Consider the following 115,343-nt stretch of genomic DNA (forward strand, 5'->3'; position numbering starts at 1 on the left):
CTACAAGGTTGATAGGCTGCATGTGTAAGCACGGTAACGTGTTCAGCTTGGCAGTACTAATAGGTCGAGGGCTTGACCATAATCCTTCTTGGTTCAAGATTGCGCTTTCTTCTCCCATTCTACTCTTGCTTCTCCCTTTATTCAGTTTTCAGGGTATATGCACCATTAGCTCAGTTGGTAGAGCACCTGACTCTTAATCAGGGTGTCCCGGGTTCGAGTCCCTGATGGTGCACCAGAAGCTGACCAAGAGCCACAACTCTTGGTTTTTGTGGCCCGTTGGTCAAGCGGTTAAGACAGCGGCCTCTCACGCCGTTAACGTGGGTTCGATTCCCGCACGGGTCACCAAAATATTCCTCCTTAGCTCAGTTGGTAGAGCATGCGGCTGTTAACCGCAGGGTCGTTGGTTCGAGTCCAACAGGGGGAGCCAGATAAAAGCACTTAGCGTATTGCCGAGTGCTTTTTATTTTTTATATGGTTCAAAATCATTTGTTTTTTTCAAAAAATGAGTTATACTTAAGAATGCAAGGTCGCCTTAGGGCGAAATTGATTTTAATGGACATAGGAGGTATTTCTATGGCAAACAAGTATACAGGCACCAAAACCGAGAAAAATCTGCAAGAGGCCTTCTCCGGCGAGTCGCAGGCGAGAAATAAGTACACCTTTTTCGCATCTGTCGCGAAAAAAGAGGGCTACGAGCAGATAGCTGCACTCTTCCTGAAGACAGCCGATAACGAAAAAGAACACGCAAAAATGTGGTTCAAGGAGCTCATGGGCATCGGCGATACAAAAGCAAATCTCGGGGCCGCTGCGGACGGCGAAAACTACGAGTGGACCGATATGTATGAGGGTTTTGCAAAAACCGCCGAAGAGGAAGGTTTCCCGGAGCTTGCCGCAAAATTCAGAATGGTCGGCGAGATCGAAAAGCACCACGAAGAGCGCTACCGTGCGCTGCTCAAAAATTTAGAGACTGCACATGTTTTTGAAAAGAGCGAGGTAAAAGTGTGGGAGTGCCGCAACTGCGGTCATATCTGCGTCGGCGTCAAAGCGCCGGAGGTATGTCCGGTCTGCAACCATCCGCAGAGCTATTTTGAGGTCCACGCGGAAAATTATTAAGCAAACTCTATGAACGGCTGCTCGGTTCTGAATCGGGCGGTCGTTTTTGTGTCGCTTTGTACAGTGCTTTCGGCTTTTTCCACAAACCAAACGCCGAAAGACTGGCTTGACAAGCCCCTTTTTCGGCTCTATAATGTCGATAAAAGGGAGGAGTTTTCATGAGAACATCCACACAGATCGAAATCGCGTCCGTTCTGGTCGGCGAAGAAAAAGCCGTGGAATACGTCGCAAAAGCCGGGTTTGACGCCTGGGATTTTTCCATGTTTGCCATGTGCGATTACGATTGGCGACTCGGCGCAGTCCGCCCCACAACACATCCGCTTGCCGGGGAAAATTATCTCGCGTTTGCGCGCAAGCTGAAGCAGATCGGCCTCGATAACGGCATCACCTGCAACCAGTCGCACGCGCCGTTCCCGACATCCTGCCCGGAGATTCGCTCGTATTTCAAGCGCGCGATTGAATGCACGGCAGAAGCCGGCGGCAAGATCTGCATCATTCACCCGGATAACGACAAATCCGCCGCAGAAAATGCCGAAATGTACCTTGAACTGTTGCCGTTTGCGAAGGACTGCGGCGTGAAGATTGCCACGGAAAACATGTGGAACTGGGATGATGCGAAAGACGAGTCCTGCTTTGCGGCATGCGCCACCTCAGAGAGCTTCATCGAGCATATCGACGCCGTAAATGACCCGTATCTCGTCGCATGCCTCGACATCGGCCACGCGGAAATGCGCGGCTCCGGTTCAGGCGCGGTGAACATGATCCGTGCGCTGGGCCACCGCCTGCAGGCGCTTCACATTCACGATAACGACCGCTGGCACGATTCCCACCAGATCCCGTTCTCCATGTCCATTGATTTCGCGCCCATCGCCGCCGCGCTCAAAGAGATCGGTTACAAAGGCTGGTTCACGCTGGAGGCCGATCATTACCTCAAAGAAAAGTTCAACGCGGAAAACGTGTTTGAGGGCATGAAAGACCTGCACACCGCCGCCGTTCGCTTTGAAAAATTATTTGACGAAGCCTGAAATTAAAATTTCCCGTATCTTGAAGTCAAAAACCGAGGTACGGGAAAAATTTTCATTCCGAAAAACCATCTTTATTTCCTGCGGCATTTTGGCGCTCGCGTTTCTTCTGCTGTTTTTAACGCCCACCGTTGCGAACGATACGCCCGAATAGCTTAACTGTGCAGTTCCATAGCTTGTCAAAATCTTGACAAAAGCGGAAGAACAGGGTAGAATAAAAAGACCGAAATATCCTGTTTGATGCGGCGGAATAGCTTACCGCACAAACGAAAAAAGACATTATTTTTGAGAGGAAGTATCAGCAATGAGCGAAAATTGTACGCACGACTGCTCCAGCTGCGGCGAGGAATGTCCTTCCCGCCAGAATCCGGAAAGCTTTCTTGCGCCCATGAATAAGATGAGCAATGTCAAAAAGGTCATCGGCGTTGTCAGCGGCAAAGGCGGCGTAGGTAAAAGCCTTGTCACCTCTATGCTGGCTGTTACCATGCAGCGCCGCGGCTTTAAAACCGCCATTCTCGATGCCGACATCACCGGTCCGTCTATCCCGAAGTGCTTCGGCATCCACGAAAAGGCCATGGGCAGCGATGAAGGCCTGTTCCCGGTCAACACAAAGACCGGCATCGAGACCATGAGCATCAACGAGCTTCTGCCGGATGAGACCTCTCCGGTCGTCTGGCGCGGCCCGGTCATCGCCGGTGTCATCAAGCAGTTCTGGAGCGACGTCATCTGGAATGAAGTTGATTATATGTTTGTTGACCTGCCCCCCGGAACCGGCGACGCACCGCTCACGGTGTTCCAGTCCATCCCGCTCGACGGCATCATCATCGTCACCTCCCCGCAGGAGCTCGTCTCCATGATCGTCTCCAAAGCGGTCGAAATGGCGAAAATGATGAACGTGCCCGTGCTCGGTCTTATCGAAAATTACAGCTATGTCAAGTGCCCGTGCTGCGGCGAGCCGTTCAAGGTTTACGGCGAAAGCCACATCGACGAGGTCGCGGCAAAGTACGACCTCAAGGTGCTCGATAAGCTTCCGCTTGACCCGCAGATCGCCTCCCTGTGCGATCGCGGTGCCATCGAGCTTATGGGTGACGGCCTTCTCGATAACGCCGCTGACGCCGTAGAAGCCGCACATCGCGCGTAAAGTGTCATTGATATTTTCATTTTATTAAAATAAGGTAGTTCAAAGATAAACGGTTAAATGTTTATCGGAGGGCGACCCGTTCGCACGAAACAGAAAGCCGGATAAAATGCGGGCTGCAATGCCTGTATTTATCCGGTTTTTATTATTTATTTCACGTTTTGAGGGAGTAAGTTATGCGCGAAATGCGTGAGGCCGCAAAAGTGTGAAGCTTTTTGAAATTTTTAAAAAAACAATTGACATTGAAATGAAAACCAGATAAGATAAGAATATGTCTAAAAACAAGTTTTGTCTTTTCAGATATACCTCATATAATACAGAGAAAATATAAAAGCGATGACGAAGACAGTGCGGGCTTTCCCGTTTCAGAGAGTCGGCGGCGGGTGTAAGCCGATACGAAAAGCCCTGTCACAATCCCTTCCGAGCTGAAAGCCCCAAAGTGAACCCGAGTAGGGCTTTCCGCGCCATGCTGCGTCAGTGCATAGGGCTTCATGGGAGCCCGTGAGTGGCCTTTTCAGGCAATTTGAGTGGTACCGCGGATCAACTCCGTCTCAAAGCGATTTGAGACGGAGTTTTTTGCATGAAAAACACCAAAACTATCGATATAGCCATACCAAAACGAAAGGAATGAAGAAATTGGCAAACGAAGCACAAACCCCCGTAACGGAAAAAACAGACCTGAAAGCACAGCTCGCAGAGGTGGCGGAGCGCATTCGCACCATGCGCGAGATCATCGGCCTTTCCGAAGAAGAAATGGCGCAGCGCACCGGCGTCACGCTGGAGGAATACCGCGGCTTTGAAAGCGGCGAGCATGATTTCAGCTTCACGTTTATTTTTAAATGTGCAGAGCGCTTCGGTATCGACCCCACCGACCTCATCAAGGGCACAAGCCCGCGTCTTTCCACATATACCGTCACCCGCCGCGGCGAGGGCCTGCCCATTACGCGCCGCCAGGGCTTTAAGTATTTAAATCTTGCCCCGCTCTTTAAGGGCAAAACGGCAGAGCCCTTTTTTGTCACCATGCCGTATAACGAGGCGGAGCAGAAGGTTGCAATCAAGCTTTCCACCCATCAGGGGCAGGAAATGGACATCGTCATCAAGGGCAAAATGCGCGTGCAGATCGGTTCGCACATCGAAGAACTCGGCGAGGGTGATTCCATTTACTACAACAGCGGCACGCCCCACGGTATGATCGCCGTCGGCGGCGAGGAATGTACCCTCTACGCCGTCGTCATGCGCCCGCAGAAGGAGAAAAAGCCCGAAAAGGACACGTTCGAGGCGCTCATCAAGGCCAAACAGGACCGTGCCGACCACGAAACGGTCGCAAGCCCGTTCGTGCACACCGAGCTTGACGAAAACGGCATCTTAAAATCCATCGATTTCATGAACGAGGAAAAGTTCAACTTCGCGTTCGACATCGTCGATAAAATGGCGGAAAAAGAGCCGGATAAGCTTGCGATGCTCTGGGTCTCCAAGCACCACGAGGAAAAGCGCTTCACGTTTAATGATATGAAGCGCATGTCGAATAAGACGGCAAACTACTTCAAGTCCCTCGGCATTAAGCGCGGCGATAGAGTCATGCTCATCTTAAAGCGCCACTACCAGTTCTGGTTCGCCATTTTGGCGCTGCATAAACTCGGCGCCGTCGTCATCCCGGCGACGAACCTTTTAATGGAGCACGACCTCGATTACCGCTTCAAGGCCGCAGGCGTGCGCGCGCTTGTCTGCACGCCGGACGGTCAGGTCGCAGATGAAGCCCTGCGCGCCGCCAAAAACTGCGGCACCGTCGAATTTTTGGTGATGGCAAACGGCGCACGCGAGGGCTGGCTCGATTTCGACGCCGAGGTTGAAAAGCAGAGCGACGTGTTTGAGCGTACAGAGGACACCGCCTGCGGCAGTGACCCCATGCTCATGTTCTTCACCTCCGGCACCACGGGCTACCCGAAGATCGCGGAGCACAACTATAAATACGCACTCGGACACTACATCACTGCCAAATACTGGCACAACGTCAACCCGGAGGGGCTGCACTTCACCATTTCGGATACCGGCTGGGGCAAGGCACTGTGGGGCAAGCTCTACGGCCAGTGGATGTGTGAAGCGCCCATTTTTACCTATGATTTTGATAAGTTCGATGCACACGACATCTTGCCTATGTTCAAGCAGTACAACATCACCACGTTCTGCGCGCCGCCCACTATGTACCGCTTCTTCATTAAGGAAGATCTCTCCAAATATGACCTTTCCTCCATCGAGTACAGCACCACGGCAGGCGAAGCCCTGAACCCCGAAGTCTACGAGCAGTGGAAGCGCGCCACCGGCCTTTCCATTTATGAGGGCTTCGGCCAGACGGAGACCACGCTTTCCATTTACAACCCGGTCGGCTCCGTGCCGAAAAGCGGCTCCATGGGCATCCCGAACCCGCTTTACGATGTCGACCTCATTCTGCCGGACGGCACGCCTGCGCCGGTCGGCGAAACGGGCGAGATCGTCATCCGTACCGATAAGCACACGCCCTGCGGCCTCTTCATGGGCTATTACCGCGACGAAGAGAAGACCCGCGAAGCGTGGAGCGGCGGCGTATATCACACCGGCGACACCGCATGGCGCGATGAAGACGGCTACTTCTTCTATGTCGGCAGAACAGACGATGTCATCAAGTCGTCCGGTTACCGCATCGGGCCGTTCGAGATCGAATCCGTCATCATGGAGCTGCCGTATGTGCTCGAATGTGCCGTCACCAGCGCTCCGGATCCCATTCGCGGGCAGGTCGTCAAGGCGTCCATCGTGCTCACAAAGGGCACGCAGGGCACAGAAGCGCTGAAAAAAGAAATTCAGACCTACGTCAAGACGAACACCGCACCGTACAAATACCCGCGTATCGTTGAGTTCCGCGATGAGCTGCCGAAGACCATCAGCGGCAAAATCCGCCGCGTAGAGCTCAAGGGCTGATTTTAAACCGAATAGACACATAAGCGCCGCTGTACGACTTTTTCCTGTATGGCGGCGTTTTTTCTATGCTTGTGTGTTCTAAATTCAAATTTTGTTCACCGTTTTTCCCCCGTATTTGCGTATAATGTTTATGAGTAAATTTGTGCGTAAAGGGTGAGAGAAACGGATAGAAATTTGGAATACGAGCCGGTACGCGGCGCGCACATTTTAATGATCGTCAATCCCGTTTCCGGCCGCATCGGCGGCGAGCATACCGCCGATAAGCTTGAAGCATGGCTGAAGGAAAGCGGCGCCGCCGTTGACCGCTTTGAAACGACCGAAACGGAAAACGGAAGCGGCTACACCGCAAAGCTCGCAGAAAACGACTATGCCCGCGTCGTCGTGCTCGGCGGCGACGGCACATTAAACGCCGTCTTAAACGGCATGCTGCACCGCGCGCTGCGCACGCCCATCACATATCTGCCCGCCGGTACCACAAACGATTTTGCCCAGACGCTCGGCATTCAAAAGCATCTTTTAGATCCCTATAAGAGCTTTACGGAAACAGAAGACCGCCTCATTGATGCCGGCAAATTCGGCGACGGCTATTTTTCCTATGTCGCGTCGTTCGGCTTATTTACAAAGTGCTCCTACGCCACGCCGCGCACCATGAAGCGCCTTTTGGGCCACTTCGCGTATGTCTTAGAGGGCATGAAGGACCTCCACGCGCTCGACGCCACGCCCCTCACCGTCACGGCAGACGGAGAATTTTTCGAGGGCGCGTACATTTTCGGCGCGTTCAGCAACTCGCTTTCCATCGGCGGTATGCTGAAATACGATGAAAACAGCGTCGATATGAACGACGGCAAGCTTGAGATGCTTCTCATTCGCAAGCCGGAAACGCTTCCTGACCTGCACCGCCTCATTCTGGCGCTCAAAAACAACGATTTTTCGGACAAGCACATCGATTTCGCCTCCGCAAGTACGTTCCGCCTGCATGCCGCAGCGGGCTTTGATTGGTCAATCGACGGCGAATACGCCGCAGGCGGCATCGATACCGTCATCCGCTGTGTCAAGGATGCCGTGTGCATCGCCGCGCCGCGTGTCGAAAACGGTTGATTTTTCCTGCAAAACGTGTATAATAGCAAAAGCGATACTGCCTGCGGACTGGAAGAAGGCCGGGCAGTAAGCCTATCCTATTCACCATATTTTCGGAATGCCTTTTTAGGTACGCGCGCTGCGCGGGAAAGGAGGTGTGGCCTGTATGGCCTCATCTTTTGAAATCAAATCAACCAGACCTTCGGTGGGTGAAACCATCGTCACCATCGTTCGGGATCACATCGATTACCGAAAACAGATCTTTAAACTTGCGGGCTCCGACCTGCGCCGCACATACCGTGCGTCCGCACTCGGTTGGTCTTGGGCTATCATCAAGCCGCTTGTCACGATTTTCGTTTACTGGTTTGCATTTGCCATCGGCCTGCGCCGCGGCGGCGATATCGAGGGCTACCCGTTCGTGCTGTGGCTCATCAGCGGCATCGTGCCGTGGTTTTATATGAGCGAAATGCTCACGCTTGGCACCGAGTGTATTTTGCGAAACCGCTATCTCGTCACCAAGATGAAATACCCGGTCTCCACCATTCCGACGTTTACCAGCATCTCCAAATTCTCTGTGCACCTCATCTTGATGATGATCACCATCCTCATCTTCGTTATCACCGGCAACGAATTGACCATCTACCTTGTGCAGCTGCCGTTTTACATGCTGTGCAATTTCCTGTTCTTCACCGGCTGGGCTATGTTTGCCGCGCCCATCGCCGCCATCAGCACCGATTTCTCAAACCTCGTCAAATCGTTCGTCACAGCGGTGTTCTGGCTTTCCGGCGTGCTTTTTCAGGTCGATACCATGCACAAGGGCCTCGCACATAAGCTTTTGATGCTGAATCCCGTCACGTTCCTGTGCAACGGCTACCGCAACTGCTTCATCTACCACACGTGGTTCTTTGACCAGCCGAAGCGCCTTTTGTATTTCGCCGTCTGGCTCGTCGTCATTTACGCACTCGGCATCTGGAGCTACCGCCGCACCCGCAGCGAAATGGCGGACGTACTGTAAGGAGGGCAAAAGCATGAGCGAACAAAACAACATTGCCATCCGTTTTAAAAATGTCTGCAAAACGTACAGACTGTATACAAGCAGCCGCCGTCGCCTTTTGGGGCTGTTTTTCAAAAGCGTGCCGCACAAAACAAAGCACGCCGTCGTCGATATGAACCTCACCGTCGAGCGCGGCGAAGCCGTCGCCATTTTAGGACGCAACGGCGCAGGCAAATCCACCATGCTTAAAATGATCACCGGCGTCACGTTCCCCACAAGCGGCGAAATTTACGTCAACGGCATCGTCAGCGCGCTTCTGGAGCTTACAAGCGGCTTTGACCAGGAATTTACCGGCCGCGAAAACATTTACCTCAAGGGCCGCATTTTGGGCCTTAACGATGAAGACATCGCAAAGCTCGAGCCTGCCATCATTGATTTTGCGGAGCTCGAAGAATACATCGACCAGCCTGTGCGCACGTATTCCAGCGGTATGAAAGCGCGCCTCGGCTTTTCCATCTGCGTCAACATCAACCCGGAAATCCTCATCGTCGATGAGGCGCTGTCCGTCGGCGACCGCGCGTTCCGCGATAAGTGCACCAAAAAGGTGAAGGAGATCATGCAGGGCGACATCACGCTTCTGTTCGTCACCCATTCGCCGGAGATTGCCAAAGCGTTCTGCACCCGCGGTATCGTGATGAAAAACGGAAAGATCGTGTTTGACGGCACCATCGATGAAGCCATCGACTACTACGCCACAAAATACTAAACTACCCCTTCGATTTTAAAACCGGAAAGGAAATTTACCATGAGAAAACCCAAAAAGCTTACGGCGCTCCTGCTCGCGCTCACACTGCTTTTCGCCTGCGCCGCCTGCGGCAGCGGAAACAGCACAACAGACGGCGGCAAAACCATCTCGGGCACGCTGCCGGAGATTATAGACCGCCTGTATGACACCGTAGATGTCGATGACGAGCAGCGCGATTTTCTCAAAAACAGCGTCGGCACGGTCGAGATTCCGAAAGACCAGTCTGCGTACTACTTCGGCGTCGAAAACCTCGATTTTGAAGAAGCCGTCGCGAGCGAGCCGTTCATCAACGCCATCGCGTTTTCCGTTTGCCTCATGCGTGTCAAGGACGGTACCGACATCGACGAGTTGAAAGCGGAGATCCGCCGCAGCGCGAACCCCGCCAAGTGGATCTGCGTGGATGTCAACCCGAACGACGTGCGCGTGGAAAGCGTCGGCGACCTTGTCCTGCTCATCATGGCGGACGATTCCGAAAAATACAGCGAAGCATTCTACGCCCTCGCCGAGTAAAAAGCAAAACTTGACGAAAGCGCCAAAAATCGCTATGATGAATATAAACGCGGCGTGATGCCGCGTGACGAAAGGAAGTTATATCATGCTGAAGAAAATCGATACAAAGAAAGCCCCCGCAGCCATCGGCCCGTATTCGCAGGCCATCGTTTGCGGCAATATGCTCTTCACCTCCGGTCAGATTCCGATCGACCCCGCAACGGGTGACATCCACGGTGCAGACATCACCGAGCAGGCAGAGCAGGTCATGAAGAACCTTGCCGCCGTCCTCGAAGAAGCCGGTACCACGTTTGAAAACGCCGTGAAGACCACCTGCTTCCTCGCCGATATGGGCGATTTCGCCGCGTTCAACGCCGTCTACGGCAAGTATTTCACCGAAAAGCCGGCACGCTCCTGCGTTGCCGTCAAGACCCTACCGAAGAACGTCCTCGTCGAAGTGGAAGTCATCGCAGCGCTTTAATTTCCGCAAACCAAAAGGCATACGGTAAGCGAAAAACGCTTTGCCGTATGCCTTTTTGCATATAAAAAGCGCCGTACGGATTCCCGTACAGCGCCGAAAAATCACTTTTTCTTGCTCGTTTTAAACTTCGGGAACAGCGGCTTTTTACCCTGTTCCTTTTTCTTTGCCGCGCGTTCCAAAACGGGGGCGCACAGCGGGCGGCCCTTAGAATACCCCGCCGCGTAGTGAGAGTTTTCCAGATATGGGTATTTGCCCGGTTCTAAATCAGCGTTTGAAAGCCCGCGCGCCGCAAGGCGGTTCGTTGTCACGCGGCGCATCACCGTGTATAGAACCGCTGCAATCGGTGTGCCGAGAATAATGCCCAAAATGCCGAACAAATTGCTGAAGATCGTCACGGCGGTCATCACCCACACGCCCGGCAGACCGATGGTCGAGCCCACGACCTTCGGATAAATGAGGTTGCCCTCAAACTGCTGAAGGCAGATGAAGAAGATGACGAACCATACAGCATCCATGGGGTTTACGATCAGCAGCAAAAACGCGCCGATGCCGCAGCCGATGTACGCGCCGAGAATCGGTATCAACGCAGTGATCGTCACAATGCACGAGATGAGCAGCGCGTAGTCAAACCCGATAAGCGACATGCAGATGAAGCACAGGCAGCCTAAAATGACACACTCCGTCAGCTGGCCGCGCACGAAGGAAGAAAACACGTTGTTCGAGGTCACCGCAATGTCTGCCAGCGTTGCCACCACCTTTTTCGGCAGCAGGGAATAGGAGACACGCTTTAAGGAAAGCAGCAGGCTCTCCTTGCTCGTCAGGAAGTACGCGGAGAAGATAACGGAGAGCACAAACGTGAAAATGCCGCTCGCCACATTCACGGTCACGTTCACAAGCGAGCTGAAAAAGTTCGTCGTAAACTCCGTTGCGCCCGATAAAATCGAAGACCAGTTGAAGTTATTCAACGAATCCACCATCGTGGAAAAATCGAGGTTAAACTGCTTGGAAAGCTCGTCTGCCCATTTGGCAATCTGGTCTGCATACACCGGAATATTCACGCGTGCCGTCTCGCCGATGAGCTCAAGGGACTTGAAAATCTCCGGCACAATATACAGCGTGATGGCGAGGAGGATGAGCACGATCACCGCATAGGAAAGCGCCACGCATACCGGGCGCTTCAGCTTTTTCCACACCTTGTTGTCACTGCGTGTGAGTCTTCCGAACACCGTGTTCTCAAACAGATTCAAAAACACATTTAAAATGTACGCGATGAAAAGGCCCAGAATAAACGAGCTCACCGCGTTAAAGAGCACGCCGCCCACCTTCGAGACCGCATCGAACTTGAACAGTACGAAAATCAGCCCCACCGCAAAGGCGGCAATGGCAATGCCGGGCTTTACATAGTCCCACGGGGTGTATTCCCGCATCGGTTTCTTTTCTGCAGAATGGTTTTCTTTTTCCACAATGACCCTCCGGTTTCCAATACACGTTAAGGCGATACCGCAGGCTTCGCCCTAAAAAATGACCCGCCGCACACGGAAATGCGCGCGGCGGGTGCTCAGAGTTTTTTATTTAAGAATTAAAGTCAGAACGTCGCCTTTGCGCCGGTCTCAAATGCCTTGTAAGCACCGTCCATCAAACGGGTCAGCATCACAGCCTCGTCAATCGTGAACGGAGACGGCTTGCCGTTTACAACAGCATCGATCCACTGGTCGATTGGCAGCGGCTCCTTTTCCGGCAGCTCAAGGTCTACCCACTTGCCTTCGGTCGCCTTGCCGCCCCACTGTACGCTGTCGCCGTGTACCATCACAGCGCCGTCCGTGCCGCTCACTTCCAGCGTGTACGGGTTGCACTCGGAGACAAAGCCGGTCTCGGAAACGCCGATCTTGCCGTCTGCAAACTCGATGACGGAGACCGCATTGTCCTCAACGCCGCGGTTCGTCACCTGCGTGAACGTGGAGGTAATGGATTTCGGCTCTCCCAGCAGCCAGTAAAGCGTGTACATCGGGTGTGAGCCAAGGTCTATCATTGCGCCGCCGCCGCACTGTGCTTTATCGTAGAAATGCGGGGGAAGCCAGTTTGCGGAGCTGCCGTTGTGTACGTTGCGCACGCGTGCGTAGGTCACACGGCCCAGCTTACCGCTGTCCATCAAAGCTTTTACCGCGCGCAGCGTCGGGAACGTGCGGTGCGGATAAGAGATCGTAAATACCTTGCCGGAAGCCTTCACAGCCTCGGCGACCTTCTCTGCGTCCTTGGGGTCGATGGTGAGCACCTTCTCGGTGAAGATGTTCTTCTTCGCCGCCGTCACCTTCATCATGACCTCCGGGTGGTCGCAGGTCGCAGTACAGATGACCACGCTGTCAATGCTCTCGTCGCCGAGTACAGCGTCGAGGTCTGCGTTGAACGGCAGGTTCATTTCACCGGCGAACTTCTTGCCGCGCTCTGCGTCGTTGTCCCAAACGACGGCGACTTCCGCATTCGGGTTGTTCAGTACACCCGTGGTGTACTCTTTGGTGTGGACGTGCCAGGTGCCTAAAATTGCAACTTTCATGGTTTTCAAACTCCTTACCCTAATCAGGTCTTTTGTTTAAACTGCTTATGGCAGCGCTGGCAGGTGACAAGAATTTTACCGCGTCCGCGCGGTGCGCGCAGCTGCTGGCGACAGCCCGGACAGCGGAAGTATTTGTACTGCTTGCGCTCGCGAAAAGCCGTTTTCTTAATTCTAAACCATTTTTGCACCGGTGTCCATACCTTTAAGAAAGAATAATATTCTTTTTGCCGCGCGGGGATGTTGCGCGAGAACATACGGAACAGTGCATAGATATAAAGCGCGTAAGAAATAATTGCGAGCGGCCAGAACCAGAAAATGCGCGAAAGGAACATCACGATGATACCGAGGATCATCAAAACAAGGTTCAATTCGTCCGTGCCGTACCGTCCGTACATAAATCTTCTCAATTTTTCAAGAAACAAATAAAAACACTTCCTTAGAAATGAGGGTATAGAGATAAGGTTAAAAATACGATTTCACAGTTAAAAGTATAATGCGCGGAAAACTTTTTTTCAAGAAAACCGAGACTTCTTTCACACTAAGTTTACACTTTGTTCTTAGGGTAACACTAAGGTAACAAAGTGTGCATAAATCTCTGCGGTTTCAGAAGCAGAACATCACAGGACACAAGCGGACATCTTTTTCAAAACGCGCTTTTTCCGGTATTTACCGCTTGACAAATCAGAACGCATGTTCTATAATAAGAGTATAGAGAACGCATGTTCGTAACGCGTCGAAAGGAGGCAAAAGCCGTGGATCGGGTCATTCTGCACATCGATATGAATAACTTTTATGCCTCTGTGGAGACGCTTTATGACCCGTCGCTGAAAGATATTCCCATGGCGGTCGGCGGCGACAAAGAGCGTCGCCACGGCATCGTCCTCGCGAAAAATATGCTCGCGAAGGCCAAAGGCGTCAAAACGGCGGAAGCCCTGTGGGAAGCGGAGCGCAAATGCCCCGGCATCAAGTTCGTCCCGCCGCATTTTGAGCGCTACGCAAAGTATTCGCGCCTTGCAAAGGAGATCTACATGCAGTACACCGACATGGTGGAAAGCTTCGGCTTAGACGAGTGCTGGCTCGACGTGACCGGCAGCCGCCGCTTGTTCGGCAGCGGCCGCGAGATTGCGGAGGAAATTCGCGCGCGCGTCAAAGATGAGCTCGGGCTCACGGTGTCAATCGGCGTGTCGTTCAACAAAATTTTCGCAAAGCTTGGCAGCGACTATAAAAAGCCGGATGCCGTAACGGAGTTCACGCGCGAGAATTTTAAAGAGCTCGTGTGGCCGCTCCCGGCGGCAGACCTGCTGTTCGTCGGCAAATCGACGCAGGAAGCGCTCAGAAAATACGGCATCTACACCATCGGTGACGCTGCAAAAGCCGACCGGAAGCTGTTAAAAAGTCTATTCGGCAAGGCGGGCGAGCAATTAAGTATGTACGCAAACGGTGAAGACAGGTCGCCCGTGCGCCGTGTGAACGAGCACGAGGAGATCAAAAGTATCGGCAACAGCACCACTGCCGTGCACGACCTAAAAGACGACGGCGAAATTCGCGCAGAGCTCTACATGCTCTCCGAAAGCGTCGCACAAAGATTGCGCGAAAAGGGCCTTTGCGGCTACAACGTGCAGCTTTCCGTGCGCAAATATAACCTCGAGACCTACCAGCGCCAGAAGATGCTGGAGACCGCCGTGGCGGATTCCAAAAGCATTTTCGACGCCGCCTACGGCCTTTTCCGCGCCCACCACACGGGCGAATCCATCCGCAGCATCGGCGTGCGTGTGTCGTCGCTCGTGCCGCTCGGCATGTCGCAGTGCTCGCTGTTTGAAGATGCCGCGCGCGGACAAAAGGCCCAAAAGCTCGAAACGACGGTCGATTTTCTGCGCTGCAAATACGGTGGCGACATCATTGATCGCGGCATCAAGGTGATGCACAAAGACCTCTTTCAGTCCGCCGCGGAAAACCGCCGCACACACGTCGAAAACCCGTTCAAGGGCGTCGCGCTTTAAGATAGGGAGAACAGCATGAACACACAAATGGACACCATGGAAAAGCTGCGCATTTTAACGGATGCCGCAAAATATGACGCGGCGTGCACCTCAAGCGGCGTAAACCGCGCAGGCGTAAAGGGGCAGCTCGGCTCTGCCGCCGCGTGCGGCATCTGCCACAGCTTTGCAAGTGACGGCCGGTGCATCTCCCTTTTAAAGGTGCTAATGACGAACATATGTGCTTATGACTGCACGTATTGCCTCAACCGCCGCTCAAACGACACGCCCCGCGCGACGTTTCGCCCGCAGGAGCTGGCGGATCTGACCATCAGCTTTTACCGTCGCAATTATATTGAAGGGCTGTTTTTAAGCTCCGCCGTGTTCGGCTCGCCGGACATCACCTGCGAAAGAATGCTCGAAACATTGCATATTCTGCGTAACGAGTATCACTTCAACGGTTACATTCACGTCAAAGCCATTCCCGGCGCGGACGAGACACTTTTGCAGCAGCTCGGCCTGCTTGCCGACCGCATGAGCGTCAATATCGAGCTGCCGTCAAACGACAGTCTAAAGCGCCTTGCGCCACAGAAATCGAAGGAAAACATCCTGCTGCCTATGTCGCGCATTCGCGACGGCATCAAGGAAAACGCGCACGATCTCATACGGTATAAAAGTGCGCCGCGCTTCGTACCGGGTGGGCAGTCAACGCAAATGATCATCGGCGCAACGCCGGAAAACGACCGACGTATTTTGCAGCTGAGCGAAGGACTTTACCACAAGTATTCTTTAAAACGCGTGTTTTACTCTGCGTATATACCGGTCGTGCAGGACAGAAATCTGCCCGCGCTCGACACCGCGCCGCCGCTTCTGCGTGAGCATAGATTATATCAAGCTGATTGGCTTTTGCGGTTTTACGGCTTCACGGCGGACGAATTATTGAGCGAAAAAACGCCCGACCTCGACCCTATGTTAGACCCGAAGTGCAGTTGGGCGGTGCGCCACCCGGAGGAATTCCCCGTGGAGGTGAACCGCGCGCCGTATGAGAAATTATTGCGCGTGCCGGGCATCGGCGTGGTGAGTGCAAAGCGCATCATCCGCGCCAGACGGCAAGCAAAGCTCGACCACGAGGGGCTGAAAAAGCTCGGTGTCGTCTTAAAGCGTGCTTCGTATTTTATCACCTGCAACGGCAAAATGCAGTGCCGTTTGCGCACAGACGAACCGGCGGTTTTGGCGGGCATTCTGCGCGACCGCGGGCTGCCGCAAGGCGGCATACAGCCCGAAATTCCCGAGCAGCTTTCATTATTCAACCCCACAAAGGAGGACGCGGTAAAATGTCTGACCGGACAACTGTAATGTATTACTACGACGGCACATATAACGGCTTCCTTTCCTGTGTGTTCGAGAGCTTTGCGGAAAAAGAAACGCCTGCCGCGATTTTGCCCGTTGATGAAGCCGACCAGACGTGTTTATTCGGCGCGAAGTATATCGAGACCGACCTGCGCCGTGCCGAGCGTGTGCGCGTGTCGATTCCGAAGAAAATGGGCATGGAGGCGCAGGATCTTTTGGAGCGCGCGTTTTTTACCTGTATGCCCGAAAAGGAACTGCGTATGCTGGAATTCATGCGGTTGGGGTACAAGGTCGGGCGCGGCGTGTGCGGGCGACTGACCGAGCCTGCCGTCGATAAGATCACGAAAGCGGTGCAGTTCCTTGAGCGGGAAGCGCACTTGTACCTCGGTTTTCTGCGCTTTGCGGAGTACGGCGACGTTCTTATCGCGCAGATTGAGCCGAAGAACAGCGTTTTACCTGTTATCGCGCCGCATTTTATCAACCGTTTTTCCGGTGAAGATTTCATGATCTTCGACCGCACGCATAAGCTTGCTTTATTATATAAAGACGGCGCGCCGGAATTTTTGCAGGCGGAGCACATCGAGCTGCCGCCGGAATCGCCGGAGGAGGAGAAATTCCGCGCCATGTGGCGCACGTTCTACGACACCGTGGGCATTGAGGGCAGACGGAACGACCTGTGCCGCCGCACCCATATGCCAAAGCGCTACTGGAACCGTATGACGGAGATGCGGGATAAGGTTTGAGATAAAATGAGAATGAAAAAAGGACGGCTTCCGGGGAAGCTGTCCTTTTGAAGTTTTACTAAAATTACGTTCGCGGGGTTTGGCAGACGATGTCCACAAAAAGGCGGCCGTCGGGGAGAAAGCTGACGCCGAGTGACGCGTCGCAATTTTCGGACACCGACCAGTATTCGTTGTAGATCTCGCTGGAGCCGACGGCGTCGGTGCTCAGGCGGTCGAGGTGCGTGGAGATGCGGTTTTCAAGGCCGGGGTAGGTGGTCGGCTCGCCGTACTGCGCGGTGAAGGTGTTGAGGAGCTTTTCGGGCAGCTTGCAGTCCGCATCGGTCGGGTTTTTGACGACTAGGACCCTGCGGTAGCCGTAAAGCGTATCGGTGTTGAGATCGAAAAGCAGGTAGACCGAAAAATCACGGTTTTCGAGCGTTTCGGTCCGGTCTAAAACGTAGGCGTTGGCATAAAGGTCGTCTTCCTTGTAGGTGAGGTTTTCCGCATCGAGCGCCGCAAGTACTTCGTTTTTCGTTTCGCCGAACATGGCGGGATAATCGAGCGCTTTGGCGCCTTTTTCCGCCGAGCAGGCGGTGAATCCGAGCAGAAGCAGGAGCAACAGAAAAACGGGGAATGCGCGGTTTGCGGCATAGTACGCAAAATGAGAAAGCGAGCTTTTTTTCATGGTATGACCTCCTGTTCAGAACGATGTTTTTTATCTTGATTATAGGAAACGTGCGGAGAAAAATCAATCGTCAAAGAAGATAAAAACGAGGGGCGTTTGTTGGGTGAAAGGACGGGCTGCGGTGAACGTGCATCAATCCTCAATCGTAATAAACTGCGTATGCTCCGGCAGGTTTTGAACTTCGGTTTTCAAAAACGCCGGTCTTAAATCGATATACGGCAGCTCTTCAAACGGGAACCACGCGAAGTGGACGCTCGGTTCATTCGGGCTGTCGAAACGGTCGCCGCGGGTGATGAGATCGGTGCCGGAAGCGTCTACGGTGAAGTAGGTGCAAAGCTCGTGGTAACGCTGCTTTTTGCCTGTAGGGGTGAAGAAGCTTTGGGCAATCCACACGGCGCGCTCCGGCGCGACGGTGACACCCAGCTCTTCTTTTAACTCGCGCGTGAGGGCGTCTTCGGCCTTTTCACGCATGGTGACGCGGCCGCCGGGGAGGTAGTAGTGCTCTGTGCTGTCGTCTTTTGTGACGAGCAGCTTGCCGTTCTGCACGATGATGGCGGCGGTGCGGAAGTTGAACACGCCTTTATCCGTGGAGAATGAGATGTTCGGGTTATACGAGGCAAATTCCTTTGCGAGCCTTACGGCGAGCGCGACGATGTTCTCGTTCGCGCGGGATTTATCAAATGTGCGGCAGCTTTCGCGCATGCGGCGCAGACGCTCTTTATGCTCGATGAGTGAGGACACGACAGCGGAGAAATTCTCCTTTGTGACGCGCACGCCCATATCGTGCGTTTGCAGGAAGTTGGCGTTATCTTCCTCCTGACCGGGAATGGCGTCGAACACGGCGAGCGGCAGGTTGCATGCGAGCGCTTCCGAGACGGTGAGGCCGCCCGGCTTTGTGATGATGAGGTCGGACGCGTGCATAAAGCGCTCTACCTCCGTTGTGAACTGGATAAGCTTTGTCTTTTTCGACGAGTTCGGAATTTCGCTTTCAAAGAGCTTATAGAGCTTTTTGTTATTGCCCGTGATGATGATGATCTGTAAATCGAGCGGGGAGGAGCACAGGCCGCGGTAGAGGTCTACAATGTTGGAGACGCCCATGCTGCCGGCCATGAAGAGCACGGTGGGCACTTCCGGCTCGAGGTCCATTTCGGTGAGGAGCTTCGCCTGGTCTTCCTTGTCGAAGAAGACGTCGTGTACCGGGATGCCGTAGGGATAGATATGCTCTTTCGGAATGCCGAGACGGCGCAGGTCGTTCACCATGTCGTCACAGGCGACGACGTAGGCATCGACATTCGGGGCAATCCACGCCTTGTGCACGCCGTAGTCTGTCATGAGGCAGATGAGCGGGCAGGTGATGCGGCGGCGCTCCTTTAAACCGGAGATCATCTCTGTTGCGAACGGGTGCACGCTGATGATGACGTCCGGCGCGACCTCCGCTAAACGCGGATAGAGCTGGAGCGCCAGAAGCTCCGTTGTGTGGGGGACGAAATCCGCAAGGGGATTATCTTTATTTGTCGTTTTGTAGAGACGGCCGAAGAGGGACGGGGTCTTCTTCGCCATAAAGAGGTAGCTGTCGCAAATGGTTTTGTCGAGCAGCTTGCCGATGCTTTTTAAGAAGTCCATTTGAATGACTTCGTGGGTGGTGGTTTCGCGTATATATTTTTCAAGTGCCGCAGCCGCGCGCAGGTGGCCGCCGCCGGTGGCACAGGTGAGAATCAAAATGCGCATGATACCGCTCCTTTTCAATAGCCTTTTCATCGGGTGTGTCTGAAAAATCAAAACTTATTTTCAGATACCCCCTGTCCTTTGCTCCAGTTTATCACATTTTTTTGTGAATTTCCATATATTGCGCGGAAATTAAGAAATCAAATCCGAAAAAAGAGTGAAATTTGCGGAAAATTTGCATTTTTCTGGAGACTTTTTTGCGGCTTTGCGGTATACTTAAAGTAAGCGGAGAACCTATATGCGTTCAAAAACTTTTAAGACATATTTAAACGTATGTCTTTACAAGAAAAGATGCGGCAGGTATAATATTCTCAGCCGGTATTTTGCCGGCGAAAAGGAGAGAATATCTGCAAAACGTAAGTCGGTACGATACAGAAAAGCGGCTGTGAGAAGCTGCCGGGATTTTCAGAAAGGCGATCTCATGTATAGACATAAAACGAAAAAATATCGCGCGGCGGCGGTCGGCGCAGTTTTGGCGGCTGTCTTGATGCTGGGCTTTGCGGGCTGCGATAAGCTGCCGACGTCTTCCGACGCTGCGGCGACGGTGGCGCCGACGCCTACCCCGGAGCCGGAAGACCTGACCGTGTTTGCGGAAGGTACCACGATGGACGGCATCGACATTTCCGGCATGAAGCTCGCGGAAGCCGAAAAAGTGTGCAGAGCAGCGGCATTAAAGCCGTATGCGAATATTAACGTCACGGTGAAAAGCGGCGATACCGAAATGACCGCCAAGGGCAGCGAGCTGACCGTTGTGGATACGCTGGATATTACGCTGACGCGGCTTTTGAAATCGAGAAAAGCGGGCGACTACGAAATGACGTACTGCCTGTCGCTCAAAAATTTTGAAAATGAATTAAAACAGAAGCTCGGCGATTTCGTCGTGCAGGCTAAGGACGCGACCGTGGGCTCTTATGACTTTGACGCGGGCGACTTTAAGTTTGAAGATGCCGTAAACGGCAAAAAGCTGGACGTTTACGGAACGCTTGCCGCCGTGAAGACGCAGTTCCTTAAGAAGACGAGCGGCGAAGTAGAGGCTGCTTTGCAGGAGACCGCGGCGAAAGTGACCGTGGACGACCTGAGAAAAGATTTCGGCATGATCTCCTCGTTTGAGACGGTCTCGACGAATACGGAAAACGGCAACCACAACATGGGTCTGGCGCTTTCCCGCGTGAACGGCACGGTTTTGAACCCGGGCGATACATTCTCTTATGAAAACATTGTGGGCGATTCCACAAACGCTTCCACGGGCTTTTTGCCGGCGGGCGGCCTTTCCGGCGGCGCGCTGGTGCAGATGTACGGTGGCGGCATTTGTCAGGCTTCTTCAACGATCTACGGCGCTGCGCTGCGTGCGGGTATGACAATCACGCTGCGCGACTGCCACTCTTCACCGTCTACGTACGTGCCGATCGGTCTGGACGCGACGGTGAGTTACGGCGAGATCGACTTCCAGTTCCGCAATGATCTTGACACCCCGGTGTACATTATGAGTTGGATGGACGGTGTGACGCTGCATGTGCAGTTCTACGGCAAGCACCCGAAAGAGTGGGACACGATCAATGTGTATTCCCAGACAACGAGCGAGATCCCGCCGCTGAGCACTGTGAAATACGTGGTTGACCAGAACCTTAAAAAGGGCGAAAAGGTGCTTTCCACAAGCGGCAACTGGGGCTATGAGGCGAGCGCTTGGCGTGATTTTGTGAAGGACGGAGAGGTCATCCGCACCGAGACGCTTCCTTCCTCCTACTACGGCCCAAGCGGCACCATTTACCGCATCGGCCCGGGCACGGAGACGTCTTCCCCGAGCCCGACACCTACGGCAACCCCAACGGCAGCGCCGACTGCGACCCCTGCGCCGACTGCGGCGCCTACGCCGGAGCCGACCCCTGCGCCGGAGCCGACCCCTGCGCCGCCCGCAGAACCGACGGCGGCCCCCACAGAGGAGTCCACACCGGAGCCTGTGACGGCGGCCGAAACCGGCGAATGAGAATAAAAACAGTTTCCCCCTGCTCTTTTTTCGGCAGGGGGAATTTGTGCAAGTGAATATAATTGTGTCACCTCCGGTGACACTTGAGAGGAGCTTATTTGTGAGCATAAAAATAGACGGAATGGTGCGCGTAGCGGCGGCTACACCGCACGTGAAGGTGGCGGACTGCCCGTACAACAAAAACGAGATGGCGAAGATGATCCGCGAGGCGGCCGCAAACGGCGCTTCGGTCATCGCGTTCCCGGAGCTTGCGATGACGGGCTACACCTGCGGCGACCTGTTTAAGGACAGAAAGCTGATGGAAAGCGCGAAGGCGTGCCTGTTTGACCTCATCGAAGAGACGGAAGACCTCGATATTCTGTGCGCGGTGGGTATGCCGATCCCGTCCGGCGGGGCGCTGTATAACTGCGCGGCGGTGTTCAGCCGCGGCGTTTTGCTGGGCCTGCCGGCAAAGCAGCATATTCCGAATTACTCCGAATTTTACGAGCTGCGCCATTTTTCCCCCGCGCCGGAAAGCGGCATGCTGCGCTATGCGGGCGACTGGTACGGCTGTCGCGACGTGGTGTTTGAGCTTGCGCCGGACGTGACCGTGGGCGTGGAGATCTGCGAGGATGTTTGGGTGGCAGACCCGCCGAGTGTGACGCTTGCAAAGGGCGGCGCGACCGTTTTATTAAATCTTTCGTGCAGCGATGAAATTATCGGTAAGGCGCAGTACCGCCGCGACATGCTGCGCATGCACTCCGGTCGTCTGCTTGCGGCGTATGTGTACGCGGACAGCGGCTTTGGCGAAAGCACGACGGACATGATCTTTGCGGGACACAATTTGATTTGCGAAAACGGCTCGTTACTGAACGAGAGCGATTTGTTTACGAACGGCATCACCTACGGCGACATCGACGTGGAGCGCCTTGTGCAGGAGCGCCGCCGCATGAATACGTGGCAGGACGAGCCTGTGTGCGACATCATCGACGCTTCGATGGATCTGCCCGAGTTTGAGACGACGCGCACGGCGTACCCGTACCCGTTTGTGCCGAAGGACGACGCCGACCTTTCCGCACGCTGCGAGACGATCCTCAAAATGCAGGCGACGGGTCTCGCGACGAGACTGAAGCACATCGGCTGCAAAACGGCGGTCATTGGGCTTTCGGGCGGTCTCGATTCCACGTTGGCGTTGCTTGTGACGGCGAACGCGTTTGATATGCTCGGCCTGCCGCGCATGGGCATCCGCACGGTATCGATGCCATGCTTCGGCACGACGGCGCGCACGAAGAGCAACGCGCAGTGCCTTGCGGAAGAGCTCAAGGTGCATTTTGATGAAATTCCGATTGCGAAGGCGGTGGAGCAGCACTTTAAGGACATTCAGCACGATCCCGAGGTGCTGGACGTGACGTATGAAAATTCGCAGGCGCGCGAGCGCACGCAGCTTTTGATGGACATTGCGAATCAGCACGGCGGCATTGTCATCGGCACGGGCGACCTTTCCGAGCTTGCGCTCGGCTGGGCGACGTACAACGGCGACCACATGTCGATGTATGCGGTGAACGCGTCTATCCCGAAGACACTGGTGCGCCACCTCGTGCGGTATGAGGCGATGCACGGCAACGACGAGCTGCGCCGTGTTTTACTTGATATTTTGGACACGCCGGTCAGCCCGGAATTATTGCCGCCGAAGGACGGCGAAATTTCACAGAAGACGGAAGACCTTGTGGGGCCGTATGAACTGCATGATTACTATTTGTATTATATGCTGCGCTTTGGATTTACTCCTCGTAAAATTTATGCGATGGCGCTGCGCTCATTTGCGGGGCAGTATGACGCCGAGACCATTAAAAAGTGGCTGAAAACGTTCTACCGCCGCTTCTTCCAGCAGCAGTTTAAGCGCTCCTGCCTGCCGGACGGCCCGAAGGTGGGCTCTGTGACGCTTTCGCCGCGCGGCGATTTCCGCATGCCGAGCGACGCGTGCAATACGGTGTGGAGAGAGGAGATCGAAACGCTGTGAACATTTTAGTTGCGATGGAGACGAAGCCCTATCAGCGCGTGTGGCTCGAAGAAGCCGCGCCGGGGGAGACGTTTATTTATAAAGAGGGCAAGGCAGAGCGCGAGGACGTGCAGAACGCGGATATAATCCTCGGCAACGTGAGCCCGAAGCTCATCTCGACCGGCGATAAGCTCAAATGGTTACAGACGAACAGTGCGGGCGTGGACGGGTATATCCACGGCTGTCTGCCGAAGGAGACCGTTTTGACAAATGCAACGGGCGCGTATGGCCTTGCGATTTCGGAATACATGGTCGCGGTGTGGCTTGAACTTTTAAAAAAGCTGCATTTGTACCGCGATGTGCAGCGCACGGGCAAGTGGTGCGACCTCGGGCAGGTGCGCTCGGCGTGGAACTCGACGGTGCTGGTGCTCGGCCTCGGCGACATCGGTGGGGAATTTGCGAAGCGTGCGAAAGCGCTGGGCGCGAGGGTGATCGGCGTGCGCCGCACGGGTACGGATAAGCCCGATTTTGTGGACGAGCTCATCCACACCGATAAGCTTGATGAATACCTGCCACAGGCGGACTGCGTGGCCATCACGCTGCCGGGCACGACGGCAACGAAGGGTATGTTTGACGCAGAGCGCATGGCGAAGATGAAGGACGGCGCGATTTTATTAAACGTCGGCCGCGGGATGATCGTCGACACAGATGCGCTGTGCGCGGCGCTGGAAAACGGAAAGCTTGCGGGCGCGGGCGTGGACGTGACCGACCCGGAGCCGCTGCCCGCAGATCACCCGCTGTGGAAGATGGAAAACGCGGTCATCACACCGCATATCTCCGGCGGATACCATTTGCAGGAGACGCACGACCGCATTGTGCGTATTATGGCGGAGAATTTAAAGCGTTTTCTGGCGGGTGAGCCGCTTAGAAATGTGGTCGATTTTTCGACCGGCTACCGAAAACTGTAAGGGATAATGATGGATACGACACAGGAAATTTATTTGGACAACAGCGCGACGACGCGCGTTTCAAAAGAGGCGGCGGAAAAGGCGCTTTACATGATGACGGAATGCTACGGCAACCCCTCTTCGCTGCACAGCAAGGGCTTTGCGGCGGAAAAGGAGATGACTGCGGCGCGGGAGATCATTGCCGAGAGACTTTCGGCGCAGCCGGGGGAGATTTATTTCACGTCCGGCGGCACAGAGAGCGACAACATTGCGATTTTGGGTGCGGCGCACGCGAAAAAACGCGCGGGCAACAAGATTGTGACGACGGAAATCGAGCATCCGGCGGTGCTCAATACGATGGCACAGCTTGAAAAAGAGGGCTTTGAGGTTGTGTATGTGCAGCCGGAGGCGGACGGAAATATTCCGAAAGAGAAATTTGACGCGGCCATTGATGCGAAGACGATTTTGGTCAGCGTGATGGCGGTGAATAACGAAACAGGCGTTTTGCTGCCGCTGAAAGACATTGCGGGCATAATCAAGAGAAAAAAGGCCCCGGCACTGTTTCACACGGACGCGGTGCAGGGCTTCTGCAAAATTCCGCTCCAGCCGAAAAAGCTCGGTGTTGACCTCATCAGTGTTTCGGGCCACAAGGTGCATGCGCCGAAGGGCGTGGGTGCGCTGTACGTGAAAAGCGGTGTACGCATTTTGCCGCACAGCTTCGGCGGCGGGCAAGAGAAAAATCTGCGCCCCGGTACCGAGGGCGTGCCGCAAATTTGTGCGTTCGGCGAAGCGGTGAAGCACATGATGACGGAAAAGGAGGCGCTCACACACGTAAAAGCGGTGCAGGCGCATTTGATTGAACGGCTGAAAGCGATGCCGGAGGTCGTTTTGAACTCGCCCGAAAACGCGCTGCCGTATATTGTGAATCTTTCGGCAGGGCGCGTGCGTGCGGAGACGATGCTGCACTTTTTGGCGGAGCAAAACATTTTTGTTTCAAGCGGTTCCGCGTGCGGCAAGGCAAAACCGAGCCACGTTCTGAGCGCGATGCAGCTGCCGAAGGAGCGCGTTGAAACATCGCTGCGCATAAGCCTTTCGGCGGAAAACACAGCAGAAGAAATGGACGCGTTTGCGGACGCCTTGAAAGAGGGCCTCCAAACGCTTTCGCACGCGTAAGCGTGAGTTTATAGATGGAAAGGAATTTTGTCATGCAGGAAGTGATTCTGGTCAAGCTCGGCGAGATCGTCTTAAAGGGATTGAATCGCCGCACGTTTGAAGACCGGCTGTTAAAGAACATTCGCCGCCGCATTGCGCGCGCGGGCAACTTTGAGGTGTACTCCATGCAGTCCACCATTTACATTGAACCGAAGGACGAGGACGCGGACATTGACGAGGCCGAGGAGCGCATCTCGAAGATTTTCGGCGTCATCGGCTATGCGCGCGCTTGCGTGTGTGAAAAGGACATGGACGCCATTACAAAAGTGGCGCCGGAATACCTCAATGACACACTCGCGGGCTTTAAGACGTTCAAGGTGGAATCGAAGCGTGCGGACAAGAAGTTCCCGCTCGGCTCCATGGAAATCTCCCGCGAGGTGGGCGCGGCGCTGCTGCGCGCGAACCCGCACATTTCCGTAGACGTGCACAACCCGGAGATCACGGTGCGCGTGGAAATCCGCGAGAAAGCGGCGTATATCCACGGCGAGACGAAGCCCGGCGCGGGCGGCATTCCGGTGGGCACGGGCGGCAAGGCGGCCATTCTCATCAGCGGCGGCCTCGACAGCCCGGTGGCAGCCTGGATGATGGCAAAGCGCGGCGTGGAGCTGACGGCCATTCACTTTGCGAGCCCGCCGTACACGAGCGAGCGCGCACATGAAAAGGTGGTGGCGCTGCTGAAGAAGGTCGGCGAATATGCGGGCAGAATGGACATGATCACCGTGCCGTTCACCGAAATTCAGGAGCAAATTCGAGACAACTGCCCGGAGGAGCTTGCGACCGTGATTATGCGCCGCTTTATGATGCGTGCCGCCGAGCGCATTGCACGCGAGCGCGAATGCAGCGCGCTCATCACGGGTGAGAGCCTTGGGCAGGTGGCAAGCCAGACCATTCAGGCCATCGCCTGCACGGACGCCGCGGCGAATATGCCGGTTTTCCGTCCGCTTATCGGCAGCGACAAGTCGGAGATCGTGACGCTTGCGCACCGCATTGACACGTATGATATTTCCATTGAGCCGTATGAGGACTGCTGCACGGTGTTTACGCCGAAGCACCCGCGCACCCGCCCCACTTTGAACGTGGTGGAGGCTGCGGAACAGAAGCTTGATGTGGAACAGCTTTTGAAAAATTGCCTTGAAAAGACGGAGATCCGTCATCTGTAAGAAAGGGGAATTTTACCATGCAGGCAGAAGTACTATCGGTAGGTACAGAGCTTTTGCTCGGCCAGACCGTAAACACAGACACAACAATCGTTGCAAAGGCGCTTTCGGCGCTCGGCATTGATCTGCTCTACGCCGCCGTAGTCGGCGACAACGTGGGCAGATTGGAAAAGGCTGTTTACGACGCGCTTGACAGAAGCGATATTCTCATCACGACGGGCGGCCTTGGGCCGACGGGCGACGACCTGACGAAAGAGACCGTGGCTGCGGCTGCGGGCAAGAAGCTTGTTTTGCACGAGCAGAGCTACCAGCATTTGCTCGATTACTTTGCAAACGGCGGCATGACCGAAAACCAGATGAAGCAGGCGATGCTGCCGGAGGGCTGCACCGCGCTGAAAAACGACAACGGCACTGCGCCCGGCTGCGCGTTCCGGACGGACAAGGGCAAGATCGTCATCATGCTGCCCGGCCCGCCTTCGGAATTGACCCCGATGCTGCACAACTATGCCGTGCCGTACCTTGAAAAGTTCCAGAGTGCGGTCATCGCTTCGCACAGCGTGCATGTGTACGGCAGAGGCGAAGCGCCGGTGGCGCAGATGATCGAAGACCTGATGGAGCAGAGCAACCCGACCGTGGCACCGTACGCCAAGGAAGGCGAGATGTTCGTGCGCGTAACGGCGAAGGCCGCAACGAAAGAAGAAGCGGACGCAATGTGCGTGCCGGTGGTGGAAGAATTGAAGAAGCGCATCGGCAACTTCGTGTACGGTGTGGACGTGGAGACGCTGGAGGAGCTTGTAGTCAGTGCGCTTAAAAAGGCGGGCAAGAAGCTTGCAACGGCGGAATCCTGCACGGGCGGTATGCTTGCAAAGCGCATTACGGACATTCCGGGTTCCTCCGCCGTGTTTGAGACGGGCTGTGTGACGTATGCAAACTGCGTGAAGGAGCGTTTGCTCGGCGTACCGCACGAGACGCTTGTGACATACGGCGCAGTGAGCGAACAGACGGCGCGTGCGATGGCGGAAGGCATTGTGCGTGAGAGCGGTGCAGACATCGGTGTGGGCATTACGGGCATTGCGGGCCCGGACGGCGGCACAGAAGAAAAGCCGGTGGGCCTTGTGTACATTGCGTTGAGTGACGGCAAGAACACGTGGGTGGCAAAGCGCCAGCCGATGGGCAGACTGAAATCCCGCGAATGGCACCGCCACTGCGCGGCCTCCAAAGCACTCGATATGGTGCGCCGCTACCTTGCCGGTTTGCCGGTGGACGAGGCGTAACGCGTGCGGCGCAAATACCGCGAGCCGGAGCCTATGCGGCGCGTGGCGGTCTATGAAGACGAAGAAAGTATGCAGCCGAGAAAGCGGAGAATTCTGTTCCCGGTGCTCATCACGCTGTTTTCGGTGATTTTTGTCGTTTCGGCGGCGGTGCTTGTAATTGAGCTCATTGTGAACCCGTATGTGACGGATAAAAACGTAGGTGAGATTCAGGAAATCTACTCCGAAGCGGGCGACACGGAAAGCGTGGCCCCGGTGACTTCCGAAGACGACACGGCGGACAGCGAACGCATGGCAGAGCTGGAGCGCCGTCGCGAGGCTGTTTTGAAGCTGCAAAGTGTGAACAGCGACATTACGGGCTGGGTGCAGCTGGACGGCACGGACATCAATTTTCCGGTGCTGACGCCGCCTGCAGACGACCCGCAGTATTACCTTTACCGCAACTACAAAAAGGAAAGCACGAAGTACGGCAGCATTTTTTTGGACGGTATGTGCACGGTGGACTCCGATAATCAGGTTTTGCACGGGCACAGCATGCAGGACGGCAGAATGTTCTGGCAGGTGATCGGTTTTGGCAGTGCCAAGACCGTGAAAAGCTGTCCGGTATTTCGCTATGACACCGAAAAGGAAGCGGCGGAATGGAAGATTGTTTCGGTATTCAAGACGAATACATACGATAACCAAGGGGAACTGTTCAACTATCTGCGCGGCGATTTTGACTCTGCGGAAGACAAGATGCAGTTTTACTACGACGTGATGAAACGCAGCATGGTGAACACCGGCGTTGACCTGAACGAAAACGACAAAACGGTGATGCTTTCAACATGCTCGTATGAATATGAGGGTTTCCGCACGGTGATCGTGGCGCGCAAGGTGCGTGACGGCGAAGATGCGACCGTGGACACCTCAAAAATCACGGAGAACGAAAACGCGTTGTACCCGGACATTTGGTATCCCTCCGGCAAAGCGCCGGACTACTGGCCCGACTACTTTGAGGATGCTGTGCAAAACGGCATGGTGGATTGGTACACGGGCAATCTGTACAAAGATTAAAAGCTGAAACAGAAAACGAAAAACGCCCTCCCGCTTGCGGAAAAACCGCAGCGGGAGGGCGTTTTGGTATGTTATCTTTTATTCTTTGTACTTCAAAGCGCGGATGGCGTTGAGAACCGCGATAATCATGACACCGACATCCGCAAAGATGGCTGCCCACATGTTTGCAAGACCGAACGCGGTGAGCGCGAGACAGCCGAACTTGATGATGAGCGAGAACACGATGTTCTGCTTGACGATGCCGATGCACTTGCGGGAAATTTTGATGGCCTTTGCAATCTGCATCGGGTCATCGTCCATGAGGACAACGTCTGCGGCTTCGATGGCGGCATCGCTGCCCATGGCGCCCATGGCGATGCCGATATCGGCACGGGTGAGCACCGGCGCATCGTTGATGCCGTCGCCGACGAATGCGAGATTTGCTTTCTTCGGCTTATTCTGAATGAGCTTTTCGACTTCGTTGACCTTATCGCCCGGGAGCAGCTCGCTGCGAACTTCGTCGATACCAAGCTCTTTGGCGACCTGATCAGCCACACGCTTGGCATCGCCTGTGAGCATGACGGTTTTTTCAACACCGGCGTGCTTCAGCTTCTGAATGGCTTCCTTGGAATGGGGCTTGATAACATCGGAGATAACGATGTGACCGGCATATTCGCTGTCGATTGACATGTGGATGATGGTGCCGACGCTGTGGCAGTCGTTATATGGAATATTGTGCAGCGCCATGAGCTTTGCGTTGCCGGCGAGGACCTCGTGCCCGTCGACCTTGGCGGTGATGCCCTTGCCGCTGACTTCTTCAATGTCCGTTACGCGGCTGCGGTCGATCTCTTTGCCGTAGGCTTTCTGCAAACTTTTGCTGATGGGGTGGGAGGAGGCGCACTCGGCGAGCGCGGCGTACTCGAGCAGCTTTGCTTCGTCCATCGTGTTGTGGTGGACGGCGGTGACCTCAAACACGCCCTGCGTGAGCGTGCCGGTTTTATCGAACACGACGATTTTTGCATCGGAGAGGGCTTCAAGATAGTTGGAGCCCTTGATGAGCACGCCCTCATGGCTTGCGCCGCCGATGCCCGCAAAGAAGCTGAGCGGGATGGAAATGACAAGTGCGCACGGGCAGCTGACGACAAGGAAGGTCAGCGCGCGGTAAATCCAATCGACCCAAGCGGCATCCATGCCGAACGCCATGCGCAGGAGCGGCACGGCGATGCCGAGCAGTACAGCGGAAATGCAGACTGCCGGGGTGTAAATTTTAGCGAAGCGGGAGATGAACGCTTCCGAACGGGACTTGCGGGAACTGGCGTTTTCAACGAGGTCGAGAATTTTGGAAACGGTGGACTCGCCGAATTCCTTTGTGGTGCGGATTTTCAGAACACCGTTTAAATTGATGCAGCCGCTGATGATCTCATCGCCCTCTTTGACATCGCGCGGGAGGCTTTCGCCGGTGAGCGCGCTGGTGTTAAGGCTTGCGTTGCCGCTTTCGACCACACCATCGAGCGGGACTTTTTCGCCCGGCTGCACGACAATGATGCTTCCGACCGCGACTTCATCGGGATCGACCTGTTCTAACTTTCCGTCTTTTTCAATGTTGGCGTAGTCCGGGCGGATGTCCATCAGCGCGGAGATGTTTTTGCGGCTTTTGCCGACGGCGTAGCTTTGGAACAGCTCGCCGATCTGATAGAACAGCATCACGGCGATGCCTTCAAGATAATCGCCGCTCTTTGTCCAAATGGCGAGGAAGAACGCACCGAGGGTGGCGAGCGCCATCAAAAAGTTTTCGTCGAACGCGCGGCCGTTTAGGATGCCCTTGCCGGCTTTTCTTAAAATATCGTAGCCGATGACGAGATAGGCGGCGAGGTACGCGATAAGGCGCGGAATGCCCGTGATAGGTAAGAACTGTAACACGACCAGCATCACGGCGGTGATGATGATGCGGTACAGCGTAATCTTTTGTTTCTTTTTCATGAGGATACCTCTTGTGGTTTTATATAGCAGTTAGATGACACATTACCGTATAAAAAAGACCGACTGTACCGAGAAAGCGGAGCCGGTCATTTTTTCTGACGATACGGGTAGACCGAAGTAAATTAAAGCTCGATCTCGCAGTCCGGCTCAACCTTCTTGCAGGCCTTGAGGACATTCTTCATGACAGCTTTAGCGTCCTGACCGTCTTCAAACTCAACGATCATCTTCTGGGTCATGAAGTTTACGGTCGCATTTGCAACACCTGCGGTTTTCTTGGTTGCTTCTTCCATCAGGTTGGCACAATTTGCGCAGTCAACTTCGATGCTGTATGTTTTTTTCATGGGAAAAACCTCCGTAAAAAATCATTTTGTTTTGAAATGTGGTGCTAACGATTAAATACTTGCTTAATCGTTACAGTTGTAGTATACTGGGGCCGGAATAAAAAATCAAGGGGTTTTCGGGTGCTGCTTCCAAACGGGCGAACGGGATTTCCGAAACGGATAAACGGAGGACTTTTTATGGCGGATTTTGCATTGCCGCACGACCACGGCAGGCACAAGCATGACGAAGCGCTGCACAGAGAATTGATGAATACGGAGCGTTTTTCGGCCGTGGCGGACGTGTTCAAGCAGCTGAGCGACCCGGTGCGCGTGCGCATTTTCTGGCTTTTGAGTCACCGGGAAGAATGTGTTATCAACATTGCAGCGATGATGGATATGTCGAGTCCGGCGGTTTCGCACCATTTGAAGTCGCTTTTAGACAGTGGGCTTATCATGAGCCGCCGCGATGGCAAGGAAGTCTACTATAAGGCGTCGGACACCGAGCAGATCGGGCTTTTGCACGAGATTGTGGAGCAGGTGATGGAGATTACGTGCCCGGAAAAGGAAGTGGACTTTCAGGCTTCGCAGGAGGAGATCATTCGGAATGTGCACAATTACCTGATTGAACACATCAGCGAGCGCATCACGATAGAAACGCTGTCAAGAGAGTTCCTTATGAACACCACGACGCTGAAAACGGTGTTCAAAAAAGTGTACGGCACAACGATTGCGGCGCACATGAAGCAGCACCGCATGGAGCTTGCGGCGGGGCTGCTGCTGAAAACGCAGAACGACATTGCGTCCGTAGCGCAGGCCGTGGGGTATGAGAGCCAGAGCCGATTTACGGCGGCGTTTAAGGAGGCCTACGGCGAGCTGCCGACGGAATACAGACGGCGGCACGTGTGCGGGGCGAAGAAGCAGACGTGCGGGACGTGTACGTGCTCGACGTGTATGAGACGGTGAGGAGCTTGGTTTGAGAGCTTTTAGAAATTAACAGAGCGCGCAGCTTTTGGGTGGCTGCGCGCTCTCCTTTTGTATGCGATGCTTTTTTCTAAAGGCGGCTTTAGCCGCCTTTCAGGAAACTCATGCAACTGGGTTCCCTACACTTAAAACGTCCACGGGACGTTTTAAGTTACCCTCCTGGTTTTTGGGGCGCTGCCCCAAGACCCCGCCGCCTTTAAAAAGGCGGGCAAAACTTTTAATCGCCATTGCCGTTAGCTTAGAGGATAAGGTTTTCCAGCTCCTCTGCGTTATGGACAAGGGTATCGGCGCCGTTTTCTTCGAGCTCTTTTTCGTCCCTGAAACCCCAGGTGACGCCGGCGGTGAAGAGGCCGGCGTTCTGCCCGGTCTGCATATCAACGCCGCTGTCGCCGACATACAGGCATTCGGCGGGGGTGACGCCTAATTCTTCGCACAATAAAAGTGCGGCACTGGGGTTCGGTTTTTTCGGTACGCCTTCCCTTTGTCCGTGGACGACATCAAAAAGCCCGGTGAACAGCTTTTCGGCGATATAGCACGTCATGTTATCGGGTTTGTTGGAGAGCACGGCGGCTTTGACGTTGTTTTCACGCATTTTTTGGAGCAGCTCTACGATGCCGGGGTAGGGGGTGACGTCTTTTGTGGGATCACTTTCATATAAAGCGTCATACGTTTTGCGCAGGGCTTTTACATCTTCTTCGGTGTATGTGCCCTTAGCGGCAGTGAGCATGCGGCGCATGAGAATATCTGCGCCGTTACCGACGAATGTGCGGTAGCGGTCTACGGGGAACGTTTTTAAGCGGTGCGCTTCAAGCGCGGCGTTGCCGAATCCGGCGATGGAAGTGAGCGTATTGGCCACGGTTCCGTCCATATCAAAAATAACGGCTTTTACTTTTGCCATGAATATCCCTTCTTCATATTATAGATAATCGAAAAGCGAACGACACTTTTCGCACCGCCAGTATACCGCTTTTTTGACGAAAATGCAACCGGGGCGGGCTTTTTGGGGTGTGAAAAAGCATCTGACCTTAAAAATTATATTAAATCTGGCCATTGCGATAATACCAGCGCGGTGCTATACTGGGTGCAATCTTCAAGGCACGGCGCACGAACGGTGCAGTCGCGCCCCAAAGCAAAGGGGTAATCAAAATGAAAAACAAGAATTCCATCTACAAGATTGTCACCGTGGGCCTTTTGGGCGCGCTGGTGTTCGTCTCCAACTACCTGAGCTTCCCGATTCCGGTGCCGGTGGGCGATATTTCCCGTATCCACCTCGGCAACGCGTTTTGCCTGCTTGCGGGCTTTGTGATGGGCCCGATCGGAGGCGGTCTGGCGTCCGGCATCGGCGCGATGCTCTACGACCTGACGAACCCGGCGTACATCGCTTCGGCTCCGTTTACGTTTGTGTTTAAGTTCCTGCTGGCTGCGGTTTGCGGCCTCATCGCGCACAAGGGTAAAATCACCGGCAACATGCTGGAGGAAGACTTTACCATTACCGTGCCGCGCAGCATTGTGGCGGGCATCTGCGGCAGCCTGACATACATTGTGCTGTATCTCGCAAAGTCCTACATTACGACGGTGCTTGCGGGCAGTGCGCCGGAGGCTGCGGCGATTGCGCTTGCGACGAAAGCGGCTTCGAGCACGGTGAACGCGATTCTCGCCATCATCATTTCCGTGCCGCTCTCCGCTTTGATTCGCAAGGCGTTGAAAAGTTCGCACCTGACGACAAAATAAAATCAGCGTATAAGGAAAGCCGCCGGAACACGCACCGGTGGCTTTCGTTGTTTTTGTGTGACAGAGATTTCTTGCTTTTTTCATGAAACTGTTCACTGCACTTCACATGAACTTCACAGAACTCCGAAATAATATAGATAATCCGAACGGAAAGAAAAAAAGGTTGAAAAACCGTTTGGAATATGGTATTATGTGAAAGGAGTAAGGAACCATGAGTGACAATCATGAGAAATTCCAAAATGGTTTTGACCCGAACAATGGGTCTGAACCGGCAAACACCAATACTTCCGCTAATAACGCTGTAAACAGCACAAACGCCTACGGCACCTATCATAACGCACAGTATCCGACGAACAACACCCCCGCATATACGTGGAACGCACAGAGCGCTCCGCAGCAGAACGCGCCGGTGCAGCCAAACGGACAGCCTGTGTATTACGGTGTGCCGGTGCATCAGCCGCAAAAACAGCCGAAGCCCAAAAAGCACGGCTCGAAATTCGGCTTGAAGCTTTTAGCCGTTGTGCTTTGCTGTGCGATCACCTCGGCGGCGTCGCTTGGCGTATTCGTCGCGATGATTCAAAACGGCTTCATCAATGTGCAGTCTTCCGAAGCGAGCAGCAATGCTGCGTTCACAATCTCGCGCGTGGTGAACGGCGACACGAGCTCGGATACGAGCGCGAGCAGCGACGGCACGGTTTCCGCGATGAGTGACCAGGACATTGCAGCAAAGCTTACACCGTCTGTCGTGTGCATCCAGAATTATCAGGTGACACAGAATTACGGTTTCATGCAGACCGATACGTCGGACAGCAGCGTTTCCCCGGCGAGCGAAGGCTCCGGCATCATCATGAGTGAAGATGGCTACATCATCACGAATGCGCATGTTGTGGAGGGTGCGACTTCCCTGAAGGTGATGACCTCCGACGGTGAGACGTATGAAGCGCAGCTGATCGGCAGCGATACCGTGACGGACCTTGCGGTCGTAAAGATCGATGCGACGGGCTTGACGGCTGCGGAATTTGGTTCTTCCGAAGATTTGCGTGTTGCGGATAAGGTCATGGCCATCGGTAACCCGGGCGGCCACGAGCTGAGCTCCAGCGTAACGATCGGTTACGTTTCCGCTTTGAACCGCGCGATTGCCAATAACACGACCGGCTACACGATGGAATATATCCAGACCGATGCGGCGATTAACCCCGGTAACTCCGGCGGCGCACTCATCAACGAGTATGGTCAGGTCGTTGGCATCAACTCCGCGAAAATTTCCGCTACGGGCTATGAGGGCCTTGGATTTGCGATTCCGATCGATACGGCACAGCCGATTATCTCCGACCTCATCCAGTACGGTTATGTGAAGGACAGAGCTGTTCTCGGTATTTCCGGTCAGTTCATCGACAGCATGACGGGCCGCTTCTACGGCTTGCCGCAGGGCGAGTATGTGGCACAGCTCAATTCGAGTGAGGCACAGGCTTCCGGCTTGCAGGTGGGCGATGTGATTACCGCTATTGACGGCCAGCAGCTGGACAGTGAATCCACATTGCGTTCCGCAATCCTCAGCAAGAAGCCGGGCGATACGGTAACACTTCAGGTGTACCGCTCTTCGACGCAACAGTCCGCAACCGTGGAACTGAAGCTTTCCGAATACAGCGCGGGTTGATTTAATTTAGAGTACGAGTCTTTTTCATAAATCTCCTTTTTCAAGCAACGAACCCCGAGGTAACCCCTCGGGGTTCGTTGCATTTTGTCGGCTTTTGATTTTGCTGCCGTGGGTGTTCCCGGCTGTGATTGAGGGTGCGCAGTATCTCACTCTTTTTCTCGGTCAGAGGGAGCTTAAATTTTATACGAAGGCATAAAGTAACGCCGCACTCTCAATGAAAAATCGAGGGTGCGGCGTTGCTTTATTTCGAAGAATTCGCTGTGGCGAGTTCTTCAAGGAACCCCTTAATAGGGTTTCTTGCGGCAGAACAGTCCACCGGACTATTCTGCCTATCTTCCTGATTTTTGGTAGGTAAAAAGGTCTCGCCGTTTGTGAACGACGACCAAAGGCGTTGCCTTTGGAAACCACCACCTTTGAAAAGGTGGACGAAACTTTATTCGTCGCTTCGCTGTGGTTTACGGAAGATCAATTCCCTGTAATGGCGTTGAGTGCGGCGGAGACGACTTCACCGGCGGTATAGAGTCCGGAGGTGCCCTCCTGCACGCACACGGCGAACGCATACGGGGTGCTTTCATCCTCCGAGAAACCGACGATCCAGCAGTTCGGGTTTTTATCGTCGAGCTCGGCGGTGCCGGTTTTGGCACACAGCGAATAACCGTCGAAAAGATACTCGCCGTAGTAATTGACGACGTTGTTGCGCATCATGCTGTGGAGAGAAGCGGCAGTGGAGCTGTCCGTTAAGGTGTAGCTCGTGCGGCTTTTGCCGCCCGTGAGGTATGGCTCCGGAGTGGAGCCGCCGTTTGCGATGGCGCCCATCAAAAGCGCCATGTGGTACGGGTTTGCCATGACATCCGCCTGACCGACGGAGCTCCACGCGAGGTCTATGGCGCTGGTGGAGCTGCTTAAATTGGTACTGCTTTTGTCGGTGGTGACGGAATCAAACGAGAAGTTTTTACCGAAGCCCATTTCTTCGGCTTTCTTTTTGAGGTTTTCCGCGCCGATGTCCTCCGCAAGCTGCGCAAAGTAGAGGTTGCAGGAATAGCCGAGCGCCTGCTCGAGGTTCAGCTCGCCGTGGTAATTGAGACACGTCACCTTGCCGGAGCCGATGTCCATTTCTTCTTCGCAGGTATAGGTGCGGGTGTCCCAATCGGGCAGGTACTCCATGGCGGCAGCCGCTGTGACGAGCTTAAAGATGGAGCCCGGCGTGTAGGTGGAGGAAAGCGTGTGGTCGAGGAAAACGCCGTTGTATTCTTCGTTGTCGTTGAGGTCCTCCGGGACGTTCATGGGGTCGTATGTGGGAGCGCTGACCTTGACGAGTACCTCGCCGGTCTTATAGTTATAGACAAACGCGGAGCCGTTGCGGCCGTTGAAGGCGTTGTACGCGGCGGCGCTGGCGTTGGCATCTACCGTTAAAACGAGGTTGTTGCCGAGGTCCGAAAGCACGGTGCGCGCAAGGCCCGTGATGGGGTTATAGCCCACGAGCTGCGAGCGGTGCACGGCCTGCACGGCGGTGCCGATGTAGCCGCTGGAATCGCCCACGGTGTGGAGCAGTGCGCGGCGAATGTCTTCACTTTCGGCGTAAACGCGGGAGCCGTCCTCCGTTTTGGCGAGCACCATGCCGCTGCGGTCTGTGATGGTACCGGCGGAAACGGCGGTGTCATCGCCGTAAATGTGACCGTTATACGGCTGCGTGGCCCATGTGGAGCCGTTTAACGCGAGGTTGATGAGGAACCAGACGAAGCCGCCGCAGAAGGCAAACAGCAAAATGTAAAGGACAAAAGAGCGAAAGCCGGTCGTTTTCATCGGCGGTCACCATCCTTTCTGCGTGTGCGGGACTGACCCGGCGAGAGGTTTTCTTCGGAAATATGGACGCGGTATGCGCCGCGGGAACGCGGGGCCGTGTTTTCGGCGCGGGTATTCACGCGGGGACGCGGCGTGGGCGGGTCGTTTGGGGAGTAGCGCGGCGGGGTGAAGGAAATCGTGTCTTCGTCGGCCTCGCCTTTCGGGTGTCTTCCCGCACGGCGGGCAGCGTAGGTGCGTTCATCGGACGCTTTGAGGAATGCCAGAAGCCCCCAGACAGAGATCATACTGGAGCCGCCTGCGCTGATGAACGGCAGCGTGACGCCGGTGAGCGGCAGAACATCCGTGGGGCCGAAGACATTGAGCGCGGCCTGAAAGAGCAGCATGCCCGAGACGGCGCACGCCGCGATGGCGTAGAACGTGGAGCGACTGCGTGTGACATCGCTGCGGGCGTAGAGGATAAAGAGGACGAGCGCGAACAGCACCGCCATGCCCATTAAAAGGCCCTGCTCCTCGCACAGCATACCGAACACGAGGTCGCTGTCGCCGGCGGCGACATATTTTAAGATGCCGTTGCCGAGGCCGAGACCGAAGAGGCCGCCGCTTGCGATATACGTCATGGTGCGCACCTGCTGGTAGCCGAGGCTGTCTTGTGTGTGTTCCCACACGTGCATCCAGCCCGAGAAGCGCTGGGCAACGTAGGGTTTAAACTGCAAAATGAGGAACACGCCGAAGCACGCTGCCGCGAGGATGAGGAAAATGGTGCGGAAGCTGCCGGAGCGCATGAACGCGATGATGAGGAAGCAGGCGAAGAAGATGAGCGCCGTGCCGAAATCGCGCATGAGGAACAGGAATGCGAGGCAAATGGCGGCGAACACGATGAACTCCGTGATGTTCTTTTTCGTCTGCAAATGGTCGAGCGTAGACGCGCCGACGAACACGAATGCGATTTTGATGAACTCCGAGGGCTGGAAGCTGAACGGCCCGATGAAGATCCAGTTGCGGGAGCCGTTGACGTCTTTGCCGAGCAAAAGGTTTGCAACAAACAGCAAAATGGCGCCGATGGCGATGTAGAGCCGCAGCTTCATGACGCGCTCGAGGTCGCTCATGAACCAAACAAGGAAGCAGAAAAGCACAATGCCGATGCCGAACGCGGCAATCTGCATTTTAACGGTGTCGAGCCCCTCACCGCTGAGGAGCAGGATGCCGATGCTGCTGAGGAGCAGCCCGACGGTTTCAATCTCAAAACTGACGCGCTTTAAGATGCGGCGGGAGAAAAAGTACAGCACCCAGCTTGCCGTGAACAGAATCACGAACGGTGCGGCGGGGTAGAGGCGGAATTCGCCTGTGCCGATCATCAGTTGCAAGGTGAGCGACATCTGAACGAGCGTGACGACGAGCATCAGCTTAAAGGGGGACGCCGCCTCTTTGGAAAAGCCGGTGAACATGCTGCGCTTTTTCTGCGGCACGTCGGACGCGTTACGCAGCGTGAGCGTGGTGGAGCCCATGCGGATTTTGTCGCCGATCTGCACGAGCGTGGGCTCTGTAATCTGTTTATTGCGCACGCGTGTGCCGGCGTGGGAGCCGGTATCGCACACGAACCAGCCCTCTTCGCGGCGCATTAAAACGGCATGGTCTCGCGAAACGGAATTATCGGGTATTTGAATATCGCAGCTGCGGCTGCGCCCAATGGAATTCTCCCAGTACAAAACGGGAAAATGCGCGCCGGTGGCGGCATCCTCCAGCATGACGACCGGGTCTTTGCGGCGCTGTCCCTTTTTAAACGAGGTATAGCAGCGCCAGATAACGTACAAAACCATCAGGACGGTGACGGCACGCACGAGCACAAGGGCGGTGGAAAGCAGCCCGGAGCCGAGTATGCGCGTGATGAGTTGCTTTAAAAACTCCATAAAGACCTCTTTTCTTTACGGCGAAGATCAGTCGTGAATTTCGGCGACCTCACCGGCCTTTTTATAGATGTGGTTCGCGGGCACGAAGCCGCGCACCATGGAAAGCGGATAGACGCGTGCGTTTTTGCCGACGACCGTGCCGGGATTCAAAACGCTGCCGCAGCCGATTTCGGCGTGGTCGCCCAGCATGGCGCCGAATTTGCGCATGCCGGTCTCTACGCGTTCGCCGTCCTTTAAGACGGTGACGTTCGAGTGATCCTGCTTTAAGTTCGATGTGACGGCGCCCGCGCCGGTGTGGGCCTTGTGGCCCATGACGGAATCGCCGATGTAGTTATAGTGCGGGGCCTGCGCGCCGTCGAACAGGATGGCGTTTTTTACCTCGGTGGAATTGCCGACGACGCAGCCAGCGCCGATGAGCGCGTTGCCGCGGATAAATGCGCCGGGACGCACCTCGGTCTCCGGCCCGATGACAGTGGGGCCTGCAATGTAGACGTTCGGGTAAAGCTTGGCGCTTTTCGCGACCCACACATCTTCACCGCGCTGGTCGTATTCCTCGGGCGAAAGTGTTTTGCCGAGCGCTTTAATGAACTCGCCGATCTTCGGCAGCGCCTCCCACGGGTAGGTGCAGGCTTCAAGCAGCGGGCGCGCCGCGGTATAGCTGAGATCATATAAGGCGCGGACGGTCAATTCTTCATGTTTTACGTTCATATTCATGTTCCTTTCTTGACTCAATCGTACTGAAATACCGACTCTGCGGAACGGACTTGCGACTTTCCCATAAAACTCCATTTGGTATATTATAATACAACTCCCCGCACATTTCCAGTCTGTGCGGGGAGAATTCAGGTTTTCTTAACGATTTTGTGTGTTTACAGGTACTTTAAGGTGCGGATGGCGGCTTCTATGTAAATTTCGCCGGCATCCGTGCCGAGCTTATTTAAGTTGCGGGCGTCCCATTTTTCGCCGGAAAGGGAATCTGCCGCCCACATGAACTGGGCGAATTTGACGTTTCGGAACGCCGCGACGGTCGCCATGGCGGCACATTCCATCTCAACGACGGAGCAGCCTTGCTTTAAACGCTTTTCAACCTTGCCGCGCGTCTCACGAAAGAATGCGTCGGTCGTCCACGTTTTCACGCGGGCATAGGGGACGTCCATGTCTTCGAGCGCTTGGCAGACGGCATCTACACAGGCAGGCTCGAGTACGGCTTCCTCGGCGGGTGGGGCGTAGTGGTAGCTGGTGCCCTCATCGCGCACGGCGGCGTAGGGTACCAGAATGTGCCCGGCGGTGATGGCGTGATCGAGTGCACCGCAGGAGCCGAGCATCAAAAACTTTTTCACGCCGTGGGGGATCATCTCTTCCATGATGCCGCAGGCAGACGGCGCGCCGACGCGCATGCATATCAGCGCAAACGCGGTGCCGTTCGGCGCAGTGCAGCGATAGACCGGTTCTCCACCGTTGCAGTCCTGATATTGCATGATGACTTCGCCGTGAAATTCCGCCGCGTATTTCTCCGTGAGCGGGCGGGAGAACACGCCGATGAGTGCCTCCGGCATATTTTCCATCAGGTGATAGAATTCGCTCGGCTCAATGACGGCTTTTCTATTCGGGTCAAAATCTGTGTGGATCATGGAATTCCCTCCTTCGTTTTCGCAAACGGTAAATTTTATCCATTATACCACGGGGGAGATTTTTGTCAAGCAAAGGCCTAAATTTACCAAAATATTTTATGATTATATTGAAAAGTTGTGCGGGATACGCTATAATAGTTGCAAATACAACTATTGAGAGCTTCTTAGGGGAAAGAGGGCATGTAATTTGAAAAGACTGGCGGTGTATTTAAAACCGTTTTTGCCGCGCATGGGCGTGGGCATCAGCTTTAAGGCGGTCGGTACGCTTGTGGAGCTCGCGATTCCGTGGATTTTGTCGTATATCATTGACGATCTGATCCCGCTGAAAGAAATTCGCCCGGTATGTCTGTGGGGTGGATTGATGATCGTGTGCTCGCTTATTGCGTGGGGCGGCAACATCACGGCGAACCGCATGGCGTCCGCTGTGGCGCGCGACTGCACGCGGCAGATCCGGCATGACCTGTTCCAAAAGATCTCGTATCTTTCGGAAAGCAGGGTCGATGCGTTCACAATTCCGTCTCTTATCTCGCGCATGACGAGCGATACATACGTTTTGCACCAGACGGTCGGCATGATTCAGCGCATCGGCATCCGTGCGCCGCTGCTGCTTTTTGGCGGCATCATCGTATCGCTGACGATGGATCCGATGCTGACGCTCATTATGGTGGCATCCTTGCCCATTGTGGGCGTAATTGTATTTTACGTCTCGCGAAAAGGTGCGAAGCTTTTTAAGATCGTGCAGAAGGCTTCCGATTCCATGCTGCGCGTGGTGCGTGAAAACGCCGTGGGCGTGCGCGTCATCAAGGCGCTTTCCAAATCGGACTATGAGCGTGCGCGGTTTAAGAAGGTGAACGACGACCTCACCGAAAAGGAGCGCACGGCAGAGAGCACCATGGCGCTTATCAACCCGGTGATGAGCCTTTTGCTGAACCTCGGCATTGTGGCGGTCATCACGGTGGGCGCGGTGCGCGTGAACAACGGCACCTCCGAGATCGGCAAGATCATCGCGTTTATGAATTTATACACCATCGTTTTGAACGCTTTGATGGCGATTAACCGCATTTTCATGATGCTTTCACGCGCATCGGCTTCCTCTGCGCGTGTATTGGAAGTGCTGGACACGCCGGTGGAGCTTTTCGAGACTGAGCCGCACTTCAGCTTTTTGCCGAAGGACGCGCCGCATGTGGAGTTTGACCACGTGACGTTCCGCTATGCGCGCGGCAGCTTTGCGGTGCGGAACATCGATTTTGCGTTAAAGCGCGGCGAGACGCTCGGCATCATCGGCGCGACAGGCGCGGGTAAATCGACGATTATTCGTTTGCTCATGCGTTACTACGACGTTTCGGAGGGCTCCGTGAAAATAGACGGCGTGGATATCCGCGACTACGCGACGTCCGATTTACGCGCGAAGTTCGGCGTGGTGTTCCAAAACGACACGCTGTTTAAGGACACGATACGCGAGAATATCCGCTTAGGGCGAAACCTGACGGACGAGCAGCTTTTGGAAGCGGCACGACGCGCACAGGCGCTGGAATTTATTGAAGAACAGGGCGGCCTGGACGCGCCGGTCGCCATTAAGGGCGCGAACCTTTCGGGTGGGCAAAAACAGAGACTGTTGCTTGCGCGCGCGTTGGCGGGCGACCCGGACATTTTGCTGTTGGACGACTCCTCGAGCGCGCTCGATTACAGGACGGACTCGAAGCTGCGTGAAGAAATTCGCCTGCATTGTGCGGACGCGACAAAGATCATCATTGCGCAGCGCATCAGCTCCATCATGCATGCGGAAAAAATCATGGTGCTCGAAAACGGCAATGTCATCGGCATGGGTACGCACGAAGAATTGATGGAGACCTGTCCGCTTTACCGTGAGATCGGGGAGTCGCAGATCGGCGAGGGACTCGCAAAGGAGGTGCACGCATGAAAAGGCCGGAAACCGTGCAAACGGAAAAACACGAAAAGCCCAAAATGAAAAAAACGGCGGTGCTGTCACGCCTTTTGCCGTATTTGATGCGCTACAAATTTTTGATGCTCGGGGCGATTTTACTGACGGTCGGCGGCAATTTGCTTTCACTGGCGGGACCGTACATTTCGGGTCTTGCGGTGGATGCGATGGAGCTCGGCTGCGGCAAAGTCAATTTTGAAAAGGTGGGCCGCTACGGCGTTCTGATGGTTGTGATGTACGCGATATCCGCAGCACTTTCGTATGCGCTGACGCGCCTTATGATCGTCATCAGCCGCCGCGTGGTGAACACGATGCGGCACGATGTGTTCCAAAAGCTGAGCGAGCTGCCGGTCGGATACTTCGATACACACCAGACGGGCGACATTTTGAGCCGTATTTCGTATGACATCGACACCATCAACACCTCGCTTACGAATGATATGGTGCAGGTATTCGCGAGCGCCGTCACAGTCATCGGCGCGCTCATCATGATGCTTTCCATTTCGCCGACGCTTGTGCTGGTGTTTGTTTTCACCGTACCGCTTTCGATGTTCATGACAAAGAAGATCACGGGCTTTACGCGGCCGCTGTTCCGCAAGCGCTCTGCAAAGCTGGGCGAGCTGAACGGCTTTGTGGAGGAAATGATCAGCGGGCAGAAGACGCTGCGCGCGTATAGCCAAGAAGAAAACACCATTAAGAAGCTCGATAAACAGAACGACGAGACCGTGGACGCGTACTACCGCGCCGATTATTACGGCAGCATGGTGGGACCGTCCGTCAACTTCGTCAACAATCTTTCGCTTTCACTCGTCAGCTTTTTCGGCGCACTGCTGTTTTTGGGCGGGTCAATCTCTATCGGCAACATTTCGAGCTTTGTACTGTACTCCCGCAAGTTCAGCGGGCCGATCAACGAAATCGCGAACATCATCGGCGAATTGCAGTCGGCGTTTTCGGCGGCGGAGCGCGTGTTCCGTTTACTGGATGAAGAGCCCGAGGTCGCGGACAGTCCGAATGCCGAAGGTCTCACCGAAGCTGAGGGTGACGTAGACCTTTCGCACGTGAACTTCGGCTACACAAAGGACAGACAGATCATCAAAGACCTCTCGCTGCATGTGCCGAAGGGCGCGCTTGTGGCCATTGTGGGCCCGACGGGCGCGGGCAAAACGACCATCATCAATTTGCTGATGCGCTTTTACGATGTGGACAGCGGAGAGATTACGCTTGACCATAAGCCAATCAAAGATCTGACGCGCCGCAGTTTGCGCCTCAATTACTCCATGGTCTTGCAGGACACATGGCTTTTTACGGGCACGGTGTATGAAAACATCGCCTACGGCAGCGAAAAGGCGACGCGCGAAGACGTGGAGCGCGTGTGCAAAGCGTGCGGCATCCATGACTACATCCGGACGCTGCCGGCCGGTTATGAAACGGTGCTCGAGGACGACGGCGCGAATATCTCAAAAGGACAAAAGCAGCTGATGACCATTGCACGCGCGATGCTGCTGGAGTCGTCCTTGCTCATTCTGGACGAGGCGACCTCAAACGTCGATACGCGCACGGAGCTGCGCATACAAAAGGCCATGCGTACGCTGATGGCGGACAAGACCTGCTTTGTCATTGCGCACCGCTTATCGACTATTCGCAACGCGGATATGATCTTAGTCGTGCGCGACGGCGAGATTGTGGAGCGCGGCACGCATGAAAGCTTGATGCAGGGCGACACATTCTACCGGCATTTGTATAACGCACAGTTCGCGTAAAAACGCAGAAACGGGGGCTGTTATGAGACGTATACGGAGAACATTGCCCCACGCGGCGTGGATGTGAAAGAAATTCAGGCTGCAAAGGCGCATGAAACGTAAAATGCGGCCCCAAAAATTTTAAGAAAATACTAAGTTGAAACCGCTTGAAAAAATTCATTTTCGGTCTTATAATCATGCTGAATACGCAGTTCTGAGAAACTGCGAGCAGGAGACCGGGGGTGGAGGACATCAGGCGGTTTTTTCATACGCTGTACGGATTGTTTGAAAAGGGAACGCGCATTCGGGGTATTTTGGGGTGCTTTCTCGGCGGATTATTTTTGAATATCGTCATAGAGCTGATGGGCAGGCAGAGCCTTTCCGCTGTTTTTGTGCTGCTCGAATCACACCCGCTGGCGTTTTTGGAAAACGTGCTGATTTTGACGTTTTCCCTTTCGCTGTGCCTGTTTTCCAAGAGACGGTGGTTTTTCGGCATTTTGATCGGCACGGTGTGGTTTGGACTCGGCATTGCGAATTTATATGTGCTCAGCTACCGCGTTTCGCCGCTTTCCGCCATTGATTTTGCGATTTTGCAGCTCGATTGGTCGTTTATCGGCATTTACATGAGCGTACCGGCATTTATTTTGCTTGTTATTGCGGTGATTTTGCTGCTTGCGGGGCTTGTGATGCTTTTTAAAAAGTGCCCGAAAAGCCCGGTGCACCGGCTCTTTAACACGGCGGTGAGCGTGATACTCCTTTGCGCGTGCATTGTCATTCCGTATCTGCCGACGTCCTTAGGCTTCGGCGAGAATACATATACGGATGTTATCCGTTTGACAGAGAATTACGGCTTTGCGTACACGTTTACGCGCAGTCTCGTTGACACGGGTATTGACCGGCCGGAGGATTACTCCGCCCGCCGCGTGCGCGCCATTGCAGCGGAGGTGCTGCGCACAAAGGACAAAGCGCCCGAGGACGTGCCGAACATCATCTTTTTGCAGCTGGAGTCGTTTTTCGACGTGAACCGCTTAAAAGACGTGACGTTCTCCGAAAACCCGGTGCCGTATTTTGAAGAGCTGAAGGAGACATGCCCCAGCGGGTATTTCACCGCGCCGTCCGTCGGCGCGGGCACGGCGAACACGGAATTTGAGGTCATCACGCAGATGAATGTGCATGACTTCGGCACGGGCGAATATCCGTACAAGACGATTTTGCAGGAAACGCCGTGCGAGTCCATCGCGTATGACTTAAAAAAACTTGGGCTCGCGTCACACGTCATTCACAATAATACGGCGACGTTCTATGACCGCAACATCGTGTTCCCGAAGCTCGGGTTCGATTCATTCACGACGCTTGAATACATGAACCACGTGGAGACAAACGAAATCGGCTGGGCGAAGGATAAGATTCTGACAAAAGAGATTGTGCGGGCGCTTTCCGAAACGGAGGAACGCGACCTTATTTACACCATTTCGGTGCAGCCGCACGGCGCGTATCCGGAGGAGAGCGAGACGGCGGATATCAAAGTGCTTTCCGGCATAGAAGACCCCGCTTTGCGCGGACAAATGGAGTATTACGCGACGCAGATTCACGAGGTGGATGAATTTCTGCGCACGCTGACCGATGTGCTGACGACGTGGGAGGAGCCGACCGTTTTGGTGCTGTACGGCGACCACATGCCGTCGCTGGAGATCAGCAAGGACATGCTGGACCTTTCTGCAGGCGGCCTGTTTGAAACGGAGTACGTCATTTGGAGCAACTGCGGCGTGGGGGGCGCGGATAAAAACGTGAAGGCGTATCAGCTTTCGTCCCGTGTTTTGGAGCTTTTAAACATCAACGTAGGTACACTGACGAAATTCCACCAGTTAAACCCGTGGCGCGGCGCATACGAAACGGAGCTGCGCACGCTGCAATACGACATGCTGTACGGAGACCGTGTGGTGTACCACGGCGAGCAGCCGTTTGAGGAGACCGACATGCGCTTCGGCACGCGGGACATCACCGTGAACACGGCGTATGTGCGGAACGATATGCTGATGGTGCGCGGCAAAAATTTCACGCCGTACAGCGTGATTTACGTGGACGGCAACGCGAAGGAGACGACGTTCCTGTCCGAATATGCCGTGACCTGTGCGGCGGACGGCATAGAAAAAGGCGACCGCGTGACGGTGCGGCAGGTGGCGGAGGACGGCACGGAGCTTTCGGAAGCCATTGCCGACCCGTACGGGGATTAAATCGGAGGGAAACGTGACAGCGTACTATCATTTGCCCGGCTTATTTGAATTTTTCGAGCTGTACAGTGTGTTTTTGCCGCTGTACGGAGCGCACAGAGAATACTTTTACGAGTGGTGCGAGATTGCATCTATCTATGGCGCGCCGGCGGACTGCCTTTGGGGCGGCGGGCGCCTCGGCGACGGCGAGCACGACCCGCGCGCGGTACTCTCGCTCATGCGGGAATATAACATCTCCGCGCGGCTGACGTTCAGCAATTCTTTGTTGGAGGAAAAGCATTTATCCGACCCGAAGTGCAACACGCTGTGTAAGCTGTTTGCGGAAAGCGAAAGCCCGCAAAACGGCGTGATCGTGCATTCCGATTTACTGTTAGACTATTTAAAAAAGACGTACTCGGGTCTGTATTTTGTTTCGTCTACGACGAAGGTGCTGACGGACTTCGAAGACTTTAAACGGGAGCTTGAACGCGAAGATTTTCGGTTTGTCGTGCCGGATTTCCGGCTGAATAAACAAGTTGAAAAGCTGAACGCGCTGCCGCAGGCGCTGAAGGACAAGGCGGAGTTTCTCTGCAACGAGTGCTGCTCTTTCGGCTGCAAAGACCGCAAAGTGTGTTATGAAGCGGTGAGCCGCAAAAATCTCGGTATAGACAGCCCGGAGCACATCTGCACCGCGCCGAACGCAAAGGAGGGCTACCGCTTTTCAAAGGCGATGGAGAATCCGGGGTTTATCGGTGTTGCAGATATACAGAACGTATATCTGCCGATGGGCTTCACGAACTTTAAAATTGAGGGCAGGGGGCTCGGCAGTGCGCTCATTTTGGAATTTCTGCTTTACTACATGACAAAGCCGGAATACCGACTGCGCGTGCGGGAAGAAATATATTTAGACAACATGCTCGATCTGTTTTGAAGAAAGCACGGTTTGCGGCAAATTTCGCTGCGGGCCGTTTCTTTTTCTCAGCTTCTGTGTTATAATGACGGAAACGAGAAACATGAGGGAAAGGGTGTTCATTTATGGATCTGGAACGAATCGAAAAAGCGGTGCGGGAAATTCTGCTGGCTGTCGGAGAAGACCCGGAGCGCGAGGGCCTGCAGGAAACGCCGAACCGTGTGGCACGCATGTATGCGGAGATTTTCTCGGGGTTAAAATCCGACCCGAAGCAGCATCTCAAAATTTTCCACGAAGAGGGCGAGCACGACGAGCTCGTTTTTGTGCGGGACATTCCGCTTTACTCCGTATGTGAGCACCATTTGCTGCCGTTCATCGGCAAGTGTCATATTGCGTATATCCCGCGCGACGGCAAGATCATCGGGCTTTCCAAATTTGCCCGTATTGTCGATTGCTTTGCGCGGCGTCCGCAGGTGCAGGAGCGTCTGACGGCGCAGATTGCGGACTTTATCGAAGAAAACCTGAATCCGCGCGGCGTGGCGGTGTTCATTGAAGCGGAGCACCTGTGCATGACGATGCGCGGCGCGCGTGCGGCGGGCGCTTTGACGCAGACCTCTGCCTTGCGCGGCTGCATGCGCACGGAAGCGAAGACCCGCAACGAGGTCATGCTGCTGCTTGCAAAGTAAGGAGACCGATATGACGGAATTTTACGCGGCGGGAAAACGCTTTCCGCTGAACAGAACCTATGTGATGGGCATTTTGAACGTGACGCCGGATTCGTTTTCCGACGGCGGCAAGTATTTTGACCCCGAAAAAGCGGTGCGCCACGCGGTAGAGATGGAAGCACAGGGCGTGGACATTGTGGACATCGGCGGGCAGTCCACCCGCCCGGGCAGCGTGCGCATCTCGCCCGAAGAAGAATGGGCGCGCATTGAAAACGTGGTGAAGGCAGTTGCGGAGAAGACGAATCTTGCCATTTCCATTGACACGTTTTACCCCGAGGTGGCGGAAAAATCCCTCAAAGCCGGCGCACATATCATCAACGACGTGACGGGTTTTGCACCGGAAATGTGGCGTGCGGTGGAAAACACCGACTGCGGCTGCATCGTGATGCACCCCGGCGATCCGGATGACCTGAACGGCGCGGGCGGCGACATTTTGGTGCGTGTTCGTGCGTTTTTTGAGAAAAAAACGGCGGAAGCGGAACAGTATGGCGTCAATAAAAATCGCCTTTGCTTCGACCCGGGCATCGGCTTTGGCAAGACAAATGAGGAAAATTTCGCGCTTATCGCAAACCCGGAGAAAATCCGCGTGCCGGGTACGGCGCTTTTGATGGCGGCGTCGAGAAAACGCGTTATCGGTGCTGTTTGCGGCAACCCGCCGTTTGAAGACCGCATGGCGGGCACGGTGGCGGCACATACGGCATCGGTGCTGTTCGGCGCAGACATGGTGCGCGCGCACGATACGTTTGAAGCGGTGCAGGCGGCGCGCGTAGCGGACGCGATAAAGCAATTCAGAAAGTGAGTATAAAATGGAAACGATACGCATTAAGGGCCTTGAAATCTTTGCCTATCACGGCGTGAACCCGGAGGAAAAGGAAAACGGCCAGAAGTTTATTTTAGACATTGCGATGCAGGCGGACATTTCCCGCGCGGCGCAGACAGATGACCTTAACGAGACTGTGAACTACGCCGCCGTGCGCAAAACGGTGAACGCGGTGTTCACGGCACAGAAATATGACCTCATTGAGCGCGCGGCGCAGGTGGTATGCGATGCGATTTTGGAGAACTACCCGAAGGTGCAGAGCGTGACGGTGGAGCTGAAAAAGCCGGAAGCGCCCATCAACGCGGTGTTCGATTACGTCTCGGTCGAAATGACAAGGAGCCGTGCATGAAGCGCGTCGTCTTGGGGCTCGGCACAAATTTAGGCGACCGCCGGGAAAATCTGCGCGCAGCGCTCGCGGCGCTTTCGCATTTGCCGAAAACGGAGGTCGAAAACGTTTCCTCCGTGTGGCAGACCGCGCCGTTTGACGTGCCGGACGAGCAACAGGACTATTGGAACATCTGCGTTTTGCTGAAAACGGAGCTTTCGCCAAGCGCGGTGCTCGGCGCGTGCCTCGGCATAGAGGCAGCGATGGGGCGCGTGCGCGAAATTTACCACGGTGCACGGTGCATGGACTTAGATGTTTTGCTGTACGAGGGCTTCACACAGCGCGAAAAGGAGCTCAATGTGCCGCACCCCGGCATTTTGGAGCGCGCGTTCGTGCTGTTCCCGCTTTTGGAGCTGTTTCCGGAAAAGAATGCGTTCGGCTTCGATTTTGCGGACGCACCGGGCTTTAAAGACGGGGACGACGTGCAGCGCGTCGGCGCGGCGGAAGAAATTTTGAATTGATATTTCTAATATAGAAAATTGAGGAAGCTAAGTGCTTCCCTTTTTTCTTTTGAAATGTAAACTTTCCGTGTCTGATTACAGAAAGATTTCAAAAAACCTTGAAAAAGTTACCGAATTGTAATATATTATAAGGGTAGAGTTTCTTCAGGACTCTTGATTTTTGTGAAAACACGGAGTTAATCGATATGAAGATGAAGAAAAAAAGCTTGCGTTTTGTGGCCGGTGTGCTGGCGGTGACGATGCTCATTTCCTCCAACTCGGTCTTTGCGACCACGACGGCAGAATACGATGAGCAGATTGAATCCATTAAATCGCAGCAGGCGGAAAATGAAGCCGAGGCCGAGCGCCTTAACGAAAAGCTTGATTCGCTGCGCGACCAGACGAGTGAAGCCGAAGCGTATCAGGCAACGCTCGAAGAGCAGATCACGACGTACCAGACGAGCATCGACCTTGCGGTGCAGAACATTACGCAGCTCAATACGAACATCACGAACCTCGAAGCCGAGATTAAAAAGGCGGACGAGGAATATGCCGATACATTTGCGGAATTGAAAGTCCGTTTGCGCTCGCTGTATGCTTCCGGCGGCAACCTGACGACGCTGCAGATCTTATTTGATTCCACGAGCCTTTACGATTTTTCCATGCGCTCCGAGGCGATGAAGACCATCACAAAGCACGACCGCGAGCTGATGGAGAAAATCCGCCTTTACCGCATTCAGACGCAGGATCAGCGCGATGAGCTCAACAAAGAAAAAGAGGAGCTTGCCGACCAGAAGAAAGACCTTGAAAAAAAGCAGGAAGAATTGCAGGCGCTCGAGGAAGAAAACCAGAAGCTCATCGACGAGCTGAATACCCAGAGCAGCGAGACGGAAAGCGATTTGGCGGCGGCCGAGGCGGCGAAGGAAGATTACGTTTCGCAGCTTGACCAGCTTATCGCAGACCGAAACGCGCAGGCCGAAAAGGAAGAGGAAGCACGCCGTCAGGCAGAAGCAAACCAGAATGCTGCGAACAACAACTCCGGCAGCGGCAACACGTCTTCCGGCTCGGGTAACACGAGCGATGTTTTAAACACCGGCGACCTTTCATTCAGTTGGCCGCTTGCGGGCTACGGCTACGGCAGCATCACACAGTATTTCGGCGGCATGTTCAGCGGCTCGCCGCACGGCGGTGTGGACATCGGCGTTCCGTACGGTACCCCCATTTACGCGGCGGAATCCGGCCAGGTCATCTCTGCGGAGTACCACTGGTCCTGGGGCAATAACGTGCTCATCTGGCACAACGGTACATATTCCACGCGCTACGCGCATTGCAGCTCGCTTGCGGTTTCCGCAGGCGAATATGTGGAAAAGGGCCAGATCGTCGGCTATGTCGGCTCCACAGGCCAGTCCACGGGCAACCACCTCCACTTTGAGGTCTACCAGAACGGCACGCGCGTTGACCCGCTGAATTTCGTGTAAGATAGCTTATAAAATGATAAACACTCCAAAAAGTTCGGTTTTCGTTGATAAGGCAGTAAATCAAATTATCACCGCAGCTAAATCGGCAATGGGAGAAAAAACGAGCTGTAAAAAGCTACGAGCTGATAACGAAGTATTAAAAGAGCTTAGTTATCAGGCGCAGCAATGGCAAGGGAATTTACCGAGATCAGTCCACTACGGACTTTTCTCGGTAATTTTCTTATATCCGTACATTCGATTACCGCTGTCAGCCTTGCTATAATGATTATAGAAAAATCAAGGGAGGTCTGGCTGTTGAGGCAGAAGTATTACCTTGCGCTTACAACTGAAGAATGGCGACTAATGATTGAGTTCCTGAACAATCTTCGTAATCGGTTTATTTCGGAGGGTAAATACACCGATGCCGTGGACGAGGTGCTTATCAAAGTGGCAAATGCCAAAACCAAAAGATTCAAGATTACAGAGTGGAGGACTTGATTACGGAAAAATACATCACAGATGAACACACCGTTACCTGGTTGTCGGAGATGATGAGCCGGAGGAAGATCAGCCAATCGGAATATGGGGACAGCGGCACCTCCGCTATCTCAAGGAGCATCACCGTGTACGCTATGCCAACCTGCTGACCATCGGCAAGCTGAACGATTACCTTGCAGACCTCAACGAGCAGGCAGAAGCAATGTTTTCTCAGCTTGTAAAGCTGCTTGCCGAAAAGGAAGGCGTAACGGAGGTCCTCAAAGCAGAAAACCAGATGCTTTGGGTGCAGAAAATGAACAATCTTCGAAACACTGCAATGGAAATCGTTTCAAACGAGCTTATCTACCGTTAGAAATGACGACCATCGAAAAAGAGTACAAATGTGTTTCAGAAAAGCCGGTGTATACCGGCTTTCTTTTTGCCTGGGTGAACCGAAAAAGGCCCACATGATGCTCTATCCTGATAAGCGGAGGTGATGGATGGGTGACTGCGAAACGAGGGCTGTTCTGGTATGTGGACGGAGAACTGCTGTGCTTTCCCGTTTCCGGTGACGAAACCGATACGGTCGGCAATAATCATAGGCGATTTTGGAAAACGCTTCCGCATTCCCTTACCGGCGGGATGCCCTACAACTACTTTCCCCGTGGGCGGGTAGAGCTGCGGCACGGAAAAGCCGTCGTCTACCTACATCCCTCGCTCTGCACACCGGGAATTGATATCCGGATTCGCCATGCCTTTTCGCTGCCCGATGAGATGCAACTGTCGCTCAAGGCGGACGGAAGCCGGCACTATCGCAGTATTCAGAAGGAACAGGAGGGATGAGCATTGGACATACAGCCAGAGAAAACCTGCTGCTTTACGGGGCATCGCCCCCAATTTTTTCCCTGGGGCAGCAACACCGGTGATCCCGCCGCTGCCAAAATGCTTCGTGCGTTAGAGAGCGAAATTTTGCAGGCCATTGCCGACAGCTATACGACATTTCTCTACGGCGGTGCGCTGGGAGTGGACGCTTGGGCGGCGGAGATTGTGCTGCGGCTGCGTAAGAATCTGCCGCTGACGCTGATGGCGATTCTGCCCTTTCCGGGCTATAACGCCGATGTAACAGAGAATTCCTATCGGCAAACTATAGCGGCATCTGACCGCATTCTTTGTGTGGAACCGGTACGGCGGATGGCCGCTTTGGCGGCCCGGGACCGGTATATGATTGACCGCAGCAGCCGCCTGATCGCCGTCTACGATGAGCATTCCCGGATCCATAGCGGAACCTGGCGGGCGCTGTGCTACGCAAGGAAAAAGCAACTGGGCATCCGGCAAATCCGCTGGATGGAGTACCTGTAGAGGGTGAGCGAGATGGACATTTTCAGATTTATAGACTCCGCCGACATCCGGCGATACCTGGTGGAAATTCAATACCGATTCAGTACAGAGGAAAAAATGTTCCTGATCTGGTACTGTAAGGCCGCCACACTGAATGAAAAAATTGCCGCATGGCAGGAAATAGTCGGGGATGTGCCGAGTTGTCCTTGGGACTACGCTTGGGATATCCGGGAGCGGGTAGCTGCCTACATCGAACTGCAGGAGAAAATGTTGGGGCAGTTTCAGGCGGCAGGCAGCTGCGTCTATCAATACAAATTACCAGCGGCGGAAGAAACCGATTCGGGTGGTGTGTATCGCAGTTACAAGGATTGTCTTGCCGCCGCAATACATGCGGCGCAGGCTGTGAGCTGCTGCAAGATGGAGATCCGCAAGGAACCGCTCAATGCGGCAGAGCACAGCCGTCGGATAGGCACCTGTCTCTTCAATCAGGACGGTGAGATCATGCAAATTAATTGCCTGCTTCGGCAGTCGACACTGCCGGGGCAGGCAGAATGAACAGGAGGAAAAGAAGTTGGACATTTATCGTTTTATTGATTCCCGTGATATGCGGGAGCACCTGCAAAAGCTTAACTATTCATTTACCACGCCGGAGGCGGCCTTTCTGGTGTATTGGTGCAAGTCTGCCACACTGAATGAAAAAATCGCCGCATGGCGGGAGATCATCGACACCATGCCGAACTGCGCTATGGCGGGGCGGCTGCATCTGGAGGCCATTCCGGATTTTCACCAGTTTCTGCGGGACTATATTGACCTGCAGGAGCGGGATCTGCGGCGCTTCAAGGAGCCGGATGGCTGCGTCTATGTCTGTGAGCTGTCCCGGCGGGGCGAATTATGCGGAGATATGGAGTTCGGCCCGTTCAGTGATTTTGAGCACTGCCTGTCCGACTGCCAGTACGCAGGTATTCGAGAAAACACATTCAACCTTCGCATTATCAAGCGCCCCATGGATCCGGGTGAGTATTTGACGTGGGATGATTATTGCATCCTGACCCTGCAGGGAGAGGTGTGCCAGCTGGATTGCAGAGAGTTTAACGACCGTGACTTGGATCTGTCCATTGCTTTTGAGGGGATGTGGTTCGACTTTCCTACCCCATTTCACGCCGGGGACATCGTGTGTTCTCACAGATGGCCCGACGAGCCCTTTGTGCTGACCGACCTCTGCACCTGGGACGCTGAAACCCTTCGGCGGGAGCTGCCCGTTTCGGGATACTCAGACAAATGGCTCAGCAACCTGGACCGCACACTGGCAAGAATGCGTGCCAAAGGCGATGCCAGCGACATGACCTGCAGTGGATACACCGTGTCGGGCGATCCGGGAGAGGCCATACCGTTTGTGTTTCACGATCATCCTCTCAACAATTATTTGGATCTGGAATACTACCGAGGGCCGCTGAAGGGCATCCACAAACTGCTGAAACCCATCAGCAAATTTCTCAAGGGCGACCGCAGCATTGAATATCTGCTGAACATCTACTGTCTGGCGCAGCAGCAAGCAATGTTGGAGAACAGCATCGCATGGTTTCGGAACTGTTATAGCAAGGAAGCACTCGCAGATATTGGTATTCTTCCCGAAAATGAATCGTCCCGGGAGGAACCATGAAAATCTGGCTGGATGACATGTGCCCGGCGCCGGAGGGCTTTGTATGGTGCCGGAGTGTCAACGAGGCAAAACGCCTGATCCTCTGTGCGATCGAACCCATCACGCTGGTGGATTGCGACCACGATCTGGGCGACTACGCCTGCGATGGCGGCGATGGGATCAAACTTTTGGACTGGCTGGCAGAAACCAGGCAATTTCTGCCTGTCCGTATTCACACAATGAACCCGGTGGGGCGGGAAAATATGGAGCGTCTGCTTCGGCGGTACTGGCCGTAGGGCGAAAAAGGCGCATGAAGTGCGCTATCCTGTCCATATCAAACGAAAAGGAGAAAACACTATGGAACACGAAAAGCAAGTGGAAGTCATCAAGCAGGCGCTGGAGCTGGAAACGCAGATCCAGGTGCTGGAGCAGTTTCTGCCGGAGGAGCGGGCGGAGACCTACGCCGCACCGGCGCCCCGGCCGCCGGTGCGGCAGGAGGCCCATTACACCGAGCCGCCTATCCGGCACGGCTGCAAGGTCAACTGGCTGCTGATGCTGGGGCCTACCGGGATCACGCTGGCCCTCTCCACCTTCAGCAACAGTGCTTTTCTCGTCTGGATGTTTGCACTGACACTGTTTGTCTGGGTGCCTGTGTATTACTTCGCTCTTTACCGCAAGCAAAAGGCGGCAACCATCGAGAGAATCCGCAATTCCGCCGAATACCAACAGCAGTGCACGACCGCCCGTATGACCACAAACCGGCAGCAGCAGGAGTTTGACGAAGCGTACACCAAGGCTAAGGAGGAATATGACTCCGTGCTCCTGCCCCGGTATCAAGCGGCCCGCAGCGCATGGGAAGCGGAGCATCAAGCACAAATCGGGAAAGAGGAGCAGGAGTTGGCCCAAGCAAAGAAGGAACTGGCGGCGCTCTACGGGGAGACCCGCATTGTTCCGGCACAGTACCGGCGGGTGGACGCCCTGCAGTACATCTATGACATGATCTCCACCTCGGACTACGATGTGCGGCAGGCTATCGAGTACTTCGATAAGAGCCAGCAGCGGGCGCTGGAGGAAATGCGCCTGCAGGAACAGCAGCAGGCCAACGCCCTGGCCATGGAGCAGAACGACCTGCTGGATCGGCAGAACTCCATTGCGGAGAAGGCCCGGCGGGACGCCAACATCGCTGCGGCGGTGGGCGCCGTGCAGCGGCACAATACCAACAAGACCATCAAAAAATGGATGGAGAAATAAACAGCGGCGGCAGGTATATCACCTGCCGCCGTATGCGTTTTATTGGGGCTGGAAGAAAATGCGGTCACTGCACGATTTCTTGCAGGGGGATATGATCTAGTGTGCGTCCGGCCTCGTCCGCCAGATATTCGCTGTGTCCGGAGCTCTCCTGATCCCACAGCACGGTGACGGTGTCGGCTTCGGCGGCATGGGCCTCGGCAAACGCCCGGATCAGCGGCAGCCAGTTAAAATCCGCCCCGGACACTCGAAAATAGAGATCCCGGTTTCCGGGTACGGTGTCATATAGCCCACCCAGACGCACCCGGAGAAATTCGCTGTTCAGCGCCCGGTTTACGGCGGCGTTCAGCTCCGGCAGCCGGGCCGGGTCCACATAGAAAAGCTCCCCGGCGTGCCGCTCCACAAAAGCACGGCTGAGGAAAACATAGGGACGCTCCCGGATGGTCAGCAGTAGGTTCCGCACCAGATTGCGGTTGGGCCGCAGCGCCACACCGTAGGCGGCAATCAGGTCCATGCACAGCTGCCGGGTCTCCTCGCTTTGGGTAACATCATACAGCCATTCGGCGGCATAGAGGGTCTCCTCCACCTCCGCCGGGTCGGCGTTTCCATAGTAGTGCCATTGACAGGGAAATGCAATCCCGTCCCGCCGCAGCATCCACGCGGTCGTCTTATCCATACGCATCCGCTCCTTTCAGAGGATAGTATAGCACAGTGAGTGGGGCAAAAATGGGGCACAGGGAAATGGATTCCCTGTGCCCCATTCAAATTCATCAGTTAACTTTCCACATAAGAAAATCAAACCATATATTGCCGCGTGTGTCTTGGGAATACTCCTCCCTCAAATATGCCCGAATTTCGTCCTGCACTTTTATGTATTCCGGTTCCTCTATTTTAGTCCAGCATTCGTGTTTATTCCCGTTAATTTTGTTTAGTCTTTCTAAGATGATACTGTCAACCGGACAGTCACATTTTTCTTCACAAATATCAAAGACGGAAGCCGTTCCCTCACATTCATTAAGAATGATAAGATATTTTAGCGTCATATTGACCAGCTTCTGGATCGCCGCAAACTCTAGTGTGCCATCGTTCTTTTGGAGTTTCTGTATCAAGAAACTGGAAGAAAGCGGCTCTTTCGCATTAAGGATTTCTTGGTACAGATACTCCAGGGTTTCATCTTTTCCGTCTTTGTTTTTTTCGGCATACTTTGATATATTCCCGGTGCGTGCCCCGGTCATTACATCCCGATGTGCTTTTCGGATGGCATCCCAAAGACGATCCTTATGTTTGGGCCTATCCGGCGTTTTGATTGCTTCCGTTGTTAAAAATCGGATTATCAAATTCTTTTCCATTCCAATCACTCCATTAATTATATTTCTCCAACGCTTTTTTCAAAGCGTTTTTAACCTTTTCCCGCAGGTGCTGGGGCTCCAGCACCGTCACATCCGGGGCGAAGTTCATAGCGAACTGCTCCATAGCCATCTCGTTGGTGAAGGCCGTCACGGTAACACCGGCGTCGTCCTCGTCGGAGAAGGTCACCTCCGTGCCGAATAGGTCGATGACATCGCTGACCATGGCCTTGGCCACCCGGAACACCGCCCGGACATTGTCGCTGGCATACATATAGGGGTGCTCCTTCATATAGGTGGCCAGATCCAGCGTCCGGCCATGGGCCCATTTCAGATGCTCAAAGGGCTTGGCAGGCTCGTCCAAAATTTTCAGCTCCGTGATGCGGTCCAGCCGGTAGTTGGAGATGTCGTCATACTTGTCATAGTTGCAGATCAGGTAATATTTCCCCTCCTTGGCCGCCATCTGGTAGGGGGAGATGATGTACACCCGCTCTGTGCCGTCGGGGCGGGTCTTGCTATGCTGCCGCTTGTCCGTTCCATACTCCAGGTACTTGAAGCTGACCTTCCGTCCACGGCTGATGGCCTCGTCCAGCAGCTCGATGGTGAGAAAGAGCTGCTTGTTGTCGGTTTTGTCCTCCGGCAGGCGGGCAATGTACTTCACCCGGCTGCGGAAATACACATTGGACAGGCCCTCCAGCTTGTCCACCAGCTCCTTGCACTGACTGTAAGGGATGTGCTTGGAGAACAGCAGACTGTCAATGAGCAGCCGCAGTTCGCCGTCGGTGAAGTCCCGCTCCAGATAGAAGTCCGACCACAGGTAGCTTTCCTCCGGCACGCCGGTCTTGGGGTTCGGCACCATGCGGATGGATTCGCTGTACTCGATGTTGTAGCCGCAGTCCATGAGGTTCAGAATGTTCCGCCGGATGGCTTTGCGGTCGGCGGTCATGTCGTATTCGGTTTTCAGAATCTCGGCGATGCCCTTCTGACTCAGGCGATGTTCCTCGTCGGAATACTTCCGCAGGATATCCAAAATGTTCAGAATCAGCAGCTTTTTCGGCTGTTTCACAGGCATGGGACCACTTCCTCTTTTACCATATTCTATCACGGTATCTCTTATAACACAAGATGGCGTGGGGCAAAAAAACAGGCCACAGAATACCGAAGTAGGCACACATGGCGCTAATCCGTGAAGGCTCCACACTCCGCACGCACGGCGATCTGCTCGCGAAGCCGGCTGACCTCTTTTTCGCAGGCCGCCAATTGATCCGAATCAAGAATCAGCGCAGAAAACAGGACATGGGAAGTCACGCCGAAAAGCCTATCCTCGGCCTTGCCGAGGCTGCAATCTCCGGCATTTCAATATCCTCGGCGCTCAGGGTCGTGATGTCTTCTTGCGTGAGACTCTCGTAGTCTTTAGTCAGCAGCCGGGTGGCCTGCGCCATTTTTGCTTTTTCGAGGATATTGCGAACATAGCGGCCATTGCCGAAATCCGCCTGTCTCCGTGCCGTCTCAAAAACAGAGGCCAGTTTTTCCTGTGCCTGATCATCTAGGTGCAAGCCCTTCTTTTGGGCCGTCAGCGCCGCAATGCTGCACAGCTCCTCCACGCTGTAATCCGCAAAGGGCACATGATAGGCGATTCGGGAGCGCAGACCGGGATTCTTCTGCAAAAATTCCTCCATCCTATCCGGGTACCCGGCGAAGATCACCACCATGTCGTCCCGATGGTTCTCCATCTCCTGCACGATGGTGTTGATGGCCTCATCCCCATAAGAGCCGCTGCGGTCATCCACCAGAGCGTAGGCCTCATCGATAAACAGTACGCCGCCCTCCGCCTGCTCAAACTTTTTCTGCACGGTCTGCGCCGTCCATCCTACATATTTGCCCACCAGGTCGCCCCGCCCCACTTCCACCAAATGTCCCCGGGACAGCAGCCCGTTTTCCCGCATGATCCGGGCAAAGAGCCGGGCCACGGTGGTTTTGGCCGTGCCGGGATTGCCGGTAAACACCATGTGCATGGCAGGGCAATCGACTTTCATACCTTTGTCCGCAAAAAGCTTCTGCGCCTTGTGGTAGTTCAGCGCCTGCAAAATGACATTCTTGGCCTCGGTCAGGCCGATCATTTCCATCAACTCCTTGTAGGCGTCGCCCTTCGGTTTGGCTTTCTCTACCCCGGTTTTTACGGTGCTAATCTCTTTGTACTGGGGATACACGGTGGTTTTCAGCTTGTTGTTATACCAACCATCGAAGATTGTCCTCAGTTCCGGCGCCAGATACCCCCGGTTTCCCTCCAGCTTAGCAAACAGCTTTTTATCTGTGCGGACATGATTGTCCCGGGCCAACAGCTTCAAGTAATCTCCGGCTTGTTCACCCTCGAGAAATTCTTCCTTCAGCTCCACAAAACTGACCGTGCCGAGATTTTCGTAAAAAAGCTCTTTCAGCTTCGTGCATTCCCGGGGCAGACAAAGGATGGTCAGCACCTGATGACGGTATTTTTTGATGTAGTTGCATAGCTTTTTAATGGTATCACGGATCCCGTTAGCCGTATCCTCGTCGTCTGTGTCACCGTAGTCGGCGCTGTATTGGACGATCACTGTGCCGCCGGCGTTACTTTTGTAAAACTGGTCGTAATCCGAGGACTTCCCATACAACGCCTCTCCGCGAAAGTAGACAGAACTGTACCGCCTGTTTTGCAGTCGACCGTTAGCATAGAGCGATGGCAGCAAGGACTGGATCATCTCCCGGCGGATGCCTGCGTCATCGGTCTGTATCAAGTAGTGGACGGGATGACCAACGATTTTTGCGGAAGCGCCCCCGGCGTAAATGCGGTCCAGCTCCGGGAGAAGGCAGTCCTTCGTAAAGAGCCGTTCGGCTTTGGCGTAAATCTCGTCCTTGCGAGCCTCGTCCATGAGATCCTCTCAGAAGCGGAAGTTACTGAAGCGCCGATTTACCATGTAGTCCAGATCCAACATCTTTAAAACATCGTCATCATCTTCAATATAATCATTTCGGCTGGCTCGGTGCAGCAAATTACAAGCAGTATGGAGAGAAACCTCCTCCGCATGGATATCCGTCAGCTTCACGCCCAATGCCTCCGTATACGCAGGAAACTGAGGATTCATATTCATGCGAGGGTCCTTCTGCACGGCCATTGCCGTAAAAGTGCCGCCGGAGGCGTTGACCACATAGAAAAATGCCCGGCCCCGAAGCCCTTTGTTGAAGGCCTCGCTCTTGGCGGCCAGTAAATCCACATTTTCATCCGCCGTCCGTTTTCTGTCCTGTCCGCCGCTCCCGGCTGCGAATGCCCCTACCAGCTTAAAAACTGCATCTCTGTACCTCCCGTGTCTCTTTATCCTTGCAAAACGAGTATAGTAAATTGAGTGGGATAAAAAGGGGCCATCGGCTGGTCTGCACATTACAGGCAGGGAGGCATTCATGAGATGGTGTAATGTGCATCCCGTTCTACTACTTCATCCCGAAAAGCATCCTGTCCCACTGTGGGGCGAAGCTGAATGCCATTCCACAGAACCCGCAGGAGCTATTTCACAACCGCAAGATCGGACAGGCCTATGAAGCCTATGCCGGCGTGGACTATGGCTTTGAGGGCGTGCCGTGCGGCTGAATAGTATGGGCTTCTCAAAGGAGCGTGTCAACGAGCAGCTGCGGCAGAACGCCGAAAACCGCTATCGGCTATTCACCTTGGAATACCGACCACCGTACAAGCCGAAGAAATTTCCGTTGGAGAAAGAAAGAGGTAGATAAAATGAAAAATACGATGAAAAAGCCGGTGGCAATTCCGGTAGAAAAATTGCGTTCCTTTGCCGGACACCCGTTTAAGGTCAAGGACGATGATGAAATGAATACGCTGATCGAAAGCATACAAACGCAAGGCGTTCTCTCGCCGCTGATCGTCCGACCAATAGAAAATACAGATGAATATGAGGTCATAAGCGGCCACCGCCGCTTGCACGCCGCACGAAAGGCAGGGATCACCGAGGTCCCTGCCTTAATTTACGCCCTCGACCAGGATTCTGCCGCCGAGGTAGTACGAAGGATTTACCTCCTTTCTCTTGAAGGAAAAGGTCCGGAGCAAATTGCGAGGCTTCTGCAAAAGGAGAAGGTTCTTACCCCTACCGCATATTACTATTCGGTCGGTTCTTCTTCCGCCAATCGTCCTATGCCGAGCGATCCGTATTTATGGAAGGACAGCACCATTGACGCCATCTTGAGCAATCGAAAATACACCGGCTGTATGGTTAATCTGAAAACGACTACCGTCAGCTACAAGGTACACAAACTGATTCGCAAGCCGAAGGAGGAATGGAGCATCGTGCCAAACGCACAGGAAGTGATCATTGACGAAAACACTTGGTTCCGAGTGCAGGAGCTACGCAAAAATAAGCGCCGCCCGACTGCGACGGGGAAAACAAGCCTGTTTTCCGGATTGGTTTTCTGTGCAGACTGCGGTTCAAAGCTCCACTTTTGTGCGGCTAAGAGCTTGAAGGCAAATCAAGAATTTTTTCGCTGTGCCAATTATAAGTCTGGTCGGGGAGAATGCACAATTCACTATATCCGGAATGTCGTGCTGGAACAAATCGTCTCAGTGGCGGTCAGCGATCTTGCAGATTTCGTCACATGTCACGAATCATTCTTTCTGCAAATGATTGGAAAGCAACAATCTGCGGGGAAAGACCAGAATATCCGATCTATCAAATCGGACATCGCTGCTGGAAAACACCGTATCGATGAAATCGACCGGCTGATTGCCAAACTCTATGAGGATAATTTTGCGGGCAAACTGTCTGATGAGCGTTATTCCCGTATGGCAGCAAAGTACGAAAAAGAGCAGGCAGAGCTACTGCAATCCGTCAGTATAAAGGAAAAAGAGCTGGCCGAACTGGAGCGGGAGAGTGTGGATATTCGGCTTTTACTGGCAGGACTCAGGGAGTACTCCAGTATGGAAACACTTACGCCGGAGGTGGTCAATAAGATCATCAAGCGAATCGAGGTTCACAACAGTGAAACGGTGAACGGGCATAAGCGGGTGGACATTGACATCCACTTTACCGGTGTCGGACTTGTAGACCTTGCAACCATAAAGGAAAGGCTTGCTATCGCAGAATCGTCAAGGCCGTGATCTACCATAGAAAGAGAAAAGGCCACAGCCTCCATAACAGAGGTCGCGACCAATCTCTCATAAGAAAATACATCCTTATGAACGGAAACGGTTGGTTTTAACCGCTTTTTGGAGTGTTTTTTATGTGGCGCGGGGTTTTAGAGAGTTACGAAGAAGTGCCTGTTTGTGCGGGTAAAAACGGTCGGTCATAATTAAGTCAAAGAAAGGCGGAAATCCGAAACGGAAGGAGTTTTCCCACATGAACGAAGTCATAGGCTCATAATTTTACCGCTCAAGTTTTTATAGAAGAGGAAATGTCTCGGGCGCAAACGGCGTTTCATGGAAGACGATGCGCCACGTGATCTTCTTCGGAGGCGCAAAATGCAGCGCCGAGCAGGTGGTCAGCACGGCTTTGTCTTCGCTTTTTGCCGTGACAAACAGCGCTGTGGGTCCGTCTGCGCCACCGATGATGCCGATAACGGCAGCGTTTTGCGCTTCGGGCATGAACGGGTAGTCCTTGGGCGCTTCGCGCTCAACAGGCGGATCGTTCTGCGTGCAGTCCTCAACGGAGATGAGGTTTTTCGGCGGGGCAGGCGAGACCGTATAGGTCATTGCGGTAAATTGATTCGGAAAATCGAAACGCGCGTCGGAAAAAGCGTTTTTCGGCAGCGTCTGCGGCTCCAAATTCTGAGCTGTCAGCGTGTACGGTATGCCGTTATGGGAAAACGCAAATATGTCGCCGGGTTTTTGAACTTCAAACTCTGAGCCGGGTACGCACACGGGCTGCGGGGTCAGCGTCAACGCGAGCGACGAAATGTTTTTCGGGCGGCGCTTCGTCTTCCACGGGAACGAATAGCGGTGAATCGCCCAGCCGTCTTCAGGGTTTAGCCCGTAGTGGTCGATGATCGCGCGCTCGGTGGGCGTGTCAAAATCGATTTCGTCTTCGTCGAGCACGGTCTCGCAAGCCGCAGCGTTTTGAAACAGCGGGTGGTACGAAAGCCCGTGACCCTGCGAAAATGGGAGCGTCTGTCCGTTCAGCTCAATTTGCGGCGAAAACTCAAAAGCCAGCGGATTTTCGCGCTCCGCCTGTTCGAATACATCGTTCGGCACGTCTTCATCTTCAAGGTGCTCCCACTTTTTACAGAAATCTTCGAGCGCCGCTTTATCAGCACGCATGAGAATGTCGAGCACAAGTCCTTTTGCGGTAAGGTACGCCGCGGGCACGTACCAATCGTGTCCCGCAAAGCGGAACTTTTGATTTAGCTTGAGCGCCTGCCCGGGGTGGCTGCCGTCCGGGCTTTTGCCGCCGAAGCTGCCGTTAAAATAGACTTTCCACACGTCTTTCATGGTTATTCCTCCATTTCCTTTTTCGCCCAGTCGGCGTCCTTGAAAATCGCACGGCCTACGCCGATGAGGTCGGCGGCGCCTTCCTCAAGCAGTGCTTCGGCTTCGTTCGCCTTTGTCACGCCGCCCGTCAGAATGACCGGCACATGCACGGCTTCGCGAATCGCGGAGGAGGCGTCTGCAAAGAAACCGGGGCCCTTTCTGTTTTTCACCGTAAAGCCGTTGAAGCCGCCGGAAATATCGAGCAGGTCAACACCGGCTTTCTCAAACTTTTTGCAGGCATACACCGCGTCGTCAATGGTCGCGCCGCTCTCGGTGTAGTCGCTCGCGCCGAGACGCAGGGCAACGAGGTAATCCGCGCCCACGGCTTCGCGCACCGCGCGGATGACGTCCAAAAGCAGGTGAATGCGCCCGTCGAGGTCGCCGCCGTAAGCATCCGCGCGCTTGTTGCCGAGCGGGGAGTAGAACTGGTCAAGGAGATACCCGTGTGCCGCATGAATTTCTACGCCGTCAAACCCGGCTTCTTTTACGCGCAGCGCGGCTTCGGCAAACTTTTTTGCAACGGTGTGCATGTCGTCCGCGGTCATTTCGCGCACGGGCTTTTCGCTTTTGCGTGCATACTCCGGCTGTGCCGTGACGCTCGCACTGATTGCCGGATAGCCGGTGATTTCCTCCATTGCCGCGCTGCCCGCGTGGTTGATCTGCGCGATGACGCGGGTGTTGTTTTTATGGATGGTCTCCACAAGCCTTGTAAGGCCCGGAATATCGGTGTCGCGTGAAACGGAGAGCTGGCCCTCGTGCGCCTTGCCCTCGGGGCTGATGTAGGCGTGTTCGATGACGATGAGTCCGATGCAGCCGCCCTTAGAGCGCGCGTCGTAGTATGCGAGCAGGTCGTCCTGCGCGGTACCGTCCGGCGTTTTGCCGGTTGCCATCGGCGGCATGACAAGGCGGTTTGCGAGTTCCACATTATGGACGGTGAGCGGGGTGTGCAGCAGTTTGTTCATGGTGAAAATTCCTTTCCGTTTGGTTTTCAAAGCGATGCTGTTTTATTTGATATCATGCAGAAATTACTTTTTCGGTGCAGTGTATCGTGGATGAGCACAGTATATCACAGCGGTTTTCAACTTTCCAGATATAAAGCATGAAAAAACGGCTTTTGGACATACTGAAAGCGTATTGCAAAACAGAAAGGATGAAAACGATGAAAATACAAAAGGTTCTGGCGACGGAAATTCTCGATTCCCGCGGCACGCCGACCGTCGGCGCAACGGTCATCTTGAGCGACGGCTCCGTCGGCACAGCGAACGCGCCCTCCGGCGCATCGACGGGCAAATTTGAAGCACACGAAAAGCGCGATAATGACCGCAAGCGCTATCTCGGGCGCGGCGTAAAAAAAGCCGTGGAGGGCATTGAGGAAACCGTTGCCCCGGTGCTCGAAAATATGCAGCGCGTGACGGTGCAGAACGTCGACAGAATGCTCATCGAGCTTGACAACACCAAAAACAAAGAAAAGCTCGGCGCAAACGCTACGTTGGCGGTGTCGCTTGCTGCTGCAAAGGCGCTTGCCGCGCACTATAAACAACCGTTTTTCCGCTACCTCGGCGGCACGAACGCACAGAAGCTTCCCGTGCCGATGATGAACATTCTAAACGGCGGCGCGCACGCGGCGAATAACGTGGATATTCAGGAGTTCATGATTGTGCCCGTGGGCGCAAAATCGTTTTCGGAGGCCGTGCGCATGGGCAGCGAGATCTACCACACGCTCGGCGGCATTTTGAAGCAGCGCGGTCTTGCGGTCTCCGTGGGCGATGAGGGCGGCTTCGCGCCGAACCTCGCAAGCGACGAAGAAGCGATAGAGGTCATTTTGGAGGCCGTTTCGAGCGCGGGCTACACGACGGACGAGGTGAAGATTGCGCTTGACGCGGCTGCGAGCGAATGGGCGGCGAACGACGGCTATCTTTTACCGAAGCGCGGCACAAAATACACTTCCGCGCAGCTCATCGCGTATTGGGAAAAGCTGTGCGAAAAGTACCCCATCTGCTCTATTGAAGACCCGCTCGGCGAAGAGGATTGGCCCGCGTGGACAACCGTTACCGAAAAGCTCGGCAAAAAAATCATGCTTGTCGGCGATGACCTGTTCGTTACGAATTCGACACGAATTCGCGAGGGCATCGGGCGCAAGGCCGCAAACGCACTACTTGTAAAGCCGAACCAGATCGGTACACTGACGGAAACGCTCGCCGCTGCTGAGCTTGCAAAGGAGAATGGCATGAAGATCGTCATGTCGCACCGCTCGGGCGAAACGGAGGACACAAGCATCGCGGATATTGCCGTTGCCGTAAACGCAGGGTTCATCAAATCCGGCGCGCCGTGCCGCAGCGACCGCACCGCAAAATACAACCGCCTGCTGCGTATTGCAAAGGAAAATGAAATGGACGAAATGTACGGTACAGGCAAATAAAAAAGGGTATCTCGGTTTTCGCCGAGATACCCTTTTAAGTTCAGAAAAGGTTTACCAATCCAGACCGGAGAACTTGTGGAAACTGTCCATGCTGATGCGGACGCTTTCCATCTGGGTCAGCTGGGTGTGATCCTGCTCAAGCACAATGTACTCTGCGCCAAGCTCGTTGCCCTTGTTGATGATGGACTGGATGTCCATGATGCCGGTGCCGATTTCGCAGAAATCCTTGTGGTCGGAACCCTTGCCGAAGCTGTCCCGCGTGACGAGCACGTTCGGGTCGCTGACTGTCCACAGGTTGATCGGGGAATCGGAGGTCTTAGAGAAGTCCTTCTGGTGAATGAGCTTCAGGCGGTCGCCGAGGCGGTCCATAACAGCCAGAGGATCCATGCCGCCGCGCATTGCCCAGAACGTATCAAGCTCAAAGCTGACGTAGTTCGGGTCGGTATTGTCCATGATGTGGAACAGAATTTCCTTGCCGTTCAGCTTCTGGAACTCGTGGTAGTGGTTGTGGATGAGGAACTTGATGCCGTGCTCGGAGAGCTTTTTGCCCGCCCAGTTGTAATATTCGCAGCGCTCCATCAGCTGGTCGTAGCCGGTGTAGAAGTCTGCGGACTGGCCGAGGTACTTCGTGCCCACCTGCGTGTGATACGCGATCATCGGGTCGATGGTCTCCTCATTGATGGGGCGGATGTGACCGCTGATGAGGTTTGCGCCGGTTTCTTTTAAAAGCTTCTGCATGTCCTCAACGCCGACGCCGAAGCCTACGCCCGGGTCTGTATCTGCGTTGGAGCTTGCAAACTCAAGGTTCTTATAACCAATCTCTGCGACCTGGCGGATCGCGTTGATCGGGTCTTTTTTCATTTCGTCGCGCACGGAGTAAAGCTGAATGCCGACTTTAAGTGCCATAATAGGTTCAATCCTTTCTTGTCCGTTTGCCTGCTGTGCAGGTCATTTCACTATAATTGTACTGCGTTTTTACTCTGCCGTCAAGCGTCCGAAACGGGAGATGGCGTGCAAAATGTGAATTAGGAAAGTTACAAGACGGTATCCTGCGTATTTTCGGGTCAGAGGGGGAAAAAGCAAATGTGAATGAAGTTTTTCGCCTTTTTGAAGACAATTTTAAAAAATTACAAAATTGTAATTTGGTACGCCGTTATGGTGTACAACTCGAAAATTATTTGATTAAAAGATAAACATGATTTAACAATAAAGATAAAGGTATGTTTATGTTATTTCAACTTGCACAGGAAAATGAAATTGCCCTAAATCTATTGAAATGACTGAACAAAAAATATTCCTGCAAAATTTCCGGAATTTTTGAAAAAAACCAGTGAAATACAGTTGAATAACTGCAAGCGTTGTGAAAGCGGTTTCATAAATTCTGCGAATTTAGCAATTTGTTGTCTTTTGAAAACGCATGAAAAATATGGAACCGCTTACACAAACTTGTATGGAGTGGAAATCGAGATCAAAAAAAATTAGGCAAGATGCACAAACCGAAAACCAATGACAAATTTGGGTAAAAAACCGAGTATAGGCTATTTTTGTTGTTGACATTCACAAAAGAGGGTGATAAAATCACAAATGCAAACAAAATGATATACCGCGTTTTTGTAAGATGCACCAAATACAAAGCAAATCATTTAACTTGTTTTGTTCGTGTCTCTTTTTCTATGGCAGCGGTTCCACAGAAAAGGGGACAAGTTTCGGTATGTTTCAGCGTCACGGGGGAAACCTGTTATTCGGGTGTTGCCTCGGGCAAAAACAGCCTTGTGTTTTCTTATTGAAAGCGCGGTCATCACAATATTTTTAGGAGGTTATACCGTATGGCAGCAGCAGCTAAACCGGCAAAGCCGGCGTATGAGCTGAGCGGCTGGGAGCGCTTTAAAAAAGATGTTGTCCGCGACAAGTGGCTGTATCTTCTGATTCTTCCCGGCATGCTTTTCATGCTCATCTTCCGCTATATCCCGATCTTCGGCAATGTGATTGCTTTTATGGACTTCAACCCCTACAACATGTGGAACAGCACATGGGTAGGCTTTGACCAGTTCATCAAGCTTTTCAATAAGCCGGCGTTCATGCAGACTTTCTACAACACCCTCTACATCTCCATTTTGAAGATGGTATGTGGTTTCCCGATTCCGATCATCCTCGCTTTGATGATGAACGAGATGCGCAACATGAAGTTCAAGAAAGTGGCGCAGACACTCCTTTATCTGCCGCACTTCATTTCTTGGGTTGTTATGGCCGGCCTCATCATGAACTTCCTCGATCCGTCCACGGGCCTCATCACCGCGCTCCTCAAGAGCATCACGGGCAAGGACCTGCAGGTGCTTACCGACAAGGCGCTCTTCGTCCCGATGCTGATTATCACCGACATCTATAAGACGATGGGCTGGGGCACGATTATTTACTTCGCGGCGCTGTCCGGTGTTGACCCGCAGCTTTACGAAGCAGCCGAGATTGACGGTGCACGCAAGTGGAAGCAGATGCTCAACATCACGCTGCCGGCGATTACCCCGACGATTGTTATCATGCTGATCCTCAACTGCAACAACATCGTAAACGCAGGCTTCGACCAGATCTTCATGCTGTATTCCGCACTGGTTTATGACGTAGCCGATATCATCGATACGTATGTGTACCGTATCGGTATCCAGAAGGCAGACTACTCCTTCTCTACCGCAGCGGGCATGTTCAAATCCATCATCGCTCTCGTCATGATCCTCATCGTCAACTTTGTTGCCAAGAAGACCGGCAACGAGGGTATTTGGTAAGGAGGTTATGAACATGGAAAAGAACAAAATCAAAACCTCCACAGGCGAAAAGATCTTTACCGTATTTAACTACGCGTTCTTTACGCTGCTCTGCCTCATCATGCTGTATCCGTTCTGGCATGAGATCATGCTTTCCTTCAGCTCCCTTGAAGCATCCACGAAGGGCGGCATCTTCCTCTGGCCGAAGGGCTTTAACCTGGATACTTATAAATCCGTATTTATAAACCCGAACATCTACACGGGCTTCCGTACCACGATCATCGTCACGGTTGCCGGTACGGCACTGGGCACGCTGCTCACCGCTATGACCGCTTATCCGCTTTCTAAGTCCAGACTGCGCGGCGGCAAAGTGTTGATGACGCTTGTCCTCTTCACCATGATCTTCTCCGCCGGTATGATTCCGAGCTTCCTGCTCATTCAGACAATCGGCCTTATGGATAACATCCTCGCGCTGATCCTGCCGGGTCTCGTAAGCGCATACAACTGCATCATCATGAAGAGCTTCTTCCTTTCCATTCCGGAAAGCCTTGAAGAATCCGCCCGCATCGACGGTGCAACCGACCTGCGCATCTTCTTCTCCATCATCCTGCCGCTTTCCAAGGCGACCATCGCCACCATCGCGCTGTTCACAGCGGTTGGCTACTGGAACGACTACTTCTCCACGGTCCTTTATATCCGCTCCGTTGATAAGTGGGCTCTGCAGGCGGTTCTGCGCAACATGCTGACGAATACACAGCAGGCAATGCAGCAGGCAGGCGTCAACGTCATGGCGCAGACGAATACCAACGCAGAGACCATTAAGGCCGGCACCATCGTGGTTTCCACGGTGCCGATCCTCATCGTGTACCCGTTCGTGCAGAAGTATTTCGTTAAGGGCGTTATGATCGGCGGCGTTAAGGGCTAAGCCCGCACTCTTTTGGGTTGTCCCGAAGCATGGCTTCGGAAAACTATATTATCATTATTTCCAAAGAAAGGATTTTAGTCATGAACATGAAGAAAATCGCATCCGTTGTTCTGGCACTTGCACTGAGCGTAAGCGTATTTGCAGCGTGCGGCAGCAACGGCAATTCTTCCGCAAGCTCTACGGCTTCCACCGAGAGCAGCACTGCTTCTACCGACAGCAGCACTGCTTCTACCGACAGCAGCGCAGCTGCGACCGGCGACAAGATCGACGTTCTGAACCAGAGCGAAACGATGGACGTTTCCGTTGCAGTTATGACCGGCTTCACCGCATCTGACAGCCGCGTTCAGAAGGAACTTGAGGAAAAGTACAACGTTAAGTTCAATCTCGTTGTTCTCCCGGGTTGGACTGACGGCCAGTCCCAGATCTCCCTGCTGATGGCATCCAACGACATGCCGAACATCATGTGGTGGTGGACCATGGATACCGAGTACAACAAGTGGGTGCAGGCAGGTCTGCTGCAGGATGTTTCCTCCTACATGGATAAGTACACCGTTATCCGCGACTACTACAACAAGATGGACCCGAAGACCCTCTTCTATGCATCTGAGGCCGACGGCTCCATTTACAGAATTCCGGGCGACGTTGCTGAACCGTCCTGCGAGAACCTCTGGATCCGCCAGGATTGGCTCGATAACCTGAACCTCAAGGCTCCGACCACGATCGAAGAGCTCAACGAAGTGCTCCGCGCTTTCACGGAGGACGATCCGGACGGCAACGGTCAGAACGACACCTACGGCCTCGGCGGCGACGGTTACGACTTCCGTTCCTTCTGGCCGTGGATCCAGTCCTATGACCAGACCCATTACAGCCGTTTCTGCGTAGATGACGACGGCGTTGTCACCTACGGCCCGGCTAACGAGGGCACCAAGAACTGGGTTAGCGACGTTGCTGATCTGTATGCAAAGGGCTACATCACCCCGAACATCACTCAGGATACCGACCGCGACGAGCAGATGGCAAACGGCGGCTTCGGCGTAACGTACAGCTGGTGCGCATGGAACAACCCGGATTCAGCTCCGATGATGTCCTTCTATGCTTCCAACCCGGATGCTAAGTGGGTACCGATCGACATGGTTAAGGGCTCCAACGGCAACCCGCAGGAAGACCCGGCTACAAGCGCTGCTTGGGCATATTTCGCAATCACCAACACAGCTTCCGATCCGGAAAGACTGTATGCAACTTGGGACGACATGTGCGATTCCGATAACTACATCGCACGCCGCTTCGGTATCGAAGGCACCGATTACAAGTACGACGAGAACGGCCAGTATGTCGCTATCGTTGGCCCGGACTCCGAGGAAAACACCTCTAAGAATATCGGCCTCAAGCTGTTCGATAACCTCATGAACCGTAAGGACGAGTGCAACATCTCCAATACTCCGGAGACCACCGCTCTGTTCAATAAGTCCGGCGAAAACAGCCGCTATGCTGCTGCTCACCTCGTTGAGTGGAAGGATCCGGCTTCCTTCGAGTCCTGGACTGAGTGCAGCGCTGACATCGAGGCTGAGAAGGATCAGTACCTCTGGGGTGTCATCGCCGGTCAGGAATCCATCGACGATTGGGACAACTATGTTGCAACGCTGAACAGCCTCGGCCTCGAGGACGTTCTTGCTGAAGCAAACGAGGACTATGCAGAGCTCAGCGCTCAGATGGAAGAGTACCTCGCTGCTCACGGCGAAGCGTAATCGATTGATCTGATCTCGATTAAAATGTATACAGATGGGGGAAGCTTTCGGGCTTCTCCCATTTTGTTTTTAATGCAAAAATATACTGTGAAAAAACTGTGCATATTTACAAGAAAATGCACGGTTTTTTCTCTATATGAAATTTGCAAAAAGCTATTGAATTCCCGCTTTGCATCGGCTACAATGCAAGAGAAGGCTACACACATAGCCTATAATAAATAGTATACCTCAAAGGAGTTGAAAAACATGAGCAAACTGTCTCTTGCCGGCGCGTGGAAGCTGCGCGGCGAATTTATGGACGTTACGGCAGAGCGCTACAACGAAGTGCTGCGTAAAATGGACGCAGCCCCCGTGCGCGCAACGCTGCCGGCGTTCTTAAAGCTTGAAGACCTTTCCGAAGAAGAACAGGCAGAGTTCTTTAAAGAGCCGAATCCGCATTTCCACGTGATGACGGATAAATCGAATCACGCGTTCCCTTCTAAATACGGCTTTATCCCCATGACCGTGCCGGGCGACGTCACCACCGCCCTCATCGAAAACGGCATCGCAGAAGAACCTTTTTTGAAGGAAAACACAAAGAAAAACCAGTGGATCAAGGAGCTTTCCTGGTGGCTCGTCCGCGATTTTGACGTCACAGAGGAGATGCTGAACGAAGACATCGTGCGCCTCAATATTGAAATGCTCGATTTCAATGCGGATATCATCGTAAACGGCATGCCCGCCGCGCACCACGAAAACGCGTTCTGCGCGTTCAGCGAAGACATCAAGCGCTTTTTGCACGTCGGCAAAAACCAGCTCGTCATTCGCCTCACCTCCGGCATGGAGCTGCACTACCCGCGCGACGCCGTTTCGTTCTACTGCGCAAGTGAAAACGCCATCTGTGACCAGCGTGTCTACACCCGAAAGCCGCAGTTTACCTACGGCTGGGACTGGTGCCAGCCCGTGCCCACCTGCGGCATCGGCCGCTCCATCGAAATTGAAGCGTTCAGCGGTGCGCAGGTCATCGCGTCCCGCGTCGATACGTTAAAGCTCGACGGCGATGACGCCGAAGTGGAGTTCCACTTTGAAATCGAAAAATCCGACATGGTCTCAAGCGCCGAGTGCGAGCTTACCTATACGCTCGAATTTGAGGGTAAAACCGTTTACACCGGCAAAAAGACGCTCATGCTCGTCGGCGGCGTGAACTTCGCCGAGGAACGCGTCACAATCAAAAACGCGAAGCTCTGGTGGCCGAACGGCTACGGCACGCAGAACCTCTATACCTTTAAAGCCTGCTGCGTCACAAAGGGCATCCTGCACGAGATGCAGCCGAAGAAGATCGGCATCCGTACCTTGGAGCTCGATACCTCTAAACTCGAAGACGGCAGCCGCAACTTCTTCTTTAAGGTGAACGGCGTGCGCATCTTCTGCAAGGGCGGCAACTGGGTGCCGACGGACTCCCTTTATCTGCGCACCCCGAAGGAAAGCTACGAGACCCTCGTGCGCGAGGGCGCGGCGGCGCACTTCACCATGTTCCGCATGTGGGGCGGCGGCACGTATGAGCCGGATTGCTTCTATGAATATTGTTCGGAGTACGGTATTTTGCTGATGCACGACTTCATGTACGCCTGCGCGTTCTACCCCGATCACAAAAACGATTTCCTCTTTGAGGCGGAGCGCGAAGCCGAGTATCAGACAAAGCGCCTTGCACATTATCCCTGCATGGCCATCTGGACGGGCAACAACGAGATTGCGGAATCCTACACCGATTGGTTCCCGGCGCCCATCAAGCCGGAGCGCTTCTACGGCGAGAAAATATTCAACTATATTCAGCCGCGCGCCGTGCACCGCAACAGCCCGCTCGTTCCGTATATGCCGTCCTCGCCGTACTTCGGCGACCGCGCCAACGAGAGCGAACAGGGCGATGTACATGCGTGGTCGTTCTTCGGCCGTCACCCGAAAACGAAGTTCAAGTTTGTCTATGAGCTTGAGGCATTCGACCGCATCCCGGCGCGCTTCTCCAGTGAATACGGCTTCTTCGGCGCACAGATGGAAAGCACCGTTCGCCGTTACCTTGACGGCACCGAAATGCGCTTTGATAACCCCATCTGGAAGCACCACGGCGAGTTCGACCGCAAGCGCAGCAACATCGACGGCGCGATTGACCGCCATTTGACGGAGTTCAAAACCCTCGATGAACACGGCTATCTGCTGTACAGCGGCATCATGCAGGGCCTTCTGTACGCCGAGCTTGCCGAAGCCATGCGCCGCAAGCCGTACGGCGCAGGCGACCTCATCTGGATGTACAACGATTGCTGGCCGGAGACAGGCTGGACGATCATCGATTATTACCTGACGAGAAAGATCTCGTTCTATTTCTTAAAGCGCGCGTTTGCAACGAAAAAGCTCATCATCCGCGCGTGTGAGGGCGGCGCAGAAGTGACTGTCATCAACGAAACGTCCGAAGCGTTCACGGCGGATATTCACTGCGGCTATATGACCTTCACCGGCGAGACCGACAGTCTCTGCACAAAGACGCTCAAGGTCGCTCCGCACTCCATGCAGCAGTTCCACATTTCCGTCTGCAATGATTTGAAGCACGGCTTCTCCTTTGCAAGCGCCGAGGGCTTCGACACCGCCGACAGCCTGCGTGCGTATTACCGCGATTACGTCTTCCCGGAAAGCGACGCGAAGATTGAAAAGGTGGAGCAGGACGGCAACGATCTGCTCGTGACGATCCGCGCGAGCGTGTACACGCCGTTTGCGTACCTCATGACGAGCGACGACCGTGTGCATTACGATGATAACTACGTTACGCTCTACCCGAACGAGCCGAAGACGCTCCGTGTGGAAAACTGCACGGAAACGCCTGTGCTGCACGTTGCCGCACCCGCCCCGAGCGAAGAAACGAAAAAAGCCAGCTATACGGATTCCTGGTTCTGATACGTACTGAAATGCTGCCGCATAGAGCCCAGCTTTGTGCGGCATGCTTTCTATAAAAAAATAATGAGTTTTGAAAGGAGTTTCGCATGAAATACCGTTTTCAAGATAACACCCTGCCGTTTGAAGAGCGCGCAAAAGACCTGCTCTCCCGCTTAACACGCGAAGAAAAGGTCGGCATGATCACGTCGCAGCTCGATGATATTCCGCGCCTCGGCATTAAAAAGACGCACATCGGCACCGAGATCGCGCGCGGCGTTGTAAACCGCGACCAAAAGCGCGAGACCACCATTCTGCCGCAGCCGTGGGGCATGGCGGCCATGTTCGACGATGCCCTCATGGAGCAGCTTGGAGACATGGCAGGCGACGAAACGCGCATCACGCACGATATGGAAGAAAGACCGTCCTCTCTGGAGCTTTTCGGACCCACCATCGATATGGAGCGCGACCCGCGCTGGGGCAGAAACGAAGAAGCCTATGGCGAAGACCCGTGCCTTACGGGTAAAATGAGTGCCGCCTACTGCCGCGGCCTTACGGGCAAGGACGAGAAATATTTGAAGACCGCGCCTTTGCTCAAGCATTTCTACGCCAACAACTACGAAAACGAACGCCAGACGACGAACGCGAACATCACCCCGCGCTTAAAGCACGAGTATTACTTAAAAGCGTTTGAGCCCGCCGTGCGCGAAGGCCGCGCGCCGGGCCTTATGACGGCGTACAACTGCATCAACGGCGTAGAGGGCGTCAACAACCCGGACGTTTCGGAAATCTGTAAAAAAGAGTGGGGCATGACGTTCGCTGTCAGCGACGGCGGCGATTTTGGCCAGAACGTCGCCGCGCACCGCACGTATGAAAACCACGCGCAGTCTATGGGCGACATCCTCGGCGTTGGCGCGGATATGATGCTCGACAGCCGCTCCATGGTTGACCCTGCCGTGCGCGAAGCGCTCGAAAAAGGCTACCTCACCGAGGAAAACCTCGATAAAGCCGTGTATTCCACGTTATTGCTGCGCTTTAAGCTCGGCGATTTCGATGAAGACCACCCCTATGCGCACATTGACCCCGCAAAGCTCGCAAGCCCCGCGCACAAGGCGCTCGCCGTAAAAGCGGCAAAGGAGTCCGTCATTCTGCTTGAAAACCGTGGTATGCTGCCTTTAACCGACGACGGCAAGTGCACCGTCGCGGTTGTGGGCCCGCTCGCAAATGAAAACTACACCTGCTGGTACTGCGGCTATGCACCGAACCAAACGCCGGTCGTCAAGGGCTTCAGAGAAAAGCTCGGCGAAGACCGCGTACTGTTCGATGAAGGCTTTGACCGCGTGCGTGTCCGCTCCGAAAAAACCGGCAAGTACCTGCGCATCGCCGAAAACGGCGCGGTATATGCCGATGCCGACGAGAACACCGCCGACCTCTTTGAGCGCGCGGATTGGGACTTCGGCGCATGGACGCTGCGCAGCGTGCGCACCGGCAAGTACCTCACCGAGGACAAAAATTTCTTCGACGAGACCCCGCAGGACGAAAACGCCGTCACCATCGACCCCAGCATGAACTGTACGGCAGACGTGGTATTCGGCTGGTTCGTGAAAGAACTGCTGTATGCCAAGGAAGAAGACGGCGTTTTGTACCTCGATACCTGGCAGCACCGCGCTGTGGCCGTAAACGACGAAAATAAGCTCGTTGCAAAGGCCGGCTCCGGTGACTGCCCCTGCAAGCAGTTTACACTGGAAGTCGTTTCCTCCGGCGCAGAGCGTGTAGCAGAGCTCGCGCAACGCGCCGACCACGTCATCGTCTGCGCGGGTAACCAGCCGCTCATCAACGCGCGCGAGGAGTATGACCGTCCGGATATCCGCCTGCCGAAAGCCCAGACCGCGCTCCTGAATGCCGCAGCGGCCGCAAACGAGAGCACTCTGCTGTACCTCGTCACGGGCTATCCGTTCGCCATCAACAAGGAGAAGGACACCGCCAAAGCCGTGCTGTGCTCCACGCACCTCGGCCCGTGCCTCGGCCATGTTGTTGCCGCGACCGTCTTCGGCGAAAACAATCCCGCCGGCCGCACCCCGACCACGTGGTATCGTTCTGTTCGTGATCTCCCCGCGCTTGACGATTACGACATCGCGAAAAACCATGTGACGTACCTCTATTTTAGGGGCAAGCCGCTCTACACGTTCGGTTACGGCCTCAGCTATACGACTTTTGCATACAGCAATCTGACCGTTAAGCAGGAAAACGGCGAAGTCATCGCGACTGTAAACGTGCAGAACACCGGCGCTCTTGACGGCGACGAAGTGGTGCAGCTTTACATGAGCCTGCCAGGCTCCCTGCGTGTGCGTCCCATCCATGCACTCAAAGCCTTCAAGCGCGTGCACATCAAGGCGGGCGAGACCGTCACCGTTACGCTGAACTTCAAGATCGACGACCTTGCTGTTTGGTGCAACGGCAGAAAGATCTACACGGTCGAAAGCGGCGTGTATAAAATGGAAATCGGCGCGGCGAGCGACGACATCCGCCTTACCGCCGACGTGGAGATTGCAGGCGAAGCGTTCCCGGGCCGACCGGGCTTCTTCAAGCAGGAAGCCATCGATGCCGATGATTACAGCGGCGTCACGTTCCTCACGGATAAGCGCGACGGCGAAACGTATGTGGAAGCGAAGGATTTCCGCAGCTTCCTCGTATATAAGAACATGGATCTCACCGGCTGCAACGCGTTCGAGTGCGCCATGAGCGCGCCTTCCGGCGACGTGGAGATTATCCTTGCGGATAACAAGACCGGCAAAGTTCTCGGCAAAGCGGGCGGCACAGGCACCGGAAGCCTCACAAAGTTCACATCGTTTACGTGCGATGTCGCCGCCGAAGCCGGACTCACCGAGCTGCGCATCGTCTTCACAAAGCAGACGTCCTTAAAGTGGTTCCGTTTTTACACGGTGTGAGTTTTAAACCGATTTAAATTCAAAAGTTGAATACTCGAAAAGGGACAGCGCCGTGCTGTCCCTTTTTGCATATGTGCCTTTTTAACGGTCGCTTTGCTCGCCGTTTGGGAGACCCGGTTTTTTCAGTTGCATTTGAAACCATACGAAAAAGGTATACTATGCCCGAAAAGCATGTGGTTCAATCCATTATAAGTATTTGACATTTTAACCCATCACGGGTATACTAAACTTCAAGTAAAGTACAGGGCGTATATTTGTATTGATATTCGTTTTCAGAAAGAGGGAAGAACAAAAGCTATGTTCAGCGGACGTTTATGGGAGCTCTTTATAGACTCCTTTCCGAAAATTCTCATCCCCGGCCTGACGGTCACCATTCCGCTCACTGTCATTTCGTTCACCTTTGCACTCATTATCGCGGTCATTATGGCGCTGGTGCAGTTTGCAAACGTGAAGGTTTTAAAGCAGATTGCGCGTTTTTACATTTGGATCTTCCGCGGCACACCGCTGCTTGTGCAGTTGTTCGTTGTGTTCTTCGGCCTTTCCCGCGTCGGCGTTTTGCTCGATCCGTTTCCGGCGGCAGTTATCGTGTTCTCCCTAAATGAGGGCGCGTATTGTGCCGAGACCATCCGCGCTGCGCTTGAATCCGTGCCGAAGGGTCAGCTTGAAGCCGGTCAGTGCGTGGGGCTTACCTACCTCCAGACCATTTTCCGCATCGTGCTGCCGCAGGCCATGCGCACGGCGTTCCCGCCGCTTTCCAACTCGCTCATCTCCATGGTCAAGGACACCTCCCTTGCGGCGAACATCACCGTAACGGAAATGTTCATGGTCACACAGCGCATCGTGGCGCGCACGTATGAGCCGCTGCTTTTATACCTTGAGGTCGGCCTTATCTACCTCATTTTCTCCACGGTGCTCACCTGGGTGCAGCGCTTCGGCGAAAAGAAGCTCGCGTCTTACGGACACAAGGAGGGCTGAGTTATGCTGCAAATTCTGGACATTAAAAAATCCTTCGGCGAGCTGCATGTGCTGCGCGGCGTCGATCTCGACGTGGAGCAGGGCGATGTGGTCGCCATCATCGGCCCGTCCGGCTCCGGTAAAACAACCCTCCTGCGCTGCATAAACTTCCTCGAAAGAGCCGACAGCGGCACCTTGATTTTTGATAACGAAAAATTCGAATTCGATAAGATTACCAAAAAGAGATTGCGCGCCTGCGCCGCAAAACGGCGTTCGTGTTCCAAAACTACAATCTGTTTTTAAACAAAACAGCGTTGCAGAACGTCACAGAGGGTCTCATCGTCGCCCGCAAAATGCACAAGGCGGAAGCCATTGAGATCGGCAAAAAAGCGCTCGACAAGGTCGGTCTTTCCGACCGTTACGATTATTACCCCTCACAGCTTTCCGGCGGCCAGCAGCAGCGCGTTGCCATTGCCCGCGCCATTGCGACAAACCCGGAAATTATCTTCTTTGACGAGCCGACGAGTGCGCTTGACCCGGAGCTCACCGGCGAAGTGCTTTCCGTCATGCGCGACCTCGCAAATGAGGGCATGACGATGCTCGTCGTCACACATGAAATGGGCTTTGCCCGCACGGTCTCAAACAAGGTCATCTTTATGGAAGACGGCGTTATCGTCGAGCAAGGCTCCTCGAAAGAATTTTTCGAGAACCCGAAGGAGGAACGCACAAAAGCGTTCCTGCGCACCATTCAGGGAGACATGGATTGATTTTTGTCAGTCCGTTATCCATATTTATCCTACTTAAGCAAAGGAGTAAGAGAACATGAAAAGAACACTTTCTTTACTTATGGCTGTGCTGATGCTCACGGCAGTCGTGCTTACGGGCTGCACCTCGGGCGGCACAACGTCCGGTGCGGCAAGCAGCAGCGATGCTTCCTCTGCATCGAGCGAAGCGGAAAGCGAGTCTTCCGCAGCGGAAGAAAACGACCTGCTCGCGCAGATCAAGGAAAAGGGCACCATCACGGTCGCGATGGAAGGCACTTGGGCGCCGTGGACATACCACGATGCCGATGATAACCTTGTCGGCTATGACGTAGAAGTTGCGCAGAACATCGCAGAAAAGCTTGGCGTAGAGGTCAACTTTGTCGAGGGCGAGTGGGACGGCCTGCTTGCCGGTCTTGATGACGGTCGTTATGACATCATGGTCAACGGCGTAGGCGTCACCGAAGAGCGTGCGGAAAAATACAACTTCTCTACCCCGTATGCATATAACCGCACCGCTGTTATCGTGCGCGGCGATTACGATGAGATCAACTCCATGGAAGATCTCGAGGGCAAAACGACCGCCAACACCATTTCCAGCACCTATGCAACGCAGGCAGAAGCCCACGGCGCAACGGTCACGGGCGTGGACGACCTCAACCAGACCATCGAGCTTCTGCTCTCCGGCCGTATCGATGCGACCCTGAACGCAGAAGTCGTATTCGCAGACTACGTAAAGGAGCACCCGGAAGCGAACATCAAGATTGCTACGTTCTCCGATGAAGTCGAAAAGGTCGCTATTCCGATCCGTAAGGGCGACGACACCGCAACGCTGCTCGCAGCCGTTAACGACGCGCTGAAGGAAATGAGCGAGGACGGCACCCTTACCGCTCTCTCCGAAAAATACTTCGGCACCGACATCTCCAAAGAGTAATTTAAAGTAAATTCAGCAAAACAAAGCTCCTGCTCGCGTTTCACTGCGGGCAGGGGCTTTTTGCATATAGGAAACGCTCCGTTTCTGTGATAACCCACAAAAGTGTATATTTTCGTTGTAATCCCTCGTGATGTGGTATAAATGAAGCAAGCGGCATTCTGTTCACGATTGCTGCGGTCAACTTCGTTTATGTAATCAACAATGTCCATAAAAACCGCCTGTCCATGCTCAAAAACGAACAAATTTCGATTACAAATTCGCCATTTTTCAATAATCGGTAGAATATCCCCGAAACGCTTGACTTTTCGTCCTAAATTGCTTATGCTATATCCTGTTGCTGTACGCCCATTTATGCAGCACGGTCAGTCGTGACATCCTGACCTTAAACAAAACTAGCGCGGCCGGGGCGGCTCCCGGACCGCGGAAAGGAATGCTGAAATGAATAAGAAAACCTCAAAAGTCCGCTTTCTGGCGCTCAGCGCCGTGATTGCGGCGCTGTATGCTGTCCTCACTTACGCCGCTGCCGCCATGAATCTGGCGTTTGGCGCGGTGCAGTTCCGCTTTTCGGAAGCCTTAACGGTGCTCCCGGCCTTTACGCCGGCCGCCATCCCCGGGCTTGCCGTCGGCTGCCTCATCTCGAACCTTGCAAGTCCGCTCGGCGTCGTAGACTGGGTGTTCGGCACGCTTGCAACGCTGCTCGCGGGCATTTTTTCTTACCTTGTACGCAACATTCGCTGGAAAGAGATTCCGGTTTTGGCGCCGCTGCCGCCGGTCATTTTCAACGCCCTCATTGTCGGCTTTGAAGTGGCTTGCCTTGCGGATAACGGCACGTTTGCTTTCGGCAATCTCTCCCTTGCAGGCTTCATCGCGGGTGCCGTTTCGGTCGGCATCGGCGAGCTCATCGTCTGCTATGTGCTCGGTGTGCCGCTGATGATGGCGCTGCGCCGCACAAAGATCAGCGAACTCATGTTGGCATAAATCTGTTCCGGGCGCGCCCGGAGAAAGTCGGTCGGAGTTTATGAAAACGAGCAGATTACAAAAAATAGTAAAGCGTACGTCACCCACGCGCATGTTCGTCGTCAGCTTTGTGATCCTTATTTTTATCGGCACCGTGTTGCTCACGCTGCCGATCTCGGCGAAAAGCGGGCGGTTCACAAACCCTGTGGACGCGCTTTTCACGGCGACCTCCGCCGCATGCGTCACGGGCCTTTCCGTGTATGACACGTTTATACACTGGTCGTATTTCGGGCAGGGCGTTCTGCTTGTGCTCATTCAGTGCGGCGGCCTCGGCCTTGCCGCGTTTGCAACGGGTCTCACGCTGCTCGTCCGCCGCCGCATTGGCATTCGCCACCTTGTACTCGCCCGCGAAAGCGCCGGCGGCAGCAATTTGGATGTCATCTCGCTGCTGCGCATCGTGGTTGCGTTTACGTTTGCGGTGGAAGCTCTCGGCGCGCTTCTGCTCATGGCTCGCTTCGTGCCGCTCTATGGCGGGCTCGGCGTATGGGCCTCGGTGTTCGTCTCCGTCTCGGCGTTCTGCAACGCCGGCTTCGATATTTTAAGCTTCATTCCCGGCAATTCGAGTTTATCGGCCTTTAACGGCGACCCGCTCGTCACGCTGACGATTTCCATGCTCATCATCATCGGCTCCACGGGCTTTGTGGTGTTTCAGGATATTTACCGCAAGAAAGTCTCGACGCGCCTGCACCGGCAGCACGTGGAAAAGCTGAGCTTTCACGCGCAGGTCTGCCTGCGTGCATCTTTGACGCTTCTGGTTTTCGGCACGGTGATGCTGTTTATCCTTGAGTATAACAATACATACCGTGATTTGAACTTCTTTGAAAAGCTGAACGCGGCGTTTTTTCAGTCGGTCAACACGCGCACGGCGGGCTTTGCTTCCGTCAGCATTAAGCAGGAAACGGATGGTGCAAAGCTCCTCACGTCGTTCTTGATGTTCATCGGCGGCTGCCCGGGCTCCACGGCGGGCGGCATTAAGGTGACGACGCTTGTGGTGCTGTTTGCGGCGGTGAAATCCACTCTTTGCGGCGAAGATACCACTACGTTCCTACGCCACCGTTTTGACCCCGGTATGGTGTATAAGTCCCTTACGGTCGTGGCGTTCGCCCTTGTGGTCTCCGTTTTGAACGTGAGTCTCATTTTAGCGCTGCACCACGGTGTTTCCATATTGGATGCGATGATCGAAGCCGTTTCCGCCTTTGCGACGGTCGGCCTCAGCGCAAGCCTGACCCCGACGCTGCATCCGCTTGCAAAGCTTGCCCTGACGCTGACGATGTTCATCGGCCGCGTAGGCCCTGTCTCATTCGGCGTGGCGATTTTAATGCGCAAAAAGAAAAGCGGTTCCGTTCTGCCGGAGGGCAGAATGCTGATCGGGTGATTTTGGATCCTCTGTGCGTTTTGCACAGGGGATCTTTGCTTTCATCGCGCACATTTTAAGCCCGTTTCCTTGCGAAACAGGGGGAAAGTATGGTATACTATTTTGTACGTATTTTGTGTGCTGTTCAGGCTTCCTAAATGCGTTTCAATGCGGCAATTTACGATTTTGATATAGGAGTGATTTCAATTTGTCTCAGAAGACGGAACAGAAAGGACAGAGCTTTCTAAAGGGTACTGCAATTTTGACGGCAGCGACGTTTATCGTCAAATTCATCAATATATTTTTCTCTATTCCGCTTGCGAATTTCCTCGATGATGAGGGCATGGGGCATTTCAACACGGCGTATGACATTTTTGTATTTTTCAGTGTTTTGGCATCTTCCGGCACACCGGTCGCCATTTCGCGCCTTGTCAGCGTGGCGTATGCACAGAACCGCAAGCGCGAAGCGGATAAAATTTTCCGCGTGGCATTCACACTGTTCTCCGGCATCGGTCTTGTCGGCTGCATCGTCATGGCGGTGTTTTCCCGTCAGTTCGCGATGCTCATGAACCAAAATGACCGCTCCATGTACGCCATTGCAGCCTTGGCACCGATGTGCTTTTTCATGTCCGTTTCGTCGTGTTTGCGCGGCTATTTCCAAGGGCGCTCCAATATGACGCCGACGGCGGTCTCGCAGGTTTTGGAGTCGCTCATTAAACTGTTCGTCGGTATTGCGCTGGCACTGTATTTCCTGAAGACCACCGGCTTGCCGGAGCTTGGCGCGGCAGGCGCGATCCTCGGTGTTTCCATCGGCTCGTTCTTCGCGGTTTTGTACATTCTTCTGTACTACTTCCGTAAATCGCGCGATACGCGCTATTCACCTTTTGAGCCGAAGGTTTCGAGTGTTGGTGAAATTTTGAAATCTATCCTGACCTTTGCGGTGCCGGTCATCATCGGCTCTGCGTTTTTGAGCGCGCTCGACATTGTGGATTCCTCCGTGATGATGTATCGCTTGCAGGGCGCTGCCGGTGTGGACGCGAACTCCGCCATCGCTATGAAGGGCTGGCTCGGCACGGCGCGCAAGTATTTCGACCTGCCGAACGCCGTTATCGTGCCCATCTCTACCATCGTGCTGCCGATGCTTTCCGGTGCGATCGCAAAAAAAGAAAAGCGCGAAATCAACCGTATTTCCACGCTCTCCCTGCGCATGACGCTCATGGTAGCCATCCCGTCTGCCGCGGGTTTGTGTATTTTTGCAAAGCCCATTTGCGCCCTGTTGCTTTACAGCCGCCCGGAGTTTGCAGCAAATACCGCGCCGCTGCTCGCCGTTATGGCGCCGGCGGTCATCACGGCGAGCTTGCTTTACACTACGAACTCGATGATTCAGGCGGTCGGCAAGGTATACGTGCCGGTCATCAATATGATCGTCGGTACGGTGGTACGCATCGGCGTTGTGTATGTGCTGTGCGGTATCCCGGAGATCAACGCCATGGGCTCTGCTGTCGGTACGTTCGTTTCGTATCTTGTTATGATTATTCTGAACCTTATCGCGCTGCACCGTATGCTGCCGGAAATTCCGAGCGTGGTGCGCATGGGCATTCGTCCGCTCCTTGCTTCTGTCATTATGGGCGCGGTCTCGTACCCCGTATATCTGCTGCTCACGCGCTTTATGCGTGAGAAGTTCGCGGTCATTCCGGTTATTCTGCTTGCAATCCTCGTTTACCTCGTGGCGGCGGTGTTTACCAAAGCCATCACGCGCGAGGAGATCGTGCAGCTGCCGAAGGGTGAAAAACTGGCGGATAAACTGCATTTGAAGTAACTTCCTGTCTTGTAAAGGCCATGTGCCTGTGATAAAATAAAATTATAAGTTTTTGGGGAATTTCGCGGTGCGGAAAACGGTTTTGCGCCGACGAAAGAAAGGATGGGTATTGTGGAAGCAACTGTGACAAATAAGGGCAAAAAGGGTCTCATACGCCGTTTTGCGCCGTACTTTAAAAAGTATCTGTGGATTCTCATTTTCGACCTGTTCTGCGCGGCGCTGACGACCGTGTGTGAGCTGGCGCTGCCAATCATCGTGCAGCAGATCACGGACCGCGGCATCAATGACCTGGCGTCTTTGACGCTCAGTTATATTCTGCGCATCGGAGGGCTGTACATTTTCTTAAAGCTCGTCGACGTGGGCGCAACGTTCTTCATGGCGTCTATCGGCCACATCATGGGCACAAAGATCGAGACCGACATGCGCCGCGACATGTTCGCACACCTGCAGAAGCTCTCGTTCTCGTATTTTGACAACACGAAGATCGGTCAACTCATGTCCCGCATCACGACTGACCTGTTCGACATCACGGAGTTTGCGCATCACTGTCCGGAGGAATTTTTCATTGCGGGCATCAAGATCATCGGCGCATTTGTGATTTTGTGCACGATGAGTGTGCCGCTGACGCTGATTATCTTTGCGGTGCTGCCGTTTATGCTGGCGGCTGCCATGTTCTTCAATAAGAGAATGCAGGCGCAGTTCCGCAGCCAGCGCCAACAGCTCGGCGAGATCAACGCGCAGGTGGAAGACAGCCTGCTTGGTGTGCGCGTGGTGAAATCCTTCGCGAACGAGCCGCTTGAAGAAAAGAAATTTGAAGAGGGCAACCAGCGCTTTTACAACATCAAGCGTCTGCGCTACATGTATATGGGCGGCTTTGAAGCCTCCAATAAATTCTTTGACGGTCTCATGTATATCGTGGTCGTCCTTGCGGGCGCTATCTTCATGATGAACGGCGCCATCGACCCCTCGCAGCTTGTGGCATACCTTTTGTATATCACAACGCTCATCAATTCCATTCATCGCATCGTGCAGTTTACGGAGCAGTTCCAAAGCGGCATGAGCGGCGTGGAGCGCTTCTTTCAGGTTATGGACGCGCCCATCGAGATCAGCGACGCGCCGGACGCCAAAGACATCGGCATTGTCAAGGGCGACGTGACGTTCGACCACGTAAGCTTCAAGTATAACGACGACGGCACCGAGGTGCTTTCTGACATCGACCTCGACGTAAAGGCGGGCGAGAACATCGCGCTTGTCGGCCCCTCGGGCGGCGGTAAAACGACGCTGTGCAACCTCATTCCGCGTTTTTACGATACGACTGCCGGCACCATCCGCATCGACGGCAAGGATATCCGTACGGTGACGCTGAAATCCCTGCGCGACCGCATCGGCTTTGTGCAGCAGGACGTGTACCTGTTTTCCGGCTCGGTGTTTGAGAACATTCAGTACGGCAAGCCGGGCGCGTCGAAAGAAGAAGTCATTGCGGCCTCCAAAATGGCGGGCGCGCATGAATTTATCGAGGGGCTTTCAAACGGCTACGATACATACGTCGGCGAGCGCGGCGTGAAGCTTTCCGGCGGCCAAAAGCAGCGCATTTCCATTGCGCGTGCATTTTTGAAAAACCCGCCGATTTTGATTTTAGACGAAGCGACGAGCGCACTCGATAACGAAAGCGAGCGTATCGTGCAGGCGTCGCTTGAAAAGCTCGCGAAGGGCAGAACGACGTTCACGATTGCGCACCGTTTGACGACCATTAAGAACGCGACGAAAATTCTGGTGCTGACGGATAAGGGCATTGAAGAAGCCGGTACGCATCAGGAACTTATGAAGAAAAAAGGCATTTACTTTGACTTATATAAAAGCTATCAGGAAATGACGGCGGACACGGAATAAAGCCCAAAGGAAATTTTCGGGTATGTATATTTTGAAAGGACGGGAAAACTATGAAAACAGTGACACTCGGCAACACCGGCATCACGGTCAACCGCAACGGCTTCGGCGCGCTGCCCATTCAGCGCATTTCCGTTGAGGAAGCGGGCAAGCTGCTGCGCAAAGCATATGATAACGGCATCCGCTTTTTCGACACCGCACGCGCGTATTCGGACAGCGAATACAAGATCGGTCAGGCGCTCGCCGATGTGCGCGACGACATCATCATCGCGACGAAAACGGCCTCGACAACCGTTGAAGGCTTTTGGAAAGACCTCGAGACGAGCCTTTCTATGCTGAAGACCGACCACGTGGATATTTACCAGTTCCACACGCCGTCCTTCTGCCCGAAGCCCGGCGACGGTACAGGCCTTTATGAGGCGATGTTGGAAGCGAAAGCGCAGGGCAAGATCCGTCACATCGGCATCACGAATCATCGCCTGCATGTGGCGCGCGAAGCCGTGGAATCCGGCTTGTATGAAACGCTGCAGTTCCCGTTCTGCTACCTTGCGAGCGAAAAGGACATTGAGCTCGTGAACCTATGTAAGGAGAAGAACGTCGGCTTCATCTGCATGAAGGCGCTTTCCGGCGGTCTCATCACGCGCAGCGATGCGGCGTATGCGTACCTTGCGCAGTATGAGAACACGTTGCCCATTTGGGGCGTGCAGCGCGAGAAAGAGCTTGACGAGTTTCTTTCCTACAATGATAATCCGCCGGTGATGACGGACGAGCTTGCGGCGTTCATCGAAAAAGAGCACGAGTCCCTCGCGGGCGATTTCTGCCGCGGCTGCGGCTACTGCATGCCATGTCCCGCCGGTATTGAGATCAATCAGTGCGCGCGCATGTCGCTTATGCTGCGCCGCGCTCCGTCCGCCGCATGGCTGACGCCCGAGTGGCAGGCGAAAATGGAGCTGATTGAAAACTGCAAGCACTGCGGCCAGTGCATGAAGAAATGTCCGTATACCTTAAACACCCCCGAATTGCTCCGCAAGAATCTGGAGGATTATCGCACCTTTTTAAAATAAAGGAGAAAGTTCCGAATTATGACAGCAAACGAATTTTACGCGTCTCTTTCCGGCAAGCGCATCACGTTTGTCGGCGTGGGGCGCTCCAATCTGCCGCTCATTGAGCAGTTTAAAGCCCACGGTGCAGCCGTTTCGGTGCGCGATAAGCGCAGCGAAGCGGCGCTGGGCGAAGACGGCGAAGCGCTGAAAAAGCTCGGCGCAAAGCTTATCTGCGGCGAAGACTACCTTGAAAGTATCGACGAAGACATGCTGTTCCGCGCGCCCGGCGTGCCGTATCTGCTGCCCGAGCTGCAAAAGGCCCGTGCAAACGGTGTTGCCGTGACGAGCGAAATGGAAGTCTTTTTCGACCTGTGTCCGTGCAAAATTTACGCCGTGACGGGCAGCGACGGCAAGACGACCACAACGTCCGTCATTGCCGAAATGCTGAAAGCGGCAGGCAAAACCGTGCACCTCGGCGGCAACATCGGCCGCCCGCTTCTGCCGGAGATCCGTGATGTAAAGCCCGAGGATGTGGCGGTGGTGGAGCTTTCGAGCTTCCAGCTCATCTCCATGCGCCGCAGCCCGAATGTCGCGGTCATCACGAATCTGTCGCCGAACCACCTCGACGTGCACAAGGATATGGACGAGTACGTGAACGCAAAGAAGAACGTACTTTTGCACCAGAATGCGTTCGGCCGCACGGTTTTGAACGCGGATAACGCCCTGACGGCGGCCTGTGCCGCTGACACGCGCGGCATGACGTACATGTTCTCCCGCAGAGAGAAGACGAACGGCGCGTGGTGCAGCGCGGACGGCAAAATCTACTTCGGCGACGAATATATTATGGAGGAAAGCGACATTCGCATTCCCGGCAAGCACAACGTCGAAAACTACCTTGCGGCGATTTCTGCCGTGTGGGGCGATGCCTCGAAAGAGGTTATCAGGACTGTCGCGAAAGAATTCAACGGCGTCGAGCACCGCATGGAGTTCGTGCGCGAGCTGGACGGCGTGAGATGGTATAACGACTCCATCGCAACGAGTCCGTCCCGCGCAATGATCGGCACGCTTTCGCTGTATGATTTCAAGATCGTTATGATTGCGGGCGGTGCGGATAAAAAGGTGCCGTTTGACGAGCTGGGCAAGGTCATTTGTGACAAGGTGAAGACACTCGTGCTGCTCGCGCCCGAAAAACCGCTTGAGGGCTTTAAAACGCCGGCCGCGGGGAAGATCGAAGCTGCGGTGCGCGGTGCCGAAAACTATAAGGACGGCGCGCCGGTGATTCTGCACGCAAACAACATGAAAGATGCCGTGCGCCTTGCAAGAGAAAGTGCAGAGCCGGGCGATGTGGTATCTCTGTGCCCCGCCGCAACGGGCTTTGATATGTACAAGAGCTTTGCCGTGCGCGGTGATATTTACAGAGAAGAAGTGAAAGCACTGAAGTAAGCAAAAACTGACGTGAAAGCGGACGCAAAAGTCTTTGATTAAACTTTCTTCAGAAAGTTTATCAGATTCCAAAGGTGAAACCTTTGGTCGAGCTCCGCAGAGCTCGGAAAAATTTATTTGTCTCGGCACTGTGCATAACAGTAGCTCGGCGAGAAAGATCAACAAAACAAGAAATTTGCGCACTCGGCGCCGCTTCGCCTTGGACCGGGCGGGGCGTGATTGTGGAAGATTGGATAGGTATAATGAAACAGTATAACAAGGGAAATGACAGAAACAAGGGCTTTCAGGGCAGAAACGGTCGTTCCGACCGCCGCCGCGACATTCGCGATACGCCCCTGAACCGCATGGAAGAGACGATTTTGGCGACCATGCGCAGCGAGGAAATTCACGACTGGAGCGCACGCCAGCTTTTGAAAAAGACAGGTGTGCTCGACAAGCTTGCTTTTTACGATGCACTGCGTTCTTTAAAAGACCGCCGCATGATTTTACTTGATCGCGAGCACAACGCGAAGCTTATTCCGGTCGGCGAAGACGTGGAAGCGACGCTCGTTTCGCTCTCGAAGAACTTCGGCTTTGCGCGCCCCGATGGCGGCGGTGACGACATTTTTATTCACGGCAGCGCTTTGCAGGGGGCGCTCGTCGGCGACAAGATCATCGTCGGCGACATTCGCAAGGACGACCGCGGCCCCTCCGGCCGTGTGCGCCGCATCGTAGAGCACAAGCCCGCGCAGACGACCGGCACGGTGAGTATCACCGATGAGGGCATTGAGTTCATCCCGGACAATGCCATTCGCTATAATTTACGTATGCGCGAGCGCGATTTGAACGGCGCGAAAAACGGCGACAAGGTCATGGCATCTTTGGAGCAGGATTACCGCGGTGACTGGGCATATGCAAGCGTGAAGAAGGTCTTCGGCAGCGGCCGCACGGCGCGTGTCTGCGCCGACGCCATTGTAGAGCAGTACGGCATTCCGCATGTTTTCCCGCAGGAAGTGCTCGATGAAGCCGAGCGCATCGGCAACGAGCCCATCAGCGACGAAGAATACGCAAAGCGCCTTGACCTGCGCGGCGAGCCAATCTTCACCATCGACAGCAAGGATGCAAAGGACCTCGACGACGCCATCTCCGTGAAGCGCACGGACTTCGGTTACACACTGGGCGTGCATATTGCGGACGTTTCCCACTATGTGAAAGAGGGCTCTGCCATCGATGAAGAGGCGATCAACCGCGGCACGTCTGTGTATTTTGCCGACCGCGTGATTCCGATGCTGCCGGAAGTGCTTTCAAACGGCGCGTGCTCCCTGAACGCGGGCACGGACAAGCTGGCCTTCTCCGCGCTTATCGAGCTCGACAAAGAGGGCCACATCACAAAATACGATTTTAAAAAGACGATCATCAATTCCAAGGTGCGCGGTGTGTACAGCGAGGTCAACGAAATTCTGGACGGCACGGCATCGGAGGAGATTTTGAACAAATACGCGCCCGTCATGGAGTCCTTGATGTCGGCGAAGGAGCTTGCCGATATTTTGAAGGCGAACTCCGCAGCCCGCGGCACCATGGAGCTGGACAGCGGCGAATCGAAATTCATTCTTGATGAAAACGGCATTTGTATCGACATCATGCCGCGCGTTTCCGGCGAAGCGGAGCAGCTCATCGAGCAGATGATGGTGACGGCGAACATTGCGGCGGCGAAATTCTCGCTCGACCATAAATTGCCGTTCCTCTACCGTGTGCACGGCACCCCGGACCCGAAGCGCGTAGAGGAGCTTGTGACGCTGTTGCAGCTCGTGGGCGTTCCGTGCAAGGAGATCGTAAAGCCGAACCCCGAAACGCAGGATTTCGCCGCGATCCTCGACCGCGTGCGCGGCCTGCCGTGCGAGACGCTTGTTTCTCAGCGTTTGCTGCGCACGATGGAAAAAGCGAGATATTCGACGGAGGAGACCGGCCACTTTGGCCTGGCGCTTTCCGATTACAGCCACTACACTTCGCCGATCCGCCGTTACCCGGATACGTCCATTCACCGCGTGCTTTCCGCATTTGTGGAAGGCATGCCGGCAGAAGAGGTGCGCCGCCGCTACGCGCAGTTCTGCGAGACCTCTGCGACGGAATCCTCCCGCAATGAAATTCGCGCGCTCATCGCCGAGCGTGACGCCGAGGACTGCTACATGGCAGAGTACATGAGTCAGCACATCGGCGAGCACTTTGAAGGCACCGTGAGCGGTGTGACGATGCGCGGTGTGTTTGTGCGCCTCGAAAACAGCGTAGAGGGCTTTGTTTCGCTCGACGCGTTCGAGGGCGAGGATTTTGTGTACGACGGCCTTATCACACAGCGCAGTCCGAAGCGCGAATTGACCATCGGCACGCCGCTGCCGATTATCGTGGCTTCCGCCTACGTTGCGACCGGCAAGGTAGACTTCGTGCCGGATAAAGAGAAACTCGACATTTAAGGTATGAAAAATTCCCCTGCATCATAAGCTTTTCCGACAGGATAAAAATGGGGGAGAGCGTATGCGGGGAATCAAAAGGCTCATCGGCTCGGCAATGTTGGGCGTTCTGGCGCTGGCGGTTTTGTATTTTACGGCGCCGTACACCGGCGTGTATATTCCCGTCAGCCGGCTCAGCGTGGCGGTATCCGCTGTGCTTGGCGTGCCGGGCGTGACGCTGCTCGTTTTGCTGAGCCTGCTGTAAACGTATAAATGTATTGAAAAGAAAACTGTGGTTTTGCCGCAGCGGAGAGGAGTTTTTAACATGTTTCTGATCAACGCAAACGTACTGGACGGCAAATTCTGCCTGCGCAAGGCGGATATCGAGATCGAAGACGGCAAGATCGTGCGCCTTGAGGATTCTTTGCCGTACAAAGAGGAAGACCTCGTTGTGGACTGCGCGGGCTACACCATTGTGCCGGGCTTTGTGGACGTTCACGTGCACGGCGGCGCGGGTGCAGATTCCAGCGACGGCGACGTAGAGGGTCTGCGCAATATGGCGAAGTTCCTGCTGACGAAGGGTGTCACGTCCTTCTGCCCGACCACGATGACCGTTTCCGATGCGGAGATCTTGAAAGCGCTTGAGACGATTCGCTCCTGCATGGACGACAAGGAAGGCGCGAAGATTGTCGGCGTGAACCTTGAGGGCCCGTTCATCTCGCCGAAGAAAAAGGGCGCGCAAGGCGACGAGTTCATCCAGGCGCCGGATTACGACGTGTTTAAGAAGTATTACGATTCCTGCGGCGGCATCATCAAGCTTGTGGACATTGCGCCCGAGTGCGACGTGCGCGGCGATTTTGTCGAGAAAGCCTCGAAGCTCTGCACCGTTTCCATTGCGCACACCGCAACGGGTTACGACGGCGCGGTGGACGCGTTCAAAAAGGGCGTAACCCATGCGACGCACCTGTATAACGCGATGTCCGGCCTTGCACACCGTGCACCGGGTGTCGTGGGCGCGGTGTTCGACAACGAAAACGTCTGCGGTGAGCTCATCTGTGACGGCATCCACATTCACCCGGCTGTGGTGCGCACGACGTTTAAGCTCATGCCGGAGCGCGTGTGCGTCATCAGCGACGCGATGCGTTTGAGCGGCGTGGAAGACGGCGGCCAAGGCATGCTGGGTGTGAATATGGTCACCGTAAAGGACGGCAAGGCGACATTGCCGGACGGCACCATTGCAGGCTCTGTTACAAACCTGCACGCGGAACTCAAGAATCTCGTTTCCTGGGGCATTCCGCTGGAGACCGCCGTGCGCGCCATGACGTTGACCCCGGCGAAGGAGATCGGCATGGAAAACGAGATCGGCAGCCTTGCACCCGGCAAGCGCGCAGACCTTGTTGTGCTCGATGAGAACCTCGAGATTGTCGCGGTCTACCACTGATGCTTTTGCCTTTGCCGTGCGGCCTTGACGGCGGGGCATGAGGATAGAATTAGGGAAGAACAGAAAGGAAAGAAAATATGTATTGCACAAATTGCGGAAGAAAGCTCCCCGAAGACGGCTCGCCGTGCGTTTGCCGGCGACAGCCCGCACAGCCCGAGCAGCAGACGTACACACAGCCGGTGCCGCCGCAGCAAAACTACGGCGCACCCACGCAGAATTTTCAGATGCCGCCGCAGTATTACGCGCAGCCGCCGGTGCAATACCCGGTGCAGCGACCGATTACACCCGTGCACGGTGTGCTGAAAAGCTTTTTCGCGTCTCCGCTGTTCCTTATTACGGCGATTCTCTTTTCGGCGAATTTGCTGTTTCGGATCATCGCAAGCCTGTTCCCGCAGGATCCGGCGTATATTGTAAATCAGATTTACAGCAACCTGCCGTATGAAATGCAGGTAATCATTTCGCCGGGCGACATTTATGGTGCGCTTTCGTATACTCAGGGCGGCACCACAGTCGGTACGGTCATCGGTATGCTTATTACAGGCGGCTTAATGGCTGCCGCGTACTGGATCACGTACATATCTGCGAAAAACCCGAGTATTCCGGCGGCAAAAACGGCCGGCCTCACCATCATGAAGGTGTTCAGCATCATCAGCCTTGTTGTGATGAGCCTTGCGGAGGTGCTGTGCGTTGTTCTTGCCGTGATCTTCGGTGTTGCCCTTGCCGGCAATGACTACGGCTACATGGATGAGATGATGAGCGTTATCTTTGTCTTTCTCATTGCGGCCTGCATCTTCGGCTTTGTTGTGCTCATTTTTGAGATCATTTACGAAGCAAAGGTCATAAAGATGCTGAACAGCGCGAAGAACGCGATGCTGACGGGCATGGTTCCGAATAAGGCTTCCATGTTTGTGGCGGTCATCTGCTTCATTTCGGCGGCGGTGTCGTTCTTCTCTGTTTTCGGCGATGCGGTGCTGTACGGCTGGATCCGTGTTCCGCTCGGCCTGACGAGCGTTGCGCTCAACGTGCTTTACGGTCTGCTTGTTCTGCAGTTTAATAAGATGCTGAAGAACGCAGGCATGGCTCGATAAAACAAAATAAGTGAACGCGACCCGCTCCCGGCCGCGGCGGGACGGTGTAGTTCCGCTGCGCGGGAGTGGGTTTTGCTTTTAGGGGAGATGAAAGTATGGTGGAAAATACAACATATATCACTAAAGCGGAGCCGGCAGAGCAGCAGGAAAAGCGCGCGGAGGAAATTTTGCGGGACATGCTTTCTTCGCCGCTGTTCTTCATGTGTGCGGTATTGGTCACACTGAACGCCGTTATTTCGGTGATCGTCAGCGGTATGAACGGATTCGGCGATGTATACGGCGGTGCCGTGACGTTTACTTCGTGGGCGTTTCAGATAATCTTTACGGGAAAAGGTTACACGGGGATACCTGCGTATCCTGTATTGTCGGCGGTGCTTTCGGGTATATTCGGCACAGTAACGGCGGCAGTCTTTTGGCTTCTGTATATTGGCGCCAAAAAACGGAAGCTTTGCGGTGCGGGTTTTAAGACGATGAAGGTCGCTCTGCTTTGCCGCACGGTAGCATTTGCTGTGACGGCAGCTGCGCTGTTTGGTATCATAGTCGAACTTATCGTATATGAGATCACCACAGGGCCGAGCCCGACCGCAGATATAGTCGATTACCTTTTCGGATATTTAGGATACGGCATTATGTTTATCGGCGGCATCGTAAGTGCGTTATCAGCCGTTTGCTGTTTTATGATGGTGCGGTCGCTGCACAACTCGGAAAAAGCCGTGCGCGGGGACGGCGCGCTGCGGACGATCCCGCGCTTTGCGACTTGTATGTATTTACTTTGCGCGAAGCTGATCGTGCCGGTGATGCTCGTTGTGGTCGTGGTTATGGTTCCGACTTTTAAAATCGACGATATCGGCAAGTTATGGGTGTTTTTACCGCTCATATGCAAAGCGGCGTTGAGCGCTTTATTTGCCGCCTGCACCGTTAAATTTAATAAAATCGCCGATAAAGCGAAAGTTTAGACGTGTTTAAAAGGAGATTCGGTTATGTATTGCACGAATTGCGGGAGGAAGCTCCCGGAGGACGGTTCGCCTTGCATTTGCGGGGCGCAGAACGGGAATTTCAACACGCAGCCGCCGCAGAATTTTCAGGCGCCGCCGCAGTATTACGCGCAGCTGCCCGTGCGTCCGGTCACGCCGGTACATGGGATGTTAAAACGGTTTGCGTCGTCAAAGCTGTTTTTCATGTGCGCGCTGCTTTTTACGGTGCAGATGGTCGTGTCGGCGGTCTCATCGGTGATTGAGGTGTTCACGGTGCTGCAAAATCAAGCGTATCTGCTGGAACGCGCGCCCATAGGCACGAATTTCAACGTAGAGTTTAACGTAAACATTGTGCCAGTTCAAAATATTCTGGTGCTTATCGGGCTTTGGCTGCTGTACGCCTCCGCGAAGAAGACGGACACGCCGTTCATGAGCACAGCGGGCGTCACGCTGTTTAAAGTGACGGAAATTCTCCGGATCGTCGGGTGCGGTATTTTTTGCGGGATGTTGCTGCTCATCGGTCTTTTGGTGCTCCTCGCATCGAGTGGCGCCCCGAACGTGACAAATTACACCGGCTTGCCGGACAATATCGCTATTTTGATAGTGGGTATTGCTTTTGTGGTCGGTTTGGTGTTGAGCGTTCTGTTGCTTTTGTACAGCATCAAAATGCTCGGCGTGTGGACGAGCCTGCAGCGCGCGATACAGGTGGGCGTGCTGCCGAAAAAGCTGCCGGGATACGCGCTCGCTTTGCAGGGATTTTTGATTTTCTGTGATGTCGCCGCGATGATTGCGCTTTTCGTGTTGAACGCGTGGATCCTCATTCCGGGCAGCCTGTGCAGCATAGCCGCGCGGGTATATGTCATCCGCTGTATGGCGGCGTATAACCGGGAGGTTGCGGGGATGGAAGCGGGTTCTTTCTAAAAGGCTTCGATTTTTTGGGCGTTTTTGTGCTACCGTTTAGCTTTTATGAACTTGCGCTGCAAGTTCATTGGGAGACCCCCTAATTGGGTCTCCCACACTTTAACAGTCCACCGGACTGTTAAAGTTCCCGTCCTGATTTTTTGAATGCAAAAAGATTTCGCCATTTGCGAATGGCGACTTAGGACGCTGCCCTAAGAACCCGCCGCCTTTGAAAAGGCGGGCGAAACTTTTAACCATGGTTACCGCAGGCTGCGAAAAATCTTTACAAATCTTTTTCCGTGCGCTACAATAGGGGAAAGATTGTTTTGAAATGGGGTTTTATAGATGGTGAAGATTCCCGAAAATTACACGCCGAGCCTTGGCCTTTACGAGACGCAGAAGGCAATCGGTCTGATCAAGAACGTATTTCTCGTCAAAATTTGTGCGGCGCTGCATCTAAAGCGCGTCACCGCGCCGCTGTTCGTCGACCCTTCCACGGGTCTGAATGACGACTTAAACGGTGTGGAGCGCCCGGTCGAGTTTGACATTCCGGCAGTCGGCGGCAACGCGCAGGTGGTGCATTCCCTTGCAAAGTGGAAGCGCCTTGCGCTGCATGATTACGGCTTTTACGTGGGCAACGGCCTTGTGGCGGACATGAACGCCATTCGCCGCGACGAGGAGCTCGACAATCTTCACTCCATCTATGTGGACCAGTGGGACTGGGAGAAGGTCATCGATCGTGACACGCGCAACATGGCGTATCTGGAAGACACGGTGCGCCGCATCGTCAGCGCCATCTGCGGCACGCTGGACGAATTAAAGTGGCAGTTCTCCGGCCTTTCCACCGAGCTTTGCCGCGACGTGTATTTCATCACGGCGCAGGAGCTTGAGGACCGCTACCCTGACCTCACCCCGAAGCAGCGCGAGAACGTCATCGTGCGCGAGCACCGCACGGTATTCATCGAGCAGATCGGCGGCGTGCTCAAAAGCGGCAAGCCGCACGACGGCCGCGCGCCGGACTACGATGACTGGAGCATGAACGGCGACCTGCTGTTCTGGCACGAGCCGCTTGGCATGGCGCTGGAAATCAGCAGCATGGGCATCCGCGTGGACGAAAATTCGCTTGCGGTGCAGCTTAAAATTGCGGGCTGCGAAGCGCGCGCAGAGCTGCCGTTCCACAAAATGCTTTTAAACGGCGAGCTGCCGCTCACCATCGGCGGCGGCATCGGGCAGTCGCGCCTTTGTATGCTTCTGCTCGGCAAAGTACATATCGGCGAGGTGCAAGCTTCCCTCTGGGACGAGGAGACCCGCCGCGTCTGTGCCGAAAAGGGCGTTATCCTGCTGTAATTGTGCTTGAAGCTGAATAAAACGGAAGCCCTCTGCTGCGGTTCCTTTGCAGCAGAGGGCCTTTTCTATGCCGAAAAATCTATAAAGACGGAAAAGTGTTTTAGCGTTCGCGGAGTTCAGCTGAATTTTTAACCGACAAAGAGGTATGCTCAGCACTTCGTCCACTTCATCAAAAGCGATTTTGGCAGGATATGCGCTAAGAAGCGGTAGAACTTATAAAATCCGCCCATGGTGCAGGCGCTTTTGCCCTTTAATCCGGCTTTCAGGGCGCAGGTCGCCATTTTTGCGGGCGACTGGTGTGGCAGCATGTCGAGCGTGCGGCTTTTATGCGCGGGACGGTCGGCAACCTGCCAGAACTCCGTAATCATCGGGCCGGGGCACACGGCAAGGACGTTGATCTTTTTGGGCTTTAATTCTTCGCGCAGCGCGCGGGAGAAGCTTTGCACGTACGCCTTTGTGGAGCAATACACTGCCATGCGCGGCGTGGGCGCAAACGACGCGATGGACGAGATGTTCAGGATAAGCCCGCCCGTTTTCATATACGGCAGGCTGTACCGCGTGACGGCGGTCAGTGCGCGGCAGTTCAAATCGATCATCGCGGTCTGGCTTTCGACGTCGCTTGTCGCAAAATCGCACAGCTTGCCAAAGCCCGCATTATTGATGAGCAGTGAAATTTCCGGCTTTTCGCGTTCAAGCAAAGCGTTAAATTGTTTTAATGCGGCGGAGTCGGTGAGATCGAGCGCGATGGGGCGCAGATTTTTTTCCGGGAACTGCGGCTTTAAAGCTTCCAAGCGGTCTTCGCGGCGAGCGATGAGCCAATAGGTGTCGATCTCCGGGCAAAGGGTGACAGCGGCGCGTAAAAACTCGATGCCGAGTCCTGAGGAAGCGCCTGTGATCACGGCGATTTTCATAGTGACTGTCCTTTCAAAATTTTCCGATGGTTGTGTCTCCATTCTACCGCCGCTTCAGCTGCCTGTCAAACGCCTTTTTTGGACAATTTGTAAATTCGCGCGAAAAAACGCAAAAAACGGTATAAATTTTCGTGAAAGTGTGGTACAATGACAATAATTACTGTGATGCGTACGCACCGTGTACGCAGAAAGGACGCATACATGACAAATCAAAGAAAAAGCATGCGCTTTATAGGCTGTCTGCTGGCAGTTTTCATGCTGGCAGTTGTTTTTTGTCTGCCGGCTTTGGCGGACAGCGCATCATCGAACACATACACGATCCCGGACACGAACATGACCGTCACAATCCCCGAGGGCGCGACGGTGCTTTCCGTCGACACCCCGGCGGGCGATGCCGCGTGGAGCAAGGCGGGCATTTTGGACGCGAGCGAGAAGATCAAGGAAATGCAGAAAAACGGGACCACGGCGGAGATTATTGCGGCAAACGGCGATACCATAGCCGTAGCGGCGAAAGCTTCCAATTACGCGAACTCCGTTTTTAATCTCAATAATCTGGATGAAAAGGGCAAGAAGGACTTTTTGAAATACATGGAGCCGTCTTCCATGGACGGCAGCACGACCGGCACCATCACGTGGTACGACCACGAGCAGATTCCGTTCTTTATGATCGACATCTGTGCGGAGAATATCAAGGAGGAGGGCCCCGTGTACGAGCGCCTCTATGGTACGCTGTACGACGGCAAGATTGTTTCGTTTGACCTCTTCGGCGATACGAAAGAAATCTCGGAGGAGACGGACGCATTCATGCGCGCCGTGGTCGATTCCGCCGTCATCTCTGCCTTTGCGGAAGCACCTACGATTGAAAACGGTTTGAGCAGACAGAGCGCTGTGACGCTCGGCGCAGTGGGCGTGCTCATTGTTCTGCTCGTTGTTTACTTTGTGACGGCGCACAGCCGTAACAAGCGTGAAAAGCAGCTTAGAAAAGAGACGGCGGACCGCCTTGCGGAATACCGCCGCTCGAAGCAGGACGATGAATCCGTCGGTACGGGCGCGTTGCGTTTTGTAAACGAGACCGACCACGACGACGCGGCAATCAAGACGTTCGCGAACTATCAGGCGTATCACTTGCAAATTTTCATGCCGGTGTTCACCGTGATTTTAAGCGTCATCGCGCTGTACGTCGTGTGGCAGCTCGGCAATTTCGACAGCAACTGGTGGGTCATGCTACTGCTTATCGGCTTTGCGATTTACAGCCTTTATAAGCTTGCGACGGCTTCCACCAACACAGCAAAGGTGCTTATGCGCTCCTACGGTAAGCTGCGCAGCCGCCGCGCCGCGTACTATTTCTACGACGGCGACTTCCGCATCACGGGTTTACAGGCTTCTAACCTGCACCCGTATTTCCAGATCAGCCGTATGTATGAGACGAATGAATATTTCTATATGTATTTCGGCGAGGGCAATACGTACTTTATCCGCAAGGACGGCTTTAAGCAGGGTGATGCCGATGCGTTCCGCACCTTTATGAAGGAAAAGCTCGGCAAGCGCTTTAAGTAAAAGCAACAAATAAACAACAAAATAATAGGAACGCGCAACAAATGAAAATCGACTGCGCGGGCTTTATGCGGTATAATGGGGGCGCTTTGAAAGCAGCCCCGAAAGAGAGGATTTCTTACATGATCGGTATTATCGGAGCGATGGAGATTGAGGTCGCGGGCATCACCGCGGCGCTGACAGACCATAAAACGGAAACGCTGTGCGGCGTTACGTTCCACACGGGCAAGCTGAACGGCACGGACGTCGTCGCCGCAAAATGCGGCGTGGGCAAAGTGAATGCGGCCATGTGCACGGCGGCGATGATCCTCAACTACGCGCCGTCCGTCATCATCAACACGGGCGTTGCGGGCGGCATCGGCGAGGGCGTGAAGATCGGCAATATGGTCGTTGCGTCCCACACCGTGCAGTACGATTACGACACCACCGCCATCGGCGAGCCGAAAGGCTTTGTAATGATCGGCAGTGAGGGCGTTGTAAAGCTGCCGACGAGCGCAAAGCACAACGCGGTGCTCGAAAAGTATGCCGAGAAGATTTACAACGGCGTGCACACGGGCGTCATTGCGACCGGCGACCGTTTTGTGGCGGATCCCGCCTTCTGTTTGCAGCTGAAAACCGAGTTCGGCGCAATCTCCTGCGAGATGGAGACCGGCGCTGTGGCACAGGTGTGCGCGGTGAATAAAACGCCGTTCTGCGGTCTGCGTGCCATCTCCGATAACGCGAACGACGAGGGCAGCGTCGATTTTGAGACGTTTGCAAAATCCTCTGCGGAAAAGTGCATCGAGCTTTTGAAAGATGCTGTGGGTGAGCTGAACGAAGTGCAGTAAGACAGTTTGGTTTAGAGCGAAAGGAAAGAATGTATGCAGAACAAATATCTTGCCATGACCCCTCCAATGGGTTGGAATTCATGGAACACCTTTACATGGAACATCAACGAAGACCTCGTGTGCGGCGCAGCAGACGCTCTGTGCGCAAGCGGCCTTAAAGATAAAGGCTATGAGTACGTCGTCATCGACGATTGCTGGAGTCTCAAGCAGCGCGACGAAAACGGCCGCCTTGTGCCGGATCCGGAGAAGTTTCCGCACGGCATGAAGGCTGTGGCGGACTATGTGCACTCGAAGGGCCTCAAGTTCGGCATGTACTCCTGCTGCGGCACGCACACCTGCGCGGGCTACCCGGGCAGCTTTGAGCATGAGTTCGTAGATGCCGAGACGTTTGCATCCTGGGGTGTCGATTACCTTAAGTACGACAACTGCTATAAACCGAAGCACATGGACGGCGAAGTGCTCTATAAGCGCATGTCCCTTGCGCTGCGCAACTGCGGCAGAGACATTGTGCTTTCCGCCTGCAACTGGGGCAACGAAGACGTGCACAGCTGGATCAGAAGCTCCGGTGCACAGCTATTCCGCTCCACGGGCGACATTCAGGATAACTGGGAATCCGTAAAGAACCTGTTCCTCTCTCAGCTCGATAAGACGGCGTTCAGCGGCCCGTACTGCCACAACGACATTGACATGCTCATCGTCGGTATGCACGGCTCCAGCAACAACGAGTTCATCGGCAACATCGGCTCCTGCTCCGACCTCGAATACCGCTCGCACTTCGCACTGTGGGCCATCATGGGCTCCCCGCTGATGATCGGCTGCGACGTGCGCAATATGACCGATGTAACGCTTGAAACGCTCGGCAACGAAGACCTCATCCGCATCAACCAGGATATCGAGTGCCGCGCGCCGTACTGCATCCGCCAGTGGAACAACCCGGAGAACGTCATGGCGCTCGTAAAGCCCCTTTCCGACGGTTCTCTTGCCATCTGCTTCGTAAACTTCGGCGATAAAAAGAGTGAAATGTCCCTGCAATTCTGGGATATGGGCATCTCTTATGCGGAGAACATCGGCCTCTCCTTCTACAACTGCTACACAAAGCAGGATGAGGGCAAGTTCGCCGAGCGCTACGTGGCGCAGGTGGAGCCGCATGACACCATGGTGTTCATTGCAAAGCCCGTGAAGCTGAAATAATGGCAAACTACAAAACCTGCCGCACCTGCGGCGCACCGCTCCACGATGACGATATCGCCATTTACCGCAAGCTCGTCTACCGCGGCGCGGAGGACTTTTTGTGCATACAGTGCCTTGCGGATTATTTCAAGTGCCCGAAAGAGGAAATTGAAAAGCGCATCCGCTATTACCGCGAAAGCGGCGTGTGCACGCTGTTCCGCTGATTCTATCCCGTAAATTAACACCGCCGGAGGATTTTTTTGCCTTCCGGCGGTTCGGCGTTTTCATTTATAAGAAATCCATTTCGCAAAAAGGAGATACCACTATGGCCGATACCATATCTGTCAGTATCATCATCACGTTTGCAGCAGAGCTGCTGTTTTCGCTTGCGCTGCCCATCCTTGCCCTTGTCATCTGGAAAAAGAAGGAGGGCACAGAGCTCCGCCCGGCGTGGATCGGCGCGGCAGCCTACTTTGTGTTCGGCATGGTGCTGGAGCAGCTCATCAATGCCGCTGTGCTCGGCACGGGCAGCTCCGCCGTTTCCACGTTCCTGCTCGGCCACCCGTGGCTTTACGCCGTGTACGGCGGTCTTTCGGCCGGCATTCTGGAGGAGACCGCACGCTTCCTCGTGTATAGAACGATGCTGAAGGACAGCGTGGGCCGCGAAAACGCGGTTACGTTCGGCATCGGCTTCGGCGGGCTCGAGTGCATCATGGTGCTGGGTCTCACGGTGCTCTCTACGCTCATGATGTCCATCTCGTTCAATAACATGGGCGCAGAGGCGTTTGCCGCGCAGTATGCGAACTCGGAGTACCAGATCGTCCTTGAGACCATCGCGGAGATCAATGCCATCAGCCCTCTTGCCGGCGTGATGAACTGCGTGGAGCGCGCCGCGGTGTTCGCACTGCAAATTGAACTTTCCGTTTTGATGTTCGGCGTGGTGCGTTCGCAGAAATTCTGGCTGTACCCCGTCAGCATCCTGCTGCACGCGGCTGTTGGCTTCCTCGCAGCGCTGTATCAGACGAACGTGCTTACCTCCGTCTATCTTTTGGAGGTGCTGCTCGTTGTGTACGCCGTGGCGGTCTTCTTCCTCGCGCGCAAGGTCTACTGTGAGCTGCCCATGGAAAAACCGCGCGAGCTTGACCATTTCGGCAGAGTGATTAAGCGCAAATGAGTTTAGAGGTTAAAGCCTGTGCCGCACTTACAGAGCCGGAGCGTGCAGAAATTCTCGCGCTGCAAAATGAAGTATACAGCGGCGAAAATCTAAAGAATACGGTCTGGCTGCAAACGGAAAGCCACTTTGACCGTACCGTACCGTGCTTTTATCTCGGTCGTGAAAACGATGCGCTCACTGCATTTTTGTCACTGTTTCTGCCGACGCAGGAGGAGGCCGAGGTAACGGCGTTCACGAAGCAATCCGCGCGAAATTGCGGGCAATTCACGGCACTTTTGCACGCCGCCGCAAAGGAAATGCAGGTGCACGGCGTGCCTGATTTTTTGTTTGACCTCGAGCCGCAAAGCGAAACGGGAAAGGCGTACCTCAAAAAGCACTTTCCGAACGCCGTCCACAGCCACACGGAATATCGCATGACGCGCGAGCCGGCGGTTTTCCCACTGCCGGAAAACATAACCGTAAAGTGCGTGACGGGGGAGACGCTCGCGGACTATCTGTCCGTTTCCCTGCGTAAATATAAAAATTTTGAAGCCGCAAAAGAGATGCTCCTCGCCGAAAATCGCACGGCGTATGTGCTGTATGTAAACGGTGAGCCCATCGGCGTGTTTGACCTCGCGGGGGAAAAAACGGACGAAACGTTGTCCCTCTGCGGCGTGGCGGTAAAAGCCAGTGAGCGCGGCAGGGGCTACGGCAAACTCCTCATGCGCGCGGCGCTGACCGAAGCCAAAAACGCGGGCAAAGGCATCGAGCTCGACGTCGATTCCGAAAACCCGCCCGCCTTAAATTTATACCGCTCTTTCGGTTTTGCGCCGACCTTTGAAGTGGAATACTGGCGTGTGTCCGTGCACGATTGCCTGTAAAAAATGACCCCCGCACTCTCGTGTGTTAACGAGAATGCGGGGGCGTTTAAATTTAACTTATTGCACAAAAAGCCGCACTTTTCCCGTGATGCCGCTCGCGGGCAGTGTCATATACGTCGAAAAGAAATCCTGCATACGCTGTGCAAGCGTGTTGCAGACGAACACTTCTACGTCGTTTTCGCCCGCTTTTACGGCTTCCGTAATATCCCAGCGGTATGGGCGGCAGATGCGCTGCCCCATGTCCTTGCCGTTTACGAACAGCCGTGCCGTTACGCCGACATTTTCAAATTCAAGCTCTACGTGTGCCGCATCGTTTATGTTGAGTTTTGTCTTATACCGCATTTCGCCGGAAAACTCCGTTTCACCGTTTTTGCCCGTGATGTTAAAAAGCTTCGAGCTTTTACGGAACGGCTTGAATTCCGTCTCCTTGCCCGTCTCACGCAGGTCAATGTCCCACAGCGTCTCAATCTCCGTCCTGTTCAGACCCTCGGATTTATCCGGAAAGCCTGCCCATTCATCTTCCGTAGCGCTGCCGAAAATGAGGATCACCGATTGCCCCGCTTCAAGTGCGAGCTCGACTGTGCCGTCTGCCGTCTCGCCACGCGTATAGACACCGTTTAACAGATCCGCCGCGATGTATTTGCCGCTGACGGGCAGCGAAAGCGTCTCCTGTACCGCGTTCGGCGCTTCGTTGAAAACAAAGAAGCTTGTCGCTTCGCCGCGCGTGAACTTCGCAATGCGCAGCAGGTGCTCCTTTACGTTGTATTCGTGCGCGAGGCCGCTTCCCTTGACGTGCGCTGCAAGCTTTTGAAGCGGCACGATCTCGTTTTCACTGATATTCACGCAGTCCGGTGCGTAATCGACAAAGAATACCGGCACGCCTGCGTTTTTGAGCGCTTCGCAGATTTTTGCAAAGCGCTCCGGCAGCTTTCTGCACGCCGGCACGATAAGGTATTTGTACCCGCGTCCAAAGCGTCCGTTGTTCTTTTCCGCCGTCTCCAGATAATCGAACGGCACGATGTCGTAGGAAATCTGCGCGTCATAGCACGCTTTTGCAGGCTTTTGCGTCAGCATGGCGCTTGATTTGTCCATCCACTCCGCTTCCGCGTGGTATAAAATTGCGCCGGAGGCTTCCATCTCTGTGCCGTACAGATAGTGCGCCGCGCGGTTCACGTAGTGCATCAGCTGCGTGAAGCCCGCAAACTGCGGGTCGTTGCCGTCTGCGCCAAAGTGCGGCGGACAGTCGCGGTCGGGGAAGAAATCGTCAAATGCGTGCGGCACAAAGTGGTTTACGCCGCGCACAAGCAGGAAGTCCATCAACCATTTCATGACGTTCGCGCCTTCTGCCCAACCGTATGCGCCGAACACCTCACACATGGCGCGGCCGTTCATGTTCGGATTTTGCCGCGCGTGCGAAGCCGCAAGCTGCCCCAAAACGTAGTGGAAGAATTCGCCGTCCACCATGCCGCCCGAGACGAGCGCCGCCGTTTTGTAGTCGGCCATTCCGGGCATTACCTGGTGCAGCACAATGTCTATGCCACTCATGTCCTGCCCGTCGAGCCCGCGGAAGTAATGTCCCGCACTGCACCCAAGACGCGCGTGCGCGTTCATGTCTTCAATCAAATGCCCAATGTATTGCACACCGTGCGAACGGCACCAATCGCCGAGCTGATAGGAGAAATTCTCTTTCCAAAGCAACGTCACGGCGTCCATGTACGCAAGGCGAATTTCCGCGGTCAGCTCGTCATGTGCATACCACAAAATCGGCAGATAGAGCGTCGGCTCGCCGATGCCGTCTTTTGCCATGTGCACGGCGGCCGCGTCGCGCCACGGCAGCATCACGCCGGGCTGACCGACCGAACGGTTATAGATACCGGTGTCGTACCCCGTCATGCCGAAATGCGGCGCGTCAAAGCCCGGCTCATCGGAGAAAAATCCCGCGAGCGTGTTGCCGAAATACTTTGCATAGTGGTCGTAATGCGGCTCGTACACGGCTTCAATGAGCTTGTGCACCGATTCTTTTGAGAGCATGTCGATATAGTACTTTTTGTTTTCTTCGCCGCTGAACGTCTCAAACACGAAAAATACGCGGTAAAGTCCCTCGGGCACACTGAAATATGCGAATTTATCCTCCGGCTGCACGTCAAGCTCAATCGGTTCGCCGGTCAGCTCTTCATCTTTGCCCGTGCGGCGGAACAGCACGGCGGAAACGAGCTTTTCCTCCGGCGTGTGCATTGGCGCCAAGACGGACGCTTCCGCCATGGGCCCCATCACGTCCACATGCGATTCCCGCAGGAATTTTCGACGCAGGTTCAGGTCTTCGTGCTCTAAAATACCGTTTGCGTAGCCCGTCGGGAAATGCTTATCGTCGAGAATCCACACGCGCATGCCGCGCTTTTCGGCTTCCGCCAAAATAATGTCCATCGTCTTCCACCACGCGTCCTCGCAGAAGTGTTCATACGGGCGCGATTCCACACAAAATGCGCGGCAGCCGCTCTCATAGATCTTCTGCACGCGTGCGGGAATCTCCGCGTCGTGCCCGTCGTGCTGCCAGAAAAATGGCAGCAGGTAGTTTTCCGTTTTATTTTCCAGTATACTTTTCAAAATTGGTTCCATTTAAATTCCCCCAAAAGAGTTTTACAAATAAAGTTGTATCGACGCCATCGCGTACACGGCGAGGTAATATAGGATCAGCGCACCGTTTTTCTGTGTGCCCGTAATGCCGCAGATGAAATCCCGCGCAACGAACAAGTCCGAAATGCAGAACGCCGCTGCACCCAACGCGAACAGTATCCACTGCGGCGAGACAGCAAACGGCAACGTGCCCGCCATAGCTGTCATGAACGAAAGCACGAGCGGATACAGCACCATCGGGAGCAACATAGAGCCGAGCGAATGCAGATATTGCCGGAAAATCAGCGCAATGATGCCGTAAATAATCAAAGCCGCAACGACCGTGCCCCACCGAAACCCGCCGAGCTGTGCAATATACCCGATAAGCACAAGGTGCGCGAGTCCGAACGAGATCACGCCGAAGCGAAAATCGCGCTCGATGACAAAATCCGCGATGCAGCAGAATAAAAGCGCCAAAGCGAGCAGCCACGCGTTCGCCGGGCGATTAAACAACACGATGCCGAGCACCACCGTGATGACCGCTACGAACGTTGCGCCGCACTTTGCGGCTGAGCGCCACATCGTGCTGCCGAACAAGCGCGTGGCATTATAGATGTAACAGAACGAGAGCATCATCGGCAATGAGATGAGTGGCCAAAGCACACGAAACACGCGCATAAAAACGCCTCCTTTTCCACAATTATAACAAACGTCCCCGCAAAATCAAGCAAAATAAAAGCCGTCGGCAGAGGATCGGCAAAATCCACTGTCGGCGGCGTGTTGACTTGTCAAATATTACCCATGAAAGCCGTAGCTGATGCACCAGAAGACGCACACGACGGCAAGCACGATGCACTGCACGATGAGCAAAGCACGGGAAATGGTGCGCTTATTGATGCCGGAGTTCGGGGAGAAGCTCCAAACGGCAGCCATGATAAGTCCCAAAACCGGAACGAGCTGGATGAGGAACATCATCACGCACTCGGAAACGGAAAGCGCAATAGTGTTTTCCGGCAGATATTCCACGGCGCGGCCGGGTCTGGAGGAAGCCTGCACAGCGTTATCATACAAAACCGGTGTTACGCCTTGGTTATAAACCGTTGCGCAGGGGGTCTCGATATCGGAACGAATTCTTTCCGGGTCTCTCGGCTGTATATTTTTTGTATAGGTTTCATTGAGCATCATAAAAGGTCTCCTCCTTATAAAACTGACGGTTCAAGTAAAAAGTGTTTTTATCTCGCGGACATATTTCCGCGTTTCTTCCTGTATACAGAATAACATGAAAAGGGCGTTTTATCAAGTATTATCTAAAAAAATGTAAAGTTTATTGCGCTGCTTACGCTTTAAATGCTTAAATTGTTCACAGGATATACGCAATTTGTCCGCGATGCAAATACACTTTGCAACTTGATAAACCCGGTAATTCATGCTATTTTAAAATTGACCTTATTATACGGCAATTTTTGAGAAAGAAGGAAAAAATATGCAGCTTTGCAGTGTAAAAGCTCCATGCAAAGTCTGACCCCGGGCGGGTCCGCATGGAGCGCTTAGCCGCCCGCAGACTTTGCATTTTTAACACGAATTTTTTATTTTTGTTAAGAAGGAGCAAAGTCTCATGCAATTTCATTTTAAAAATTTCAAAAAAAGTTTTCTGCATTCAAATTTTCCCCGAAGCTTTGGGATAAACCCGCGCGCACGGCATTAGGCCCGTTTCTGCGCCTGTGGTCCACGCAGACGTTTTCCGCGCTCGGCAGCTCTATGACAAGCTTTGCGCTCGTCATTTGGGCGTATGAGTAAAGCGGCTCGGCGCTCAGTACCGTCGGCGTGCTCGTTTTGCTCAGCACCGATGCGCTCTGTGTGTGGTGCGTGGGCGCGGTGCTCGGCTGGCTGCCCATTCCGCTGATGAACGCCAACTTAGACGTGCTGTTCCGCACCCACATTCCCGTGAAGATGCAGGGCCGCGTTTACGCCGCGCGCAATTCGCCGCCATTTTAATTCTGCAGAGGGGAGCTTTGTCTTGCCGAAAAGATAGGATAATAGCAAAATTCTTAGGCGGAACAATACTGCATGATTTAATGATATTTTGCGGTAGGGAGCCTTTCCTTTTTATAGTTTATAAACAGCTTCGTATTAAAACTGCATAATCCTTTACGGGATAATTTGACAGGGATTCCAAAGTTGAGATTAAATGTTGACAAAATGGTATGATATTGTTAAGATTACAAGTAAGGAAAGCGTTTGCGTACTAATTGCGCAAATCGTGCAATCAGTACAAATATGGTTGATATGAAAGGGGCGGCTATGCGGCAAAAAACAATAACGGCAGACAAAAAATATCTGTTGATCCCGGTTGGGAATGTGAAAGGTTGGACGATACCGGCAGAGTCTATACAGTATTTGAGTATCTATCAAAACGGGAGCCTTGTGGAAGAATATGAAGTGTGCTTGGATGCTTCACCGCGTTGCTGGTCCTGCCTGTATTTGGAACGGTATGCGGGTGAAACATTGGAATTGCGCCTTGAAGGCGGAGACGAATCACTTATCGAGCTTTTAGAGGTTTCGGATACGCTGAAAGATGCGGATACGCTTTACAGGGAACCGATGCGTCCCCTTGCGCATATTACGCCGATGCATGGATTTATGAATGACCCGAACGGTCTGTTTTATTTGAACGGTAAGTATCATTGTTTTGCACAGCTGAATCCGTACGGTCTTGGTGTTGGCAATACGCATTGGATGCACATGGTAAGTTCGGATCTTATGCACTGGCAAGAGCTGCCGTATGCGCTGCTTCCGGATGAAACAGGGCGTATGTATTCCGGCAGCGGTGCGGTAGATCTGCAAAATACCTCCGGACTGGGAAAAGACGGGATACCGCCGGTTTTTCTGTTCTATACACCTGCGGGCAGTAAATCGCGCTGGAGCAGGGGAAAATACTTTGAAATCGCCGCGGCAGTCAGCACAGATGGCGGGATGCACTTTGAAAAATACGCGCAGAACCCGATCGTGCAGCATATCGCATATATGAACCGCGATCCGAAGGTTGTGTGGGACGAGCAGAACCAAAACTGGGTCATGGTGATCTTTTTGGACAATGATCGCTATATGTTCCTCTATTCGGATAATCTGCTGCATTGGGAACAGGGAGAAACGATCAGGATACGGGGGAGCGCAGAATGCCCGGATCTGTTCAATTTACCGATCGACAACGATATGACGCAGAGAAAATGGGTGCTTTGGGGCTCTACGGATAACTATATGATCGGTCATTTCGAGGGGCGTCATTTTGTTCCCGAAACGGACGTGATTGAAGGTCCCACGCATCGGATTGATTCAGCATACAGCCTGGAGGCGCGCTCAACGGGCGGATATGCGGCGCAGACTTTCGCGAACTTGCCGAACGGACGCGTGATTCAGATCTCGTGGATCCGGACAGTCGTTTCTCAGGGACCGTTTTCAAGTTGTTTGAGTATACCGAATGAACTGCGGCTTGTTTCAACAGAGCAGGGACCGAGGATCACGGTAAAGCCGGCTGCGGAGGTGAAAGTCTTGAGAGAATGCAGCTATTCGTTTGTCGGACGCGGATTGGAGGAATTTGAACGTATCCCGCGAGAATACCTCGGTGAAGCGATGGATATGACATTCAAATTCAGTATAAAGCCGGATAAGCTGATTGCGTTTTCCGTGCGCGGCGTGCTGATTGTATATGATCCGAAGATCGAGCGCCTTTTGCTGCCGGTGGGAGCATATAAGCTTGCGTTGAAAGACGATACGTTCGAGCTGCGCGTTGTGACGGACCGCTGCTCCGTTGAACTTTACGCGGATGACGGAAAGTTTAACCTAACGTTGGCGACGGTACCGGACCCGACCAATATTTCGATACTTCCGGTCTTGTTGGATCCGGGTGTCGGGATAGATTTTGAAGTTCACAAATTAAAAAGCATGTGGGAATAATAAGGAGGCTACATTTTATGTTTGAAAAGGAAAGCTTTTATCCGTCAGCTGCATTGAATTGTGCAATCACAGATACCTCGGTCAGCTTTGATCCGCAGCTTCCGCTCGGTAATAAAGCAGGAACATCACTGAGTCCGGAAAGTGACAGATTGATTCCGCCGGGCATTATGATGTTAAAGGGCGGAAAAATGCGCCTGAACTTTATGGCGCCGGGGGCACAAAGCGTTACGGCAGAAGTACACCGTAAGATCTATACATTGGAAAAAAGCGATGACGGCGTTTGGAGCACGGTTGCAGATGGCGGCTGCGGCGGATTCTGCCCGGTCGTATTCCGTGTAGACGGCGCGGAGGTGCTCAATCCTATGGCGCCTATCGGGTTTGGCGCTTCAAGACCCATAAACTATGCGGATATTCCGCAGCTGGAAGAAGACTTTTACCTGTGCAAAGATGTTCCGCATGGTTCGGTCGTGCAGGAATATTATTATTCTGCAGCGACGGGAACGATGAAGAGCTGCCTCGTTTATACGCCAGCCGGTTATATGAAAGAGACTTCCGGCGAATATCCGGTGCTGTATCTGCAGCATGGTCACGGTGAAAATGAACAGTGCTGGGTACATCAGGGGCGCGTGAACTTTATTATGGATAACCTGATTGCTGCCGGAAAAGCGGAGCCGTGCATCGTGGTTATGAATAACGGTATGGTGCAGAAGAATGAAAACGGCGTACGTGTATTGGATCAGACGAGGATTGAGCGACTTCTTTTGGAGGACTGTATCCCGTTCATCGAATCGCATTACCGTGTGCGAACGGATAAATGGAGCCGTGCCATGGCGGGTCTGTCGATGGGATCCATGCAGACCAGCATCGTGACCATGAAGCATCCGGATATGTTCGGGTATGCCGGCGTATTCAGCGGATTTGTCGGTCCATTCAATAAAATAAGTGCAGAAAAATCTTATATTCAATTGTTAGATGACCGTGAAAAATTCACGCAGTCCTTTAGAGTGTTTTTCCGTGCTTGCGGAGACGAAGATCTTGTTGCGCTCGAGCGATTCAAAGCGGATCGTGCGTTGTTTGAAGAAAAGGGGCTTGCGCCTGCAGAAAACTCGGTGCATGTAGAAAAAATGTATCCCGGTGAACACGAGTGGAATGTCTGGCGCATGTGTCTGCGTGATTTTGCTCAATATTTGTTTCGTGAATGATACTTTTTTCTTTGAATACCAATAAAAATCGGGATGCAGTTGCGCCGCTAATCGCAATTTTGTGCCGTGTAGGTATGGAATGAGCTGCAGCCCTTGTGAAAGCGTATGAGGGAAAGTTGACATGACTCCGGGTATATGATAATATAGTATTATTATATATTACATATTGCATTAGTCGGTCAAATTCTAATAGGCACGGCATGGAGTAGCTGGAGGTTTTGATATGGCAACACTCAAGGATGTGGCAGAGAAGGTCGGTGTATCCATTACAACGGTCTCTCGGGTTATGAATGGTCGGGGAGCGATCAGCCGGGAAACAAGAGATAAGGTTTTTGCGGCAATGAAAGAACTCAATTATTTTCCGAATGAGATGGCTCGTTCGCTTGGCAATAAGTCCAGCCACTTGATCGGTTTGATCGTGCCCTATATTGATCACGCTTTTTTTGGCATCCTGACAGCTGCTATTGAGGAAGCCTGCTATAAATCCGGGTATAAGCTTTTTTTCTGCACATCCGGCGGAAACCCAAATCGAGAGCGTGAGCTTTTTACGATGCTGTGTGCGAACAATGTTGCAGGCGTTTTGGTTTGCAGCCGTATTACGGATGAATCTCTGTATATGCAGACGGATGTACCGATCGTTACCATTGAACGCATGATCGAAGACGTACCCTCTGTTTCCTGCGATAATTATAAGGGCGGTGTACTTGCGGCACAAGAGCTGCTGCTCGCAAGCGGCTGTAAGTCACCGCTCCTATTCGGCAACAGGATTATATCGGATCAGCTTCCGGCATCTCTGCGATACAAGGGGTTTCAAGATGCTTGTGCAAGGAACGGCTCACCTTGTTCGGAGTATTATATCGACGCAGAGGACCTGTTTGGAAAAAACCTTGGTGAGGATGTTTACAAAGCCTTAAAGCAATTTCCTGAAACAGACGGTATTTTCGCGACCAGCGACGTTCTTGCAGCGCGCATCATGAACACATTGAATGATGCGGACGAAGCCGACACTTTTGGTCGTATCCCGGTCATTGGGTTTGACGGTGTTGACATTTCCGCTTATTGTGAGATCAGCACGATCGCGCAGCCTATACGCCAAATGGGTGCGCTTACGGTGCAGATACTGATCCAACGCATAAACGGTCAAATTGTCCCGGAGCGTTCTATTCTTCCGGTTTCCCTTATTCGCCGTAAAACTTCGGGTCCGAGTTTTGTGAAAGCATAGGCATTGAACACGTCATATACGTAAAACAAAAAATCGTATGATTTTAGACATCGACCTGAGGATCGATGTCTTTTTTTATGTTTGCTAAAAAGCAAAAAAGATTTCCCGGTCATGTAAGAAGAGATATAACCGGCCTTGCTCACAGATCCGAGAATTTGCGGACTGAAAAGAGGCTTTACCGTTATCGGAAAAACGAGGGAAAGCATATACTTACTTTGACAAGTGTAAATAATGCATTTGTGAAACCGTTTGCATACTCGATAAAGTGCTAATTCTGCTAAGAAATCTTTGAAATTCTAAAGTTAAATGTGCCGCTATAGTGCAAAATCACAATATATACAAAAACACGATGAAAACTTTGGTACAAAATTTGTTGACAAACTATAAACAACGTGATAATATTACAGCATAAAGCAAACGTTTGCGCAAGTATTGCGCGAGCGGGGAAAAACAAAATTTAACGGAGGTACAAAATGTCAACGAAAAAGATTTTGGCAGTTCTACTGGCGCTGTTCGTCCTTGCAACTGCAGTATCCGGCTGTGGGAACAGCGGGAGCAGTTCTGCAGACAGTCAATCTGGAAGCAGCGCGACATCTGAAAACAGCGCCTCTACTGAGGATACAGCCTCTACAGACGGCGAAGTTCCAACCATTTCCCTGATGGTTGTCTGTGGCACGACGCCGCCGGATGCAGATGCGGTTGCGGAAAAGCTCAGCGAGATTACACGCGAAAAGATCGGCTGCAACGTTGAGTTTATTACGATGGAGATCGGCAACGTTGCCCAGCAGCTCAATCTTCTCCTTTCCGGCGGTGATGATACACTCGATGTATTCATGGCAGGCATTTCCGTTCCGTACAGCACAATTGTCAACAATGGTCAGGCCCTTTCGCTTGATACACTTATGGAGCCTTATGCGGAAGAAGTGAAAACAGCTCTTGGTGAAAAAGTGTATGAATCCGGTCGTGTCAACGGCGAGCTTTACGGTATCGGCCGTCTGCTGGATCAGGCCTCCACAACTTGCTACAACCTTCGCCGCGACATTGCCGAGGAATTCGGCTACAAGAACGGCGATAAGGTTGACCTTGCGGAGCTTACCGAGCTTTTCGGCAAGGTCCGTGAGAAGTATCCGGATACACCGCTTATCGGTCCGATGAATGGCGTACCGAGCATTGGAGATTCCCGAATCGATTCTCTTGGCAACAAGCTTGGTGTTCTGGACAACTACGGCCAGGATACCACGGTTACGAATTATTATGAGAGCGCCGGCTATGAGGAGCTCGTAGGCTACTTCAAGCAGTGGAAAGAGATGGGCTGCTACATGGCGGATATTCTGAATGTCACAGATGCGCCGATCGATTACATCCCGTCCGGTAAGGCATTTGGCTGCTTTGCAAGTCACTTCAGTGCCGAGATGAACGGTATCTGGTCTTCTCAGAACTTCGGTACCGATATCGCTTCCCTCCAGATCTATGAGGATGCGGTCGCGATCACGCCGGGGGCCTATGAATGCATCAACCCGGCCACGAAGAATCCGGAAGCTGCAGCAGCTCTTATCTACTTGATGGCAACCGATCCCGACGTTGAAAATCTTCTGATCAACGGTATTGAGGGTCAGCACTATCAGGTGCTCGAGGATAACACGGCTACATACGTTGATGGCAAAGACATTTCTACCACAGGCTGGTGCCTTGGTTATTCTTGGACGGCATTAAACTCTACGATTTCCATTCCGTTTGAATATCCTGCAGATTATTACGATCGTATGCTTGCAGCCAACAAGAATGCACAGCAGTCCAAGGCTTTTGGTTGCCAGTTCGACCTTACAGGCGTTTCGGATGCGGTCTCCGCTTGCACGAATGTCGTGAACCAGTATGAGAATGCATTATCCGGCGGTGCCGTCGAAGATTTCGATGCAACGCTCGCACAGTTCCAGCAGGGACTTCGTGATGCCGGTATCGATGAGATTGTTGCGGCAAAACAGGAACAGCTCGATGCATTTCTGGCAGGCTGATTCTGAAATAAAATGATATAATTATAAGGCTGGGTCTGCTGCATAAACTAGAAATATGTACGCAGACCCGGTTCTATTTCGGAATAAAGCGTCGCCGTAAGGCTTATATGCGGTTTGTTCCTCCCCGGTATCTATTTCATTTTCAGACATGTATCAAACGGAAAGACAAGAGGTAATAAAATGTCAAATTCTACAAGTCAGAATAGACAAGGGAAAATTAAGAAAAAAGGCAGCTGTACACGCAATCTCCCGCTGTATCTTTTGATGATTCCCGGTCTTCTTTATCTTATCATCAACAATTATCTGCCGATGTTCGGCCTGACCTTTGCATTTAAGAAAATCAACTATACAGTCGGTGTGTTTGATAGCCCATGGGTGGGTCTGGATAACTTCACCTATCTTTTTAAGACAAGTGACGCCTTTGTAATCTTCCGCAATACACTTTGCTATAATCTGGCATTTATCGTACTCGGTACGATTTTGGCAATCGTTGTGGCGATTTTCCTTGAGCAGGTACGCACGAAAATGCTGCGTGTTTATCAGACGAGCATTCTGATTCCGTATCTTCTGTCCATTACGGTTGTCAGCTATCTGGCATTTGCATTTCTCAGCTCGGATAACGGTTTTATCAACAATTCAATCTTAAAGCTGCTCGGTATGGACGAGATCAGCTGGTATTCCTCGCCGAAATACTGGCCTTTTATCCTCACGTTCATTTATCTGTGGAAAAGCTTCGGCTATTCGTCTATCCTCTATTTTGCGACTCTGATCGGCATCGACGATTCTTATTATGAGGCGGCGGTTATCGATGGTGCTTCCACATGGCAGCAGATTCGTCACATCACGCTCCCGTGCCTCAAGACCACAATCATTACGTTGGTTATTATGCACATCGGCAGAATGTTCTATTCGGATTTCGGTC

The 115,343-nt window shown here is 53.9% G+C and carries 98 protein-coding genes, 3 tRNA genes, 1 rRNA gene, 2 pseudogenes and 1 other annotated feature (1 of these 105 running past the window's edge); of the genes and pseudogenes, 80 read left to right on the plus strand and 24 right to left on the minus strand.

Annotation, left to right across the window (positions count from 1 at the left end; all coding sequences use genetic code 11):
- The 13 genes from R2K26_RS00005 to R2K26_RS00065 all read left to right on the plus strand — a co-directional run.
- Nucleotides 1–80 (plus strand): 23S ribosomal RNA (locus tag R2K26_RS00005); the annotation flags it as partial.
- A 79-nt stretch (nt 81–159) separates the two neighbouring features.
- Nucleotides 160–235 (plus strand) — tRNA-Lys (locus R2K26_RS00010).
- 35 nt (nt 236–270) lie between these two features.
- Nucleotides 271–345, plus strand: a tRNA-Glu gene (locus R2K26_RS00015).
- Between the two features lie 6 nt (nt 346–351).
- A tRNA-Asn gene (locus R2K26_RS00020) sits at nt 352–427 on the plus strand.
- 146 nt (nt 428–573) lie between these two features.
- Complete coding sequence (gene rbr, locus R2K26_RS00025) at nt 574–1,113, plus strand: rubrerythrin (RefSeq protein WP_316517883.1); 540 nt, start codon at nt 574–576, stop codon at nt 1,111–1,113.
- Nucleotides 1,114–1,271: 158 nt separating this feature from the next.
- A complete protein-coding gene (locus R2K26_RS00030; protein ID WP_316517885.1) occupies nt 1,272–2,138 on the plus strand; it encodes a sugar phosphate isomerase/epimerase family protein in 867 nt (288 codons plus the stop codon).
- Nucleotides 2,139–2,439: 301 nt separating this feature from the next.
- The gene (locus tag R2K26_RS00035; protein ID WP_316517887.1) at nt 2,440–3,276 is read left to right on the plus strand and encodes an Mrp/NBP35 family ATP-binding protein; all 837 of its coding nucleotides are present in this window, start codon (nt 2,440–2,442) and stop codon (nt 3,274–3,276) included.
- Nucleotides 3,277–3,600: 324 nt separating this feature from the next.
- Nucleotides 3,601–3,830: a binding site (T-box leader), on the plus strand.
- 79 nt (nt 3,831–3,909) lie between these two features.
- Nucleotides 3,910–6,225: an AMP-binding protein gene (locus tag R2K26_RS00040; RefSeq protein WP_316517889.1), complete on the plus strand. Its 2,316-nt coding sequence runs from the start codon at nt 3,910–3,912 to the stop codon at nt 6,223–6,225.
- A gap of 174 nt (nt 6,226–6,399) precedes the next feature.
- Nucleotides 6,400–7,323 carry a YegS/Rv2252/BmrU family lipid kinase gene (locus tag R2K26_RS00045; protein ID WP_316517890.1) on the plus strand — a complete coding sequence of 308 codons (924 nt, stop codon included), beginning with the start codon at nt 6,400–6,402 and terminating at the stop codon, nt 7,321–7,323.
- 145 nt (nt 7,324–7,468) lie between these two features.
- Nucleotides 7,469–8,317, plus strand: a complete 849-nt coding sequence (locus R2K26_RS00050; RefSeq protein ID WP_176820185.1) for an ABC transporter permease — start codon at nt 7,469–7,471, stop codon at nt 8,315–8,317.
- A 13-nt stretch (nt 8,318–8,330) separates the two neighbouring features.
- Nucleotides 8,331–9,062, plus strand: coding sequence for an ABC transporter ATP-binding protein (locus R2K26_RS00055; RefSeq protein ID WP_316517897.1), 732 nt, complete (start codon nt 8,331–8,333; stop codon nt 9,060–9,062).
- 39 nt (nt 9,063–9,101) lie between these two features.
- Complete coding sequence (locus tag R2K26_RS00060; RefSeq protein ID WP_316517899.1) at nt 9,102–9,611, plus strand: hypothetical protein; 510 nt, start codon at nt 9,102–9,104, stop codon at nt 9,609–9,611.
- A gap of 85 nt (nt 9,612–9,696) precedes the next feature.
- Nucleotides 9,697–10,071, plus strand: a complete 375-nt coding sequence (locus R2K26_RS00065) for a RidA family protein (RefSeq protein WP_176820182.1) — start codon at nt 9,697–9,699, stop codon at nt 10,069–10,071.
- 101 nt (nt 10,072–10,172) lie between these two features.
- On the opposite strand, the gene R2K26_RS00070 is transcribed toward R2K26_RS00065, so the two are convergent.
- From R2K26_RS00070 to R2K26_RS00080, 3 genes are all read right to left on the minus strand, one after another.
- Nucleotides 10,173–11,534 carry an AI-2E family transporter gene (locus tag R2K26_RS00070; protein ID WP_316517901.1) on the minus strand — a complete coding sequence of 454 codons (1,362 nt, stop codon included), beginning with the start codon at nt 11,532–11,534 and terminating at the stop codon, nt 10,173–10,175.
- A 122-nt stretch (nt 11,535–11,656) separates the two neighbouring features.
- Nucleotides 11,657–12,622 (minus strand): Gfo/Idh/MocA family oxidoreductase, encoded by a 966-nt coding sequence (locus R2K26_RS00075; RefSeq protein ID WP_316517903.1) that lies wholly within the window; start codon nt 12,620–12,622, stop codon nt 11,657–11,659.
- 23 nt (nt 12,623–12,645) lie between these two features.
- Nucleotides 12,646–13,044, minus strand: coding sequence for a hypothetical protein (locus R2K26_RS00080; RefSeq protein WP_308449781.1), 399 nt, complete (start codon nt 13,042–13,044; stop codon nt 12,646–12,648).
- Nucleotides 13,045–13,374: 330 nt separating this feature from the next.
- Here R2K26_RS00080 and dinB point away from each other — a divergent pair, with 330 nt between their 5' ends.
- The 3 genes from dinB to R2K26_RS00095 are packed head-to-tail and all read left to right on the plus strand — an operon-like array spanning nt 13,375 to nt 16,691.
- The gene (dinB, locus tag R2K26_RS00085) at nt 13,375–14,622 is read left to right on the plus strand and encodes a DNA polymerase IV (RefSeq protein ID WP_316517908.1); all 1,248 of its coding nucleotides are present in this window, start codon (nt 13,375–13,377) and stop codon (nt 14,620–14,622) included.
- Nucleotides 14,623–14,649: 27 nt separating this feature from the next.
- Nucleotides 14,650–15,954 (plus strand): putative DNA modification/repair radical SAM protein, encoded by a 1,305-nt coding sequence (locus tag R2K26_RS00090; RefSeq protein ID WP_176820191.1) that lies wholly within the window; start codon nt 14,650–14,652, stop codon nt 15,952–15,954.
- A complete protein-coding gene (locus R2K26_RS00095; RefSeq protein WP_316517910.1) occupies nt 15,933–16,691 on the plus strand; it encodes a TIGR03915 family putative DNA repair protein in 759 nt (252 codons plus the stop codon). The genes R2K26_RS00090 and R2K26_RS00095 overlap by 22 nt, the downstream gene beginning before the upstream one ends.
- Before the next feature lie 64 nt (nt 16,692–16,755).
- Here R2K26_RS00095 and R2K26_RS00100 read toward each other — a convergent pair whose 3' ends face one another.
- Together R2K26_RS00100 and R2K26_RS00105 are read right to left on the minus strand one after the other, a co-directional pair.
- A complete protein-coding gene (locus R2K26_RS00100; RefSeq protein WP_316517912.1) occupies nt 16,756–17,355 on the minus strand; it encodes a hypothetical protein in 600 nt (199 codons plus the stop codon).
- Between the two features lie 132 nt (nt 17,356–17,487).
- Nucleotides 17,488–19,083, minus strand: a complete 1,596-nt coding sequence (locus tag R2K26_RS00105; protein WP_316517915.1) for an MGDG synthase family glycosyltransferase — start codon at nt 19,081–19,083, stop codon at nt 17,488–17,490.
- A gap of 418 nt (nt 19,084–19,501) precedes the next feature.
- Here R2K26_RS00105 and R2K26_RS00110 point away from each other — a divergent pair, with 418 nt between their 5' ends.
- From R2K26_RS00110 to R2K26_RS00140, 7 genes are all read left to right on the plus strand, one after another.
- Nucleotides 19,502–21,064 (plus strand): VanW family protein, encoded by a 1,563-nt coding sequence (locus R2K26_RS00110; protein ID WP_316517917.1) that lies wholly within the window; start codon nt 19,502–19,504, stop codon nt 21,062–21,064.
- Between the two features lie 121 nt (nt 21,065–21,185).
- A complete protein-coding gene (locus R2K26_RS00115) occupies nt 21,186–23,063 on the plus strand; it encodes an NAD(+) synthase (protein WP_396897215.1) in 1,878 nt (625 codons plus the stop codon).
- Nucleotides 23,060–24,010 (plus strand): D-2-hydroxyacid dehydrogenase, encoded by a 951-nt coding sequence (locus tag R2K26_RS00120; protein WP_316517921.1) that lies wholly within the window; start codon nt 23,060–23,062, stop codon nt 24,008–24,010. Before R2K26_RS00115 ends, R2K26_RS00120 begins: the two co-directional genes overlap by 4 nt.
- A 6-nt stretch (nt 24,011–24,016) precedes the next feature.
- Complete coding sequence (locus R2K26_RS00125) at nt 24,017–25,162, plus strand: cysteine desulfurase family protein (protein ID WP_316517923.1); 1,146 nt, start codon at nt 24,017–24,019, stop codon at nt 25,160–25,162.
- Between the two features lie 32 nt (nt 25,163–25,194).
- A complete protein-coding gene (gene thiI, locus R2K26_RS00130) occupies nt 25,195–26,361 on the plus strand; it encodes a tRNA uracil 4-sulfurtransferase ThiI (RefSeq protein WP_316517925.1) in 1,167 nt (388 codons plus the stop codon).
- Between the two features lie 17 nt (nt 26,362–26,378).
- Nucleotides 26,379–27,632: a competence/damage-inducible protein A gene (locus R2K26_RS00135; protein ID WP_316517927.1), complete on the plus strand. Its 1,254-nt coding sequence runs from the start codon at nt 26,379–26,381 to the stop codon at nt 27,630–27,632.
- Nucleotides 27,633–27,635: 3 nt separating this feature from the next.
- Nucleotides 27,636–28,682 (plus strand): class B sortase, encoded by a 1,047-nt coding sequence (locus tag R2K26_RS00140; RefSeq protein WP_316517929.1) that lies wholly within the window; start codon nt 27,636–27,638, stop codon nt 28,680–28,682.
- A 78-nt stretch (nt 28,683–28,760) separates the two neighbouring features.
- On the opposite strand, the gene R2K26_RS00145 is transcribed toward R2K26_RS00140, so the two are convergent.
- Both R2K26_RS00145 and R2K26_RS00150 read right to left on the minus strand, forming a co-directional pair.
- Nucleotides 28,761–30,641, minus strand: a complete 1,881-nt coding sequence (locus R2K26_RS00145; protein ID WP_316517931.1) for a heavy metal translocating P-type ATPase — start codon at nt 30,639–30,641, stop codon at nt 28,761–28,763.
- A 122-nt stretch (nt 30,642–30,763) separates the two neighbouring features.
- A complete protein-coding gene (locus R2K26_RS00150) occupies nt 30,764–30,982 on the minus strand; it encodes a cation transporter (RefSeq protein WP_176821090.1) in 219 nt (72 codons plus the stop codon).
- A 177-nt stretch (nt 30,983–31,159) separates the two neighbouring features.
- On the opposite strand from R2K26_RS00150, the gene R2K26_RS00155 reads away from it, so the two are divergent.
- Nucleotides 31,160–31,924: a metalloregulator ArsR/SmtB family transcription factor gene (locus tag R2K26_RS00155; RefSeq protein ID WP_176821089.1), complete on the plus strand. Its 765-nt coding sequence runs from the start codon at nt 31,160–31,162 to the stop codon at nt 31,922–31,924.
- 256 nt (nt 31,925–32,180) lie between these two features.
- Here the strand turns inward: R2K26_RS00155 and R2K26_RS00160 are convergent, their stop codons facing one another.
- On the minus strand, nt 32,181–32,840 hold the full coding sequence (locus R2K26_RS00160; protein WP_308449797.1) for an HAD family hydrolase: 660 nt from the start codon (nt 32,838–32,840) through the stop codon (nt 32,181–32,183).
- A gap of 248 nt (nt 32,841–33,088) precedes the next feature.
- On the opposite strand from R2K26_RS00160, the gene R2K26_RS00165 reads away from it, so the two are divergent.
- Nucleotides 33,089–33,673, plus strand: coding sequence for an ECF transporter S component (locus R2K26_RS00165; protein WP_316517939.1), 585 nt, complete (start codon nt 33,089–33,091; stop codon nt 33,671–33,673).
- Nucleotides 33,674–33,884: 211 nt separating this feature from the next.
- Complete coding sequence (locus R2K26_RS00170; protein ID WP_316517941.1) at nt 33,885–35,330, plus strand: trypsin-like peptidase domain-containing protein; 1,446 nt, start codon at nt 33,885–33,887, stop codon at nt 35,328–35,330.
- 465 nt (nt 35,331–35,795) lie between these two features.
- Here R2K26_RS00170 and R2K26_RS00175 read toward each other — a convergent pair whose 3' ends face one another.
- From R2K26_RS00175 to R2K26_RS00190, 4 genes are all read right to left on the minus strand, one after another.
- Entirely contained in the window at nt 35,796–37,133 is a 1,338-nt protein-coding gene (locus tag R2K26_RS00175; RefSeq protein WP_308449799.1) for a penicillin-binding transpeptidase domain-containing protein, read from the minus strand.
- Nucleotides 37,130–39,040 carry an FtsW/RodA/SpoVE family cell cycle protein gene (locus R2K26_RS00180; RefSeq protein ID WP_316517944.1) on the minus strand — a complete coding sequence of 637 codons (1,911 nt, stop codon included), beginning with the start codon at nt 39,038–39,040 and terminating at the stop codon, nt 37,130–37,132. The genes R2K26_RS00175 and R2K26_RS00180 overlap by 4 nt, the downstream gene beginning before the upstream one ends.
- Before the next feature lie 27 nt (nt 39,041–39,067).
- Nucleotides 39,068–39,748: a UDP-N-acetylglucosamine pyrophosphorylase gene (locus R2K26_RS00185; RefSeq protein ID WP_316517946.1), complete on the minus strand. Its 681-nt coding sequence runs from the start codon at nt 39,746–39,748 to the stop codon at nt 39,068–39,070.
- 161 nt (nt 39,749–39,909) lie between these two features.
- Nucleotides 39,910–40,671 carry a nucleoside phosphorylase gene (locus R2K26_RS00190; protein ID WP_316517948.1) on the minus strand — a complete coding sequence of 254 codons (762 nt, stop codon included), beginning with the start codon at nt 40,669–40,671 and terminating at the stop codon, nt 39,910–39,912.
- A 187-nt stretch (nt 40,672–40,858) separates the two neighbouring features.
- Between R2K26_RS00190 and R2K26_RS00195 the strand changes: the two genes are divergently transcribed.
- The 18 genes from R2K26_RS00195 (at nt 40,859) to R2K26_RS00275 (ending at nt 56,004) form a co-directional block, all read left to right on the plus strand.
- Nucleotides 40,859–42,592, plus strand: a complete 1,734-nt coding sequence (locus R2K26_RS00195; RefSeq protein ID WP_316517950.1) for an ABC transporter ATP-binding protein — start codon at nt 40,859–40,861, stop codon at nt 42,590–42,592.
- Complete coding sequence (locus R2K26_RS00200) at nt 42,589–44,373, plus strand: ABC transporter ATP-binding protein (protein ID WP_316517952.1); 1,785 nt, start codon at nt 42,589–42,591, stop codon at nt 44,371–44,373. Before R2K26_RS00195 ends, R2K26_RS00200 begins: the two co-directional genes overlap by 4 nt.
- A 320-nt stretch (nt 44,374–44,693) precedes the next feature.
- Nucleotides 44,694–46,586, plus strand: a complete 1,893-nt coding sequence (locus R2K26_RS00205; protein WP_316517954.1) for an LTA synthase family protein — start codon at nt 44,694–44,696, stop codon at nt 46,584–46,586.
- A gap of 13 nt (nt 46,587–46,599) precedes the next feature.
- Nucleotides 46,600–47,493, plus strand: coding sequence for a hypothetical protein (locus R2K26_RS00210; protein WP_316517956.1), 894 nt, complete (start codon nt 46,600–46,602; stop codon nt 47,491–47,493).
- Nucleotides 47,494–47,597: 104 nt separating this feature from the next.
- Nucleotides 47,598–48,158 carry a GTP cyclohydrolase I FolE gene (folE, locus tag R2K26_RS00215; RefSeq protein WP_176819551.1) on the plus strand — a complete coding sequence of 187 codons (561 nt, stop codon included), beginning with the start codon at nt 47,598–47,600 and terminating at the stop codon, nt 48,156–48,158.
- 10 nt (nt 48,159–48,168) lie between these two features.
- Nucleotides 48,169–48,996, plus strand: coding sequence for a dihydropteroate synthase (gene folP / locus R2K26_RS00220; RefSeq protein WP_316517962.1), 828 nt, complete (start codon nt 48,169–48,171; stop codon nt 48,994–48,996).
- A gap of 7 nt (nt 48,997–49,003) precedes the next feature.
- Nucleotides 49,004–49,366 (plus strand): dihydroneopterin aldolase, encoded by a 363-nt coding sequence (gene folB, locus R2K26_RS00225; protein WP_308449808.1) that lies wholly within the window; start codon nt 49,004–49,006, stop codon nt 49,364–49,366.
- Nucleotides 49,363–49,863 (plus strand): 2-amino-4-hydroxy-6-hydroxymethyldihydropteridine diphosphokinase, encoded by a 501-nt coding sequence (folK, locus tag R2K26_RS00230; RefSeq protein ID WP_316517965.1) that lies wholly within the window; start codon nt 49,363–49,365, stop codon nt 49,861–49,863. The genes folB and folK overlap by 4 nt, the downstream gene beginning before the upstream one ends.
- A 185-nt stretch (nt 49,864–50,048) precedes the next feature.
- A complete protein-coding gene (locus R2K26_RS00235) occupies nt 50,049–51,320 on the plus strand; it encodes a peptidoglycan DD-metalloendopeptidase family protein (protein WP_316517967.1) in 1,272 nt (423 codons plus the stop codon).
- A gap of 294 nt (nt 51,321–51,614) precedes the next feature.
- Nucleotides 51,615–51,797: a hypothetical protein gene (locus R2K26_RS00240; RefSeq protein WP_316517968.1), complete on the plus strand. Its 183-nt coding sequence runs from the start codon at nt 51,615–51,617 to the stop codon at nt 51,795–51,797.
- Nucleotides 51,794–51,946: a hypothetical protein gene (locus R2K26_RS15420; RefSeq protein WP_396897202.1), complete on the plus strand. Its 153-nt coding sequence runs from the start codon at nt 51,794–51,796 to the stop codon at nt 51,944–51,946. Before R2K26_RS00240 ends, R2K26_RS15420 begins: the two co-directional genes overlap by 4 nt.
- The gene (locus tag R2K26_RS00245) at nt 51,880–52,149 is read left to right on the plus strand and encodes a TnpV protein (RefSeq protein WP_396897216.1); all 270 of its coding nucleotides are present in this window, start codon (nt 51,880–51,882) and stop codon (nt 52,147–52,149) included. Before R2K26_RS15420 ends, R2K26_RS00245 begins: the two co-directional genes overlap by 67 nt.
- Nucleotides 52,150–52,280: 131 nt before the next feature.
- Nucleotides 52,281–52,619: a hypothetical protein gene (locus tag R2K26_RS00250; RefSeq protein ID WP_316517970.1), complete on the plus strand. Its 339-nt coding sequence runs from the start codon at nt 52,281–52,283 to the stop codon at nt 52,617–52,619.
- Nucleotides 52,620–52,622: 3 nt separating this feature from the next.
- Nucleotides 52,623–53,135: an SLOG family protein gene (locus R2K26_RS00255; RefSeq protein WP_316517972.1), complete on the plus strand. Its 513-nt coding sequence runs from the start codon at nt 52,623–52,625 to the stop codon at nt 53,133–53,135.
- Nucleotides 53,136–53,147: 12 nt separating this feature from the next.
- Nucleotides 53,148–53,669: a hypothetical protein gene (locus R2K26_RS00260; protein WP_316517974.1), complete on the plus strand. Its 522-nt coding sequence runs from the start codon at nt 53,148–53,150 to the stop codon at nt 53,667–53,669.
- A 16-nt stretch (nt 53,670–53,685) separates the two neighbouring features.
- A complete protein-coding gene (locus tag R2K26_RS00265; protein ID WP_316517976.1) occupies nt 53,686–54,774 on the plus strand; it encodes a hypothetical protein in 1,089 nt (362 codons plus the stop codon).
- Nucleotides 54,771–55,049, plus strand: a complete 279-nt coding sequence (locus R2K26_RS00270; protein WP_316517978.1) for a cyclic-phosphate processing receiver domain-containing protein — start codon at nt 54,771–54,773, stop codon at nt 55,047–55,049. The genes R2K26_RS00265 and R2K26_RS00270 overlap by 4 nt, the downstream gene beginning before the upstream one ends.
- Nucleotides 55,050–55,110: 61 nt before the next feature.
- Nucleotides 55,111–56,004 carry a hypothetical protein gene (locus R2K26_RS00275; protein ID WP_316517980.1) on the plus strand — a complete coding sequence of 298 codons (894 nt, stop codon included), beginning with the start codon at nt 55,111–55,113 and terminating at the stop codon, nt 56,002–56,004.
- A 64-nt stretch (nt 56,005–56,068) separates the two neighbouring features.
- On the opposite strand, the gene R2K26_RS00280 is transcribed toward R2K26_RS00275, so the two are convergent.
- The 5 genes from R2K26_RS00280 to R2K26_RS00300 all read right to left on the minus strand — a co-directional run bounded on the left by R2K26_RS00280 (nt 56,069) and on the right by R2K26_RS00300 (nt 60,595).
- Entirely contained in the window at nt 56,069–56,677 is a 609-nt protein-coding gene (locus R2K26_RS00280) for a hypothetical protein (RefSeq protein WP_316517983.1), read from the minus strand.
- Between the two features lie 94 nt (nt 56,678–56,771).
- Nucleotides 56,772–57,350 carry a hypothetical protein gene (locus R2K26_RS00285; protein ID WP_316517985.1) on the minus strand — a complete coding sequence of 193 codons (579 nt, stop codon included), beginning with the start codon at nt 57,348–57,350 and terminating at the stop codon, nt 56,772–56,774.
- Nucleotides 57,351–57,363: 13 nt separating this feature from the next.
- Nucleotides 57,364–58,419 carry a WYL domain-containing protein gene (locus R2K26_RS00290; RefSeq protein ID WP_316517987.1) on the minus strand — a complete coding sequence of 352 codons (1,056 nt, stop codon included), beginning with the start codon at nt 58,417–58,419 and terminating at the stop codon, nt 57,364–57,366.
- 232 nt (nt 58,420–58,651) lie between these two features.
- Nucleotides 58,652–60,253 carry an AAA family ATPase gene (locus tag R2K26_RS00295; protein ID WP_316517989.1) on the minus strand — a complete coding sequence of 534 codons (1,602 nt, stop codon included), beginning with the start codon at nt 60,251–60,253 and terminating at the stop codon, nt 58,652–58,654.
- 9 nt (nt 60,254–60,262) lie between these two features.
- Nucleotides 60,263–60,595 (minus strand): hypothetical protein, encoded by a 333-nt coding sequence (locus R2K26_RS00300; protein WP_316517990.1) that lies wholly within the window; start codon nt 60,593–60,595, stop codon nt 60,263–60,265.
- 197 nt (nt 60,596–60,792) lie between these two features.
- Between R2K26_RS00300 and R2K26_RS00305 the strand changes: the two genes are divergently transcribed.
- The gene (locus R2K26_RS00305) at nt 60,793–60,966 is read left to right on the plus strand and encodes a hypothetical protein (protein ID WP_316517992.1); all 174 of its coding nucleotides are present in this window, start codon (nt 60,793–60,795) and stop codon (nt 60,964–60,966) included.
- Nucleotides 60,967–61,107: 141 nt separating this feature from the next.
- Nucleotides 61,108–62,481: a recombinase family protein gene (locus tag R2K26_RS00310; protein WP_316517994.1), complete on the plus strand. Its 1,374-nt coding sequence runs from the start codon at nt 61,108–61,110 to the stop codon at nt 62,479–62,481.
- A 279-nt stretch (nt 62,482–62,760) separates the two neighbouring features.
- On the opposite strand, the gene R2K26_RS00315 is transcribed toward R2K26_RS00310, so the two are convergent.
- Complete coding sequence (locus R2K26_RS00315; protein ID WP_316517995.1) at nt 62,761–63,807, minus strand: hypothetical protein; 1,047 nt, start codon at nt 63,805–63,807, stop codon at nt 62,761–62,763.
- 2 nt (nt 63,808–63,809) lie between these two features.
- A complete protein-coding gene (locus R2K26_RS00320) occupies nt 63,810–64,808 on the minus strand; it encodes an NADH:flavin oxidoreductase (protein WP_316517997.1) in 999 nt (332 codons plus the stop codon).
- Between the two features lie 188 nt (nt 64,809–64,996).
- On the opposite strand from R2K26_RS00320, the gene eno reads away from it, so the two are divergent.
- Nucleotides 64,997–66,265 carry a phosphopyruvate hydratase gene (gene eno, locus R2K26_RS00325; protein ID WP_316517998.1) on the plus strand — a complete coding sequence of 423 codons (1,269 nt, stop codon included), beginning with the start codon at nt 64,997–64,999 and terminating at the stop codon, nt 66,263–66,265.
- Between the two features lie 51 nt (nt 66,266–66,316).
- On the opposite strand, the gene R2K26_RS00330 is transcribed toward eno, so the two are convergent.
- The gene (locus tag R2K26_RS00330) at nt 66,317–67,171 is read right to left on the minus strand and encodes a sugar phosphate isomerase/epimerase (RefSeq protein WP_316518001.1); all 855 of its coding nucleotides are present in this window, start codon (nt 67,169–67,171) and stop codon (nt 66,317–66,319) included.
- 920 nt (nt 67,172–68,091) lie between these two features.
- On the opposite strand from R2K26_RS00330, the gene R2K26_RS00335 reads away from it, so the two are divergent.
- The 21 genes and pseudogenes from R2K26_RS00335 (at nt 68,092) to asnA (ending at nt 96,922) form a co-directional block, all read left to right on the plus strand.
- The gene (locus tag R2K26_RS00335) at nt 68,092–69,042 is read left to right on the plus strand and encodes a sugar ABC transporter permease (protein ID WP_176821102.1); all 951 of its coding nucleotides are present in this window, start codon (nt 68,092–68,094) and stop codon (nt 69,040–69,042) included.
- Nucleotides 69,043–69,055: 13 nt separating this feature from the next.
- Nucleotides 69,056–69,946, plus strand: coding sequence for a carbohydrate ABC transporter permease (locus tag R2K26_RS00340; RefSeq protein ID WP_316518003.1), 891 nt, complete (start codon nt 69,056–69,058; stop codon nt 69,944–69,946).
- Nucleotides 69,947–70,026: 80 nt separating this feature from the next.
- A complete protein-coding gene (locus tag R2K26_RS00345) occupies nt 70,027–71,691 on the plus strand; it encodes an extracellular solute-binding protein (protein ID WP_316518006.1) in 1,665 nt (554 codons plus the stop codon).
- A 246-nt stretch (nt 71,692–71,937) separates the two neighbouring features.
- A complete protein-coding gene (locus tag R2K26_RS00350; protein WP_316518008.1) occupies nt 71,938–74,613 on the plus strand; it encodes a glycosyl hydrolase 2 galactose-binding domain-containing protein in 2,676 nt (891 codons plus the stop codon).
- A gap of 86 nt (nt 74,614–74,699) precedes the next feature.
- On the plus strand, nt 74,700–77,537 hold the full coding sequence (locus R2K26_RS00355) for a glycoside hydrolase family 3 C-terminal domain-containing protein (protein ID WP_316518010.1): 2,838 nt from the start codon (nt 74,700–74,702) through the stop codon (nt 77,535–77,537).
- 297 nt (nt 77,538–77,834) lie between these two features.
- A complete protein-coding gene (locus R2K26_RS00360) occupies nt 77,835–78,512 on the plus strand; it encodes an amino acid ABC transporter permease (protein ID WP_316518012.1) in 678 nt (225 codons plus the stop codon).
- Nucleotides 78,513–78,515: 3 nt separating this feature from the next.
- Nucleotides 78,516–79,258 (plus strand): annotated as a pseudogene (locus tag R2K26_RS00365) (amino acid ABC transporter ATP-binding protein).
- Nucleotides 79,259–79,313: 55 nt separating this feature from the next.
- Entirely contained in the window at nt 79,314–80,186 is an 873-nt protein-coding gene (locus R2K26_RS00370) for a transporter substrate-binding domain-containing protein (protein WP_316518014.1), read from the plus strand.
- A 438-nt stretch (nt 80,187–80,624) separates the two neighbouring features.
- Nucleotides 80,625–81,164, plus strand: a complete 540-nt coding sequence (locus R2K26_RS00375) for a QueT transporter family protein (RefSeq protein ID WP_308449899.1) — start codon at nt 80,625–80,627, stop codon at nt 81,162–81,164.
- Nucleotides 81,165–81,204: 40 nt separating this feature from the next.
- A complete protein-coding gene (locus tag R2K26_RS00380) occupies nt 81,205–82,578 on the plus strand; it encodes a potassium transporter TrkG (protein WP_316518017.1) in 1,374 nt (457 codons plus the stop codon).
- A 187-nt stretch (nt 82,579–82,765) separates the two neighbouring features.
- Entirely contained in the window at nt 82,766–84,376 is a 1,611-nt protein-coding gene (locus R2K26_RS00385) for a polysaccharide biosynthesis protein (protein ID WP_316518019.1), read from the plus strand.
- Between the two features lie 111 nt (nt 84,377–84,487).
- A complete protein-coding gene (locus R2K26_RS00390; RefSeq protein WP_316518020.1) occupies nt 84,488–86,266 on the plus strand; it encodes an ABC transporter ATP-binding protein in 1,779 nt (592 codons plus the stop codon).
- A gap of 50 nt (nt 86,267–86,316) precedes the next feature.
- Nucleotides 86,317–87,327 (plus strand): aldo/keto reductase, encoded by a 1,011-nt coding sequence (locus R2K26_RS00395; RefSeq protein WP_176821114.1) that lies wholly within the window; start codon nt 86,317–86,319, stop codon nt 87,325–87,327.
- Nucleotides 87,328–87,345: 18 nt separating this feature from the next.
- Nucleotides 87,346–88,749: a UDP-N-acetylmuramoyl-L-alanine--D-glutamate ligase gene (gene murD, locus R2K26_RS00400; RefSeq protein WP_308449895.1), complete on the plus strand. Its 1,404-nt coding sequence runs from the start codon at nt 87,346–87,348 to the stop codon at nt 88,747–88,749.
- 242 nt (nt 88,750–88,991) lie between these two features.
- Nucleotides 88,992–91,196, plus strand: coding sequence for a ribonuclease R (gene rnr, locus R2K26_RS00405; RefSeq protein WP_308449894.1), 2,205 nt, complete (start codon nt 88,992–88,994; stop codon nt 91,194–91,196).
- A 61-nt stretch (nt 91,197–91,257) separates the two neighbouring features.
- Nucleotides 91,258–91,437 (plus strand): pro-sigmaK processing inhibitor BofA family protein, encoded by a 180-nt coding sequence (locus R2K26_RS00410; protein WP_308449893.1) that lies wholly within the window; start codon nt 91,258–91,260, stop codon nt 91,435–91,437.
- 60 nt (nt 91,438–91,497) lie between these two features.
- The gene (gene nagA, locus R2K26_RS00415) at nt 91,498–92,613 is read left to right on the plus strand and encodes an N-acetylglucosamine-6-phosphate deacetylase (RefSeq protein WP_316518027.1); all 1,116 of its coding nucleotides are present in this window, start codon (nt 91,498–91,500) and stop codon (nt 92,611–92,613) included.
- A gap of 77 nt (nt 92,614–92,690) precedes the next feature.
- Nucleotides 92,691–93,701, plus strand: coding sequence for a hypothetical protein (locus R2K26_RS00420; protein WP_316518030.1), 1,011 nt, complete (start codon nt 92,691–92,693; stop codon nt 93,699–93,701).
- Nucleotides 93,702–93,796: 95 nt separating this feature from the next.
- Complete coding sequence (locus tag R2K26_RS00425; RefSeq protein ID WP_316518032.1) at nt 93,797–94,657, plus strand: hypothetical protein; 861 nt, start codon at nt 93,797–93,799, stop codon at nt 94,655–94,657.
- 24 nt (nt 94,658–94,681) lie between these two features.
- Nucleotides 94,682–95,596 (plus strand): hypothetical protein, encoded by a 915-nt coding sequence (locus R2K26_RS00430; RefSeq protein ID WP_316518035.1) that lies wholly within the window; start codon nt 94,682–94,684, stop codon nt 95,594–95,596.
- Between the two features lie 324 nt (nt 95,597–95,920).
- Nucleotides 95,921–96,922, plus strand: a complete 1,002-nt coding sequence (asnA, locus tag R2K26_RS00435; protein ID WP_316518037.1) for an aspartate--ammonia ligase — start codon at nt 95,921–95,923, stop codon at nt 96,920–96,922.
- 149 nt (nt 96,923–97,071) lie between these two features.
- Here asnA and R2K26_RS00440 read toward each other — a convergent pair whose 3' ends face one another.
- Nucleotides 97,072–97,833, minus strand: a complete 762-nt coding sequence (locus tag R2K26_RS00440; protein ID WP_316518040.1) for an SDR family NAD(P)-dependent oxidoreductase — start codon at nt 97,831–97,833, stop codon at nt 97,072–97,074.
- A 201-nt stretch (nt 97,834–98,034) separates the two neighbouring features.
- Between R2K26_RS00440 and R2K26_RS00445 the strand changes: the two genes are divergently transcribed.
- The 6 genes from R2K26_RS00445 (at nt 98,035) to R2K26_RS00470 (ending at nt 103,418) form a co-directional block, all read left to right on the plus strand.
- The gene (locus tag R2K26_RS00445) at nt 98,035–99,390 is read left to right on the plus strand and encodes a YcxB family protein (protein ID WP_316518043.1); all 1,356 of its coding nucleotides are present in this window, start codon (nt 98,035–98,037) and stop codon (nt 99,388–99,390) included.
- Nucleotides 99,391–99,509: 119 nt separating this feature from the next.
- Complete coding sequence (locus R2K26_RS00450) at nt 99,510–100,214, plus strand: 5'-methylthioadenosine/adenosylhomocysteine nucleosidase (protein WP_316518045.1); 705 nt, start codon at nt 99,510–99,512, stop codon at nt 100,212–100,214.
- A gap of 33 nt (nt 100,215–100,247) precedes the next feature.
- Nucleotides 100,248–101,405: a glycoside hydrolase family 27 protein gene (locus tag R2K26_RS00455; protein WP_316518048.1), complete on the plus strand. Its 1,158-nt coding sequence runs from the start codon at nt 100,248–100,250 to the stop codon at nt 101,403–101,405.
- Nucleotides 101,405–101,608 carry a hypothetical protein gene (locus R2K26_RS00460; RefSeq protein WP_308449887.1) on the plus strand — a complete coding sequence of 68 codons (204 nt, stop codon included), beginning with the start codon at nt 101,405–101,407 and terminating at the stop codon, nt 101,606–101,608. The genes R2K26_RS00455 and R2K26_RS00460 overlap by 1 nt, the downstream gene beginning before the upstream one ends.
- Nucleotides 101,609–101,709: 101 nt before the next feature.
- Complete coding sequence (locus R2K26_RS00465; protein WP_316518052.1) at nt 101,710–102,558, plus strand: YhfC family glutamic-type intramembrane protease; 849 nt, start codon at nt 101,710–101,712, stop codon at nt 102,556–102,558.
- Nucleotides 102,555–103,418: a GNAT family N-acetyltransferase gene (locus tag R2K26_RS00470; RefSeq protein ID WP_316518055.1), complete on the plus strand. Its 864-nt coding sequence runs from the start codon at nt 102,555–102,557 to the stop codon at nt 103,416–103,418. Before R2K26_RS00465 ends, R2K26_RS00470 begins: the two co-directional genes overlap by 4 nt.
- Before the next feature lie 57 nt (nt 103,419–103,475).
- On the opposite strand, the gene R2K26_RS00475 is transcribed toward R2K26_RS00470, so the two are convergent.
- The 3 genes from R2K26_RS00475 to R2K26_RS00485 form a co-directional block, all read right to left on the minus strand.
- Nucleotides 103,476–106,034: a hypothetical protein gene (locus R2K26_RS00475; protein WP_316518056.1), complete on the minus strand. Its 2,559-nt coding sequence runs from the start codon at nt 106,032–106,034 to the stop codon at nt 103,476–103,478.
- A gap of 21 nt (nt 106,035–106,055) precedes the next feature.
- Complete coding sequence (locus tag R2K26_RS00480) at nt 106,056–106,709, minus strand: lysoplasmalogenase family protein (RefSeq protein WP_316518058.1); 654 nt, start codon at nt 106,707–106,709, stop codon at nt 106,056–106,058.
- A gap of 117 nt (nt 106,710–106,826) precedes the next feature.
- Nucleotides 106,827–107,216: a hypothetical protein gene (locus R2K26_RS00485; RefSeq protein WP_316518059.1), complete on the minus strand. Its 390-nt coding sequence runs from the start codon at nt 107,214–107,216 to the stop codon at nt 106,827–106,829.
- A gap of 672 nt (nt 107,217–107,888) precedes the next feature.
- On the opposite strand from R2K26_RS00485, the pseudogene R2K26_RS00490 reads away from it, so the two are divergent.
- The 6 genes and pseudogenes from R2K26_RS00490 to R2K26_RS00515 all read left to right on the plus strand — a co-directional run.
- Nucleotides 107,889–108,023: pseudogene (locus R2K26_RS00490) on the plus strand (MFS transporter); the annotation flags it as partial.
- Nucleotides 108,024–108,332: 309 nt separating this feature from the next.
- Nucleotides 108,333–109,985 (plus strand): glycoside hydrolase family 32 protein, encoded by a 1,653-nt coding sequence (locus R2K26_RS00495; protein WP_316518062.1) that lies wholly within the window; start codon nt 108,333–108,335, stop codon nt 109,983–109,985.
- Between the two features lie 17 nt (nt 109,986–110,002).
- Nucleotides 110,003–111,187 carry an alpha/beta hydrolase-fold protein gene (locus R2K26_RS00500; protein WP_316518065.1) on the plus strand — a complete coding sequence of 395 codons (1,185 nt, stop codon included), beginning with the start codon at nt 110,003–110,005 and terminating at the stop codon, nt 111,185–111,187.
- A gap of 241 nt (nt 111,188–111,428) precedes the next feature.
- Complete coding sequence (locus R2K26_RS00505) at nt 111,429–112,409, plus strand: LacI family DNA-binding transcriptional regulator (RefSeq protein ID WP_316518067.1); 981 nt, start codon at nt 111,429–111,431, stop codon at nt 112,407–112,409.
- Nucleotides 112,410–112,882: 473 nt separating this feature from the next.
- Nucleotides 112,883–114,421, plus strand: coding sequence for an ABC transporter substrate-binding protein (locus R2K26_RS00510; protein ID WP_308449879.1), 1,539 nt, complete (start codon nt 112,883–112,885; stop codon nt 114,419–114,421).
- A 180-nt stretch (nt 114,422–114,601) separates the two neighbouring features.
- Nucleotides 114,602–115,343, plus strand: the 5' portion of a protein-coding gene (locus tag R2K26_RS00515; protein ID WP_316518069.1) for an ABC transporter permease subunit. It continues 206 nt past the right edge of the window; 742 of the gene's 948 nt are visible here — the first part of the coding sequence; it begins with the start codon at nt 114,602–114,604; its stop codon lies beyond the right edge, outside the window.

Origin of the sequence: Neglectibacter sp. CSJ-5 (genome assembly GCF_032490475.1) — a bacterium.
Lineage (GTDB): Bacteria > Bacillota > Clostridia > Oscillospirales > Acutalibacteraceae > Hominenteromicrobium > Hominenteromicrobium mulieris.

What these genes read in the sequence shown, in the direction of transcription:
- rbr (WP_316517883.1), top strand. Translation starts at nt 574, where the DNA reads ATGGCAAACAAGTATACAGGCACCAAAACCGAGAAAAATCTGCAAGAG.
- R2K26_RS00030 (WP_316517885.1), top strand. Translation starts at nt 1,272, where the DNA reads ATGAGAACATCCACACAGATCGAAATCGCGTCCGTTCTGGTCGGCGAA.
- R2K26_RS00035 (WP_316517887.1), top strand. Translation starts at nt 2,440, where the DNA reads ATGAGCGAAAATTGTACGCACGACTGCTCCAGCTGCGGCGAGGAATGT.
- R2K26_RS00050 (WP_176820185.1), top strand. Translation starts at nt 7,469, where the DNA reads ATGGCCTCATCTTTTGAAATCAAATCAACCAGACCTTCGGTGGGTGAA.
- R2K26_RS00055 (WP_316517897.1), top strand. Translation starts at nt 8,331, where the DNA reads ATGAGCGAACAAAACAACATTGCCATCCGTTTTAAAAATGTCTGCAAA.
- R2K26_RS00060 (WP_316517899.1), top strand. Translation starts at nt 9,102, where the DNA reads ATGAGAAAACCCAAAAAGCTTACGGCGCTCCTGCTCGCGCTCACACTG.
- R2K26_RS00065 (WP_176820182.1), top strand. Translation starts at nt 9,697, where the DNA reads ATGCTGAAGAAAATCGATACAAAGAAAGCCCCCGCAGCCATCGGCCCG.
- R2K26_RS00075 (WP_316517903.1), bottom strand. Translation starts at nt 12,622, where the DNA reads ATGAAAGTTGCAATTTTAGGCACCTGGCACGTCCACACCAAAGAGTAC.
- R2K26_RS00090 (WP_176820191.1), top strand. Translation starts at nt 14,650, where the DNA reads ATGGACACCATGGAAAAGCTGCGCATTTTAACGGATGCCGCAAAATAT.
- R2K26_RS00095 (WP_316517910.1), top strand. Translation starts at nt 15,933, where the DNA reads ATGTCTGACCGGACAACTGTAATGTATTACTACGACGGCACATATAAC.
- R2K26_RS00100 (WP_316517912.1), bottom strand. Translation starts at nt 17,355, where the DNA reads ATGAAAAAAAGCTCGCTTTCTCATTTTGCGTACTATGCCGCAAACCGC.
- R2K26_RS00105 (WP_316517915.1), bottom strand. Translation starts at nt 19,083, where the DNA reads ATGCGCATTTTGATTCTCACCTGTGCCACCGGCGGCGGCCACCTGCGC.
- R2K26_RS00110 (WP_316517917.1), top strand. Translation starts at nt 19,502, where the DNA reads ATGTATAGACATAAAACGAAAAAATATCGCGCGGCGGCGGTCGGCGCA.
- R2K26_RS00115 (WP_396897215.1), top strand. Translation starts at nt 21,186, where the DNA reads ATGGTGCGCGTAGCGGCGGCTACACCGCACGTGAAGGTGGCGGACTGC.
- R2K26_RS00125 (WP_316517923.1), top strand. Translation starts at nt 24,017, where the DNA reads ATGATGGATACGACACAGGAAATTTATTTGGACAACAGCGCGACGACG.
- thiI (WP_316517925.1), top strand. Translation starts at nt 25,195, where the DNA reads ATGCAGGAAGTGATTCTGGTCAAGCTCGGCGAGATCGTCTTAAAGGGA.
- R2K26_RS00135 (WP_316517927.1), top strand. Translation starts at nt 26,379, where the DNA reads ATGCAGGCAGAAGTACTATCGGTAGGTACAGAGCTTTTGCTCGGCCAG.
- R2K26_RS00145 (WP_316517931.1), bottom strand. Translation starts at nt 30,641, where the DNA reads ATGAAAAAGAAACAAAAGATTACGCTGTACCGCATCATCATCACCGCC.
- R2K26_RS00150 (WP_176821090.1), bottom strand. Translation starts at nt 30,982, where the DNA reads ATGAAAAAAACATACAGCATCGAAGTTGACTGCGCAAATTGTGCCAAC.
- R2K26_RS00155 (WP_176821089.1), top strand. Translation starts at nt 31,160, where the DNA reads ATGGCGGATTTTGCATTGCCGCACGACCACGGCAGGCACAAGCATGAC.
- R2K26_RS00160 (WP_308449797.1), bottom strand. Translation starts at nt 32,840, where the DNA reads ATGGCAAAAGTAAAAGCCGTTATTTTTGATATGGACGGAACCGTGGCC.
- R2K26_RS00165 (WP_316517939.1), top strand. Translation starts at nt 33,089, where the DNA reads ATGAAAAACAAGAATTCCATCTACAAGATTGTCACCGTGGGCCTTTTG.
- R2K26_RS00170 (WP_316517941.1), top strand. Translation starts at nt 33,885, where the DNA reads ATGAGTGACAATCATGAGAAATTCCAAAATGGTTTTGACCCGAACAAT.
- R2K26_RS00175 (WP_308449799.1), bottom strand. Translation starts at nt 37,133, where the DNA reads ATGAAAACGACCGGCTTTCGCTCTTTTGTCCTTTACATTTTGCTGTTT.
- R2K26_RS00180 (WP_316517944.1), bottom strand. Translation starts at nt 39,040, where the DNA reads ATGGAGTTTTTAAAGCAACTCATCACGCGCATACTCGGCTCCGGGCTG.
- R2K26_RS00185 (WP_316517946.1), bottom strand. Translation starts at nt 39,748, where the DNA reads ATGAACGTAAAACATGAAGAATTGACCGTCCGCGCCTTATATGATCTC.
- R2K26_RS00190 (WP_316517948.1), bottom strand. Translation starts at nt 40,671, where the DNA reads ATGATCCACACAGATTTTGACCCGAATAGAAAAGCCGTCATTGAGCCG.
- R2K26_RS00200 (WP_316517952.1), top strand. Translation starts at nt 42,589, where the DNA reads ATGAAAAGGCCGGAAACCGTGCAAACGGAAAAACACGAAAAGCCCAAA.
- folE (WP_176819551.1), top strand. Translation starts at nt 47,598, where the DNA reads ATGGATCTGGAACGAATCGAAAAAGCGGTGCGGGAAATTCTGCTGGCT.
- folP (WP_316517962.1), top strand. Translation starts at nt 48,169, where the DNA reads ATGACGGAATTTTACGCGGCGGGAAAACGCTTTCCGCTGAACAGAACC.
- folB (WP_308449808.1), top strand. Translation starts at nt 49,004, where the DNA reads ATGGAAACGATACGCATTAAGGGCCTTGAAATCTTTGCCTATCACGGC.
- folK (WP_316517965.1), top strand. Translation starts at nt 49,363, where the DNA reads ATGAAGCGCGTCGTCTTGGGGCTCGGCACAAATTTAGGCGACCGCCGG.
- R2K26_RS00235 (WP_316517967.1), top strand. Translation starts at nt 50,049, where the DNA reads ATGAAGATGAAGAAAAAAAGCTTGCGTTTTGTGGCCGGTGTGCTGGCG.
- R2K26_RS00260 (WP_316517974.1), top strand. Translation starts at nt 53,148, where the DNA reads ATGGACATTTTCAGATTTATAGACTCCGCCGACATCCGGCGATACCTG.
- R2K26_RS00270 (WP_316517978.1), top strand. Translation starts at nt 54,771, where the DNA reads ATGAAAATCTGGCTGGATGACATGTGCCCGGCGCCGGAGGGCTTTGTA.
- R2K26_RS00275 (WP_316517980.1), top strand. Translation starts at nt 55,111, where the DNA reads ATGGAACACGAAAAGCAAGTGGAAGTCATCAAGCAGGCGCTGGAGCTG.
- R2K26_RS00280 (WP_316517983.1), bottom strand. Translation starts at nt 56,677, where the DNA reads ATGGATAAGACGACCGCGTGGATGCTGCGGCGGGACGGGATTGCATTT.
- R2K26_RS00285 (WP_316517985.1), bottom strand. Translation starts at nt 57,350, where the DNA reads ATGGAAAAGAATTTGATAATCCGATTTTTAACAACGGAAGCAATCAAA.
- R2K26_RS00290 (WP_316517987.1), bottom strand. Translation starts at nt 58,419, where the DNA reads ATGCCTGTGAAACAGCCGAAAAAGCTGCTGATTCTGAACATTTTGGAT.
- R2K26_RS00295 (WP_316517989.1), bottom strand. Translation starts at nt 60,253, where the DNA reads ATGGACGAGGCTCGCAAGGACGAGATTTACGCCAAAGCCGAACGGCTC.
- R2K26_RS00305 (WP_316517992.1), top strand. Translation starts at nt 60,793, where the DNA reads ATGTGCATCCCGTTCTACTACTTCATCCCGAAAAGCATCCTGTCCCAC.
- R2K26_RS00310 (WP_316517994.1), top strand. Translation starts at nt 61,108, where the DNA reads ATGAAAAATACGATGAAAAAGCCGGTGGCAATTCCGGTAGAAAAATTG.
- R2K26_RS00315 (WP_316517995.1), bottom strand. Translation starts at nt 63,807, where the DNA reads ATGAAAGACGTGTGGAAAGTCTATTTTAACGGCAGCTTCGGCGGCAAA.
- R2K26_RS00320 (WP_316517997.1), bottom strand. Translation starts at nt 64,808, where the DNA reads ATGAACAAACTGCTGCACACCCCGCTCACCGTCCATAATGTGGAACTC.
- eno (WP_316517998.1), top strand. Translation starts at nt 64,997, where the DNA reads ATGAAAACGATGAAAATACAAAAGGTTCTGGCGACGGAAATTCTCGAT.
- R2K26_RS00330 (WP_316518001.1), bottom strand. Translation starts at nt 67,171, where the DNA reads ATGGCACTTAAAGTCGGCATTCAGCTTTACTCCGTGCGCGACGAAATG.
- R2K26_RS00335 (WP_176821102.1), top strand. Translation starts at nt 68,092, where the DNA reads ATGGCAGCAGCAGCTAAACCGGCAAAGCCGGCGTATGAGCTGAGCGGC.
- R2K26_RS00340 (WP_316518003.1), top strand. Translation starts at nt 69,056, where the DNA reads ATGGAAAAGAACAAAATCAAAACCTCCACAGGCGAAAAGATCTTTACC.
- R2K26_RS00345 (WP_316518006.1), top strand. Translation starts at nt 70,027, where the DNA reads ATGAACATGAAGAAAATCGCATCCGTTGTTCTGGCACTTGCACTGAGC.
- R2K26_RS00350 (WP_316518008.1), top strand. Translation starts at nt 71,938, where the DNA reads ATGAGCAAACTGTCTCTTGCCGGCGCGTGGAAGCTGCGCGGCGAATTT.
- R2K26_RS00355 (WP_316518010.1), top strand. Translation starts at nt 74,700, where the DNA reads ATGAAATACCGTTTTCAAGATAACACCCTGCCGTTTGAAGAGCGCGCA.
- R2K26_RS00360 (WP_316518012.1), top strand. Translation starts at nt 77,835, where the DNA reads ATGTTCAGCGGACGTTTATGGGAGCTCTTTATAGACTCCTTTCCGAAA.
- R2K26_RS00370 (WP_316518014.1), top strand. Translation starts at nt 79,314, where the DNA reads ATGAAAAGAACACTTTCTTTACTTATGGCTGTGCTGATGCTCACGGCA.
- R2K26_RS00375 (WP_308449899.1), top strand. Translation starts at nt 80,625, where the DNA reads ATGAATAAGAAAACCTCAAAAGTCCGCTTTCTGGCGCTCAGCGCCGTG.
- R2K26_RS00380 (WP_316518017.1), top strand. Translation starts at nt 81,205, where the DNA reads ATGAAAACGAGCAGATTACAAAAAATAGTAAAGCGTACGTCACCCACG.
- R2K26_RS00395 (WP_176821114.1), top strand. Translation starts at nt 86,317, where the DNA reads ATGAAAACAGTGACACTCGGCAACACCGGCATCACGGTCAACCGCAAC.
- murD (WP_308449895.1), top strand. Translation starts at nt 87,346, where the DNA reads ATGACAGCAAACGAATTTTACGCGTCTCTTTCCGGCAAGCGCATCACG.
- rnr (WP_308449894.1), top strand. Translation starts at nt 88,992, where the DNA reads ATGAAACAGTATAACAAGGGAAATGACAGAAACAAGGGCTTTCAGGGC.
- R2K26_RS00410 (WP_308449893.1), top strand. Translation starts at nt 91,258, where the DNA reads ATGCGGGGAATCAAAAGGCTCATCGGCTCGGCAATGTTGGGCGTTCTG.
- nagA (WP_316518027.1), top strand. Translation starts at nt 91,498, where the DNA reads ATGTTTCTGATCAACGCAAACGTACTGGACGGCAAATTCTGCCTGCGC.
- R2K26_RS00420 (WP_316518030.1), top strand. Translation starts at nt 92,691, where the DNA reads ATGTATTGCACAAATTGCGGAAGAAAGCTCCCCGAAGACGGCTCGCCG.
- R2K26_RS00425 (WP_316518032.1), top strand. Translation starts at nt 93,797, where the DNA reads ATGGTGGAAAATACAACATATATCACTAAAGCGGAGCCGGCAGAGCAG.
- R2K26_RS00430 (WP_316518035.1), top strand. Translation starts at nt 94,682, where the DNA reads ATGTATTGCACGAATTGCGGGAGGAAGCTCCCGGAGGACGGTTCGCCT.
- asnA (WP_316518037.1), top strand. Translation starts at nt 95,921, where the DNA reads ATGGTGAAGATTCCCGAAAATTACACGCCGAGCCTTGGCCTTTACGAG.
- R2K26_RS00440 (WP_316518040.1), bottom strand. Translation starts at nt 97,833, where the DNA reads ATGAAAATCGCCGTGATCACAGGCGCTTCCTCAGGACTCGGCATCGAG.
- R2K26_RS00445 (WP_316518043.1), top strand. Translation starts at nt 98,035, where the DNA reads ATGACAAATCAAAGAAAAAGCATGCGCTTTATAGGCTGTCTGCTGGCA.
- R2K26_RS00450 (WP_316518045.1), top strand. Translation starts at nt 99,510, where the DNA reads ATGATCGGTATTATCGGAGCGATGGAGATTGAGGTCGCGGGCATCACC.
- R2K26_RS00455 (WP_316518048.1), top strand. Translation starts at nt 100,248, where the DNA reads ATGCAGAACAAATATCTTGCCATGACCCCTCCAATGGGTTGGAATTCA.
- R2K26_RS00460 (WP_308449887.1), top strand. Translation starts at nt 101,405, where the DNA reads ATGGCAAACTACAAAACCTGCCGCACCTGCGGCGCACCGCTCCACGAT.
- R2K26_RS00465 (WP_316518052.1), top strand. Translation starts at nt 101,710, where the DNA reads ATGGCCGATACCATATCTGTCAGTATCATCATCACGTTTGCAGCAGAG.
- R2K26_RS00470 (WP_316518055.1), top strand. Translation starts at nt 102,555, where the DNA reads ATGAGTTTAGAGGTTAAAGCCTGTGCCGCACTTACAGAGCCGGAGCGT.
- R2K26_RS00475 (WP_316518056.1), bottom strand. Translation starts at nt 106,034, where the DNA reads ATGGAACCAATTTTGAAAAGTATACTGGAAAATAAAACGGAAAACTAC.
- R2K26_RS00480 (WP_316518058.1), bottom strand. Translation starts at nt 106,709, where the DNA reads ATGCGCGTGTTTCGTGTGCTTTGGCCACTCATCTCATTGCCGATGATG.
- R2K26_RS00485 (WP_316518059.1), bottom strand. Translation starts at nt 107,216, where the DNA reads ATGATGCTCAATGAAACCTATACAAAAAATATACAGCCGAGAGACCCG.
- R2K26_RS00495 (WP_316518062.1), top strand. Translation starts at nt 108,333, where the DNA reads ATGCGGCAAAAAACAATAACGGCAGACAAAAAATATCTGTTGATCCCG.
- R2K26_RS00500 (WP_316518065.1), top strand. Translation starts at nt 110,003, where the DNA reads ATGTTTGAAAAGGAAAGCTTTTATCCGTCAGCTGCATTGAATTGTGCA.
- R2K26_RS00510 (WP_308449879.1), top strand. Translation starts at nt 112,883, where the DNA reads ATGTCAACGAAAAAGATTTTGGCAGTTCTACTGGCGCTGTTCGTCCTT.